Origin of the sequence: Streptomyces sp. S.PB5, assembly GCF_030403745.1 — a bacterium.
Taxonomy (GTDB): Bacteria; Actinomycetota; Actinomycetes; order Streptomycetales; family Streptomycetaceae; genus Streptomyces.
In genome coordinates, this window is sequence record NZ_JAQMWP010000013.1 from 1 (window position 1) to 113473 (window position 113473).

104 protein-coding genes, 1 tRNA gene and 2 pseudogenes (1 of these 107 cut by a window edge) are annotated in these 113473 nt (G+C 70.7%); 42 read left to right on the forward strand and 65 right to left on the reverse strand.

Going from position 1 to position 113473, the window contains the following annotated elements:
* The first annotated feature begins 529 nt into the window (after positions 1 to 529).
* A complete protein-coding gene (trpS, locus tag PH203_RS30715) occupies positions 530 to 1549 on the forward strand; it encodes a tryptophan--tRNA ligase (RefSeq protein WP_289924011.1) in 1020 nt (339 codons plus the stop codon).
* 45 nt (positions 1550 to 1594) lie between these two features.
* Here the strand turns inward: trpS and proC are convergent, their stop codons facing one another.
* From proC to PH203_RS30730, 3 genes are all read right to left on the reverse strand, one after another.
* Positions 1595 to 2407, reverse strand: coding sequence for a pyrroline-5-carboxylate reductase (proC, locus tag PH203_RS30720; RefSeq protein WP_289924012.1), 813 nt, complete (start codon positions 2405 to 2407; stop codon positions 1595 to 1597).
* Between the two features lie 110 nt (positions 2408 to 2517).
* On the reverse strand, positions 2518 to 3306 hold the full coding sequence (locus PH203_RS30725) for an ABC transporter permease (protein ID WP_289924013.1): 789 nt from the start codon (positions 3304 to 3306) through the stop codon (positions 2518 to 2520).
* Positions 3303 to 4121 carry an ABC transporter ATP-binding protein gene (locus PH203_RS30730; RefSeq protein ID WP_289924014.1) on the reverse strand — a complete coding sequence of 273 codons (819 nt, stop codon included), beginning with the start codon at positions 4119 to 4121 and terminating at the stop codon, positions 3303 to 3305. The genes PH203_RS30725 and PH203_RS30730 overlap by 4 nt, the downstream gene beginning before the upstream one ends.
* A gap of 252 nt (positions 4122 to 4373) precedes the next feature.
* Here PH203_RS30730 and PH203_RS30735 point away from each other — a divergent pair, with 252 nt between their 5' ends.
* The gene (locus PH203_RS30735; protein WP_289924016.1) at positions 4374 to 5804 is read left to right on the forward strand and encodes a SulP family inorganic anion transporter; all 1431 of its coding nucleotides are present in this window, start codon (positions 4374 to 4376) and stop codon (positions 5802 to 5804) included.
* Positions 5805 to 6220: 416 nt separating this feature from the next.
* On the opposite strand, the gene PH203_RS30740 is transcribed toward PH203_RS30735, so the two are convergent.
* The 7 genes and pseudogenes from PH203_RS30740 to PH203_RS30770 form a co-directional block, all read right to left on the reverse strand.
* Positions 6221 to 6982, reverse strand: a complete 762-nt coding sequence (locus PH203_RS30740) for a class I SAM-dependent methyltransferase (RefSeq protein ID WP_289924017.1) — start codon at positions 6980 to 6982, stop codon at positions 6221 to 6223.
* 313 nt (positions 6983 to 7295) lie between these two features.
* Positions 7296 to 7802 carry an EamA/RhaT family transporter gene (locus PH203_RS30745; RefSeq protein WP_289924018.1) on the reverse strand — a complete coding sequence of 169 codons (507 nt, stop codon included), beginning with the start codon at positions 7800 to 7802 and terminating at the stop codon, positions 7296 to 7298.
* A gap of 43 nt (positions 7803 to 7845) precedes the next feature.
* Positions 7846 to 8178 carry a hypothetical protein gene (locus tag PH203_RS30750; RefSeq protein WP_289924019.1) on the reverse strand — a complete coding sequence of 111 codons (333 nt, stop codon included), beginning with the start codon at positions 8176 to 8178 and terminating at the stop codon, positions 7846 to 7848.
* Between the two features lie 25 nt (positions 8179 to 8203).
* On the reverse strand, positions 8204 to 8542 hold the full coding sequence (locus PH203_RS30755) for a hypothetical protein (RefSeq protein ID WP_289924020.1): 339 nt from the start codon (positions 8540 to 8542) through the stop codon (positions 8204 to 8206).
* 33 nt (positions 8543 to 8575) lie between these two features.
* Positions 8576 to 8857, reverse strand: a complete 282-nt coding sequence (locus PH203_RS30760; protein WP_289924021.1) for an SH3 domain-containing protein — start codon at positions 8855 to 8857, stop codon at positions 8576 to 8578.
* A gap of 89 nt (positions 8858 to 8946) precedes the next feature.
* Positions 8947 to 9063: pseudogene (locus tag PH203_RS30765) on the reverse strand (peptidase); the annotation flags it as partial.
* A 54-nt stretch (positions 9064 to 9117) separates the two neighbouring features.
* Positions 9118 to 9447, reverse strand: a complete 330-nt coding sequence (locus PH203_RS30770; RefSeq protein WP_289924022.1) for an SH3 domain-containing protein — start codon at positions 9445 to 9447, stop codon at positions 9118 to 9120.
* A gap of 181 nt (positions 9448 to 9628) precedes the next feature.
* Here PH203_RS30770 and PH203_RS30775 point away from each other — a divergent pair, with 181 nt between their 5' ends.
* A complete protein-coding gene (locus PH203_RS30775; RefSeq protein WP_289924024.1) occupies positions 9629 to 11725 on the forward strand; it encodes a serine/threonine-protein kinase in 2097 nt (698 codons plus the stop codon).
* 112 nt (positions 11726 to 11837) lie between these two features.
* Here PH203_RS30775 and ilvD read toward each other — a convergent pair whose 3' ends face one another.
* From ilvD to PH203_RS30795, 4 genes are all read right to left on the reverse strand, one after another.
* The gene (gene ilvD, locus PH203_RS30780; RefSeq protein ID WP_289924025.1) at positions 11838 to 13691 is read right to left on the reverse strand and encodes a dihydroxy-acid dehydratase; all 1854 of its coding nucleotides are present in this window, start codon (positions 13689 to 13691) and stop codon (positions 11838 to 11840) included.
* A 121-nt stretch (positions 13692 to 13812) separates the two neighbouring features.
* Entirely contained in the window at positions 13813 to 14421 is a 609-nt protein-coding gene (locus PH203_RS30785) for a TetR family transcriptional regulator (RefSeq protein ID WP_289924027.1), read from the reverse strand.
* Positions 14418 to 15245: a sugar phosphate isomerase/epimerase gene (locus PH203_RS30790; RefSeq protein WP_289924029.1), complete on the reverse strand. Its 828-nt coding sequence runs from the start codon at positions 15243 to 15245 to the stop codon at positions 14418 to 14420. The genes PH203_RS30785 and PH203_RS30790 overlap by 4 nt, the downstream gene beginning before the upstream one ends.
* Positions 15246 to 15396: 151 nt before the next feature.
* Positions 15397 to 16329, reverse strand: coding sequence for a Ppx/GppA phosphatase family protein (locus PH203_RS30795; protein ID WP_289924031.1), 933 nt, complete (start codon positions 16327 to 16329; stop codon positions 15397 to 15399).
* Positions 16330 to 16400: 71 nt separating this feature from the next.
* Here PH203_RS30795 and PH203_RS30800 point away from each other — a divergent pair, with 71 nt between their 5' ends.
* Positions 16401 to 17264, forward strand: coding sequence for a hypothetical protein (locus PH203_RS30800; protein WP_289924034.1), 864 nt, complete (start codon positions 16401 to 16403; stop codon positions 17262 to 17264).
* A gap of 527 nt (positions 17265 to 17791) precedes the next feature.
* Here the strand turns inward: PH203_RS30800 and PH203_RS30805 are convergent.
* A complete protein-coding gene (locus tag PH203_RS30805; protein WP_289924036.1) occupies positions 17792 to 19477 on the reverse strand; it encodes a hypothetical protein in 1686 nt (561 codons plus the stop codon).
* 220 nt (positions 19478 to 19697) lie between these two features.
* Between PH203_RS30805 and radA the strand changes: the two genes are divergently transcribed.
* Entirely contained in the window at positions 19698 to 21107 is a 1410-nt protein-coding gene (radA, locus tag PH203_RS30810) for a DNA repair protein RadA (RefSeq protein ID WP_289924039.1), read from the forward strand.
* A gap of 81 nt (positions 21108 to 21188) precedes the next feature.
* Positions 21189 to 22313 (forward strand): DNA integrity scanning diadenylate cyclase DisA, encoded by a 1125-nt coding sequence (gene disA / locus PH203_RS30815; protein WP_289924041.1) that lies wholly within the window; start codon positions 21189 to 21191, stop codon positions 22311 to 22313.
* Positions 22314 to 22436: 123 nt separating this feature from the next.
* Here the strand turns inward: disA and PH203_RS30820 are convergent, their stop codons facing one another.
* Positions 22437 to 23279 (reverse strand): hypothetical protein, encoded by an 843-nt coding sequence (locus PH203_RS30820; protein ID WP_289924044.1) that lies wholly within the window; start codon positions 23277 to 23279, stop codon positions 22437 to 22439.
* 223 nt (positions 23280 to 23502) lie between these two features.
* On the opposite strand from PH203_RS30820, the gene PH203_RS30825 reads away from it, so the two are divergent.
* From PH203_RS30825 to cseC, 5 genes are all read left to right on the forward strand, one after another.
* Entirely contained in the window at positions 23503 to 24426 is a 924-nt protein-coding gene (locus PH203_RS30825; RefSeq protein WP_289924046.1) for an A/G-specific adenine glycosylase, read from the forward strand.
* A gap of 237 nt (positions 24427 to 24663) precedes the next feature.
* Positions 24664 to 25206, forward strand: coding sequence for a SigE family RNA polymerase sigma factor (locus PH203_RS30830; RefSeq protein WP_289924047.1), 543 nt, complete (start codon positions 24664 to 24666; stop codon positions 25204 to 25206).
* Positions 25207 to 25250: 44 nt separating this feature from the next.
* Positions 25251 to 25880, forward strand: coding sequence for a hypothetical protein (locus tag PH203_RS30835; RefSeq protein ID WP_354671285.1), 630 nt, complete (start codon positions 25251 to 25253; stop codon positions 25878 to 25880).
* Positions 25881 to 25970: 90 nt separating this feature from the next.
* On the forward strand, positions 25971 to 26675 hold the full coding sequence (gene cseB, locus PH203_RS30840; protein ID WP_289924051.1) for a two-component system response regulator CseB: 705 nt from the start codon (positions 25971 to 25973) through the stop codon (positions 26673 to 26675).
* A gap of 11 nt (positions 26676 to 26686) precedes the next feature.
* Positions 26687 to 28033, forward strand: a complete 1347-nt coding sequence (gene cseC, locus PH203_RS30845) for a two-component system sensor histidine kinase CseC (RefSeq protein ID WP_289924052.1) — start codon at positions 26687 to 26689, stop codon at positions 28031 to 28033.
* Positions 28034 to 28097: 64 nt separating this feature from the next.
* On the opposite strand, the gene PH203_RS30850 is transcribed toward cseC, so the two are convergent.
* The 3 genes from PH203_RS30850 to PH203_RS30860 form a co-directional block, all read right to left on the reverse strand.
* On the reverse strand, positions 28098 to 28529 hold the full coding sequence (locus tag PH203_RS30850; RefSeq protein ID WP_289924053.1) for a VOC family protein: 432 nt from the start codon (positions 28527 to 28529) through the stop codon (positions 28098 to 28100).
* Between the two features lie 62 nt (positions 28530 to 28591).
* Complete coding sequence (locus tag PH203_RS30855) at positions 28592 to 29011, reverse strand: helix-turn-helix transcriptional regulator (RefSeq protein WP_289924054.1); 420 nt, start codon at positions 29009 to 29011, stop codon at positions 28592 to 28594.
* A gap of 381 nt (positions 29012 to 29392) precedes the next feature.
* The gene (locus PH203_RS30860; protein WP_289924055.1) at positions 29393 to 31012 is read right to left on the reverse strand and encodes an MDR family MFS transporter; all 1620 of its coding nucleotides are present in this window, start codon (positions 31010 to 31012) and stop codon (positions 29393 to 29395) included.
* Between the two features lie 121 nt (positions 31013 to 31133).
* Here PH203_RS30860 and PH203_RS30865 point away from each other — a divergent pair, with 121 nt between their 5' ends.
* On the forward strand, positions 31134 to 31745 hold the full coding sequence (locus PH203_RS30865; RefSeq protein WP_289924056.1) for a TetR/AcrR family transcriptional regulator: 612 nt from the start codon (positions 31134 to 31136) through the stop codon (positions 31743 to 31745).
* Between the two features lie 4 nt (positions 31746 to 31749).
* Here the strand turns inward: PH203_RS30865 and PH203_RS30870 are convergent, their stop codons facing one another.
* Positions 31750 to 32304, reverse strand: coding sequence for a M23 family metallopeptidase (locus PH203_RS30870; protein WP_289924057.1), 555 nt, complete (start codon positions 32302 to 32304; stop codon positions 31750 to 31752).
* 373 nt (positions 32305 to 32677) lie between these two features.
* Here PH203_RS30870 and PH203_RS30875 point away from each other — a divergent pair, with 373 nt between their 5' ends.
* The 3 genes from PH203_RS30875 to PH203_RS30885 all read left to right on the forward strand — a co-directional run bounded on the left by PH203_RS30875 (position 32678) and on the right by PH203_RS30885 (position 39785).
* Positions 32678 to 35980 (forward strand): NACHT domain-containing protein, encoded by a 3303-nt coding sequence (locus PH203_RS30875; RefSeq protein WP_289924059.1) that lies wholly within the window; start codon positions 32678 to 32680, stop codon positions 35978 to 35980.
* 115 nt (positions 35981 to 36095) lie between these two features.
* Positions 36096 to 36692, forward strand: a complete 597-nt coding sequence (locus tag PH203_RS30880) for an HAD family acid phosphatase (protein WP_289924060.1) — start codon at positions 36096 to 36098, stop codon at positions 36690 to 36692.
* 60 nt (positions 36693 to 36752) lie between these two features.
* Positions 36753 to 39785: an NACHT domain-containing protein gene (locus PH203_RS30885; RefSeq protein ID WP_289924062.1), complete on the forward strand. Its 3033-nt coding sequence runs from the start codon at positions 36753 to 36755 to the stop codon at positions 39783 to 39785.
* Positions 39786 to 39848: 63 nt separating this feature from the next.
* Here PH203_RS30885 and PH203_RS30890 read toward each other — a convergent pair whose 3' ends face one another.
* Positions 39849 to 42374 (reverse strand): ATP-dependent Clp protease ATP-binding subunit, encoded by a 2526-nt coding sequence (locus PH203_RS30890; protein ID WP_289924064.1) that lies wholly within the window; start codon positions 42372 to 42374, stop codon positions 39849 to 39851.
* Positions 42375 to 42804: 430 nt separating this feature from the next.
* Between PH203_RS30890 and PH203_RS30895 the strand changes: the two genes are divergently transcribed.
* Positions 42805 to 43470 (forward strand): SCO3374 family protein, encoded by a 666-nt coding sequence (locus PH203_RS30895; RefSeq protein WP_289924065.1) that lies wholly within the window; start codon positions 42805 to 42807, stop codon positions 43468 to 43470.
* A gap of 11 nt (positions 43471 to 43481) precedes the next feature.
* On the opposite strand, the gene PH203_RS30900 is transcribed toward PH203_RS30895, so the two are convergent.
* The 10 genes from PH203_RS30900 to PH203_RS30945 all read right to left on the reverse strand — a co-directional run bounded on the left by PH203_RS30900 (position 43482) and on the right by PH203_RS30945 (position 51769).
* The gene (locus PH203_RS30900; protein WP_289924066.1) at positions 43482 to 43817 is read right to left on the reverse strand and encodes an Lsr2 family protein; all 336 of its coding nucleotides are present in this window, start codon (positions 43815 to 43817) and stop codon (positions 43482 to 43484) included.
* Between the two features lie 225 nt (positions 43818 to 44042).
* Positions 44043 to 44591 carry an amino-acid N-acetyltransferase gene (locus tag PH203_RS30905; RefSeq protein ID WP_289924067.1) on the reverse strand — a complete coding sequence of 183 codons (549 nt, stop codon included), beginning with the start codon at positions 44589 to 44591 and terminating at the stop codon, positions 44043 to 44045.
* A 9-nt stretch (positions 44592 to 44600) separates the two neighbouring features.
* Complete coding sequence (locus PH203_RS30910) at positions 44601 to 45032, reverse strand: BlaI/MecI/CopY family transcriptional regulator (protein ID WP_289924068.1); 432 nt, start codon at positions 45030 to 45032, stop codon at positions 44601 to 44603.
* Between the two features lie 103 nt (positions 45033 to 45135).
* The gene (locus PH203_RS30915) at positions 45136 to 45315 is read right to left on the reverse strand and encodes a hypothetical protein (protein WP_289924070.1); all 180 of its coding nucleotides are present in this window, start codon (positions 45313 to 45315) and stop codon (positions 45136 to 45138) included.
* 114 nt (positions 45316 to 45429) lie between these two features.
* Entirely contained in the window at positions 45430 to 46092 is a 663-nt protein-coding gene (locus PH203_RS30920; RefSeq protein WP_289924402.1) for a hypothetical protein, read from the reverse strand.
* 218 nt (positions 46093 to 46310) lie between these two features.
* Entirely contained in the window at positions 46311 to 47108 is a 798-nt protein-coding gene (locus PH203_RS30925) for a type III pantothenate kinase (RefSeq protein ID WP_289924071.1), read from the reverse strand.
* A gap of 5 nt (positions 47109 to 47113) precedes the next feature.
* Positions 47114 to 48091: a carboxylating nicotinate-nucleotide diphosphorylase gene (gene nadC / locus PH203_RS30930; RefSeq protein WP_289924072.1), complete on the reverse strand. Its 978-nt coding sequence runs from the start codon at positions 48089 to 48091 to the stop codon at positions 47114 to 47116.
* 5 nt (positions 48092 to 48096) lie between these two features.
* Positions 48097 to 49821, reverse strand: coding sequence for an L-aspartate oxidase (locus tag PH203_RS30935; RefSeq protein WP_289924074.1), 1725 nt, complete (start codon positions 49819 to 49821; stop codon positions 48097 to 48099).
* A complete protein-coding gene (panC, locus tag PH203_RS30940; RefSeq protein WP_289924076.1) occupies positions 49818 to 50840 on the reverse strand; it encodes a pantoate--beta-alanine ligase in 1023 nt (340 codons plus the stop codon). Before panC ends, PH203_RS30935 begins: the two co-directional genes overlap by 4 nt.
* Entirely contained in the window at positions 50837 to 51769 is a 933-nt protein-coding gene (locus PH203_RS30945; RefSeq protein WP_289924077.1) for a DUF2520 domain-containing protein, read from the reverse strand. Before PH203_RS30945 ends, panC begins: the two co-directional genes overlap by 4 nt.
* A 172-nt stretch (positions 51770 to 51941) precedes the next feature.
* On the opposite strand from PH203_RS30945, the gene PH203_RS30950 reads away from it, so the two are divergent.
* The gene (locus tag PH203_RS30950) at positions 51942 to 53141 is read left to right on the forward strand and encodes an aminotransferase class I/II-fold pyridoxal phosphate-dependent enzyme (protein ID WP_289924078.1); all 1200 of its coding nucleotides are present in this window, start codon (positions 51942 to 51944) and stop codon (positions 53139 to 53141) included.
* A gap of 18 nt (positions 53142 to 53159) precedes the next feature.
* Here the strand turns inward: PH203_RS30950 and PH203_RS30955 are convergent.
* Positions 53160 to 53340: pseudogene (locus tag PH203_RS30955) on the reverse strand (hypothetical protein); the annotation flags it as partial.
* A gap of 80 nt (positions 53341 to 53420) precedes the next feature.
* Here PH203_RS30955 and PH203_RS30960 point away from each other — a divergent pair.
* Positions 53421 to 54524, forward strand: coding sequence for a DUF5937 family protein (locus tag PH203_RS30960; RefSeq protein WP_289924081.1), 1104 nt, complete (start codon positions 53421 to 53423; stop codon positions 54522 to 54524).
* Positions 54525 to 54528: 4 nt separating this feature from the next.
* Here the strand turns inward: PH203_RS30960 and PH203_RS30965 are convergent, their stop codons facing one another.
* The 3 genes from PH203_RS30965 to PH203_RS30975 are packed head-to-tail and all read right to left on the reverse strand — an operon-like array spanning position 54529 to position 57137.
* Positions 54529 to 55161, reverse strand: a complete 633-nt coding sequence (locus PH203_RS30965) for an ATP-binding protein (protein WP_289924083.1) — start codon at positions 55159 to 55161, stop codon at positions 54529 to 54531.
* A 50-nt stretch (positions 55162 to 55211) separates the two neighbouring features.
* The gene (locus PH203_RS30970; RefSeq protein ID WP_289924085.1) at positions 55212 to 55883 is read right to left on the reverse strand and encodes a response regulator transcription factor; all 672 of its coding nucleotides are present in this window, start codon (positions 55881 to 55883) and stop codon (positions 55212 to 55214) included.
* 51 nt (positions 55884 to 55934) lie between these two features.
* On the reverse strand, positions 55935 to 57137 hold the full coding sequence (locus PH203_RS30975) for a sensor histidine kinase (protein ID WP_289924086.1): 1203 nt from the start codon (positions 57135 to 57137) through the stop codon (positions 55935 to 55937).
* A gap of 118 nt (positions 57138 to 57255) precedes the next feature.
* Here PH203_RS30975 and PH203_RS30980 point away from each other — a divergent pair, with 118 nt between their 5' ends.
* The gene (locus PH203_RS30980; protein WP_289924089.1) at positions 57256 to 58341 is read left to right on the forward strand and encodes an SAM-dependent methyltransferase; all 1086 of its coding nucleotides are present in this window, start codon (positions 57256 to 57258) and stop codon (positions 58339 to 58341) included.
* On the opposite strand, the gene PH203_RS30985 is transcribed toward PH203_RS30980, so the two are convergent.
* Positions 58306 to 59457: an NADH-quinone oxidoreductase subunit D gene (locus PH203_RS30985; RefSeq protein ID WP_289924090.1), complete on the reverse strand. Its 1152-nt coding sequence runs from the start codon at positions 59455 to 59457 to the stop codon at positions 58306 to 58308. The two genes, PH203_RS30980 and PH203_RS30985, sit on opposite strands and share 36 nt — an antisense overlap.
* A gap of 31 nt (positions 59458 to 59488) precedes the next feature.
* Here PH203_RS30985 and PH203_RS30990 point away from each other — a divergent pair, with 31 nt between their 5' ends.
* On the forward strand, positions 59489 to 59992 hold the full coding sequence (locus tag PH203_RS30990; RefSeq protein ID WP_289924091.1) for a PH domain-containing protein: 504 nt from the start codon (positions 59489 to 59491) through the stop codon (positions 59990 to 59992).
* Positions 59989 to 61323 carry a PH domain-containing protein gene (locus tag PH203_RS30995; RefSeq protein ID WP_289924092.1) on the forward strand — a complete coding sequence of 445 codons (1335 nt, stop codon included), beginning with the start codon at positions 59989 to 59991 and terminating at the stop codon, positions 61321 to 61323. Before PH203_RS30990 ends, PH203_RS30995 begins: the two co-directional genes overlap by 4 nt.
* A 464-nt stretch (positions 61324 to 61787) precedes the next feature.
* On the opposite strand, the gene PH203_RS31000 is transcribed toward PH203_RS30995, so the two are convergent.
* Both PH203_RS31000 and PH203_RS31005 read right to left on the reverse strand, forming a co-directional pair.
* Positions 61788 to 63224, reverse strand: coding sequence for a hypothetical protein (locus PH203_RS31000; RefSeq protein WP_289924093.1), 1437 nt, complete (start codon positions 63222 to 63224; stop codon positions 61788 to 61790).
* Positions 63225 to 63425: 201 nt separating this feature from the next.
* On the reverse strand, positions 63426 to 64556 hold the full coding sequence (locus PH203_RS31005) for an alpha/beta hydrolase-fold protein (RefSeq protein ID WP_289924095.1): 1131 nt from the start codon (positions 64554 to 64556) through the stop codon (positions 63426 to 63428).
* A gap of 234 nt (positions 64557 to 64790) precedes the next feature.
* On the opposite strand from PH203_RS31005, the gene PH203_RS31010 reads away from it, so the two are divergent.
* The 6 genes from PH203_RS31010 (at position 64791) to PH203_RS31035 (ending at position 70064) form a co-directional block, all read left to right on the forward strand.
* Positions 64791 to 66605, forward strand: a complete 1815-nt coding sequence (locus tag PH203_RS31010; protein WP_289924096.1) for a phosphatidylglycerol lysyltransferase domain-containing protein — start codon at positions 64791 to 64793, stop codon at positions 66603 to 66605.
* Positions 66606 to 66750: 145 nt separating this feature from the next.
* The gene (folP, locus tag PH203_RS31015; protein ID WP_289924098.1) at positions 66751 to 67782 is read left to right on the forward strand and encodes a dihydropteroate synthase; all 1032 of its coding nucleotides are present in this window, start codon (positions 66751 to 66753) and stop codon (positions 67780 to 67782) included.
* Complete coding sequence (locus PH203_RS31020) at positions 67779 to 68282, forward strand: nuclear transport factor 2 family protein (protein WP_289924099.1); 504 nt, start codon at positions 67779 to 67781, stop codon at positions 68280 to 68282. Before folP ends, PH203_RS31020 begins: the two co-directional genes overlap by 4 nt.
* 272 nt (positions 68283 to 68554) lie before the next feature.
* Positions 68555 to 68914, forward strand: coding sequence for a dihydroneopterin aldolase (gene folB / locus PH203_RS31025; protein WP_289924101.1), 360 nt, complete (start codon positions 68555 to 68557; stop codon positions 68912 to 68914).
* The gene (gene folK / locus PH203_RS31030; protein WP_289924102.1) at positions 68911 to 69522 is read left to right on the forward strand and encodes a 2-amino-4-hydroxy-6-hydroxymethyldihydropteridine diphosphokinase; all 612 of its coding nucleotides are present in this window, start codon (positions 68911 to 68913) and stop codon (positions 69520 to 69522) included. Before folB ends, folK begins: the two co-directional genes overlap by 4 nt.
* 56 nt (positions 69523 to 69578) lie before the next feature.
* Positions 69579 to 70064, forward strand: a complete 486-nt coding sequence (locus tag PH203_RS31035) for a DUF3180 domain-containing protein (RefSeq protein ID WP_289924103.1) — start codon at positions 69579 to 69581, stop codon at positions 70062 to 70064.
* Positions 70065 to 70105: 41 nt separating this feature from the next.
* On the opposite strand, the gene folE is transcribed toward PH203_RS31035, so the two are convergent.
* The 6 genes from folE to dacB form a co-directional block, all read right to left on the reverse strand.
* Positions 70106 to 70711, reverse strand: coding sequence for a GTP cyclohydrolase I FolE (folE, locus tag PH203_RS31040; RefSeq protein ID WP_289924104.1), 606 nt, complete (start codon positions 70709 to 70711; stop codon positions 70106 to 70108).
* A 122-nt stretch (positions 70712 to 70833) separates the two neighbouring features.
* Positions 70834 to 72873: an ATP-dependent zinc metalloprotease FtsH gene (ftsH, locus tag PH203_RS31045; protein WP_289924105.1), complete on the reverse strand. Its 2040-nt coding sequence runs from the start codon at positions 72871 to 72873 to the stop codon at positions 70834 to 70836.
* Positions 72874 to 73080: 207 nt separating this feature from the next.
* Positions 73081 to 73641 carry a hypoxanthine phosphoribosyltransferase gene (hpt, locus tag PH203_RS31050; protein ID WP_030043337.1) on the reverse strand — a complete coding sequence of 187 codons (561 nt, stop codon included), beginning with the start codon at positions 73639 to 73641 and terminating at the stop codon, positions 73081 to 73083.
* Positions 73642 to 73712: 71 nt separating this feature from the next.
* A complete protein-coding gene (tilS, locus tag PH203_RS31055) occupies positions 73713 to 74768 on the reverse strand; it encodes a tRNA lysidine(34) synthetase TilS (RefSeq protein ID WP_289924106.1) in 1056 nt (351 codons plus the stop codon).
* A gap of 192 nt (positions 74769 to 74960) precedes the next feature.
* Entirely contained in the window at positions 74961 to 76085 is a 1125-nt protein-coding gene (locus tag PH203_RS31060; protein WP_289924107.1) for a zinc-dependent metalloprotease, read from the reverse strand.
* Positions 76086 to 76240: 155 nt separating this feature from the next.
* Positions 76241 to 77821, reverse strand: a complete 1581-nt coding sequence (dacB, locus tag PH203_RS31065; RefSeq protein WP_289924108.1) for a D-alanyl-D-alanine carboxypeptidase/D-alanyl-D-alanine-endopeptidase — start codon at positions 77819 to 77821, stop codon at positions 76241 to 76243.
* 79 nt (positions 77822 to 77900) lie between these two features.
* Here dacB and PH203_RS31070 point away from each other — a divergent pair, with 79 nt between their 5' ends.
* Together PH203_RS31070 and PH203_RS31075 are read left to right on the forward strand one after the other, a co-directional pair.
* The gene (locus PH203_RS31070) at positions 77901 to 78392 is read left to right on the forward strand and encodes an inorganic diphosphatase (RefSeq protein ID WP_194078292.1); all 492 of its coding nucleotides are present in this window, start codon (positions 77901 to 77903) and stop codon (positions 78390 to 78392) included.
* A 110-nt stretch (positions 78393 to 78502) separates the two neighbouring features.
* Positions 78503 to 80176 carry a threonine/serine exporter family protein gene (locus tag PH203_RS31075; protein WP_289924110.1) on the forward strand — a complete coding sequence of 558 codons (1674 nt, stop codon included), beginning with the start codon at positions 78503 to 78505 and terminating at the stop codon, positions 80174 to 80176.
* Here PH203_RS31075 and PH203_RS31080 read toward each other — a convergent pair.
* Together PH203_RS31080 and PH203_RS31085 are read right to left on the reverse strand one after the other, a co-directional pair.
* Positions 80173 to 81072, reverse strand: coding sequence for a VTT domain-containing protein (locus PH203_RS31080; RefSeq protein ID WP_289924112.1), 900 nt, complete (start codon positions 81070 to 81072; stop codon positions 80173 to 80175). The genes PH203_RS31075 and PH203_RS31080 overlap by 4 nt on opposite strands.
* 192 nt (positions 81073 to 81264) lie before the next feature.
* Positions 81265 to 82026 (reverse strand): MerR family transcriptional regulator, encoded by a 762-nt coding sequence (locus PH203_RS31085; protein WP_289924113.1) that lies wholly within the window; start codon positions 82024 to 82026, stop codon positions 81265 to 81267.
* Positions 82027 to 82169: 143 nt separating this feature from the next.
* Here PH203_RS31085 and PH203_RS31090 point away from each other — a divergent pair, with 143 nt between their 5' ends.
* Both PH203_RS31090 and PH203_RS31095 read left to right on the forward strand, forming a co-directional pair.
* Positions 82170 to 83093 (forward strand): chloride channel protein, encoded by a 924-nt coding sequence (locus PH203_RS31090; RefSeq protein ID WP_289924115.1) that lies wholly within the window; start codon positions 82170 to 82172, stop codon positions 83091 to 83093.
* Between the two features lie 30 nt (positions 83094 to 83123).
* Positions 83124 to 84524 carry a glutamate decarboxylase gene (locus PH203_RS31095; protein WP_289924116.1) on the forward strand — a complete coding sequence of 467 codons (1401 nt, stop codon included), beginning with the start codon at positions 83124 to 83126 and terminating at the stop codon, positions 84522 to 84524.
* A 47-nt stretch (positions 84525 to 84571) separates the two neighbouring features.
* On the opposite strand, the gene PH203_RS31100 is transcribed toward PH203_RS31095, so the two are convergent.
* From PH203_RS31100 to PH203_RS31130, 7 genes are all read right to left on the reverse strand, one after another.
* A complete protein-coding gene (locus PH203_RS31100; protein WP_289924117.1) occupies positions 84572 to 85759 on the reverse strand; it encodes a sialidase family protein in 1188 nt (395 codons plus the stop codon).
* A gap of 116 nt (positions 85760 to 85875) precedes the next feature.
* Entirely contained in the window at positions 85876 to 86637 is a 762-nt protein-coding gene (locus PH203_RS31105; RefSeq protein WP_289924119.1) for an ABC transporter permease, read from the reverse strand.
* Complete coding sequence (locus PH203_RS31110; RefSeq protein ID WP_289924120.1) at positions 86634 to 87599, reverse strand: ATP-binding cassette domain-containing protein; 966 nt, start codon at positions 87597 to 87599, stop codon at positions 86634 to 86636. The genes PH203_RS31105 and PH203_RS31110 overlap by 4 nt, the downstream gene beginning before the upstream one ends.
* Before the next feature lie 75 nt (positions 87600 to 87674).
* Entirely contained in the window at positions 87675 to 88316 is a 642-nt protein-coding gene (locus PH203_RS31115) for a PadR family transcriptional regulator (RefSeq protein WP_289924121.1), read from the reverse strand.
* 18 nt (positions 88317 to 88334) lie between these two features.
* Positions 88335 to 88871 (reverse strand): DinB family protein, encoded by a 537-nt coding sequence (locus PH203_RS31120; protein ID WP_289924122.1) that lies wholly within the window; start codon positions 88869 to 88871, stop codon positions 88335 to 88337.
* Positions 88872 to 89095: 224 nt separating this feature from the next.
* On the reverse strand, positions 89096 to 90556 hold the full coding sequence (locus tag PH203_RS31125) for an aldehyde dehydrogenase family protein (protein ID WP_289924124.1): 1461 nt from the start codon (positions 90554 to 90556) through the stop codon (positions 89096 to 89098).
* 153 nt (positions 90557 to 90709) lie between these two features.
* A complete protein-coding gene (locus PH203_RS31130; RefSeq protein WP_289924405.1) occupies positions 90710 to 91534 on the reverse strand; it encodes a helix-turn-helix transcriptional regulator in 825 nt (274 codons plus the stop codon).
* A gap of 333 nt (positions 91535 to 91867) precedes the next feature.
* On the opposite strand from PH203_RS31130, the gene PH203_RS31135 reads away from it, so the two are divergent.
* Positions 91868 to 92374, forward strand: a complete 507-nt coding sequence (locus tag PH203_RS31135) for an ATP-binding protein (RefSeq protein WP_289924125.1) — start codon at positions 91868 to 91870, stop codon at positions 92372 to 92374.
* 92 nt (positions 92375 to 92466) lie between these two features.
* Here PH203_RS31135 and PH203_RS31140 read toward each other — a convergent pair whose 3' ends face one another.
* The 5 genes from PH203_RS31140 to rpmG form a co-directional block, all read right to left on the reverse strand.
* A complete protein-coding gene (locus tag PH203_RS31140) occupies positions 92467 to 92709 on the reverse strand; it encodes a DUF397 domain-containing protein (RefSeq protein ID WP_289924406.1) in 243 nt (80 codons plus the stop codon).
* Positions 92710 to 93036: 327 nt separating this feature from the next.
* Positions 93037 to 93270, reverse strand: a complete 234-nt coding sequence (rpsR, locus tag PH203_RS31145; RefSeq protein WP_289924127.1) for a 30S ribosomal protein S18 — start codon at positions 93268 to 93270, stop codon at positions 93037 to 93039.
* Between the two features lie 5 nt (positions 93271 to 93275).
* Complete coding sequence (locus PH203_RS31150; RefSeq protein ID WP_289924128.1) at positions 93276 to 94511, reverse strand: GTP-binding protein; 1236 nt, start codon at positions 94509 to 94511, stop codon at positions 93276 to 93278.
* Complete coding sequence (locus PH203_RS31155; protein ID WP_289924130.1) at positions 94511 to 94759, reverse strand: type B 50S ribosomal protein L31; 249 nt, start codon at positions 94757 to 94759, stop codon at positions 94511 to 94513. The genes PH203_RS31150 and PH203_RS31155 overlap by 1 nt, the downstream gene beginning before the upstream one ends.
* A gap of 8 nt (positions 94760 to 94767) precedes the next feature.
* Positions 94768 to 94932, reverse strand: coding sequence for a 50S ribosomal protein L33 (gene rpmG / locus PH203_RS31160; RefSeq protein ID WP_033321692.1), 165 nt, complete (start codon positions 94930 to 94932; stop codon positions 94768 to 94770).
* Positions 94933 to 94995: 63 nt separating this feature from the next.
* Here rpmG and rpmB point away from each other — a divergent pair, with 63 nt between their 5' ends.
* From rpmB to PH203_RS31180, 4 genes are all read left to right on the forward strand, one after another.
* A complete protein-coding gene (gene rpmB / locus PH203_RS31165; protein WP_289924133.1) occupies positions 94996 to 95232 on the forward strand; it encodes a 50S ribosomal protein L28 in 237 nt (78 codons plus the stop codon).
* Positions 95232 to 95537 carry a 30S ribosomal protein S14 gene (gene rpsN / locus PH203_RS31170; protein WP_289924134.1) on the forward strand — a complete coding sequence of 102 codons (306 nt, stop codon included), beginning with the start codon at positions 95232 to 95234 and terminating at the stop codon, positions 95535 to 95537. The genes rpmB and rpsN overlap by 1 nt, the downstream gene beginning before the upstream one ends.
* A gap of 42 nt (positions 95538 to 95579) precedes the next feature.
* A complete protein-coding gene (locus tag PH203_RS31175; protein ID WP_289924135.1) occupies positions 95580 to 96119 on the forward strand; it encodes a hypothetical protein in 540 nt (179 codons plus the stop codon).
* 251 nt (positions 96120 to 96370) lie between these two features.
* Positions 96371 to 96898 carry a DUF4232 domain-containing protein gene (locus PH203_RS31180; protein WP_289924136.1) on the forward strand — a complete coding sequence of 176 codons (528 nt, stop codon included), beginning with the start codon at positions 96371 to 96373 and terminating at the stop codon, positions 96896 to 96898.
* 31 nt (positions 96899 to 96929) lie between these two features.
* Here PH203_RS31180 and PH203_RS31185 read toward each other — a convergent pair whose 3' ends face one another.
* Entirely contained in the window at positions 96930 to 98030 is a 1101-nt protein-coding gene (locus PH203_RS31185) for a DUF2786 domain-containing protein (RefSeq protein WP_289924137.1), read from the reverse strand.
* A gap of 66 nt (positions 98031 to 98096) precedes the next feature.
* On the opposite strand from PH203_RS31185, the gene PH203_RS31190 reads away from it, so the two are divergent.
* From PH203_RS31190 to PH203_RS31200, 3 genes are all read left to right on the forward strand, one after another.
* The gene (locus tag PH203_RS31190) at positions 98097 to 98723 is read left to right on the forward strand and encodes a LysE family translocator (RefSeq protein ID WP_289924138.1); all 627 of its coding nucleotides are present in this window, start codon (positions 98097 to 98099) and stop codon (positions 98721 to 98723) included.
* 120 nt (positions 98724 to 98843) lie between these two features.
* Complete coding sequence (locus PH203_RS31195; RefSeq protein WP_289924139.1) at positions 98844 to 99578, forward strand: Clp protease N-terminal domain-containing protein; 735 nt, start codon at positions 98844 to 98846, stop codon at positions 99576 to 99578.
* Positions 99579 to 99809: 231 nt separating this feature from the next.
* Positions 99810 to 101498: a bifunctional 3'-5' exonuclease/DNA polymerase gene (locus tag PH203_RS31200; protein WP_289924140.1), complete on the forward strand. Its 1689-nt coding sequence runs from the start codon at positions 99810 to 99812 to the stop codon at positions 101496 to 101498.
* Between the two features lie 79 nt (positions 101499 to 101577).
* Here PH203_RS31200 and PH203_RS31205 read toward each other — a convergent pair whose 3' ends face one another.
* The 3 genes from PH203_RS31205 to PH203_RS31215 form a co-directional block, all read right to left on the reverse strand.
* On the reverse strand, positions 101578 to 104946 hold the full coding sequence (locus PH203_RS31205; protein ID WP_289924407.1) for a BTAD domain-containing putative transcriptional regulator: 3369 nt from the start codon (positions 104944 to 104946) through the stop codon (positions 101578 to 101580).
* 648 nt (positions 104947 to 105594) lie between these two features.
* Positions 105595 to 106497 (reverse strand): glycosyltransferase, encoded by a 903-nt coding sequence (locus PH203_RS31210; protein ID WP_289924141.1) that lies wholly within the window; start codon positions 106495 to 106497, stop codon positions 105595 to 105597.
* 124 nt (positions 106498 to 106621) lie between these two features.
* A complete protein-coding gene (locus PH203_RS31215; RefSeq protein WP_289924143.1) occupies positions 106622 to 107092 on the reverse strand; it encodes a DUF3052 family protein in 471 nt (156 codons plus the stop codon).
* 73 nt (positions 107093 to 107165) lie between these two features.
* On the opposite strand from PH203_RS31215, the gene PH203_RS31220 reads away from it, so the two are divergent.
* From PH203_RS31220 to PH203_RS31230, 3 genes are all read left to right on the forward strand, one after another.
* The gene (locus PH203_RS31220; RefSeq protein WP_289924144.1) at positions 107166 to 107315 is read left to right on the forward strand and encodes a hypothetical protein; all 150 of its coding nucleotides are present in this window, start codon (positions 107166 to 107168) and stop codon (positions 107313 to 107315) included.
* A 114-nt stretch (positions 107316 to 107429) separates the two neighbouring features.
* Positions 107430 to 108128, forward strand: coding sequence for a hypothetical protein (locus tag PH203_RS31225; protein ID WP_289924145.1), 699 nt, complete (start codon positions 107430 to 107432; stop codon positions 108126 to 108128).
* On the forward strand, positions 108125 to 110935 hold the full coding sequence (locus PH203_RS31230) for a TIR domain-containing protein (RefSeq protein ID WP_289924147.1): 2811 nt from the start codon (positions 108125 to 108127) through the stop codon (positions 110933 to 110935). Before PH203_RS31225 ends, PH203_RS31230 begins: the two co-directional genes overlap by 4 nt.
* Positions 110936 to 111098: 163 nt before the next feature.
* On the opposite strand, the gene PH203_RS31235 is transcribed toward PH203_RS31230, so the two are convergent.
* From PH203_RS31235 to PH203_RS31245, 3 genes are all read right to left on the reverse strand, one after another.
* Positions 111099 to 111172 (reverse strand) — tRNA-Thr (locus PH203_RS31235).
* Positions 111173 to 111280: 108 nt separating this feature from the next.
* Entirely contained in the window at positions 111281 to 112882 is a 1602-nt protein-coding gene (locus PH203_RS31240) for an alpha/beta hydrolase (protein WP_289924148.1), read from the reverse strand.
* 137 nt (positions 112883 to 113019) lie between these two features.
* On the reverse strand, positions 113020 to 113473 hold the 3' portion of the coding sequence (locus tag PH203_RS31245; RefSeq protein WP_289924149.1) for a DNA polymerase III subunit delta'. It continues 752 nt past the right edge of the window; 454 of the gene's 1206 nt are visible here — the last part of the coding sequence; its start codon lies beyond the right edge, outside the window; its stop codon occupies positions 113020 to 113022.

Genomic DNA, 113473 nt, shown 5'->3' on the forward strand with positions numbered 1-113473 from the left:
TCCCTTTCCGGCGGTTCCGACTCTATCAGATCCTTTCGGGCCTGACTCCCAGTCAGAGGGGCTTGTCTTCGCGGCTGTTGGGCCGTTCCGACGAGTGAGACTTTAGCGGACTCCGTGGCCCCGCGCTAATCGGGGCTGCGTTCTTTCGAACGCGGATTCCTCATTTCGCAAATACGCATACCAATTAAACGACAGCAGCCGGATCGACGGCAGTCGACTAGTGGGTTGGTACTTACGGAATGGCTGTCCGGGGACCGACCGGAGTCGGCGCTCACGTCGGACAACTCGGAGAACACTACGTACCGGGGCGGGGGGTGTCAACTCCCGTCCGGACGGGACCCAGGAGGCGTACCCTGGGCTGCATGACGACGCGTACGTGCACCCAGCTGTGGTGGGCCGCCTGACGGCGGCCGGACTGACGTATGCACTCAACGGCCGCCGCCTCGGCGGCCGTTTTCGTATCTCCCTCCGGTAGCTCCTGAGGGTCGGCCCGCCGGGACGGCGGTCTCGACCGGGAGACGGAGAAGAGATGACGCGGGTCTTCAGTGGGGTCAAGCCGACCGGGCATCTGACGCTGGGGAACTACCTGGGAGCCATGCGGCGGTGGGCTGTCGTCGACCAGTACCAGTCGGATGCCTTGTTCTGTGTCGTGGATCTGCATGCGCTGACCGTGGACCACGATCCGGCTCGGGTGCGACGGCTCAGCAGGCAGGCGGCGACCTTGCTGCTGGCTACGGGGCTGGATCCCGAGCTGTGCACCCTGTTCGTGCAGAGCCATGTCGACGAGCACGCGCGGCTGTCGTATGTGCTGGAGTGCGTGGCCACGGACGGTGAGATGCGGCGGATGATCCAGTACAAGGAGAAGGCGGCGCGGGAGCGGCAGCGTGGCGGGAGTGTGCGGCTGTCGTTGCTGACGTATCCCGTGCTGATGGCGGCGGACATCCTGGCGTACGGGGCCGACGAAGTGCCGGTGGGGGATGACCAGACGCAGCATGTGGAGCTGACACGGGATCTCGCGGTGCGGTTCAACCAGCGTTACGGGCATACGTTCGTGGTGCCTCGGGCCACGCCGCCGGCGGTGGGGGCGCGGGTGATGAACCTGCAGCAGCCGCTCTCGAAGATGGGGAAGAGCGATGACACCGGGCCGGGGATCGTCTATCTGCTCGACGAGCCGGATGCGGTGCGGAAGAAGGTCACGCGGGCTGTGACCGACAGCGGGCAGGAGGTCGTGTACGACCGGGAGGCGCGGCCGGGTCTCGCCAATCTGCTGGAGATCCTCGCGGCGTGCACGGGTGGGAACCCGGAGGCGCTGAGCGGTGTATATGAGTCGTACGGCGCCTTGAAGAAGGACACCGCAGAGGCCGTGGTCGAGGTCCTCAGGCCCGTGCAGGAGAGGCACAAGGAGTTGTGCGCGGATCCTGGCTATGTGGAGGGGGTGCTGCGGGATGGTGCGCAGAAGGCCCGGGCGATGGCCCGGCCGACCGTCGATGCGGCGTATCGGGCGATCGGGTTGCTGCCGGCGGATGCGGATATCGCGGTGACCGCGTAAGGCGGGTGCCGGGCCGCCCTCTGGGGCGAGGGCGGCCGGGCGCCGTCAGCCGTTGTTGCCGGAGGCCAGTTCGCGGCTGCGGTCGCGGGCCGCTTCGAGGGCGGCGATGAGGGCTGCTCGTACGCCGTGGTTCTCGAGTTCGCGGATGGCGTTGATGGTGGTGCCCGCGGGGGACGTGACGTTCTCTCGGAGCTTGACCGGGTGTTCGCCGCTGTCGCGGAGCATCGTGGCGGCGCCGATCGCGGACTGGACGATGAGGTCGTGGGCCTTGTCGCGGGGCAGGCCGAGCAGGATGCCGGCGTCCGTCATGGCTTCGACCAGGTAGAAGAAGTACGCCGGGCCGGAGCCGGAGAGGGCGGTGCAGGCGTCCTGCTGGGACTCGGGGACGCGGAGCGTCTTGCCGACGGCGCCGAAGATCTCCTCGGCGTGGGCGAGGTGCTCGGCGGTTGCGTGGCTGCCGGCGGAGATGACGGACATGGCCTCGTCGACGAGGGCGGGGGTGTTCGTCATGACGCGGACGACCGGGGTGCCCGCGGCGAGGCGCTCCTCGAAGAAGGAGGTGGGGATGCCCGCGGCACCGCTGATGATCAGGCGGTCGGCGGGGACGTGCGGGGCGAGTTCGTCGAGGAGGGTGCCCATGTCCTGCGGCTTGACCGTGAGGATCAGGGTGTCGGCCGTCTTGGCGGCCTCGGCGTTGGTGACGGGGCTGACTCCGTAGCGCGTGCGGAGTTCTTCGGCCCGTTCCTGGCGGCGGGCGGTGACCAGGAGGTCGGCGGGGGCCCAGCCGCCTCGGATCATTCCGCTGAGCAGGGCTTCGCCGATCTTGCCGGTGCCGAGGACTGCGACTTTCTGGGTCATGGCTGCGGGTGCCCTCCGGGGTTCTCGTCGTCCGGGGTTCATCCTCGCACCGGGGGTGGGTGTGCGGCTCGGTTGTCCGGCTGGCGGGATGTGGACGGGGTGTCTGCCCGCTAGGCCGTTCGACGTCGCAGGGTTGCGGCTCCCAGGGTGAGGACGAGCAGGGCACAGCCGGCCACGATCAGCGCGTCGCGGACGAAGGCGGCGGTCATGTCGGTGTGCCTGAGGACCTCGTTCATGCCGTCGACGGCGTAGGACATGGGCAGGACGTTGGAGATGGCCTCCAGGACGGGGTGCATGTTGTCGCGGGGAGTGAAGAGGCCGCAGAGAAGGAGCTGGGGGAAGATCACGGCCGGCATGAACTGGACGGCCTGGAATTCGGAGGCGGCGAAGGCCGAGACGAAGAGGCCGAGGGCGGTGCCGAGGAGGGCGTCCAGGAGGGCCACCAGCAGCAGGAGCCATGGGCTGCCGGTGACGTCGAGGCCCAGGACCCAGAGGGCCAGTCCCGTGGCGAGGGCGGACTGGATGATCGCGAGGGTGCCGAAGGCGAGGGCGTAGCCGGCGATGAGGTCGCCTTTGCCGAGAGGCATGGCGAGGAGGCGTTCGAGGGTGCCTGAGGTGCGTTCGCGCAGGGTGGCGATGGAGGTGACCAGGAACATCGTGATCAGCGGGAAGATCCCGAGGAGGGAGGCTCCGATGCTGTCGAAGGTGCGTGGGCTGCCGTCGAAGACGTAGCGCAGCAGGAACAGCATCACGCAGGGGATCAGGATCATCATCGCGATGGTGCGCGGGTCGTGGCGGAGCTGGCGCAGTACGCGCGCGGCGGTGGCCGTGGTGCGGGAGGCGCTGAGGGCGCTGGTCGGGGCGGCCGGGTTCACGGTGGTGGTGGTCGTCGTGCTCATCGCGTCGTCTCTTCCTTCTTCTGTTCCTTCTTCTGCTCCCTCTTGCGTCCGGCCGCGGTGGCTTCGTCGACGAGGTGCAGGAATGCGGCTTCGACGGTGTCGGCGCCGGTGCGGGTGCGCAGGGCGTCGGGGGTGTCGTCGGCGAGGATCTCGCCCTCGCGCATGAGGAGGAGGCGGTGGCAGCGCTCGGCCTCGTCCATGACGTGGGAGGAGATGAGGAGGGTCGCTCCGCGTTGGGCGGCGATGTCGTGGAAGAGGGTCCAGAGATCGCGGCGGAGGACGGGGTCGAGACCGACGGTCGGTTCGTCCAGGACGAGTAGCTCCGGGGTGCCGAGGAGGGCGACGGCCAGGGAGACACGGCTGCGCTGGCCGCCGGAGAGGTTGCCGGCGAGGGCGTCGGCGTGGCTGGTGAGGTCGACGTCCTCGATGACTCGGGTGACGTCGGAGTGTCGGTGGTCGGCGGCCGCGTGGCCCGGGGCGAGGATCGCGGCGAAGTAGTCGAGGTTCTGGCGGACGGTCAGGTCGTCGTAGACGGAGGGGGCTTGTGTGACGTAGCCGATGCGGGTGCGCAGGGTGGGGTGGCCGGCGGGGTGGCCGAGGACGTCGAGGGCGCCGGTGACCTTGGCCTGGGTGCCGACGATGGAGCGCATGAGGGTGGACTTGCCGCAGCCCGAGGGGCCGAGGAGTCCGGTGATCTGGCCGCGCGGGACGGTGAAGTCGAGGCCGCGCAGGACGGTGCGGGGGCCTCGGACCACGGTGAGGTCTTCGGCGCGGACGGCGGGGGTGTCGGGAGGGCCTGGAGAATAATTCATCATGCGATGAATAATCCTCTCGCCCAAGGGGGTCGTCAAGCGTGATGTGTACGGCGGGTTCGAGGGCGCAGGCGCGCGATGGAGCGATCGGAGGCGGGTGATCCGGTTCACGCGCCTCCGGAGCCCTCCGCGGACCGGGTGAACGGGCTGCGCGGTCAACTCCCGTTCCTGACAATGGGTTTCAGTGCCGTGTACTCCCCCGACGCGGCGCGCCCACGCATCTCCTGTCCTGTGACCGTCGGAGGTGCTCCTGCCATGCGCTGCGCTGTAAGCAAGTCCGATCTGTTCGCTTCCCTTGTCGTGTTTCTCGTGGCCCTGCCGCTCTGCGTCGGAGTCGCCATAGCCTCCGGTGTGCCGGCCGAGCTGGGGCTGGTGACCGGGATCGTCGGCGGGCTGGTCGCCGGTGTGCTGCCGGGCAGCAGCCTGCAGGTGAGCGGGCCTGCGGCTGGACTGACGGTGCTGGTCTACGAAGCCGTGCAGAGGTACGGGGTCGGGGCGCTCGGGGTGCTGGTGTTCGGGGCGGGGCTGGTGCAGCTCGGGCTCGGGGTGCTGCGGCTGGGGCGGTGGTTCCGGGCCGTGTCCGTGGCGGTCGTGCAGGGGATGCTGGCCGGGATCGGGCTCGTCCTGGTCGCCGGTCAGGTCTACGCGCTGGGCGACGCGAACGCACCCGGCGGCGGGCTGGGCAAGCTGGCCGGGCTCGTCTCACTGCCCTCGGTGCTGGATCCGGTGGCGTTGTCAGTGGGGGGTGTCACCATTGCCGTACTGCTGCTGTGGCCGCGATTCAAGCGCGGGGCTCGCCTGGTGCCCGCACCACTGGTCGCGGTCGGCCTCGCGGCGGCGGTGACCGGGGTGTTCGGCCTGGACGTGCGGCGGGTCGAGGTGCAGGGCCTGCTGGATGCCGTACGGCTGCCGGAGGCGGCGGATCTCGGACGGCTCACGGAAGTGGGCGTGTTGGGGACCGTGATCGCCTTCGCGTTGATCGCGTCCGCCGAGTCGTTGTTCAGCGCGGCGGCGGTGGACCGGCTGCACGGCGGGCGGCGCACCGACTACGACCGTGAGCTGATCGCGCAGGGCGCGGGAAACGCGGTGTGCGGGGTGCTCGGTGCCCTGCCGATGACCGCGGTGATCGTGCGGAGCGCGGCGAATGTGCAGGCGGGCGCACGGACCAAGGCGTCCCGGGTGCTGCACGGGGTGTGGCTGCTGCTGTTCACGGTCGTCGTGCCCGGGGTCCTCGGGGTCGTTCCGGTGGCGGCGCTGGCCGCGCTGCTGGTGCATGCGGGGTGCAAGCTCGTGCCGGTGCGGGAGGTGCGGGTGCTGTGGCAGGGCCATCGTGGGGAGGTGGTCGTGCTGGGGGTGACGGCGGTGGCGATCGTCGTCGGGAATCTTTTCGAGGGGGTGCTGGTGGGGTTGGCGCTGGCGGTGGCGAAGACCGCGTGGGACGCCAGCCATGTGCATGTGGAGACCGAGGACCGGGGTGAGGCGGGGATCGTCGTACGGGTGCTGGGGCATGCGACGTTCCTGCGGCTGCCGAGGCTGCTGGATGAGTTGGAGGCGTTGCCGCGGGACCGGGAGGTGCGGTTGGAGTTGGGCGGGCTGCGGCACGTGGACCATGCGTGTGCGGCGGCGCTGGAGGGGTGGGCCGCGGGGCGGGGGCAGGGGCAGGGGTTGGTGGCTAGCGGGAAGTGACGGGGGGTGCAGGTGCAGGGTGCGGGGAGGGAGGGGCGCTGGGGCAGAGGGGCAGAGCGGAGGGGCTCAGGGGCAAGGGAGGAGGGGGCTCCTGGGGTAGGGGCGGTGTGAGGCGAGTGGCTTGGCCTGTCGGGGGCGCTTTCGGCTGTGCGGTTCGGCGGGACGCCGTGGGGCGGGGCGAGGTGCAGCGCAGGGGCGGGCGAGGGTCCGCGCGTCGTGGCTGGTCGGGTGCTGGGCGAGGTGCAGGCGAGGGTCCGCGCCAGGTGCCGCGAGATTCCGGGTGAGGTTCTGTTCCGGTGCTGGGCGAGCCTCCGGGGCCGGGTGCTGGGTCATGGTGCCGGGCTCCCCCGCTCGGGTGTCGGGCTCAGTGGACCGTGGCGGGCGGTGTCGTAAGTGGGGTCGGTCCTTGAGCGGGCTCAGGTTGTGGCCAGCAGGAGGATGACGTCGTAGACCTCTTCGACGATGCCGTCCGGGAAGGTCCGCAGGAGGTGTTCACGCTCCTCGGCGAGGAAGGCGGCGTTCGCTTCCTCGCCGCGGACCAGGAAGATCGAGTGGCTGGCGATGTTGGCGAGGTGGGCGTCGACGGTGATGCGGCGGCTCCAGCGGACCTCTCGGCGGGTGAAGCGGAGGCGGTCGGCGGGGTCGGCGACGTGCGCGTTGACGTTGCGCTTCTCCTTGGAGACGTTCACGTCGAAGTGGCGTTCGATGCGCTTGGCGCTCTCGGCGAGCCAGGGGACGTCGAGGGCATCGGTGTTCCACCACAGCGCGAGCGCGCCGCCCGGGCGCAGGACGCGGACGGCCTCCGGAATCGCGAGGCTCGGGTCGGTCCAGTGCCAGGCCTGGGCGTAGGTGAGGAAGTCGGCGGAGTCGTCGGCGAGGGGGAGGACGTTGCCGTTGCCGCGGACGATCGGGATGTCGGGGTGGGTCCGGCGGAACTGGGCGGCCATTCCGTCACCGGGTTCGACGGCGAGGACGTCCGCGCCACGGGCGTGCAGGAGTCCGGTCGCTATGCCCGTGCCGGCGCCGACGTCCACGACACGGGCGCCGGTGAGAGGGCGGCCGGCGAGATCCTCGACGGCGTCGAAGAGGGCGGGCGGGTAGGAGGGGCGGTTCGCCGCGTACTGGGCTGCGGCCGCGTTGAAGGAGTGGGCGCGGGCGGTGCGCGTGGGAGCCGTCATACGGCCATGGTGGCGGAGGTGGGTGCAGGGTGCAGTGAGTTTTCGGTGAGAGTCGGTGGGGGCGCCGGAGGGGGTGGGAGCCGGGGGCGCCTTGCGAAGAGATCGGCGGGGCCGGGGGCGGCCGAGGTTCGCTGCGCCGCGCCGGGCCGGGCTTCGGTCCGGTCCGGTCCGGTTCGGTTCGGTGCGGACCGGTTCGCATCGCACGGCCTGGCCCCGAGCCGGCTGACCGTGGCAGTGGCCTTCGGCCCACCCCTCGTATGTCGAACGGCCCGGGTTCGAGGCTCGGCGTGGGTCGTCGCGCCCCGTGCAATTCCTAGGACCGGCGGCGCTTCTTCGATGGGTTGCCGGTGCGGCGGGTGCTGCGCTTCTCGTGCTGCTTCAGCGCGGTCTCGTACTCCTCGCGGTGGAGTTTCTCGCCAGGGGCCTCGGTGAGGGAGCGGAAGAAGTAGGCGAGAAGGGAGCCGACGAAGCCGATGGCGAGGAGGCCGCGGAGGGAGGCCTGGCGGTCGGGGTCGGGGCGCTTGGTGAAGCTGTCCCAGGTGTGGCGGAAGGCGAGGGCGCTGCAGATCGCGAACATCACGACCATGAGGAGGGTGACGAAGCCGCCGATGTCCGCGATCTGGAGGCCCTGGTAGGCGAAGCGGAGGATCAGGCAGGAGGCGAGGGCGGCGGCGAGGGAGCCGACGGCTGCGCCGATGCGGCGGACCGGGTAGCCGTTGTCGTGGTCGACCCAGGTCGTGCCGAAGAAACGGATGGGTTCCGGGCGGGGGCCGGGTGCGGAGCCCGCGGGAGTTTCCTGGGTGCCGTTTTCGTCGCTCACGCGTCGATTATGGCTCCGGGTCGGGCGCGGACTCCGCGGGGGCTCAGCAGCGGCCGACGACGTATCCGTCGCTGCCCGTCTTCACGTAGGTGTCCGAGACATAGACGCCGTCGGCGGTCTTGTCCCAGATGTTCGAGGTGCCGAGCGGGCCGGTGATCGTCTCGCCCGGCGTCTGGCAGACGAGGGTGAGGTTCGTGCCGGGCTTGTAGGTCTTGATGATCTGGTAGCTGGTTCCCGGGCCGCTGCGGGCGTTCACGTTCGAGGTGCCGACCACCGGGTAGCTCGCGGCTGCGGCCTCGGAGGCGGCGCCGAGGACGGTGAGGAACGCCGCGGCGGTGCTGGTGAGCACGAGGGAGCCGCGCTTCAGCAATGTCATGGGGGTCCTTTCGGTCTTGCAGGTGCTACGAGCAGCGCGGGCGGACGTATCCGTCGCTGCCCGTCTGGACGTAGGCGTCCGCGATGAACTCACCGTCGTCGATGTTGTCCCAGATGTTCGACGTGCCGTACGGGCCGGTGATGGTCTCGCCGGGCGTCTGGCAGAAGATCGGCACCATGGCGCCCTCGGGCAGTACGCGGACGATGGCGTACTGGGTGCCGGGGCCCCTGCGGACGTTGACGCGGTAGCCGGGGGCGACCGGGTAGTAGCGGATCTCGGCCTCGGCGGTGCCGGCGGCGCCGACCGTGATGAAGGCGCCGGTGGCGGTGGCGAGGAGGACGGATCTGCGGGTCACGGGGGACATGGCTTTCCCTTGGGATTGTGTGGGGGTACCGGGTCAGCTGCAGCGGTCGGCGACATAGCCGTCGCTTCCGGTGTTGACATAGGTGTCCGAGACATACTGGCCGTTGCTGATGTTGTCCCAGATGTTCGACGTGCCGTACGGGCCAGTCACCGTCGTGCCCGGGGTCTGACAGTAGATCGGGACCTTGGAGCCCTCGGGCAGGATCCGCACGATGCTGTAGCTCGTGCCGGGGCCGTTGCGAACGTTGAGGCGGACGTCCGGCGCGATCGGGTAGTAGCGCACGCTCGCCGACTCGGCCACGGGCGACATGGCCATGAGGAAAGCGCTGGTGGCGGCGGTGAGCAGGACGGATCTACGAGTCCGAGAGGTCACTGATGGTCCCTTGGAGGTAGGGGCGGCGAAGGTCAGGCGCAGCGCGAGGCGACGTAACCGTCGCCGCCGGTGTTCAGGTAGGCGTCCGAGACGTACTCACCGTCACCCATGTCGTCCCGGATGTCCGATGTGCCGTAGGGGCCGGTGACAGCCCGGCGCCGCCTCGTGATGCCGACATCGGAACTTCTCGGGCAGCGGTGGTGTCAGAGCGAGCAGCGCGGGCGGATGTAGCCGTCGCTGCCGGTGTTCACGTAGGCGTCCGAGACGTACTCACCGCTGGCGACGCAGTCCCAGATGTTCGACGTGCCGTACGGGCCGGTGATCGTCGTGCCGGGTGTCTGGCAGAGGATCGCGACCTTGGACCCCTCGGCCAGCACGTCCACGATCGGATAGCTCGTACCGGGGCCGCTGCGCACGTTCAGCCGGACACCCGGCGCGATCGAGTAGTAGCGGACAGCTGTTGCCGAGGCCGCCGCCATCACCCCGATCGCTTCCTCGCCGCCATCGGTCTCTTCGACACGGTCAACAGACATGAATTCCTCCCCCGTTGAGCCCCACGGTTGCCATGGGACCTCGTTGATTCCCCCACGACACGTCGCGAAACAGACGTGCGCAACTCGAACACGAACGCTAGCAAGCCGCCTCTGTCTCGTACGAGTCATCGACTAGGCTCCGTGCGTCGCGCGCGCGGACGAACAGCACGGGGGTGGTCCCATGGCGCCACAGCACAACACCGGAGCGGGCGCGGAAGCGGAACTTCCCGAGTACGCCGGTCACTACAAGCTGGAGTCACGTCTGGGGTCCGGGGGTATGGGCGTCGTACACCGCGCCCGGAGCGCCTCGGGGATGACGCTCGCGGTGAAGGTCGTGCACGCCGAATTCGCCAAGGACCCTGAGTTCCGGGGGCGGTTCCGGCAGGAGGTCGCTGCGGCCCGCCGCGTCAGCGGCGCATTCACGGCGCCGGTCGTCGATGCCGACCCGGAGGCGGAGCGCCCCTGGATGGCCACGCTGTTCATTCCGGGCGCCACCCTCGCCGACGAGGTGAAGCGGAACGGCCCCATGCCCCCGGCTCAGCTGCGTCGGCTCATGGCCGGGCTGGCCGAGGCGCTGCGCGACATTCATAGGGTCGGGGTCGTTCACCGGGATCTCAAACCCAGCAACGTGCTGCTCGCCGACGACGGGCCCAAGGTCATCGACTTCGGCATTTCCCGGCCAAAGGACAGCGAACTTCGCACAGAGACCGGGAAGCTGATCGGAACGCCGCCGTTCATGGCACCCGAGCAGTTCCGGCGTCCGCGCGAGGTCGGACCTGCCGCCGATGTCTTCGCGCTCGGCTCGGTGATGGTCCACGCGGCTACGGGGCGCGGGCCCTTCGACTCGGACAGCCCGTACGTCGTGGCCTATCAGGTCGTCCATGACGAACCCGATCTGACCGACGTACCCGAGAATCTCGCACCGCTCATCGCGCGCTGCCTGGCCAAGGAACCCGAAGACAGGCCCACACCGGACGAGTTGATGCGCGAGCTGCGCTCGGTCGCGGCCTCGTACGACACACAGGCGTTCATACCTACCCAGCGCACGGGCGCGGAGCCCCGCCCGGAGCCCCGCGCTGGGGAGCCGCAGCGGCGACGTAAATGGCGTCCGGGCAAGGCGGTGGCGCTGGGGGCCTTGGGTCTGGTCCTCGTGGTGCTCGGCACGCTGATTTCCGTCCAGCTCCTCGGTCATGAAGAGACGGAACGGAACGACGGTCCCGCACACAGCACGGCCGCCGGGTTCCGTCCCTGGGCCACGAAGCCGAATGAGGGAGAAGGCGGCCTGCCCCGGTGCTCGTACGGGACACGACGTCTGCTGTGCACTCAGCCAGGGATGGTCGCCGCGCTCGATCCGGCCGACGGCCGCGTGCTCTGGAGGCACCCGCTCGGCAAGGCCGATACCCCCGGTACGCCACCGGTCCTGGCAGCCGGCCTGGTGCATGTCCTGACTCACTCGGGCAAACAGCTGCTGGCCCTCGATCCGGCCTCCGGCACCACCCGGTGGAAGTTGGACATCTCCACCTACCTCGGCTTCCGGTACGCAGGAGCCATGCTGCTGCTGACGGGGCCTGGCGGGAAGGTCACCGGAGTCGACGGCTCATCGGGCGAGACCAAGTGGCGCAGAACCGTGGCTGATTCGAGCAGCCTGTCCCTCCACTCGTTCCCCGGCAGCCCCTGGGCGTACGCCACCGGCAAGTCCGCCGACGGAACGCACACGCGGGTGACAGCGGTGGATCCGGGCACGGGCCGCGTGCGGTGGAACGCCCGCTTCGAGGGGACGTTGAAGCCGTTCGGCGCCGCGGACGGCAGTGTCCTCTTCCTGTCGAGCGGCGGCAATTACGGCGAAGCCGACGCCGTGGTCCGCTACGACCCGGAATCCGATGCCACGCGGCGCGTGACGCTCGCTGTCCCGCTCGATCAGGCGCAGGCCACCGCCCACGGCGACCTCGTCTACCTGCTCGGCACAGGCGGCTCCCTGGTTGCCGTCGACATGGGCGCGAAGAAGCAGCTGTGGTCGCTCGAGACATCCGTGAGCCAGGGTTCCGCACCAGCGACCGACGGCCGCCATGTCTACATCACCGCCGCTGACGGACGCCTGCTGGCCGCCGACGCCGCGCAGGGAAAGCCGCTCGGCCAGACGGCGCCCAGGATGGGCGACAAGTCCGACGAGTACGTGGCCACCTTGCCGGTGCCCCAGATCGCGGGCGACCGCATCTACGCCACCGCCCCCGACGGCACCGTCTTCGCCCTCCCCACCGCCAACCCCTCCACCTGGTGACACGCAAAAGGGGCCGCCCCCGAAGAGACGGCCCCGCAAACCCCGAAGCTCAGCTCGAAGCTCAGCCCTGAAACTCAGCCCGGCTTCGAAACCTCAACCCAGCCTCGAACCCTCAACCCAGCTTCGAGACGTCCCGCACCGCGCCCTTGTCCGCGCTCGTCGCCATCGCGGCGTACGCCCTCAGCGCGGCCGAGACCTTGCGCTCGCGGTTCTTCGGTGCATACACCCCGCCCAGCGCCGCCTCGCGACGGGCCAGCTCGGTGTCGTCGACGAGGAGTTCGATGGCCCGGTTGGGGATGTCGATGCGGATGCGGTCGCCGTCCTCGACGAGGGCGATGGTGCCGCCGGCGGCGGCCTCCGGGGAGGCGTGGCCGATGGAGAGGCCGGACGTGCCGCCGGAGAAGCGGCCGTCGGTGACGAGGGCGCAGGCCTTTCCGAGGCCGCGGCCCTTCAGGTACGAGGTCGGGTAGAGCATCTCCTGCATGCCGGGGCCGCCCTTGGGGCCCTCGTAGCGGATGACGACGACGTCACCCTCCTTGATCTCCTTCAGGAGGATCTTCTGGACGGCTTCCTCCTGGGACTCGCAGACCACCGCCGGGCCCTCGAACTGCCAGATCGACTCGTCGACGCCCGCCGTCTTCACCACACAGCCATCGACCGCCAGGTTGCCCTTGAGGACCGCGAGGCCGCCGTCCTTGGAGTAGGCGTGCTCGGCGGAGCGGATGCAGCCGCCCTCGGCGTCGACGTCCAGGGTGTCCCAGCGCTCGGACTGGGAGAAGGCCTCGGCGGAGCGGACGCAGCCGGGGGCCGCGTGCCACAGTTCCACGGCTTCCGCCGACGGGGAGCCGCCGCGGACGTCCCACGTCTTCAGCCAGTCCGCGAGGGAGGGGCTGTGGACGGAGTGGACGTCCTCGTTGAGCAGACCCGCGCGGTGCAGTTCGCCCAGCAGGGCCGGGATGCCGCCGGCGCGGTGCACGTCCTCCATGTAGTACGTGCGGTTCTTGGCGACGTTCGGTGCGACCTTCGCCAGGCACGGCACCCGCCGGGAGACCGCGTCGATCTCGTTGAGGCCGAAGGGGACCTCCGCCTCCTGGGCCGCGGCCAGCAGGTGCAGGATCGTGTTGGTCGAGCCGCCCATCGCGATGTCCAGCGCCATGGCGTTCTCGAAGGCGGCGAAGGACGCGACCGAGCGCGGCAGGACCGTCTCGTCGTCCTGCTCGTAGTAGCGCCGGGTGATGTCCATGACGGTGCGGGCGGCGGCCTCGTACAGGCCCTTGCGGGCGGTGTGGGTCGCGAGCACCGAGCCGTTGCCCGGGAGCGAGAGGCCGATCGCCTCGGTCAGGCAGTTCATCGAGTTGGCCGTGAACATGCCGGAACAGCTGCCGCAGGTCGGACAGGCGTTCTCCTCGATACGGAGGATGTCCTCGTCCGAGATCTTGTCGTTGACGGCGTCGGAGATCGCGTCGACCAGGTCGAGGGTGCGGACCGTGCCGTCGACGAGGGTCGCGCGGCCGGACTCCATCGGGCCGCCGGAGACGAAGACGGTGGGGATGTTCAGGCGCAGGGCCGCGTTCAGCATGCCCGGCGTGATCTTGTCGCAGTTGGAAATGCAGATCAGGGCGTCGGCGCAGTGCGCCTCGACCATGTACTCGACCGAGTCCGCGATCAGGTCACGGGAGGGGAGGGAGTACAGCATGCCGCCGTGGCCCATCGCGATGCCGTCGTCCACCGCGATGGTGTTGAACTCGCGCGGGATGCCGCCGGCCTCGACGATCGCCTCGCTGACGATCCGGCCGACCGGCTGCAGGTGGGTGTGGCCCGGGACGAACTCGGTGAAGGAGTTCGCGACGGCGATGATCGGCTTGCGGCCGATGTCCGCGCCCGGTACACCGGAGGCGCGCATAAGGGCGCGGGCGCCCGCCATGTTGCGGCCGTGGGTGACTGTGCGGGACCTCAGCTCGGGCATCGTCGCTCGCTCCTTCAGACAGTTGTGGCTGTTATCGAGCGTACGCCGGTCATCCAGAGGGCGGACAGAGTGTCCGGAATGCGGGATACGAATCTCGCACTGAGGGCACTGAGGGCACCGTTCAGGGCCCCGTCAGATGCCCCTGCACCACCGGCGCCACCCGCGCGATGATCTGCTCCACGTCCGCCGAAGCGACCGGCTCGATCCTGATCACGTATCGCATCATCGCCACCCCCACCAGCTGCGCGGCGGCCAGCTCGGTGCGCAGTTCCGCGTCCGGGGTGTCCAGTTCGCCGGCGATCCGCCGCATCAGCTGCGCCGCCACGAGCCGGCGGAAGACGGCGGCCGCGGCCTCGTTGTTCACCGCGGACCGCACGATCGCGAGGAGCGGCTTACGGGTCACCGGGTTCTCCCAGAGCCCGAAGATCACCCTGGTCATGCGCTCGCCGGCGTCGTCCAGCGGCCCTTCGAGCACCGCGTCCCGCACCTTCACCGCGGGCGAGAAGGCCACCTCGACGGCCGCCTCGAAGACCTGCTCCTTGGTCCCGAAGTAGTGGTGGACCAGGGCGGGGTCCACTCCCGCCGCCTTCGCGATCCCGCGCACCGACGTCTTCTCGTACCCCCGCTCGGAGAACTCCTCACGGGCCGCGGCCAGGATGCGATCCCGGGTGCCGGCCGATTCCGTACGAGGGGGGCGGCCCCGTTTCCGTGCGGTGACGCCGTCGGTCACGGCAGCCTCGGCACCTTCACGGCCGACGCCAGGTGCAGCCGCGTGAACGCCAGCGCCTCCGCGAGGTCGGCCTCACGTTCGGCGCTGGACATCGCGCGCCGGGTGTTGACCTCGATGACGACATGACCGTCGAAGCCGCTCAGGGCGAGACCTTCCAGCAGCTCGGCGCAGGGCTGGGTGCCGCGGCCCGGGACGAGGTGCTCGTCCTTGGCCGAGCCCTTGCCGTCGGCGAGGTGGACATGGCCGAGCCGGTCCCCCATGCGGTCGACCATCTGCAGCGCGTCGGAACGGGCCGTCGCGGAATGGCTGAGGTCGATCGTGAAGTGCCGGTAGTCCTCTTTCGTCACGTCCCAGTCGGGGGCGTACGCGAGCATCTCGCGGTCGCGGTAGCGCCAGGGGTACATGTTCTCCACGGCGAACCGGACGTCCGTCTCGTCCGCCATCCGCCAGATGCCGCTCACGAAGTCCCGGGCGTACTGGCGCTGCCAGCGGAACGGCGGGTGTACGACGACGGTGGTCGCCCCCAGCTTCTCGGCGGCCGCCTGGGCGCGCTGGAGCTTGACCCAGGGGTCGGTGGACCAGACGCGCTGGGTGATCAGCAGGCAGGGGGCGTGCACGGCGAGGATCGGGATCTGGTGGTAGTCGCTCAGTCTGCGCAGGGCTTCTATGTCCTGGCTCACCGGGTCGGTCCACACCATGACCTCTACGCCGTCGTAGCCGAGGCGTGCGGCGATCTCGAAGGCCGTCGCCGTGGACTCCGGGTACACGGAGGCCGTGGAGAGCGCGACCTTCGCATCCGGGATCCGTACGACTGGTTCTGCCACGGGGGTCAGCCTAAGGGGTTCGGTCGGGTGAATGCGGGGTGCCTATTCGCCGTTGTGGTGCTTGCCATAGGCGGGTGCGGGGGCGGTTGTGGTGGCTCACGCCCACGTGGCGGAGCCGCACATCGATACGGCCCCGCGCCCCTGACCGCAGCTACACGGATCCCATGTGGTCGAGTCGCCGCAGGATCACGCCTTCTCGCAGCGCCCATGGGCAGATCTCCAAGTTCTCCACGCCGAACAAGTCCATCGCGCCCTCGGCCACCAGCGCACCCGCGAGCAGCTGGCCCGCGCGCCCCTCCGAGACGCCCGGCAGCTCCGACCTCTGCGCCGCCGTCATCCCCGCCAGCTGCGGGACCCACGCCTCCAGGGACTCCCGCTTCAGCTCGCGCTGGACGTAGAGGCCCTCGGCGGAGCGGGCGGCGCCGGCGAGACGGGCCAGCTGCTTGAACGTCTTGGAGGTGGCGACGACGTGGTCGGGGGCGCCGAAGCGGCTGAATTCGCCGACCGTGCGGGCGATCTGGGCGCGCACATGACGCCGTAGTGCCCTTATGTCCTCGGCGTCCGGCGGGTCGCCCGGGAGCCAGCCCGCGGTGAGACGGCCGGCGCCCAGCGGCAGCGAGACCGCCGCGTCGGGCTCCTCGTCGATGCCGTAGGCGATCTCCAGGGAGCCGCCGCCGATGTCCAGGACCAGCAGCTTCCCCGCGGACCAGCCGAACCAGCGGCGGACGGCGAGGAAGGTGAGGCGGGCCTCCTCGGCGCCGGTGAGGACCTGGAGCTCGACGCCGGTCTCGGCCTGCACGCGCGCGAGGACGTCGTCGGCGTTGCTGGCCTCGCGCACGGCGGAGGTGGCGAACGGGAGGAGGTCCTCGACACCCTTGTCCTCGGCGGCCTGAAGGGCCTCCTTGACGACGCCGATCAGTTTCTCGATCCCCTCGGGGCCGATCGCCCCGCTCTCGTCGAGGAGTTGGGCAAGGCGCAGTTCCACCTTGTGCGAGTGCGCGGGCAGCGGGCGCGCGCCAGGGTGTGCATCCACCACCAGCAGATGCACCGTGTTAGATCCCACGTCGAGGACACCGAGTCTCATGTACGGAACGCTACTGCCACCTGCACGATCGACTGTCCTCAGAGCCTTGCCAAGCCACTTACCCTGGACGCGTGCCAAAGACGAAAAAGGCGAAGAGCGACAAATCTTCCAGCGGTTCTTCGCAGGCGAAGTCGCAGGTGACGGCGTCGGCGAAGTCACCGAAGAAGTCGAAGAAGGCCCTGGCGGCCGACGAGAAGGGGCTCGACTTCGCCCGCGCATGGGTGGAGTTCCCTGATCCGGCGGACGACGAGCAGGTCTTCCGGTGCGATCTGACATGGCTGACCTCTCGCTGGAACTGCATCTTCGGCAGCGGCTGCCAGGGCATCCAGGCGGGCCGCGCGGACGACGGGTGCTGCACGCTGGGCGCGCACTTCTCCGACGAGGACGACGAGAAGCGGGTCGCCGAACATGTGGCCAGGCTCACTCCGGAGATCTGGCAGTTCCACGACGAGGGCACCGAGCGCGGCTGGATCTCGCAGGACGAGGACGGCGACCGCCAGACCCGCCCCTACCAGGGCTCGTGCATCTTCCAGAACCGCCCCGGCTTCTCCGGCGGCGCGGGCTGCTCGCTGCACATCCTGGCGCTCAAGGAGGGCCGCGAGCCCTTGGAGACCAAGCCGGACGTCTGCTGGCAGCTGCCGGTGCGCCGGACGTACGAGTGGATCGACCGGCCCGACGACACGCGCGTACTGCAGGTGTCGATCGGCGAGTACGACCGCCGCGGCTGGGGTCCGGGCGGCCATGACCTGCACTGGTGGTGCACGTCGGCGACCTCGGCGCACGGCGCGGGCGACCCGGTGTACGTCTCCTACCGCCCCGAGCTGACCGAGCTGATGGGCAAGGCGGGCTACGACCGGCTGGTGGAGCTGTGCGAGGAGCGGCTGGCATCGCAACTGCCACTGCTGGCTCCACATCCGGCCGACCCGGTGGACTGACCGCGACCGGCCGCCCGCGTGGACTGACCGCGACCGGGCGACCCGGTGGACTGACCTGAACTGGCCACCCCTGCGGACCGACCGCGCCTGACGGACCCTGCGGGGCGACCGCATCTCTCCGACCCCGCGGACTAACCGCATCCCGCCGACCCCGCCGACTGACCGCGCCTGACCGTCCCTGCGAGCTGGCGGCAACCGGTCGGCGCGGCGGGCTGACCGCAACCGGCCGCCGCAGGGCATGAGCGGCGTCCGGCCGAGGCAGGGCACGGGCGACGTCCGGCCGACGCAGAGCACGAGCGCCGTCCGGCCGGCCGGCCGCGTCCCAGCGACCCCGTGAGCCGACCGCTCCTGACCAACCCTGCAAGCCGACGGCAACCGGCCGCCACTGAACCCCGGCGACGTCCGGCCGACCGGCCGCGTCTGACCGACCGGCCGCGTCCGGCCGCTCGCATGGGCAGCCCCCATCCGGCCGTCCCCGTGGACCGGCCACACCCGGGACACCCCCTGACCCCGCGCCCAGCCCACCGCTACGACGTCGACGGGCTCGGGTCCCCGCTGTCGCTCGGCGGTGGGGTCGAGCTCGGCGGCTCGGACGGGGTGGGATCCGTCGGTGTCGGGTCCGGGTCGGACGTCGAGGGTGGCGGGTCGCTGGGGGTCGGGTCCGTGGGGGCCGAGGTCGTGGGGGTCGGGTCCGGGCTCTGGGTGGACGGGGGCGGATCGACGGGGGTGGTGGGGTCGGTCGGGGTGGGCGCGGTGCCGTAACCTTCGATGGAGACGACGGCGCCGGCGGGTGAGACGGCCACACGCGCGCTCCAGTAGCCGGAGGGCTCGCGCAGATGGTCGACGTACACCTTGATCGTCAACGATTCGCCGGGTTCCAGGGTTCCCGAGGACTGGCTCAGATACAGCCAGTCCGCCCCGGTGGCCGCCGACCAGCGGACGGGGGCGTCGCCGGTGGCGGTGAGGGTGATCAGCGTGGTGTCGCCGCTGTTGCCGGCCGCGACCTCCAGATGCCCGGCGCCCTTCTTGCCGACGCCGGTGACGCTGATGACCTTCACCGACACGTCGGGCTTGTCGCCCTTGGTGAAGCGGTCGGTGGGCTTGGTGCTGGCGTTGCCGGCGTTCTCGTAGCCTCCGCTTGTGGCCTCGCCGTCGAGGTTGCCAGGGCCGTGCGCCTCGCTGGCGCTGGCGGAGCGGCCGTCGGCGCCCTCGGCGGTGGGGGTGCCCCGGTAGGCGGCCCAGAGGGCCAGCACGGGAGCGGCCACGACGGTGGCGACGACGGTCGTGGTGACGGCACGCGCGCGTAGCCGGTCGCGGCGGGCCGCGCGGTCCTTGGGGTCCATCGGAAAGCCGCGGCGGTCGAAGCGGGGCGCGGCCGCGCGGGAGAAGTGCGCCATGGCGACATGCAGCGTCGCGCGCGGGGCCTGCAGGACGGGCAGCTCGGAGGGGGTGATCATCGCGCCGGGCCAGCGCCCGGCGACCGCGCGCTCGGCGGTACGGCGGCACTGCGGGCAGTCGTCGACATGGCGCACCAGCTCACGGCGTACGGCGGTGCTGAGCACGAGTTGGTTGTCGCCGGCGAGTCGCGCGACGCCCGGGCAGGTGCCGGTCTCCACCACGGCGAGGGCCGCGCGGGTGCGCTCGACCTCGCAGGCGGCGGAGGCGAGCAGTTCGCGGGCGGCGGCCAGGTCCATGCCGAGGACGGCGGCGACCTCGTGGGCGGCCAGGTGGTGGCGTACGGCGAGTTCGAGCGCCTCGCGCTGGTCCGGGGTGGTGCCGGCCGCCTCCGGCCAGGCGAGCAGGGCGAGTTCGCGGCGGCGCTCCTCCTGGACCTCCTCGGAGACGGGCGCAGCCGGCTGTCTGACGGCGCTGTGCCGGCCCGCCGCGTGCGTGGCCTGACGTTTCTGCTTGGCCTCGGCCAGCTTGCGCAGGCACGCCCAGCGGGCCAGCGCGTACAGCCAGGCGCGCCGGTCTCCGGCGGCCTCCGGACCACGGCGGCGCTCGGCGAGCGCGAGGACGTCGCCGAGGGCGGCGGTGGCCGCGTCGTGGTCGCACAGCACGGACAGGCAGTAGGTGAACAGACCGTCCAGATAGGGCTCATAGCGCGCCGGCGTACGCTGCGCCAGCGTGCGTGCCGCGCCGCGGTCGCGCGCCTCTCGTTGCGCCCGGTGCGCGCCGGTGGTGCGGGTCGAGGTCTCCGGACTGCTGCTCATCACCCGTGGACCGTAGGGTGCGGGCGATCGCCCCTTCTTCCCCCTTGAGCACATTTACTCCGTACGGGTGAAACGATCCCTCATAAGGGGACAGGAACCCTTCATTCCGTGGCCTGTTCTTGACTGAGATGGCTGGTTGACGCCGGAGCGTGGGCCTGAGGTGGGCGGCAGATCGCGGGCCGCCCGCGGATTGTCAGTGGGGCCGGTTACGGTTTCGTCCATGGCTGCCCGTACGAAGACCGCGAAGGACCGGCCCGCCTTCCGCTGCACGGAGTGCGGCTGGCAGACGGCGAAGTGGCTCGGCCGCTGCCCCGAATGCCAGGCGTGGGGCACGGTCGAGGAGTACGGCGCGCCCGCGGTGCGTACGACGAGCCCGGGCCGCGTCACCACCTCCGCGCTGCCCATCGGCCAGGTCGACGGCCGCCAGGCCACCGCCCGCTCCACCGGCGTGCCCGAGCTGGACCGGGTGCTCGGCGGCGGTCTGGTCCCCGGCGCGGTCGTCCTCCTCGCGGGCGAGCCCGGCGTCGGCAAGTCCACGCTCCTGCTCGACGTGGCGGCCAAGTCGGCGAGCGACGAGCACCGCACGCTGTACGTCACGGGCGAGGAGTCGGCCAGCCAGGTCCGGCTGCGCGCCGACCGCATCAAGGCCATCGACGACCACCTCTACCTCGCCGCCGAGACCGACCTGGCCGCGGTCCTCGGCCACTTGGACGCGGTCAAGCCCTCCCTCCTCGTCCTCGACTCCGTCCAGACGGTGGCCTCCCCGGAGATCGACGGCGCCCCCGGCGGCATGGCCCAGGTCCGGGAGGTGGCGGGTGCCCTGATCCGCGCCTCCAAGGAGCGCGGCATGTCGACGCTCCTCGTGGGCCATGTCACCAAGGACGGCGCGATCGCCGGACCCCGCCTGCTGGAGCACCTCGTGGACGTCGTCCTCGCCTTCGAGGGCGACCGGCACGCGCGCCTGCGCCTGGTCCGGGGCGTCAAGAACCGCTACGGCGCGACGGACGAGGTCGGCTGCTTCGAACTGCACGACGAGGGCATCACGGGCCTGGCCGACCCGAGCGGACTTTTCCTGACCCGTCGTGACGAACCGGTCCCCGGCACCTGTCTGACGGTCACCCTGGAGGGCCGCCGCCCCCTGGTGGCCGAGGTCCAGGCCCTGACGGTCGACTCCCAGATCCCTTCACCGCGCCGTACGACCTCCGGCCTGGAGACCTCCCGGGTCTCGATGATGCTCGCCGTCCTGGAGCAGCGAGGCAGGATCAGCGCGCTCGGCAAGCGGGACATCTACTCCGCGACGGTCGGCGGGGTGAAGCTCTCGGAGCCCGCCGCGGACCTGGCCATCGCCCTCGCGCTGGCGTCGGCGGCGAGCGACACCCCGCTGCCGAAGAACCTCGTCGCGATCGGCGAAGTGGGCCTCGCGGGCGAGGTCAGACGGGTCACGGGCGTCCAGCGCCGGCTCGCCGAAGCACACCGTCTGGGCTTCACCCACGCGCTCGTGCCGGGCGATCCGGGCAAGATCCCTGCCGGTATGAAGGTCCTGGAAGTCGCCGACATAGGGGACGCCCTGAGGGTCCTTCCGAGGTCGCGTCGGCGAGAGGCCCCACGGGACGCGGAGGAGCGCCGGTAGACTTTGCCCAGGTCTCGCCCGTCCGTACGAACCGAATGTGCGAAACGGGAGCGCCCCAGAACCTGCGACCGGAGGAGTGCAGTGGCAGCCAACGACCGGGCAGCAGCTCCCGGAAAGTCCGGTGGGAGCTCCGGTGCCGATGGCCTGATGCGCGCCTCACTGAGCGCCGTGGCACCCGGCACGGCCCTGCGCGACGGCCTTGAGCGGATTCTCCGCGGCAACACCGGTGGTCTCATCGTGCTCGGCTCGGACAAGACCGTCGAGGCGATGTGCACGGGCGGTTTCGTCCTGGACGTCGAGTTCACGGCCACGCGCCTGCGTGAGCTGTGCAAGCTCGACGGCGGCATCGTGGTCTCCTCGGACCTGTCGAAGATCCTGCGGGCCGGCGTCCAGCTGGTCCCGGACCCGACGATCCCGACGGAGGAGACGGGCACCCGCCACCGCACGGCGGACCGGGTGAGCAAGCAGGTCGGCTTCCCCGTCGTGTCCGTCTCCCAGTCGATGCGCCTGATCGCCCTCTACGTCGACGGCCAGCGCCGTGTCCTGGAGGACTCCGCGGCGATCCTGTCCCGCGCCAACCAGGCCCTCGCCACCCTGGAGCGCTACAAGCTCCGCCTCGACGAGGTCGCGGGAACGTTGTCAGCGCTGGAGATCGAGGACCTGGTGACGGTCCGCGACGTCTCCGCGGTGGCCCAGCGTCTGGAGATGGTCCGCCGGATCGCGACCGAGATCGCCGAGTACGTGGTCGAGTTGGGCACCGACGGCCGTCTTCTCGCCCTGCAGCTGGACGAGTTGATCGCCGGCGTGGAGCCCGAGCGCGAGCTGGTCGTACGGGACTACGTCCCCGAACCCACCGCCAAGCGCTCCCGCACGGTGGAGGAGGCCCTGTACGAGCTGGACGCCCTGACCCACGCAGAGCTGCTCGAACTCCCGACGGTGGCAAGGGCGCTGGGCTACACGGGCTCCCCGGAGGCCCTGGACTCGGCGGTCTCCCCGAGGGGCTTCCGTCTCCTGGCCAAGGTCCCGCGCCTCCCGGGCGCGATCATCGACCGCCTGGTGGAACACTTCGGCGGCCTGCAGAAGCTGCTGGCGGCGAGCGTGGACGACCTGCAGACGGTGGACGGCGTGGGCGAGGCGAGGGCGAGGAGCGTACGCGAGGGCCTGTCCCGGCTGGCGGAGAGCTCGATCCTGGAACGGTACGTGTAGCGCCCCGTCAGGGGCGCGGGGCCGTGTCGATGTGCGGCTCCGCCGCGCGGGCGCGAGCAACCACGAACGGCCCGCAGCCGACCGACAACCCCCCGCGCCACTACCTCAGTCGTTCTCCGGCCATCAGTCGCTCTCCAGCACGAACGACGTCTGCACCTTCGGGTACCCCGGCGCAGCCAACTGCACCAGGTAGGTCCCGGCCCCGGCCGACCCCGCCGGCGGCGTCGCGCACTGCGGAGCACTCGGCTTGCGGTCCCACTTCACGGTGTACGTGATGCTGCTCCCCGCGGGCGCCCGGAACACCAGATTCCCGGCCGTCTTCGGGCAGTCCGCGGACGACCAGAACTCCTCGTCCTCAGCGGCCTCGGTGATCGTCACCACCGCGCTCCTGGGCCCGAGATCGACCTTGCAGTCGCTCCCGGAGGAGTTCGTCGCGGTCACCAGCAGCGTCGGTGTCTCCCCGGGCGCGTACCCGTTGTGCAGACTGCTCACGGTCAACTTCACCGCACCCGCCGTGCAGTTGGGCACCCCGGAACCCACCGGAAGAGTGTCGTCCCGACCGACCCCGCTGCCCGCGCCACCGCCACCGCCACCACCGCCGGCCGCGCCGTCGGACCCGCCGGCACCGGCCCCCGTACCGGAAGTCGAGGAACCGCCACCGGCCCCGTCGCCGGATCCGGAACCCGACCCGGACCCCGAGCCGCCGGAGTCACCCGGCGTCGACTCGTCCCGCCCACCCGGTGCTTGGCTGATCGCCGGTCCGGAACCCGAAGGTCCCGGTGTGATCGAGGGCGCGGGATTCTTGCCGTTGGCCCCGTCGGCGTCGTTGTTGCCGCCACCGCCGCCCGAGGAGGCGATCCAGGCGATCAACAGCGCCAACAGGGCCAGCACAGACAGCAGTACGGCCCTCCGTCGCCAGTAGATGGAGGAGGGAAGCGGCCCGACCGGATTGCGCAGAGATCCCACGGCGCAAACTGTACGAGAGATCGGCGAGTTCGCCGCCCGTACCCGCCGCCGGGGATGACAACTTTTCCGGATCATCATTCCGCAGCGGGTCTCTCCCGCCGTCGCCCCGCGGACACGGCACTTGTCCTGCGCACCCCTGCGCACCCCTGCGCACCCCTGCGTACCCCTCAGGGGTGGCGCTCCGCCCGCGCCCCCTCTCCCGCATGGCAGGATCGGAAGGGCCATGACTGCGCCCACTGAGTCCGACGCCCCCGCCCTCTCCGCTTCCTCCCACGGAGTGGATCTCCACACCCCTGTCATCGACTGGTTCGACGAGCACGCCCGCGATCTGCCGTGGCGGCGCCCGGAGGCCGGGCCGTGGGGGGTGATGGTCAGCGAGTTCATGCTCCAGCAGACGCCGGTCAGCCGAGTGCTGCCGGTGTACGAGCAGTGGCTGGCCCGCTGGCCGCGCCCCGCCGACCTCGCCGCGGAAGCCCCCGGTGAGGCCGTACGCGCGTGGGGCCGGCTCGGCTATCCGCGCCGCGCGCTGCGGCTGCACGGGGCGGCGGTGGCGATAACGGAGCGGCACGGCGGCGACGTACCGACCGATCACGCCCAGCTGCTGGCGCTGCCCGGCATCGGGGAGTACACGGCGGCGGCCGTCGCCTCCTTCGCCTACGGGCAGCGGCACGCCGTCCTGGACACCAACGTCCGCCGGGTGTTCGCGCGGGCCGTCACCGGCGTCCAGTACCCGCCGAACGCCACCACCGCGGCCGAACGCAAGCTGGCGCGCGCCCTGTTGCCCGAGGAGGAGGGGACGGCCGCCCGCTGGGCCGCCGCCTCCATGGAGCTCGGCGCGCTGGTGTGCACCGCCAAGAACGAGTCCTGCCATCGCTGTCCGATCGCCGCGCAGTGCGCCTGGCGGCTCGCGGGCAAGCCGGAGCACGACGGTCCGCCGCGCCGCGGACAGACGTACGCCGGTACCGACCGGCAGGTGCGCGGCAAGCTGCTCGCCGTCCTGCGCGAGGCTCACGCGCCGGTGCCGCAGGCGGCGCTCGACCGGGTGTGGCACGAGCCCGTACAGCGCGCGCGTGCGCTCGACGGGCTCGTCGCGGACGGGCTGGTCGAGCCTCTTCCCGGCGGTTTGTATCGGCTGCCGTTGACGTAACGACGGCCCAGACCATCGACAAATCACCCCGAACCGGCGCCATTCGGTGCGCCGGTTTACCCCTTTCCTACTTCCGTTACACAACCGACGGACAGCCGAGGGCTGGCCGCGCGCTGGCCCGCACAGCCTCGTGACAACTGCTCCGTAGCTTCATTGGCGTACCGCGGAAGAGCGGCACACAAGGCGATGGAGAACCGGCTGCAGGCGGGTCGGACACGGGGTTGGAGGCGGTCGATCATGGCGCAGGGCGAGGTGCTCGAGTTCGAGGAGTACGTCCGTACCCGGCAGGACGCGTTGCTGCGCAGCGCCCGCCGCCTGGTCCCGGACCCCGTGGACGCACAGGACCTGCTCCAGACGGCGCTGGCCCGGACCTACGGCCGCTGGGAGACCATCGAGGACAAGCGGCTCGCCGACGCCTACCTCCGCCGCGTCATGATCAACACCCGGACCGAGTGGTGGCGGGCCCGCAAGCTGGAGGAAGTCCCGACCGAGCAGCTCCCGGACGCCTGCATCGACGACGCCACCGACCAGCACGCCGACCGCGCCCTGCTGATGGACGTCATGAAGGTGCTCGCCCCCAAGCAGCGCAGCGTCGTCGTGCTGCGACACTGGGAGCAGATGTCTACGGAGGAGACGGCCGCCGCCCTCGGAATGTCGGCCGGAACGGTCAAGAGCACGCTGCACCGGGCCCTCGCCAGGCTCCGCGAGGAGCTGGAGAGCCGTGATCTGGACGCACGCGCGCTGGAGCGTGAGGAGCGGGAGCGTTGCACGGCGGCCTGACCGAGGCGGAACCCTCTCCGGGTCGAGGGGCTTTCCAGGCGGCGATCACGGCGGTGTCCGTGCTCGTCGCCCTCGCCCTTTTCGTCTCCGCCTGCGCCACCGGCGGCACCGGCACCCGTGACGAGGGCCCGGCCTACACGGAGTCCTCGGAGGGCTCCGATCTGGCGGCGGGCTCGGCCCCGTCGGCCACCGCAGCGCCCGCCGCGCCCGACTCACCCGCCACGTCCCTGAGCCGCGCGGCCGCGGCCCGGCTCGTCAAGGACGACCCGACGGTCTCGGCCGACGTCAAGAGCGATCTGCAGCCGTGCGGCGACGACTACCCGGTCGACGTGCTGTCCGGCGACCTGACCGGCGGAGCCTCGAAGGACGTCGTCGTCAACGTGCTGACCTGCGGCGACGAGATCGGGGTCGGCTCGTATGTGTATCGCGTGCGCAGTGGTGCGTACGAGAATGTGTTCAAGGCCGAGGAGTCCCCGGTCTACGCGCTGATAGACCGCGGCGACCTGGTGGTGACCAAGCAGGTGTACGAGAAGGGCGACCAGGTGACGACTCCCTCCGGCGAGTATGTGGTCACCTACCGCTGGACGGCGGGCCGCTTCGTGCAGCGGTGGGACCAGTACAACCAGTACGGCGACGCCTCGGGGGCCACACCGTCGACGGGCCCGGCGGACTGAACCACCCCCCACCGACCGAACCACCACCCATACACAACAGCTGACAGCCGACAGCCACACGACAGCGATACGAGGACAGAGAGCAGCGGGATGGCAGATCAGACCCACGTCCTGTTCGTCGAGGACGACGACGTCATCCGGGAGGCCACCCAGCTCGCCCTGGAGCGGGACGGCTTCGCGGTCACCGCCATGCCCGACGGGCTGTCGGGCCTGGAGGCGTTCCGGTCGAACCGCCCCGACATCGCCCTGCTGGACGTCATGGTTCCGGGCCTGGACGGCGTCAGCCTGTGCCGGCGCATCCGGGACGAGTCGACCGTGCCGGTGATCATGCTGTCCGCGCGGGCCGACTCCATCGACGTGGTGCTGGGCCTGGAGGCGGGCGCCGACGACTACGTCACCAAGCCGTTCGACGGTGCCGTCCTGGTCGCCCGGATCCGCGCGGTGCTGCGCCGCTTCGGGCACGCGGGACACGGCGACCGGGTCGAGGAGTCCGCCGCGGCGGCCGACGGCGGGGTGCTGACCTTCGGCGATCTGGAGATCGACACCGAGGGCATGGAGGTCCGCAAGGCCGGGGAGCCGGTGGCGCTCACCCCGACCGAGATGCGCCTGCTGCTGGAGTTCTCCTCCGCCCCGGGCACGGTCCTCTCGCGCGACAAGCTCCTGGAGCGGGTGTGGGACTACGGCTGGGGCGGTGACACCCGCGTCGTCGACGTCCATGTGCAGCGACTGCGTACGAAGATCGGCCAGGACCGGATCGAGACGGTCCGTGGTTTCGGCTACAAGTTGAAGGCCTGAGCGGGGCGGACATGCGGGGGACACTTCGGCGCCTGGTCCCGGCGCGGCTGGAGCGTACGGGCATCCGTACGGGACTGCGATGGAAGCTCAGTGCGGCCATCGCGCTGGTCGGCGCGCTCGTCGCGATCGCGCTGAGCCTGGTCGTGCACAACGCCGCCCGGGTCTCGATGCTGGACAACGCCCGTGATCTCGCGGACGAGCGGATCCAGATCGCCCTGCGCAACTACGAGCAGTACAAGCGCCTGAACTACCCGCCCGGCGTCAAGCGCGACGACCCGACACTGCCGCCGCCGCTGCGGGACAAGGTCGAGGAGGGCCGCCGGGCGACGTACGTGACCGACAAGCCGGGCGGCTCCCCCGACATCTGGGCCGCCGTGCCGGCCACCGACGGGCATGTGCTGTCCCTGCACACCGGCTTCACCGACCGCAGCACCGACATCCTCAACGACCTCGACCAGGCCCTCGTGATCGGCTCCATCGCGGTCGTCCTCGGCGGCAGCGCGCTCGGCGTGCTCATCGGCGGCCGGCTGTCGAGCCGGCTGCGCAAGGCGGCGGCCGCCGCGGGCCAGGTCGCGAGCGGCGAGACGGACGTACGGGTGCGGGACGCCATCGGCGGTGTCGTACGGGACGAGACCGACGACCTCGCGAGCGCGGTGGACGCCATGACGGACGCGCTGCAGCAGCGCATCGAGGCGGAGCGCCGGGTCACCGCGGACATCGCGCACGAGCTGCGGACCCCGGTGACGGGCCTGCTGACGGCGGCCGAACTCCTGCCGCCGGGCCGCCCGACCGAGCTGGTCCTGGACCGGGCGAAGGCCATGCGCACCCTGGTCGAGGACGTCCTGGAGGTGGCCCGCCTCGACAGCGCGTCCGAGCGGGCGGAACTGCAGGACATCCTGCTGGGCGAGTTCGTGACCCGGCGGGTGGCGGCGAAGGACCCCGAGATCGACGTCCGGGTCGTCCACGAATCGATGGTCACCACGGACCCCCGCCGCCTGGAACGCGTCCTGTTCAACCTCCTCGCCAACGCCGCCCGCCACGGCAAGCCGCCCATCCAGGTCACCGTCGAGGGCCGGGTCATCCGCGTCCGCGACCACGGCCCCGGCTTCCCCGAGGACCTCCTCGCCGAGGGCCCGAGCCGCTTCCGCACCGGCAGCACCGACCGCGCGGGCCACGGCCACGGGCTGGGCCTGACCATCGCGGCGGGCCAGGCGCGGGTGCTGGGCGCGCGGCTCACGTTCCGCAACATACGCCAGCCGGGCGCACCGGAGGGTGTGCCGGCGGAGGGGGCGGTGGCGGTGCTGTGGCTGCCGGAGCATGCGCCGACGAATACGGGGAGTTATCCGATGATGCCGTAGGGGTTGAGCGGGGGGGCGGGAGCGCTGGAGGACTGGTGCGCTGCTGGGCTGCTGGGCTGCTGGCTCAGAACGGCTTGGAGAAGTCGAGCTCCTCGCTGCGCTCGGTCAGCGAGTACCAGTTGCCGTTGTCGTCCCGGAAGATCGCCTCGATCCCGTACGGCCGCTCCTGCGGTTCCTGGATGAACTCGACCCCGCGTGCACGGAAGGTCTCGTAGTCTCCCCGGCAGTCATCGGTGCGCAGCGCCCCCGCCCCGATGACCCCCTTCCCCACCAGTGTCTTCAGCGCCTCGGACGACTCGGCGTCCAGCCCGGGCCCGTCGAGGCTCATCAGCGCCAGCTCGACATCCGGCTGGTCCTTGACTCCGACGGTGACCCAGCGCATGTCGCCCATGGAAAGGTCGTCGCGCACCTCGAAGTCGAGCTTCTCGGTGAAGAAGGCCTTGGTGCGCTGCTGGTCGAAGGTCCATACAGTGGTGATGCCCAGGCCCTTGATCATGGCTCTGCTCTCCCTGTCCGGGTGCGGTTGCTTCCTGCTCGCCACGGTAGGCGGGGCGGGGTTCAGCGCGCTTCTCCAGAGTTGCGGTCCTTGCGTGGGAACCCTCCGGCCCAGAACAGCGCGTAACACCCGGGAATCAACGATGCTCCACGCCCCACATGCTCGGCCCGGTACTCACTGGGCGTAAGCCCGGTCCGCGCCTTGAACCGGGCGGAGAACGTCCCGAGGCTGCTGAACCCGACCAGATTGCAGATCTCGGTGACGGACAGATCGGCGCTGCGCAGATACTCCTCGGCCCGCTCGATCCGCCGATGGGTCAAGTACTGGCCGGGGGTCTCGCCGTAAGCCTCCTTGAAGGCCCGGAGGAAGTGATACCGCGAGTACCCGGCATGAGCGGCCACGCCCCCGAGATCCAGCCCAGGATCAGCCCAGTCCCGGTCCATGGCGTCCTTCGCCAGCCGCAACTGCCGGGTCTTGTCCATGAGCCGATGGTGACACGGGCCACTGACAACGCCCTTCCAGCGCAGTGGGGTGGGCTGCGCTTCTTGGCGCCGACGTCCTCTTCCAGCCCGTCTGGGGGTGCCCCCTCTGGGGGAGTTTGAGGACGAGGCCCTTTAGGGGCGATCCGGGTCTGGGGCGGAGCCCCAGCGGGGTGCCAGGGGCAGAGCCCCTGGGCCGGGTCGAAGGGGCGGCAGCCCCTGGGGACGGGACGGGTAGGGGCGGCGGGGGCGAGAAAACAAGGCGAAGGCCCCCCGGGGCGGACACCAGCCGGGAGGCCTTCAGCTCAGTTACTCGACGATTCAGTCGCTCGGCTATTCAGCCGCTCAGCGAGTCACCCGCGCGCTCGCTCCCCCACCACCGACTCAAACCGCCTCCACCACCGGCGCCGAAGCCCGGGCCCCGCCCGAACCCCCGTCCACCTGGTCCCCCTGACCCGCCCGATCCACCGGCCCCGCCCCCTTCAACGGAACCTCCTTCACGAACACCGCCGCCACCAGCGAAAGCACCGCCACCACGGCCCCCAGCAGAAACGCCGAGTGCGTCCCCGCAGACACCGCATGCTGATACGCCTCCCGCGCAACCTCCGGCAGCTTCGCCAGACTCGCCGCATCCAGCTGCGCGGACTGCTCGGTCACCTTGGACCCCAACGCCCCGGCCCGCTCGGACATGACGTCCTGAACCCGGCTGTTGAACAGCGCCCCCATGATCGCGACACCGAACGACGACCCGAGCGTCCGGAAGAGAGTCGTGGACGAGGAGGCGACCCCCATGTCCTTCATCTCGACGCTGTTCTGCGCGACCAGCATGGTGATCTGCATGAGACAGCCCATACCGAGCCCGACGACGGCCATGTAGACACCGGAGGTGAACCGAGAGGTGTCGGTGTCCATCAGCGACAGCAGGTACAGCCCGACGACCATCAGCGCACTGCCGACGACCGGGAAGACGTAGTACCGCCCGGTGTTCGTGGTCACCCGCCCCGCCACCATCGACGTCACCAGCATCGCGCCGAGCATCGGCAGGAGCAGCAGCCCGGAGTTGGTCGCGGACGCCCCCTGCACGGACTGCTGGTACAGCGGCAGGAACAGCGTCGCCCCGAACATCACGAACCCGGTGATGAACCCGATGAGCGACATCAGCGTGAAGTTCCGGCTCCGGAAGATGTGCAGCGGCACGATCGGCTCCGCCGCCTTGGTCTGCCAGAACACGAACCCGATGAGCGAGGCGACCCCGATCCCGATGAGCTCCATGATCCGCGAGGACGTCCAGGCGTACTCCGTACCGCCCCACGTGGTGACGAGGACGATCGCGGTGATGCCCACGGTCAGCAGTGCCGCGCCGAAGTAGTCGATCCGCGCCTTCGCCCGCTTCTTCGGCAGATGCAGCACCGCACTGATCGCGGCCAGCGCGACGACACCCAGCGGCAGGTTGATGTAGAAGGCCCAGCGCCAGCCCCAGTGATCGGTGATGGTGCCGCCGACCAGCGGTCCGCCGATCATCGCGAGCGCCATGACGCCGGCCATCATGCCCTGGTACTTGCCCCGCTCCCGAGGCGGGATGAGGTCACCGATGATCGCCATGACCCCGACCATCAGACCACCGGCACCGAGCCCCTGAACCGCCCGGAACCCGATGAGCTGCCCCATGTCCTGGGCCATGCCGCTCAGCGCCGAGCCCACCAGGAACAGCACGATCGACGACATGAAGACGCCCTTGCGCCCGTACATGTCACCGAACTTCCCCCACAGCGGGGTGGAGGCCGCCGTAGCCAGCGTGTACGCCGTGACGACCCATGAGAGATGCTCGAGCCCGCCTAGTTCTCCGACGATCGTCGGCATCGCGGTGCCTACGATCATGTTGTCGAGCATCGCCAGCATCATCGTGATCATGAGGGCGAGCAGGACGACCCGCACGCTCCTGGGTTGTTTGCCGTCTTCCGGTACAGCCGCTTCCGGCACGGCCGCCGCCTGTGTGTCCGCCATGCTTCCCACTCCCCCAGCTACTTACTTGCCGCCCGGCAAGTTGACTACACTGGGGAAAGTAGACCCGTAACTAGCCGGGCGTCAAGTAAGTTTCATTCAAAGCCGGAGACCCGCGACGAAGATGGACGGCACCATGGACGGCACCAAGCAGCGGCGCCGCGGGGACACCCGCCAGCGCATCCAGGACGTGGCGCTCGAACTCTTCGCCGAGCAGGGCTACGAGAAGACCTCACTGCGCGAGATCGCAGAACGCCTGGAGGTCACCAAGGCAGCGCTCTACTACCACTTCAAGACCAAGGAAGAGATCCTGGTCAGCATCTTCGCCGATCTGACCCAGCCGATCCTCGACCTGATCGAGTGGGGCCGGCAGCAGCCGCACAGCCTGGAGACCAAGCAGGAGATCGTACGGCGGTACAGCGCGATCCTCGCCGACGCGACCCCCCTGTTCCGCTTCATGCAGGAGAACCAGGCGACGGTCCGGGAGCTGCGCGTCGGCGAGACCTTCAAGGAGCGCATGCAGGGGCTGCGCGAGATCATGGTCGACCCGGAGGCGGACCTGGTCGACCAGGTCCGCTACACCAGCGCGATCTTCACCCTGCACGCCGGGATGTTCTTCCTCCAGGACCTCGCCGGCGACCCGGAGGACAAGCGCAAGGCGGTCCTGGAGGTGGCGTCGGACCTGGTGACCCAGGCCCACGAAGGCTCCCGCACCAAGGACCGGCCGCAGACCTAGACGGTCACACGGTCACGCCCTTGGACCGCAGGAAGGCGACGGGGTCGATCGCCGACCCGTAGTTGGCGGTCGTACGGATCTCGAAGTGCAGGTGCGGACCGCTGGAGTTGCCGGTGTTCCCGGACAGCGCGATCCGCTGCCCCGTCTTCACGACCTGGCCGACCTTCACGTCGACGCGCGAGAGGTGGGCGTACTGCGAGTAGGTCCTGTTGCCGTGCTTGATGACGACGGCCTTGCCGTACGCCGACCCGTCGCCGGCGCCGTTCCCGCCGGCCTTGACCACGGTGCCGCCGTGCGCGGCGTAGACCGCGGTACCGCTGGAGACCGCGAAGTCCTGCCCGCTGTGGGTGGACTGCCACATGGCACCGGACTGCGCGAAGCTCGCGCTGAGCTTGTACTTCTTCACCGGGTCGACCCAGGTGGCGGCCGCGCTCTTACCGGCAGCGGCCGCGACTCCGGTCCCCAGCACGGCCGCGGCCCCCAGACCGGCGGCCACGACGGCCACACGGGTGCGGAGCAGGGACGTACGGGCAGAGCGGGGCGAGACACGCTGGGACATCGGAACCTCATGGGGACGGGGACAGAAAATCCACCCGGCGCACGGACGGCCGCCGGGTGGCGCATCCCTTGGTAACCCCGCCGTCCCGAAAGCCCCAAACCACTGATCTACGACGGAAGCTAGTACTTCACCCTAAAACTTAACGCTTATTGACACATGACCCATCAGGGATGAATCGCCCCGGGACGGCAGAACCCGCTCAGAGATTGTGGGATGAAAGTCCCTTTTGCCCATTCCGGGCCTTCCACTATTCCCCCTAGTAACGGACATATCGCCTGTGCGGCATGTCACCGGCCAGGGAGATCCAAGGACGCGGCGATGTGACGGGCACTACGCTGCTGGCCTGCCGCAGAGGGGCTCAGGGGGAGGCCGCGTGGATCCGACGGTCATCGGCACCAGGCTCGCGTCGAGCGTGGTCGGTCCGCTGGTGAAGAAGCTGTTCGTGCAGGAGGGGCCGGGGGCCGGGCTGGTCGACCGGCCGGTCCGGCTGTCGGGGCTGGTCTCCTTCCGCGGCGAGAAACGGACGCTGACCGAGAAGGACGTACGCAAGCTCGCCGCGCGCCTCGTCAAGGAGGCCGTGGACTCCCCCGGCGAGCAGCCCTTCCCGCCCGACGAGACGACCGCGGTGACCGACGCCCTGACCGCCAGGCTGCTCAGGCTGGGCGACGTCGACATGGACGACGTACAGGCGGTACGGCTGGGGTACCGGGAGCTGGCCCGGACCCTCCAGGACCCGGAGACCGCGCGGGGTCTCTCCGCGGACGCCTCGTACTTCCTCGACTCACTCACCGAGTGGGCCTGCGTACATGTGGTCAACTTCTTCACCCAGCGGTCCACGTTCGTCGCGCGGACGCTGGTGGAGCAGAGTCAGCGGCAGGACGAACTCATCGCCAGGATCGATGAGTTGATCACTCGGATTCCTCGACCTGGGGCGCACGACGTGGCGTTCGAGCGACGGTATCTGGACCATGTCGCCAAGCGGCACGGTCAGTTGACGATCTACGGGATCGACCTGGTGAACTCGCTGGGGAAGTGGCCGTTGGATGTGGCGTATCTGAGCCTGGAGGTCGCGGCTCCGACGGTTGTCCACAGAGATCTGAACCCTCAGAACATCCTGCTCCCGGACGGGGAGATACGGGTCCTGGATTTCGGAGTCGGCGCGGAGTTGCCCGCCCTGACACAGCATGACGAGGTCCAGGCAGTGGTCGCCGAGTGGTTGGCCCGCGCCCTCATCGCCCCGCTCCCCGCCGACCAGATCCTCCACCACCACGACCGCGTCCTCCTCCGCGGCGTCGCAGGCTCCGGCAAGACCACCCTCGTCCAGTGGCTGGCCGTCTCCGCCACCCGCACGGACGCCGCAGGCCCGATGTCCCACCTCTACGGCCGGATACCGCTGGTCCTCCCCCTCCGCACCCTCACCCGGCACGGCGAACGCCTCCCCACCCCCGACGGCTTCCTCAAGGCCTCGGGCTGCCCCCTCGCCGCCGCGCAGCCGGAGGGCTGGGCCGACCGCGTCCTGGAGCGTGGCCGGGGCCTCGTCCTGATCGACGGCATCGACGAGATCCCCGAGGCGGAACGCGCCCGCGCCCGCACCTGGCTGGGGGAACTGATCACCGCGTACCCCGACAACCGCTGGCTGGTCACCTCCCGCCCGAGCGCCGTACAGGACGACTGGCTGGCCGACGACGGCTTCACCGAACTCACCCTCTCCGCGATGAGCCCCGCCGCCGTGGCCACGTTCATCGAGCACTGGCACAAGGCCGCCGCCACGGGCAAGGCCGACGAGGACGAGCAACTCCGGTCGTACGAGCAGCAGTTGCTGACAGCCATCCGAAGCAAGCCCGACCTCGGCCGACTCGCCACCAACCCCCTGATGTGCGGCCTGATCTGCGCCCTGCACCGCGACCGGCGCGGCTATCTCCCGCAGGGACGCAAGGAGTTGTACGAGTCCGCCCTCGCCATGCTGCTCACCCGCAGGGACCGGGAACGCGACGTCATGGCCACGGCCGGCATGGAACTCCAACAGGAACCGCAGACACAGCTGCTCCAACGACTCGCCTACTGGCTGATCCGCAACGGCCGCACCGAACTCGACCGTGACCACGCCGAACGGATCATCGCGGACGCGCTGCCCGCCGTACCGTCAGCGGCGGCCCTCGGTGACGCCAAGGCCGTCTTCCGCCACCTCCTCGACCGCAGCGGCCTGCTGCGCAAACCCGCCCCGGACGCCGTGGACTTCATCCACCGCACCTTCCAGGACTATCTCGGCGCCCGCGCCGCCGTCGAGGTCTGGGACGTGGGCCTGCTGATCGAGCACGCGGCCGACGACCAGTGGGAGGACGTGATCCGCATGTCCATCGCCCACGCCCGGCCCCGGGAGCGGGCGGAGATCCTGAGCGGTCTGCTGGAGAAGGGGGACGCGTACGAGCCGGGACGGGAGCGCAGCCGGGTCTTCCTGCTCGCGGCGGCTTGTCTGGAGCATGCGGCGGAGCTGGATCCGGGCGTGCGGGCGGCGGTGGAGGAGCGGACGTCCACGCTCATTCCGGCTCCGAACATGGGGGACGCGGTGGAGCTTGCAGCGGTCGGCCCGCTGGTCCTGGAGCTGCTGCCGGCGCCGCAGGGGCTCGACGACAATGCCGCCTTCAGCGTGGTGACGACCGCCACGAACATAGCGTCCGACGCCGCGATCCCGTATCTGGCCCGGTTCGCGGATCACCGGTCGGTGCTGGTCAAGGGCCAGCTTCAGGCGAGCTGGCTGAACTTCGACGCCGAGCGGTACGCGCAGGAGGTGCTCGCCCACCTGCCTCACGCGGAGTACGTCTTCCTGATCACCAACACCGCACAACTGCGGGCGTTGCGCTCGATCGGAGGCCGGCCACTCGTGACCCTGCGGGGACCGCTGCCGCTGGATGAGATAGCCGACTACCTCGCGGAGCTTCCGCCGCGGAACCTGACGATCGAGGGCCACCCGGACCTCGCCGACCTCTCCGTCCTGGCCAGAGCCACAGGGGTGTCCCGTCTGTCGATCGCTGACTGCCCGCGCCTCACGGATCTGTCGGTGCTCCCGGAACAGCCCCTGGAAGTACTGAAGTTGTCGGGCCTCGCACCCGGCCTCGACCTGCGCCCCGTGGCCGACCTCGACCATCTCCAGCAACTCGATCTCGGACTGTCACCGACAGACATCTGGTCCACGGCCCTCCTCCCGGCGGGGGCGCCACTGCGCATCCTCAGGCTCGGGGGCGAGACGGCGAGACCCGAAGGCGGGCTGACCGGCCTGGACCGTTTCGAGAACCTCCTGACCCTGCGCCTGAGCCCGTCCGCCAGCCCGTCAAGCACCGCCGAATGGGGGGAACTGCTGTCGCTACCTCAACTGACGACTCTCCAAGTGTCCGCGATCTCGATCACCTTGTGCCTGCTGAACGCGGCTCTTCCTCAAGTGACCCAACTCTTCCTGGACGCGGATGACGCCGAGCAGTCGGCCTTCGAGCGGATCCCCTCACTGTTTCCGGCTCTCACCCACCTGAGTATCCACAGCGGCTCCCCCCTACGACCGGGCCTCGATCTCACGCCCCTCAAGGAGCTCACCGGACTGGAGAGCCTCTGGCTGCCGGCCGGCACCGACCATCCCCACGGCCTCGACCAGCTATCGCCCTCCGTGGAGGTATCCCCGATGTGACGCACATCTCTTCCCACTTACCCCCCAGTAACCCTACGGTTCCCCTCGCGCCACCCACGCCAACGAACATGCACCCGTCAACGGCAGCATTGCGGACGTGAGAGGACCCCCACCCATGAAGAGCCGCCGCCCCTTGGTGCGCCGTATCGCCGTCACCGCCGTCTCCACCACGGCCCTCGTCGCCATGGCCGCCCCGGCCGACGCCGCGACGGCCGAGGACGTCGACTACACCACCTGGCAGCAGGACTGCCAGACGGTCATGAACCAGGCACTGCCCTATCTCAAGCAGCGGATCGCCGCGACGAAGCCCGGCGAGAAGCAGGCCATCGTCTTCGACATCGACAACACCACCCTGGAGACCGACTTCGGCTTCAGCTACCCGCAGCCGGCCAACCAGCCGGTCCTGGACGTGGCCGAGTACGCCCAGGACCACGGCGTGGCCCTCTTCTTCGTCACGGCCCGCCCCGGCATCATCTACTCGTTCACCGACTACAACCTCAAGAACGTGGGCTACGAGGTCTCCGGCCTCTACGTCCGCAACTTCATCGACCTGTTCAAGGACGTCGCCGCCTACAAGACGGCCCAGCGCGTCGACATCGAGAACAAGGGCTACACGATCATCGCGAACATCGGCAACAGCGCCACCGACCTGTCGGGCGGCCACGCCGAGAAGACGTACAAGCTCCCGGACTACAACGGCCAGCTGTCCTGACGTCGCAGCTCAACTCCCGGTAGCCTCACCTCCGTTCGCACGATCACGGGGGTGAGGCGGATGGATCCGACGGTACTGGGCGGCAAGTTGGCCTCGGGCGTCGTGGCCTCCTTGGTGAAACGGCTCTTCGTGGCCCAGGCCCCGGGCGCGGGCCTGGTGGACAAGCCGGTACGCCTGGCCGACCTGGTCTCGTTCCGGGGCGAGAAGCGGACGCTGGGCGAGAAGGAAGTCCACAAGCTCGCCGACCGCCTGGTGACCCAGGCGATGGACTCACCGGGCGAGCCGCCGTTCCCGTCCGCCGAACAGCCCGCCGTCACCCATGCCTTGGCCGACCGCCTCCTCGCCCTCGGCGACCTGGACATGGACGACGTACAGGCAGTACGCCTGGGCCACCGCGAACTGTCCGTCCGACTGTCCCGCGCCGCCCCCTCCGACGGCCTGTCGATCGACGCGGGCCTGTTCCTCGACTCGGCGACCGAGTGGGCGTGCCTGCAGATCCTGGAGTTCTTCACACGCCGGTCGACGTTCGTGGCGCGCACGCTGGTGGAACAGACCCGGGCGCAGACGGAACTCACGGCCAAGGTGGACGAGTTGCTGACGCTCGGCCCCCGCCCGGGCGCGGCGGACCGGGCCTTCGAACGCCGCTACCTCCCGCACATCGCGAACCGCCACAACCACATCACCATCTACGGCATCGACCTCCGCGACTCCCCCGACCGCTGGCCCCTCGAAGTGGCCTACCTGAGCCTGGAGGCGACGGCGGTCGAGGAACACATCCTCCCGGAGGACCGCCCCGGCGGCCCGCTGACCGTCCAACTCCCCGCCGAGAACGCCCTGCTGACCCATGACAGGGTCCTGCTGCGAGGCGACGCCGGCTCGGGCAAGACCACCCTGGTGCAGTGGCTGGCGGTGACGGCGGCGAGGGAGGCGACGAGAATCCCGTACGTCCTCCCGCTCCGGACCCTGATCCGCGCAGGAGCGCTGCCCACCCCGTCGTCCTTCCTCTCGGCGGTGAGCTGTCCCCTGACTCCCCCGGAGGGCTGGGCGGAACGCGTCCTGGCGGCAGGACGCGGCCTGATCCTGGTGGACGGCCTGGACGAGATCCCCACCGCCGACCGCAACCGCACCCGGGACTGGCTCGAGTCCCTCATCCGCACCTTCCCGGGCAACCACTGGCTCCTGACCTCCCGCCCGACCGCCGTACGCACGGACTGGCTGGCATCAGAGGGCTTCAGCGAACTCTCCCTGGCCCCGATGCGCCGCACCGAGGTCGCCACGTTCGTACGACGCTGGCACACGGCGGCGGAGGCGGCGGAGTACGAGGAGCCGCTGCTGGACTCCTTGAGGACCAAGCGAGATCTCGCCCGCCTCGCCACCAACCCTCTGATGTGCGGCCTGATCTGCGCCCTGCACAGGGAGCGGCGCGGCTATCTCCCCACAGGCCGCAAGGAGTTGTACGACGCCGCCCTCGCGATGCTCCTCTCGCGCCGGGACCGCGAGCGGGGGATGGAGCTGGAGCTGGAGCTGGGCGAGGAGGCTCAGCTGGAGGTGTTGCAACGACTGGCGTACGCCCTGGTGTTGAGCGGCCGTACCGAGATGGACGTCGAGACGGCCGAGGGGATCGTGGAGCGATGCCTGCCGTCGATCGCCGTGCGGGGCGACGCACCGGCCGTGCTGCAGACGCTGCTGCTCCGGAGCGGTCTGCTGCGCCAGCCCGCCCACGGGGTCGTCGACTTCGTGCACCGCACGTTCCAGGACTATCTGGGCGCACGTTACGCGGTGGAGGAGGGCCACCTGGACGTCCTGCTCAGCCACGCGGACGACACCCAGTGGGAGGACGTGGTCCGGCTGGCGATCGCCCACGCCCGGCCGAGAGAACGGGCCTTCCTGCTACGGCAGTTGCTGTCCCGGAAGGCTCCTCGACTGACCTTGCTGGCCCTGGCCTCCCTGGAACACGCCACCGCACTGGATCCGGAAGTGCGGGCGGCGGTCGAGTCGCAGGCGGCCGCGCTGATTCCGCCGCGCACGACGGAGGAGGCGAAGACGCTGGCGGAGGCGGGGCCGCTGGTGCTGGAGCTGCTGCCAGGGCCGAAGGACCTGACGGCCGCGGAGGCGGTCTGCGTCACCGTCACCGCGTCCCGCCTGGGGACGGAGGAACCCGAGGGTGCGCTGGCCGTGTTGCGGCGCTACCGGGCGCATCCGGATCTCGGCGTGCGGCGCCAGCTCGCGGGCACCTGGCATCGCTTCGACACCGAGGAGTACGCCGCGGAGGTCCTGGGGCATCTGGAGCGGACGGACCTCTTCATCACCTGCAAGTCGGCCGAACAGCGCGCGGCCCTCGGCCGGATGCAGCCCTGGCCGCACCTCGCCTTCACGGGCCCGCACCGCATCGAGGACATCTCGGCCGCGGTGCCGGTGCCGGACGCCCTGGTCCAGCTCGACGTGCGCGACAACCCCTTCCTCACCGATGCCGACGCCCTGCTGGGGTTCGGCTCGCTCCGTGAACTGTGGCTGGTGAACTGCCCGGTGGGAGGACTGGACCGGCTCGCCGCGCTCCCGCTCGACCTGCTCGGATGCCGCGACATCGCCGATGTGACCGGACTCCGTTCGCTGCGGTCGCTGCGCCGTCTGTCCCTCGTGCACGAGCTGCCGGGCACCAACCTCAAAGACGTCCTGCCGGTCGACTCCCCGCTGGAGTTCCTCTTCCTCGGCCAGAACACCATCTTTCGCACGGGACTGCGCGGGCTGGAGCACTGGACCGGTCTGCGGACGCTCAGCATCGGACCGCCGAACGCGGAACTGTCCTCCGCCGACTGGCAGGCCGTCACCGAGCTGCCCGAGCTGCGGCGCCTCTATCTGAGCGCCGCGATCATCCGGGACTTTCCGTACTCCATCGAGGCCATGCCGGAACTGCCGGGCATCGAAGCGTTGCGGGTGATCGAGATGCACGGCGCCGAGGATCTCTCCGCCCTGGCGCCCAGGCTTCCCGGGCTGCGCTCGGTGGATCTCTACAGCAGTCTCGGCGAGCCCGTTCCCGCCGCCCGGTACGCCGGCCTCTTCCCGGACGTCGAGATCAACATGTATCCGAGCTGAAAAAGGGGCCGCCCCGGAACCGAAGTCCCGGGGCGGCCCCTTGCTCCGCGCAATCCCGAAGGGCTACGCGTCCTTGCTCAGATTCGGCCCAGCCCCGCCGGCCGCCTGCTCGATGGGCGGAACGTCCGGCAGCGCCGACTTCTCCTCACCCCGGAAGGTGAAGGTGGCCGTGTCGCCCTCGCCCTCCGTGTCCACGACCACGATGTGACCGGGACGCAGCTCGCCGAAGAGGATCTTCTCCGACAGCGTGTCCTCGATCTCCCGCTGGATCGTGCGGCGCAGCGGCCGCGCGCCCAGCACCGGGTCGTAACCCTTCTTGGACAGCAGCTCCTTGGCGGTCTGGGACAGCTCGATGCCCATGTCCCGGTCCTTCAGGCGCTCGTCCACCTTGCCGACCATCAGGTCGACGATGGCGAGGATGTCCGCCTGGGTGAGCTGCGGGAAGACGACGACGTCGTCCACGCGGTTGAGGAACTCCGGCCGGAAGTGCTGCTTGAGCTCGTCCGAGACCTTGTTCTTCATGCGCTCGTAGTTGGTCTTCGTGTCACCCGAGGCCGCGAAGCCCAGGTTGAAGCCCTTGGAGATGTCCCGCGTGCCGAGGTTGGTCGTCATGATGATGACCGTGTTCTTGAAGTCCACGACCCGGCCCTGGGAGTCGGTCAGACGACCGTCCTCCAGGATCTGCAGCAGCGAGTTGAAGATGTCCGGGTGGGCCTTCTCGACCTCGTCGAAGAGGACCACCGAGAACGGCTTGCGCCGCACCTTCTCCGTCAGCTGGCCGCCCTCTTCGTAGCCCACGTAACCGGGGGGCGAACCGAAGAGCCGCGACACCGTGTGCTTCTCGCTGAACTCCGACATGTCGAGGGAGATCAGCGCGTCCTCGTCACCGAAGAGGAACTCGGCGAGCGCCTTGGACAGCTCGGTCTTACCGACACCGGACGGGCCCGCGAAGATGAACGAACCACCGGGACGCTTCGGGTCCTTGAGGCCCGCACGCGTACGACGGATCGCCTTCGACAGCGCCTTGACGGCGTCGACCTGGCCGATGACCCGCTTGTGGAGCTCGTCCTCCATGCGCAGCAGACGCGAGGACTCCTCCTCAGTCAGCTTGAAGACCGGGATGCCGGTGGCGGTCGCGAGGACCTCGGCGATCAGCTCGCCGTCGACCTCGGCGACGACGTCCATGTCGCCGGCCTTCCACTCCTTCTCGCGCTTGGCCTTCGCCGCCAGCAGCTGCTTCTCCTTGTCGCGGAGAGAGGCCGCCTTCTCGAAGTCCTGGGAGTCGATCGCCGACTCCTTGTCGCGACGCACGCCCGCGATCTTCTCGTCGAACTCGCGGAGGTCCGGCGGCGCGGTCATCCGGCGGATGCGCATCCGGGAACCGGCCTCGTCGATCAGGTCGATCGCCTTGTCCGGCAGGAAGCGGTCCGAGATGTACCGGTCGGCCAGCGTCGCGGCCTGGACCAGCGCCTCGTCCGTGATGGAGACGCGGTGGTGGGCCTCGTACCGGTCACGGAGACCCTTGAGGATCTCGATCGTGTGCGGCAGGGACGGCTCGGCGACCTGGATGGGCTGGAAGCGGCGCTCCAGGGCCGCGTCCTTCTCCAGGTGCTTGCGGTACTCGTCCAGGGTCGTCGCACCGATGGTCTGCAGCTCGCCACGGGCCAGCATCGGCTTCAGGATCGAAGCCGCGTCGATGGCGCCCTCGGCGGCACCCGCACCGACCAGCGTGTGGAGCTCGTCGATGAACAGGATGATGTCGCCGCGGGTGCGGATCTCCTTGAGGACCTTCTTCAGGCGCTCCTCGAAGTCACCGCGGTAGCGGGAGCCGGCGACCAGCGCGCCGAGGTCGAGGGTGTAGAGGTGCTTGTCCTTGAGGGTCTCGGGCACCTCGCCCTTGACGATGGCCTGGGCGAGGCCCTCGACGACGGCGGTCTTGCCGACGCCGGGCTCACCGATCAGGACCGGGTTGTTCTTCGTACGGCGGGACAGCACCTGCATGACCCGCTCGATCTCCTTCTCGCGCCCGATGACCGGGTCGAGCTTGGACTCACGAGCGGCCTGGGTGAGGTTCCGGCCGAACTGGTCGAGGACCAGGGACGTCGAGGGGGTGCCCTCGGCAGGCCCGCCGGCGGTGGCGGTCTCCTTGCCCTGGTAGCCGGAGAGCAGCTGGATGACCTGCTGCCGCACCCGGTTGAGATCTGCGCCCAGCTTGACCAGGACCTGGGCGGCGACGCCCTCGCCCTCACGGATCAGGCCGAGCAGGATGTGCTCCGTGCCGATGTAGTTGTGACCCAGCTGAAGGGCCTCGCGGAGCGACAGCTCCAGGACCTTCTTGGCACGGGGGGTGAAGGGGATGTGCCCGGACGGGGCCTGCTGGCCCTGGCCGATGATCTCCTCCACCTGCTGGCGGACCGCCTCGAGCGAAATCCCGAGGCTCTCAAGGGCCTTGGCGGCGACACCCTCACCCTCGTGGATCAGGCCCAGGAGGATGTGCTCGGTGCCGATGTAGTTGTGGTTGAGCATCCGGGCTTCTTCCTGAGCCAGGACGACAACCCGCCGCGCGCGGTCGGTGAACCTCTCGAACATCGTTAATCGCTCCTCAGAGCGGTCAGGCAGTGGGGGGAACTTCCCCTCCCTGTCCTTCCGCAGCTTAGTCCCGCAAGCGGGGACCGCTCATTCCAACTGCCGACACCGTGGATGGCCTCCTGACCCGTGACGCCGACATCTGCTCCAACCCGATGGTGCGAGACGATGTTCCCGCAGGCCAGGCAGTTACCCCTACCTCCAGTACGCCGATGGCGAACGTGAGACGTCCTGTCCTGCGTGTCGCCCCCTCCCACTAGGGATGTCTTACCCGCTGGGACTGACACTCCATGCCGCGCGCACCGGTTCCCTCCGCTACGGGCGAACAACCTTGCGCCAGACCACACCCCCGAACGCCCACTCTTCCCACACCCTGTGCAATCACGGGAACACCCAGCGTAACTCGGGCGCCCTCGCGGCGGTTGCACTTGGCATGGTTGGCACAGTCCCCCCGGTCTCGACGGTCACCACGGTCCCCTTCCCCCGCCGGCCGCTCGAAGCGAGCGATCAGGTCCGCCGGTGGTACGAGAACGAACTGGGGTGGCCGACGGTGCCCGGGAAGCCGGGTTCCCCGGTGCGACTGCGCGTGGGCCCGTGCTTCGACGTCCTGGACGTCCCCCTGGAGGCGGGCCGGGCCGGGCTGCGGCACCTGGCGCCGGACTCTCCGGTGGCCGTGCAGGGCGACCGGATGCGGCTGCTGCTGGCCGCGGGCAGCGCGGACGAGGTGCCCGGGGTGCTGGACTGGCTGGAGTGGGGATCCCTGCCGCTCGGTCTGGCGGCGATCGGCGAGGGCGGGGCCATGGACGCGCCGCGGCCCCCCGAGCCGGGAGCGCCGTCCGACGTCGTACGACAGGTCCCGGTGCCCAGGGGGACGGATGCGTGGTGTCCGCCCGTGGGGCGCCGTGATGCCCTGCAGGGGGCCGCCGTGTGGCTGCGGCCCCCCGTGCCGGGGCGCGAGGTCGAGGCCTCGCTGCCGACCTTGTCGGCCTTGGGGGGCGGTGGTGACGCCCCCGATCTCGTAAGGCTGCTGGACACGGTGGCCACGCAGTGCCACCGCTCGCGGTTGCGCGCGTGTGCTCAGCCGCCGGCCCGCCGATAAAGCGTCGCGGGTCAGGCGTTGGCCTTCTCGTAAGCCTCGCGAATGGCTGCGGGAACACGGCCGCGGTCGTTGACCTCGTGACCGTTCTCCTTCGCCCAGGCGCGGATCAGAGCGGTGTCCTGGCTGCCGCCGGTAGCCGCACGCGCCTTTCCGCGACCGCCCGCGGCGCGGCCTCCGGTACGACGACCACCCTTCACGTAAGGCTCGAGAAGGCCACGGAGCTTGTCCGCATTGGCAGTCGTGAGATCGATCTCGTACGTCTTGCCGTCCAGCGCGAACGTCACGGTCTCGTCCGCCTCGCCGCCGTCGAGGTCGTCGACAAGAAGGACCTGAACCTTCTGTGCCACCGGATTTCCTTTCATCGATAACTTGAGGGACTGGGGTCTGCGGCGTCCGCCGTTTCGCCGCCCCCTGTTATATGCAGTACTGCAGTACGTCGGAAAGCAAACCGCTTTTCCTGGAAAAACACAAACCCCTGGGAGAGACTGACCGACCACGCATGGTCCGGAAACATGCGCGTTTCGGACATAGGGAACCTGGGCAGGGCCGTCCCGTGGAATAGGGCGTGACGATCACAGATGCAGAAGCATCCGGCTGTTGCCCAAGGTGTTCGGTTTCACTCGTTCGAGACCGAGGAACTCCGCGACACCCTCGTCATAGGAACGCAGCAGCTCCGCGTAGACATCGGTGTCGACAGGCGTCTCCCCGATCTCGACGAAGCCGTGCTTGCCGAAGAAGTCCACTTCGAAGGTGAGACAGAAAACCCGCCGAACACCGAGCCAGCGCGCGGTGTCCAGCAACTTCTCCAGCAGCTGATGGCCGACACCGGCGCCCTTCAGGCCCCGCTTCACGGCGAGAGTGCGCACTTCCGCGAGGTCTTCCCACATCACATGCAGTGCGCCGCACCCGACGACCTCGCCGTTGTCATCGCGTTCGGCGACCCAGAACTCCTGGATGTCCTCGTAAAGCGTCACGGTGGCTTTGTCGAGCAGGATGCGGGCGCGGACGTACTCGTCGAGGAGACTGCGTACGGCCGCGACATCGCTGGTACGGGCCCGGCGAACGGTGATGGCTTTTGCGGTGACTTCGGGGCTCTGCGCCGACGAGCTCTCTGCGGACATGTGCGGACGCTATCGCCCGACACCCTCCGTTGCCGAGCCGGGGTTCTCACCACGTGTTTCGGCAGGGGTATCCGGTGCAGGTCCGGCGGTTTCCGGTCCTTGGACGATCCGTACGGCGTCGCGCAGCGCATGGCGCTGTTCCTCGCTCATCATCCCGAAGAACGCGACGAGAGCGGCCGCCGGGTTGTCGCTCTGCGACCAGGCGTCGTTCATCAGGGCGGCGGCGTAGGCGGCTCGGGTGGACACGGCCTCATATCGATAGGCCCGTCCTTCGGCCTCCCGCCGCACCCAGCCCTTCTGATGGAGATTGTCCAAAACGGTCATCACCGTGGTGTATGCGATGGACCGTTCCTGCTGAAGGTCTTCCAGGACTTCTCGAACGGTCACCGGGCGGTTCCACTTCCACACCCGCGTCATGACCGCGTCTTCGAGTTCTCCCAATGGGCGAGGCACAGCTCAGGACAATAGTGGGAAACAAGAACAAAAAGGGCGTACGACTCGGAAAGTGGGAGTCGTACGCCGATGAAGATGCCGGAATCGGGCCTCAGGCGTCGGTGTGCGCGGAGGTCTGCTTGCCGTTCTCCACGCGCGCGAGGACGGCGTCGACGGCCGCGTCCTCCTTGGCCTTGTTCGCCCCGCCCTGGGTCTTCACGATCACCCTGATCACGCTGATGAAGAACACGGCCATGACGACCGGGGGCACGAGCGCGGAGACGTAGTCCATGCGTCCAGGGTAGCCACGGGGCCGAGCGGAGCGAGGCGGGGGGCCGGGTTGCCGGGCGCGGGGGCCGCGACCCGTGGTGTCGGGTCCGGCCCCCGGGCTCGTCTCCGGCGCGGCTCAGCCCGCGGCGAGCTGCTGCGGCGGGTTCGGGGGCGGAGAGGCCGGTTTGCGGCGGGGGAAGACCTCGCCGGGGGTGGGGATGGGGCGCGCGGGGGCGGGGCCGGCGGGGGCCGGTTTGGGGGCGGCCGGCTTTTGAGCGGGCTTCTTCTCCGGCGTCCGGGGCTGCTCGCCGGGCTGTTCCGCGGCTGCTTCCTCGCCGGCGGCCGCGGAGCCGTCGGAAAGGCCCCCGGGAAGGGCCAGGAGGCGGGTACGGGAGGCCGGGACGGCCGGGGTGGACCGCCGGACCGCACCGCGGGCCAGCCGGGCGCGTACGTCCTGCTCGGCGAGGGCGAGGCAGCGGTCCAGGAGGGCGGCCGCCACGGGGTTGCCGCGCAGCGCTCTGAGCCCGGCGAGGTCGTCGACCTCCGGCCGGTACCCGGCGCTCAGGGCTTCCTCCAGGAGGGCGAGATAACCGGCGGCGGTACCGGGCAGGGCGGCGCGATACCGGGCGAGGTCGGCCACCAGGAAGGCGCGCAGCCTGGCGCCCTCGCGCATCGCCTCGTCCAGGGAGTCGGCCAGGCGGAGACAGTCTTGGACGTCTTCGGCCGAGGCGGTTCGGGGGTGAAGGGCGAGGGCGAGAGCGCGGCGGAGCACACGCAGCTCCTCCACGCCGAACGCCATGCCGCCGCGGGATCCGTATGGCGTGGGCATGGTGCGACAGTACGCGCTAATCAGACAAATTCGACATAAGGCGGCCGGGTGTGGCGCGCGGAGCCACTCGGGCGGACGCGCGCGTGGGGTCGGGGCGAGCGCTCGCGCGGGGCCCCGCGGACGCGAGTGCGGCTCCGGGCGGGAGCCGGGCGCCCGGAGGCCGGGCCGCCGCCGTCACCCGCCCCGGCTCACATCCGCGACACGTTCCGCTCGTACACCAGCCGCAGTCCGATCAGCGTCAGCCACGGCTCGTGCTCGTCGATCACCGACGCCTCGCCCAGCACCATCGGCGCCAGTCCGCCCGTCGCGATCACCGTCACGTCGTCCGGGTCGTCGGCGAGCTCCCGGGCCATACGGGTCACGACCCCGTCGACCTGCCCGGCGAAGCCGTACACGACACCCGACTGCATGGCTTCGACGGTGTTCTTGCCGATCACGTTCCTGGGCCGGGCCACCTCGATCTTCCTCAGCTGCGCGGCCCGGATCCCGAGGGCCTCCACGGAGATCTCGATACCGGGGGCGATGACCCCGCCGACGTACTCCCCGCGCGCGGACACCGCGTCGAAGGTGGTCGCCGTACCGAAGTCGACGACGATCGCGGGGCCGCCGTAGAGCTCGTTCGCCGCGACGGCGTTGATGATGCGGTCGGCGCCGACCTCCTTGGGGTTGTCGAACTGGATCGGCACCCCCGTCTTCACCCCCGGCTCCACCAGCACCGCCGGCACGTCGCCGTAGTACCGCCGCGTCACCTCGCGCAGCTCGTGCAGCACCGACGGCACGGTCGCGCAGATCGCGATGCCGTCGATGCCGTCGCCGAGTTCGTCGCCGAGCAGCGGGTGCATGCCCATGAGGCCCTGGAGCAGCACCGCCAGCTCGTCGGCGGTGCGGCGCGCGTCCGTGGAGATGCGCCAGTGCTCGACGATCTCCTCGCCGTCGAAGAGCCCGAGGACGGTGTGCGTGTTTCCTACGTCGATCGTGAGGAGCATCGCGACTACTCCGCCTCGCGCAGGTCGAGACCGATGTCCAGGATCGGCGAGGAGTGCGTGAGGGCGCCCACGGCGAGGTAGTCGACGCCGGTCTCGGCGTACGCGCGCGCGTTGTCCAGCGTGAGCCGGCCCGAGGCCTCCAGCGCGGCGCGCCCGTGCACCAGCGCGACCGCCTCCTCGCACTCCCCCGGCGTGAAGTTGTCGAGCAGGATCAGGTCGGCACCCGCCTCCACGACCTCGCGCAGCTGGTGCAGGGTGTCGACCTCGACCTCGATCGGCACGTCCGGGAAGGTCTCGCGGACGGCCTTGAAGGCCTGGGCGACACCACCGGCGGCGACCACGTGGTTGTCCTTCACCAGAGCCGCGTCCGACAGGGACATCCGGTGGTTCACGCCCCCGCCGCACCGCACCGCGAACTTCTCCAGCGAGCGCAGTCCGGGCGTGGTCTTCCGCGTGTCACGCACGCGTGCCTTCGTGCCGTCCAGGGCGTCCGCCCACGCGCGCGTGGCGGTCGCGATGCCCGACAGCCGGCACAGCAGGTTCAGCGCGCTGCGCTCGGCGGTCAGCAGGTCACGCGTGCGCGTGGTGACCGACAGGAGCTTCTGCCCGGCCTCCACCCGGTCGCCGTCCTCGACATGCCGCTCGACCTCGAACTCGTCCTCGCAGACCACCGAGACGACCGCCTCGGCGACCCGCAGGCCCGCCACGACGCCCGCCTCGCGCGCGACGAAGTCGGCGGTGGCGACGGCGTCCTCGGCGATGGTCGCGACCGTCGTCACGTCCACGCCGTGGTCCAGGTCCTCCTGGATGGCCACGTTGGCGATGTCCTCGACCTCGACCGGGTCGAGCCCGGCGTCGGCCAGGAGCTGGGCGAGCGCGGGGTCGAGCCCGCACTCCAGGTACTCCGCGTCGCCCTCGGCGCCGCAGGCGCAGCCGTCGCCGCAGCCGCCGGACGAGGCGAGGGGAAGGTCGTCGGTGCTCACTGGTGTCACTGCTCCTGAAGGGGCTGCCGGGTCGGGGGGAAGTCTGCGGTATCGGTGGTGTGTACGGCGAGTGTGCGGTCCGGATTCAGCCGTACGACGATGTGGCGGCGCCATGCCGCGTCGTCGCGGTCGGGCCGGTCCTCGCGCCAGTGGCAGCCGCGGGTCTCCTCACGCAGGCGTGCGGCGGCGACCAGGACGCGGGCCACGCACAGGAGGTTGGTGGCCTCCCAGGTGTCCACGCCGGGCTCGGCCGTCTTGCCGTCCTCGTCGAGGGCGTCACGGGCGTCGGTGTGCAGCTGCTGGAGCTGTTCGGCGGCCTTCTCCAGGGAGTCCGCCGAGCGCAGGACGCCGGCGCCGTCGGTCATGATCCGCTGGATCGCGAACCGCGCCTCGGGAGACTGCAGGGGGTGCGCGGGGGTCACAGGGGTCGCGGGGTGCTCGACCGTCGCGGGCACGCGCGCGTGGCGGCCGTTCGCCGCGTGGGCGGCCGTGATGTCCTCGACGATGCGCTCGGCGTAGACCAGGCCCTCCAGGAGGGAGTTGGAGGCGAGCCGGTTGGCGCCGTGCACGCCGGTGCAGGCGACCTCGCCGCACGCGTACAGGCCAGGGACGGTCGTACGGCCCTGCGAGTCGGTGCGCACGCCGCCGGAGGCGTAGTGGGCGGCCGGGGCGATCGGGATGGGCTCGGTGACCGGGTCGATGCCGTGGGCGCGGCAGGCCGCGAGGATCGTCGGGAAGCGGTGCGCCCACATGTCGGCGCCGAAGTGCCGGGCGTCGAGGAACATGTGCTCGGCGTCGAGCTCCTGCATGCGCCGCATGATGCCCTTGGCGACGATGTCCCGGGGGGCGAGCTCGGCCAGTTCGTGCTGCCCGACCATGAAGCGCACGCCGTCGGCGTCGACCAGGTGGGCGCCTTCACCGCGTACGGCCTCGGAGACCAGGGGCTGCTGGCCCTCGGCGTCGGGGCCGAGGAAGAGCACGGTCGGGTGGAACTGCACGAACTCCAGGTCGCTGACCTCCGCTCCCGCGCGCAGGGCGAGTGCGACCCCGTCGCCGGTGGAGACGGACGGGTTGGTGGTCGCGGAGAAGACCTGGCCCATGCCGCCGGTCGCGAGGACGACCGCGGGGGCGTGCACGGCGCCCACGCCGTCGTGCTGGCCCTCGCCCATGACGTGCAGCGAGACACCCGCCGTACGGCCGTCGGCGTCGGTCAGCAGGTCCAGGACGAGCGCGTTCTCGATCGTGCGCAGCCCACGCGCGCGTACCGCCTCCACGAGCGCCCGGGAGATCTCCGCGCCGGTCGCGTCGCCGCCGGCGTGCGCGATACGGCGGCGGTGGTGGCCGCCCTCGCGGGTGAGCTCCAGGCCGCCTTCCTCGGACTCGTCGAAGTGCGCCCCGGTCTCGATGAGACGGCGCACGGCGTCGGGGCCCTCGGTGACGAGGATCCGTACGGCGCTCTCGTCGCACAGGCCCGCGCCCGCGACCAGGGTGTCGTCGAGGTGCTGCTCGGGGGTGTCGCCCTCGCCGAGGGCCGCGGCGATGCCGCCCTGGGCCCAGCGGGTGGAGCCGTCGTCGAGGCGGGCCTTGGTGACGACGACCGTGCGCAGCCCCGCCGCCTCGCAGCGCAGGGCCGCGGTGAGGCCGGCGACGCCGGAACCCACGACCACGACGTCCGCGTCGATGGACCATCCGGGCGCGGGGGCGTGCAGTCGTATGCCTGTGCTGGTCACGAGGCGGCTCCGAGGGTTCCGAAGGTGAGGGGGATGTTGTCGATCAGGCGGGTCGTCCCGACCCGGGCGGCGACGGCGAGAACGGCCTCGCCGGTGAAGTCGTCGGTGATCTCGGAGAAGTCGGACGGATCGACGAGCGCGAGGTAGTCCAGGGCGATCGGCGGGTCGAGGCGGGCGGCCTCGTCGAGGATCTGGCGGGCGGCGGCGCGGACGGCGGAGGGGGCGCCCGGGAGCGCCTTGGCGACGGCGTGCGTGTCGGCGGCCGCGCGGGACTCCCCTATGGCGCTGAGCGCCTCGGCACGCGCGTGCGTGGCGGGCACCTCACGCGCGCGTGCCCGCAGCGCCTCCTGCGCCGCGTGCCGGTCGCGGCCCGCGAACAGTGCCCGGGACAGCGCGAGCGCGGTGCGCCGCTCCTTGGGCGAGAGGTAGCGGTTGCGGCTGGACAGGGCCAGCCCGTCGTCCTCGCGGACGGTGGGTACGCCGACGATCTCGACGCCGAAGTTCAGGTCCCGCACCATGCGGCGGATCAGGGCGAGCTGCTGGGCGTCCTTCTGGCCGAACAGGGCGACGTCGGGGCGGGTGAGGTGCAGCAGCTTGGCGACGACGGTGAGCATGCCGTCGAAGTGGCCGGGGCGCGAGGAGCCCTCCAGGCGCTCGCCCATGGGGCCCGCGCTGATGCGGACCTGGGGCTCGCCGCCGGGGTAGACCTCGTCGGCGGAGGGGGCGAACACGACGTCCGCGCCCGACTGTTCGGCGATCTTGAGGTCGGCGTCGAGGGTGCGCGGATAGCGGTCGAGGTCCTCGCCCGCACCGAACTGCAGGGGGTTGACGAAGACGGTGACGATCACGAAGCCCTTGCTGCCGACGTGCTCGCGGGCAGCCCTGATCAGGGTCGCGTGCCCCTCGTGCAGGGCGCCCATGGTCATGACGACGGCAGTGCGTCCCGGCACCGCGAAGTGGTCGTGCACATACCGCAGGTCATCGACGGTGGGGGCGAGTTCGAAGGGGCGGCGGCTCATCGGTCTTCCCCGTTCTCCGACGGATTCGTGCCGTGGGCGAGTACCCCGAGGAGGTCCTCGGCGAGCTCGGGTTTGAGCAGGCCGTGGGCGAGTGCCCGGTCGGCGGTCGCGCGGGCCATCGCCAGGTAGCCGGCGACGGTCTGCGGGGCGTGCTTGCGCAGCTCGCTGACGTGCGCGGCGACGGTGCCCGCGTCCCCGCGCGCGACGGGGCCGGTCAGGGCCGCGTCACCGGAGCGCAGGGCGTTGTCGAGGGCGGCGCCGAGCAGCGGGCCGAGCATCCGGTCGGGGGCCTCGACGCCCGCCGAGCGCAGCAGCTCCATGGACTGGGCGACCAGGGTGACCAGGTGGTTCGCGCCGAGCGCGAGCGCCGCGTGGTAGAGCGGGCGCCGTTCCTCGGCGATCCACTCCGGTTCGCCGCCCATCTCGATGACGAGGGCCTCGGCGGCCATCCGCAGCTCCTCGGGCGCGGTGACCCCGAAGGAGCAGCCGGCGAGCCGCTGGACGTCCACAGGGGTGCCGGTGAAGGTCATCGCGGGGTGCAGCGCCAGCGGCAGCGCGCCCGCGCGCAGGGCGGGGTCCAGGACCTTCGCGCCGTACCGGCCGGAGGTGTGCACCAGCAGCTGCCCGGGACGTACGGCCCCGGTCTCGGCCAGGCCCTCCACGAGCCCCGGCAGGGTGTCGTCCGGGACGGTGAGCAGCACCAGGTCGGCGCGCTGCAGGACCTCGGCGGGCGGCAGGAGCGGCACGTCGGGGAGCATCAGCGCGGCCCGCCTGCGGGAGGCGTCGGAGACCCCGGAGACGGCCACCGGACGGTGCCCGGCGAGCTGGAGCGACGCGGCGAGCGCGGGGCCCACGCGGCCGGCGCCGACGACACCGACGGTGAGCCGCGCGGGGCGGTCCTTGGGGTCTGGCAGTTGGCTTGTACTCACGCGACGGCGGCCTTCCCGTTCCAGTCCGCTCCGGGTACCGGACGATTTCTCGTCATGTTAACGCGATTGGTCGAAGGGGCGTCCGGTCGTCCACAGGCTGTGGGCGGCCGCGTGCCGTACCGGCGCGGAAATGCGGGTGTCCGTGGGAGGGACCCGCGGGATGATCCCGAGCATGAGCGATACGGCGGAGCAGGCTACGGAACAGACCGAGGAACAGGTCGAGGAACGGTCGGCGGAGGAACGACTGCGGGAGCGGCGCCGGGGCGCCGTACGCAAGGCGCGGCGCATCCTGTGGCGCGGCGGACCGAGCCGCACGCTCCGGGAGCGGCTCGCGGCGCTGACGGAGGCCGCGCCCGAGGTGTACGACCTGGACGAGAGCGTGGACATCTACGGCGACGGGGTCGTGGCGACCTTGGAGGAACGGGTCGCGACCCTGCTGGGCAAGGAGGCCGCCGCGTTCTTCCCCACGGGCACGATGGCCCAGCAGGTCGCCCTGCGCTGCTGGGCGGCCCGCACCGGCAACCCGACGGTCGCCCTGCATCCGCTGGCCCACCCCGAGGTCCACGAACGCCATGCTCTCGCCCAGGTCAGCGGCTTGCGCCCGGTGCGCCTGACCAGCGAGCCCCGGCTGCCCACCGCCGACGAGGTACGTGACCTCGACGAGCCCTGTGGCGCCCTGATGCTCGAACTGCCCCTCAGGGACGCCGGATTCGTCCTGCCCACCTGGGAGGAGCTCACGGAGGTCGTGGAAGCGGCGCGCGAGCGCGACGCGGTGGTGCACTTCGACGGCGCGCGCCTGTGGGAGACCACCGTCCACTTCGGCCGCCCCCTGGACGAGATCGCGGGCCTGGCGGACAGCGTCTACGTGTCGTTCTACAAGTCGCTCGAAGGCTTCGCCGGAGCGGCGCTCGCCGGCCCGAGGACGATGGTGGAGGAGGCGAAGGCCTGGCGCCACCGGTACGGCGGGACGGTCTTCCAGCAGTTCCCCACCGTGCTGTCGGCGCTCGTCGGCCTGGAGCGGGAGCTGCCCAGGCTCCCGGAGTACGTCCGGCACGCGCGCGTGGTGGCGGCCGCGCTGCGGGAGGGGTTCGCCGAGGCGGGTGTGGCCTGGGCGCGCGTGCACCCCGAGGAGCCGCACACCCACCAGTTCCAGGTCTGGCTGCCGTACGACCCCGACGTGCTGGTCGAGGCGGCGGTGCGGCAGGCGGAGGAGACGGGGACGTATCTGTTCACCGGCTACTGGGGCCAGGGCGGGCCCGGGCTGGCGCTCGCCGAGGTCACCGTGGGCGCCGCCGGTCTGGAGTGGACGGCCGAGGACGTGAAGGCGGCCGTCGCGGACTTCGTGACCCGGCTGCCCGGCGTCAGCAGCTAGGGCGCGGGTGCCGGTGCGCCACCGGCCCAGGGTCCGTCGTATCCGCCCGTGGGCCGGCCGCCCGGCGACGACGGCCCGGACGGTGGTCGCGCAGCTCGCGCACGGCCTGCCGGTCATGGGCGCCGGGCGCGGGCGGGGCGGGCTGCCCGAGCCGCTCGGCGCGGTAGAGGTCGAGGAGGTACCGCTGCGTGATGCTCATGGCGCCCGCGCCGTCGCGTCGATTGACGGCGGGCGTCAATCGGGGGAGGCGATGTCAGTGGCGGGGTGCACCATGAGGTCATGAGCGTGCGCATCGACATCGCGGGGCTGCGGCCGGAGGGGGTCGCCGTCGTGCCCTCCCCCCTGGCCGAGCTCGGCATGGCGCTGCACGCGCTGGCCGAGCCGGGGCACCATCCGGGGCTGCAGGGCTGGGTGACGACCGTGACGGCCCGGCTCGACCCGCATCTGGCCGACCGGATGTGCGACGCGGACTTCCTGTGGACGACGACGTTCGCGGACCTGTTCCTGCCGTACGCGGGCATCCCCGGCGGCCGCACCCTGCCGGGTGCCACGCTCGCGGAGGAACTGGACCTCCTGGACAAGCTGACGGACGAACAGTTCGTCAGCGCAGCCCTGGAGTTCAGCTGCGCGACCTGCTACGACATCGGCACCGACTGGCTCTTCGACGCCGAGCAGGGTCGGCGTGCCCTGGCGCTGGCCGCCGCGCGCGGTCCGCGCCAGGAGCGGTTCACCGAGCTGCTGCTCACCGACCCGCCCAGGATCCGGGCCTGGCTGCGCCAGTTCCTCCAGGACTGCGACGAGGCCTTCTTCGCGGAGACCTGGTCCCGGCTGCGCCACCAGCTGGCGGCGGACGCCCGCCACAAGACCGACCTCGTACGCCGCAAGGGCCTGGCCGAGGCGCTCGCCGCCGCGTCCCCGGCGCTCGCCCTCGACGAGACCGCCGCCGAGATCACGGTCGACAAGCTGAGCGTGGGCCGTACGGCCACGGGGGACGGCAATCTCCTCCTCGTGCCGACCAGCCTCGGCTGGCCCCACCTTGCCGTCCTCTACCGGCCCGGCTGGCAGCCCGTGGTGCACTACCCGGTCGGCTCCCCGGAGCTCGCGGCACCGCCCTCCGTCGAGCAGCTCGCCCTGCGGATGACCGCCCTGTCCCATCCGGTCCGGATGCGGATCTGCCGCCATCTGGCCCGCAGCGCCTGGACCACGAGCGAGCTGGCGCAGGCGCACGGGATGACGGCGCCGGAGATATCCCGGCACCTGGGCGTCCTGAAGAAGGCGGGCCTGATCACCACCCGCCGCCGCGGACGGTACGTCAAGCACCAGCTGGACATAGCCGTGGTGGCCCGGCTGGGCAGCGACTTCCTGGAGGGGATCCTCAGGTAGCCGGTCAGTCGAAGCGGATGTGCTTCACCCCGACCCGTACCTGCCTCAGCCTCGTCCGCAGCGCACCCTCGTTGTTCGGCCGCAGCCTCAGCCCGGCCAGGACGGCGATGCGGTCGGCCGTCTTCGGCACGGTCGACTCGTCCGTCCACAGGTGCTCGGCGAACTCGGGCCCGCTCAGCCGCTCCAGACAGTGGTCGAGCTGCTGCACGGCCCAGGTCTCGCGCCCCAGACCGGAGTTCTTCCCACCGACGTACTGAAGGAGGTGCCCGAAGCCGCGCTCCCGCAGCCGCTTGAGGACGGTCTCGCGCTGAGCCAGCAGGGTGAAGTGGCGGACGTCGTGGCCGAGTTCGCCCAGCCGCCCCACGGTCTCCGCGAAGTACACGGGGTTCGTGACCGTCATGGGCGCGATGACCACGCCGTCGTGCTTGGCGAGAGCGAGGTCGAGGACCTCGACCACGCCGTCCCGCCAGGACTTCAGGTCCTGGAAGTTCCCGCGGAGTTCGGGCGGCAGCATGCGGCGCAGACCGAAGCCCGCATGCTCGGGGTCACAGACCACGCTTCCGGGCAGACGGCGCTGGATCTCGTACGCCGTCTGCGTCTTGCCGCCCCCGAAAGGGCCGTTGATCCAGAGGAGCATGCGCAGACCCTAGTGGGCGCCGGTTACGCGGGAATCACGGCTGCTGTGCCTCAGCCGTGGCCGCCGGCCCGCACCAGCCCCGTCTCGTACGCCAGGACCACCACCTGTACCCGGTCCCGGAGCCCGAGCTTGGTCAGGATGCGGCCCACGTGGGTCTTCACGGTCGCCTCGGACAGGACGAGGCGGGCCGCGATCTCACCGTTGGACAGGCCCTGGGCGACCAGGACCATGACCTCGCGCTCGCGCTCGGTGAGCCGTTCCAGTTCCTTGTGCTGGGGTTCCTTGCCGGCGCTCGGCAGCATCGGGGCGAAGCGGTCGAGGAGGCGGCGGGTGGTCGAGGGGGCCACGACCGCGTCGCCGCTGTGCACCGAGCGGATCGCGGCGAGGAGTTCGCCGGGCGGCACGTCCTTGAGCATGAAGCCGGACGCGCCCGCCTTCAGCCCGGAGAAGGCGTACTCGTCGAGGTCGAAGGTGGTCAGGATCAGCACCTTCGGCGGGTTCTCCTCCTGGCAGATGCGGCGGGTGGTCTCCACGCCGTCCAGCTTCGGCATGCGCACGTCCATGAGGACCACGTCGACGTCCGTCGCGCGCAGCACCTGGAGGGCCTCGACGCCGTCACCCGCCTCCGCGACGACCTCCATGTCCGGCTGGGCGGCGAGCACCATCCGGAACCCGGTGCGCAGCAGCACCTGGTCGTCGACGAGCATCACACGGATCGTCATCGGGTCCTCTTCTTCCGTCTTACAGGTGTCAACAGGGGGCGTGCGTCGGCGTCAATGCGCGGGTTTGAGCGGGAGCAGCGCACTGATACGGAACCCTCCGCCGGGACGGGGTCCCGCGTCCAGAGTGCCGCCGACCATGCCGACGCGCTCGCGCATACCGATCAGGCCGTGGCCCTGTCCGTCGGTGCCGCCCTCTTCGTACAGCTCGTGCGGGGCACCCTTGCCGTCGTCCTCGACGAGCAGGCCGAGCCCGTCGTCGAAGTAGACCAGGCGCACGCTGGCGCCCGCGTTCGGCCCGCCGTGCTTGCGGGTGTTGGTGAGCGCCTCCTGCACGATCCGGTACGCCGTGAGCTCGACGCCGCTGGGCAGCGGGCGCGGGGTGCCCTCGACCTTGAAGTCGACGGGCAGCCCCGAGGTGCGGCACTGCTCGACCAGGTCGTCGATCTGCTCGACGTCGGGCTGCGGGACGTACTCGCCGACCTCCTGGTGCTCGCCGGTGCGCAGTACGCCCAGCAGGCGGCGCATCTCGGCGAGGGCCTGGCGGCCGGTGGAGGAGATCGTCTCCAGGGCCTTCCTGGCCTGGTCGGGCGCCGTGTCGAGGACGTAGGCGGCGCCGTCGGCCTGCACCACCATCACCGAGACGTTGTGCGCGACCACGTCGTGGAGCTCGCGTGCGATCCGGGCGCGTTCGGCGGCGACCGCGACCTTGGCCTGCGCCTCGCGCTCCTTCTCCAGCCGGGCGTTGCGCTCCTCCAGCTGGGCGAAGTAGGCCCGCCGGGTCCGTATCGAGTCCCCGAGTACCCAGGCGAGCGCGAACGGCACGGTCTGGAAGACGATGACCGCGACCTGACCGGGCACGCTCGCGTTCTCGTGCGGCCATCGCAGCTGTGCCAGGGGGGCCGCGCTCAGGGCCATGACCAGGCCCAGCCGGGAGGCCCAGCGGGCGCCCGTGGCGGCGACGGTGTAGACGATCACCAGGAAGGCGAAGTCGGCGGCCGTGACCCCGACGTTCAGCACCAGCTGGGCCAGGCCGAGCCCGACGGCCAGTACCAGCATCTTCTCGGGCATGAGCCGACGCAGCGCGATGACCAGGCACAGAAGGAAGACGACCGGTACGAGCAGGGCCGTGGAGTCGGTCCCGCCCCGGTCCTGGCCCGCGGTTCCGGCAGCCGCGGTGATCCCGAACAGGACGACGGCCCAGAAGCCGTCCACCCCGGTCGGGTGCCTGCGGAGGAAGTCATAGAGGCGCTGCACGTAACCCAGCGTAGGGAAGCGTGAAGCGTGCCGGGGTCAACCGGAGGACCGATCCATGCGCCCCCGGCCTACTCCCCAAGGTGGAGGCTCCGCTCCCCTGTACGCCTAACCTGACCACGTGACGGACGAGACGACGGACCAGTGGCGCGGCTGGCGTGAGGCCGCCGAGACCGCCCTGTACGGCCCCGGCGGCTTCTACCGCCGCCCCGAGGGCCCGGCCGGTCACTTCCGTACGTCGGTGCACGCGTCGCCCTTGTTCGCCGAGGCCGTGTCGCGCCTGCTGTGCCGGGTCGACCAGGCCCTGGGCCACCCGGAGACCCTCGACTTCGTGGACATGGCCGCGGGCCGGGGCGAACTGGCCACCGGCGTCCTCGCCGCCCTCCCCTCCGACGTGGCCGCCCGCACACGCGCGTACGCCGTCGAGGTCGCCGCCCGCCCGCCCGGCCTCGACCACCGGATCGAGTGGCTGCCCGAGCCCCCGCGGGGGATCACCGGGCTGCTGTTCGCCAACGAGTGGCTGGACAACGTGCCGCTGGAGGTCGCCGAGGTGGACTCCGCGGGAGTGCCGCGCCGGGTGCTCGTACGACGGGACGGCGCCGAGCGGCTCGGGGAACCGTTCTCCGGCGCCGACGCGGCGTGGCTCACGCGGTGGTGGCCGCTGACGGCCGAGGAGGGGCTGCGGGCGGAGATCGGGCTGCCCCGGGACGAGGCGTGGGCCGACGCGGTCACGGCTGTGGGGCGGGGGCTCGCGGTGGCGGTCGACTACGCGCACGCCGCGGACGCGCGCCCTCTGTTCGGGACACTCACCGGGTTTCGCGCGGGGCGCGAGACGGAGCCCGTGCCGGACGGGTCGTGCGACCTCACGGCGCACGTGGCACTGGACGCGTGCGCCGCGCACGCTCCGCGCGTGTACGCCGGGTCCGCGCGCGCCCTGCCCGAGGGGCGCGTCCTCACGCAACGCGCCGCCCTGCGCGCCTTGGGCATCGCAGGCGCACGCCCCCCGCTCGCACTCGCGACCACACAACCAGCGGCCTACGTACGCGCCCTCGCGAGCGCCGGCGAAGCCGCCGAACTCACCGCACCCGGCGGCCTCGGCGACTTCGGATGGCTGCTGCAGCCGGTCGGAATCCCGAACGCACCGGACACTTCGGACGCACCCCTGGGCGCCCTACTTGTCGATGTCCCCGACCACGAAGAACAGTGACCCCAGGATCGCCACCATGTCCGCGACCAGCGTGCCCGGAAGCAGCTCCACGAGGGCCTGGATGTTGTTGTACGAGGCCGAGCGGAGCTTGAGCCGGTAGGGGGTCTTCTCGCCCTTGCTGACGAGGTAGTAGCCGTTGATGCCGAGGGGGTTCTCGGTCCAGGCGTACGTGTGGCCCTCGGGCGCCTTCAGAACCTTGGGGAGGCGCTGGTTGATCGGGCCGGGCTCCAGCTCGGCGAGCCGGTCGAGGCAGGCGTCGGCGAGGTCGAGGGCGTTGTGGGTCTGCTCCAGGAGGACCTCGAAACGGGCGAGGCAGTCGCCCTCCGCGCGGGTCACGACCCTCAGGGTGTCCTGGAGTTCCCCGTACGCGAGGTAGGGCTCGTCGCGGCGGAGGTCGAAGTCGACGCCGGAGGCGCGCGCGATGGGCCCGCTCACGCCGTACGCGTGCACGGTCTCCGGCGCGAGGGCGCCCACGCCCCGCGTGCGCCCCCGGAAGATCTCGTTGCCGAGCACCAGGTCGTCGTACACGTCCATGCGCGAGCGCACGGCGGCGACGGCGGCACGCGCGCGTGAGGACCAGCCGGCCGGGAGGTCCTCCTTGAGGCCGCCGACGCGGTTGAACATGTAGTGCATACGGCCGCCGGAGACCTCCTCCATGACGTTCTGGAGGACCTCGCGCTCCCGGAACGCGTAGAAGACCGGCGTGATGCCGCCGAGCTCCAGCGGGTACGAGCCGAGGAACATCAGGTGGTTGAGCACCCGGTTGAGCTCGGCGAGGAGCGTGCGGGTCCACACCGCGCGCGTGGGGACCTCCATGCCGAGCATGCGCTCGACGGCGAGGACCACGCCCAGCTCGTTGGAGAAGGCCGACAGCCAGTCGTGGCGGTTGGCGAGCATGATGATCTGGCGGTAGTCGCGCGCCTCGAAGAGCTTCTCCGCGCCCCGGTGCATATAGCCGATCACCGGCTCCGCGTGCTGGATCCGCTCGCCGTCCAGGACGAGCCTGAGGCGCAGCACACCGTGCGTCGACGGGTGCTGGGGCCCGATGTTGAGCACCATGTCGGTGCTCTCCGCCGCGCCGCCGATTCCGACCGTGGTCTCCGTCGTAGGAGTCATGGACACAGTCTGTCCTACGTACGCTGGCCGTATGGAGACGGGGAGCGGGCAGTACACGGAGGCGGTGGAGGGCGAGCCGGTGTGGATCGGGCTGCCCCCGGGGCTGCTGCGGATGCGGCGACTGTTGCTGGTGGTGTGGCTGGGACTGCTGGCCGCGGCGGTCGGCCTGCTGCTCGGGCTGCTCGCCGGCACCGCCTGGGCGGCGTTCGCGCTGCTGCCGCTCGCGTTCATGGCGTGGGGCTGGGTGATGCTGGGCCGCAACTGGCGTTCCTGGCGGTACGCCGAGCGCGCCGACGACCTGCTGATCAGCCGGGGCGTGCTGTGGCGCGAGGAGACCGTCGTGCCGTACGGGCGGATGCAGCTGGTCGAGGTGACCTCCGGGCCGATGGAGCGGTACTTCGGGCTGGCCAGCGTGCAGCTGCACACGGCGGCCGCGGCGAGCGACGCCACCATCCCCGGCCTCGTCCCGGCGGAGGCCGAGCGGCTGCGCGACCGGCTGACCGAGCTCGGCGAGGCCCGATCGGCGGGCCTGTGACGGCGCCGGGCGTCGACGACGCCGTACGGGAGAAGCCGCCCGTGACCGAGCGGCGGCTGCATCCCGTGACGCCGCTCAGGCGGGCGTGGGCGCCGGTCGCGGTGCTCATCGGATGGGCGGTGCACGACCCCGACCAGACGCAGCGGCAGCTGACCCGGCTGACCACCACGACCCTGCTGATCGCGCTCGCCGTGCTCGTCCCGGCCGCCGCCCTCTACGGCTTCCTGACCTGGTGGTACACGCACTTCGCGGTGACCGAGGCCGAACTGCGCATCCGTACAGGGCTGGTGTTCCGGCGCACGGCGCACATCCGCCTGGAGCGCATCCAGGCGATCGACGTCACACAGCCGCTCCTCGCGCGCGTGGCGGGCGTCGCCAAGCTGAAACTCGACGTCATAGGCACCGACAAGAAGGACGAGCTGGCCTTCCTGGGGGAGCGCGAGGCGCGTGCGCTCCGCGCGGAACTCCTCGCGCGCGCCGCCGGGTTCGCGCCCGAGACGGCGCACGAAGTCGGCGAGGCGCCGGCGCGCGAGCTGCTGCGCACGCCCGCCCGCGACCTCGCGATCGCCCTCGTCCTGACGGGCGCCACCTGGGGCACGCTGGCCGCCGCCCTCGTCGTACCGCCGTTCCTGTGGTTCGCCACCCACAGCCTGTGGACGGTCCTCGCGGCCGGCGTGCCGTTGCTCGGTGCGGCGGGCGCGAGCAGCGTGGGGCGGTTCGTCGGGGAGTACGACTGGACGGTGGGCGAGTCGCCCGACGGGCTGCGGATCGACCACGGGCTCCTGGACCGCACCCACGAGACGGTGCCGCCGGGGCGCGTGCAGACCGTGCGGATCGTGGAGCCGCTGCTGTGGCGGCGGCGCGGATGGGTGCGGGTCGAGCTGGACGTGGCCGGGTCGTCCAACTCGGTGCTGGTGCCGGTCGCTCCGCGCGAGGTCGCCGAAGCGGTCGTCGCGCGCGTGCTGCCCGGCGTGACCGTGCCGCCGTCGGCGTCGCTGTCCCGGCCCCCTCAGCGGGCCGGGCGGTGCGTGCCGTTGTGGTGGCGGGGATACGGACTCGCCGTCACCGACTCGGTGTTCGCGGCCCGGGAGGGCCTGCTGCGACGCAGCCTCGCGCTGGTTCCGCACGCGAAGGTCCAGAGCGTACGGCTCGCCCAGGGGCCCTGGCAGCGCCTCTGGCGGCTCGCCGACGTCCATGTGGACACGGGGGCCAACAAGACCGTCACAGCGCGCCTGAGGGACGCCGAGGAGGCGGCGGAGCTGCTGCGGGGGCAGGCGGAGCGGTCACGGACGGGACGCAGGGACGCGCGGCCGGACCGATGGATGGCCTGAGCCGCGCCGCGAGCCCGGCACCTCCCTGGGCGCCGGACGCACGACCGAACCGGTGGATGGCCTGAGCCGCGCCGTGAGGCCGACACCCCCTGGGCGCCGCCATGCTCGGCGCCCTCCTGGCCACGGCTACCGCACTGCCCGGCCTGAGCCTTTCGCTCCGCCGAACTCATTGCTGAGCCTGAGCCTTTCGCTCGCCCGGACCCTTTGCTCAGCCCGAGCCCTATACCCGGCCCGATCCTCCTGCCCGGCCCGAATCTCTTGGCCAGCCCGCCCTTCTGCCCGGCAGAAGCCTCCTCCCCAGCCGGAGTCCCCTGGCCAGCCGAAGTGCCCTGGCCGGCCGGAGTCCCCTGCCCGGCCGGAGTCTCGCCGCGCACGCCGTACCCGCCGCGCTCACCGTTCCCGCCGCACAACGCAGAACCGCGCGGCCCCGTCAGGGATCCGCGCGGCTCTCGTCGACGCGTCGCTCAGGAAACCGCGCTCCGCAGCCCCTGCATATCGATCTGCTCGGTCTCGTCGTGTGCCGTCAGGTCGATGACCTGGCCGATGGCCCGGGACTCCGCGTCCGCCGGCTTGAACTCCGCCTCCGCCTCGGCCTTGTGCAGGGCGAGCGCCTCCTGGCCGACCACGTCGGCGAGGTCCTCGTTCTGCACGGCCTCCAGTTCGGCGGACGCCTTCTGCGTACCGAAGAAGTCGAAGCCGCCCTCGACGGCCGGGCGCCGCACGGGCGTGGCCGGTGCGACGGCGACCGCGGTCGGCGCGACGAAGTGGCCGGAGGGCTGCTGCGCGGGCTTGGCCGACTGGGCCGGCATGGGGAGGGCGGCCGCGCGCGTGTGCCCGTCGACCGCCACGGGCTGCCCCTGCGCCTCGTCCTCCTGAACGGCCTCGGCCCCGGAGTGACCTGAGCCGGATTCGGGACCGGAGGAGACGACCTCGGCGGTGACCGGACCGGCCTGCGCCGGCACGTTCTTCGCGGGACCGTCGCCCTTGGGGCCGCCGTCGCCGTCCGGGGAGCCGTCCTTCTTGGGAGAACCGCCGTCCTTGGGCGCCGCCTCGGCCTTGCCGTCCTTGTCCGGGTCCTCCGCGACCTCACCCTTCGAGGACTCGCTCTTCGAGGACTCCCCTGCAGACGCCTCGTCCTTGGGTATGGCGTCCCCCGGAGCCTCGCCCTTGGGCGCCACCGCGCCGTTCTCGTCGAACCGCGACAGCGCCGCCTTCGCGCGCAGGAACAGCTTGGAGCCCTCCGGCGAGAAGATCGCGGGCGTCTCGGACTCGTCGTCGGCGGACTCGTCATCGACGGCCTCGTCGACCTCGCCGCCCTCGTCGGTCTCCGCCGCTTCGTCCTCGGCCGGGGCAGCCACAGCCACGGCCTCCTCGACGGTCTCCTCCGCGGCGGCGTCCTCGGCGACGGCCGCCTCCGGAACGGGCGGCAGCGCGCGTGCGGGCGCCGTGGCCTCTATCTCCAGCAGCCGACGGCCCTCCAGGGCGCTCGCCCGCTCGGTCTCCGCGGTGGCGTACCGGCGCAGCAGGGCCGCGTGTTCGTTGCGCAGTCCCGCCAGCTCCGTGCGCTTCGCACGCAGCCGCTGCTCCAGCTTGGCGCGCAGTTCGCGCGACTCCTCGAGGTCGGTCTCCAGTTCGGCGACGCGTTCCTCGTGCCGCCACTCGTCGCTCGCACGCGCGCGTACGAGGTCGGCGACCTGCTTGCCGGCCTGCGCGTCCCAGCGGCGCATGACGACCGCGCCGACGATCGCCGTCGCCGCGGCGGCCGCGGCCAGCGCGCGCAACACCATCGCCTGCGAGAACACCCATGGCGCCAGGGCGCAGACGGTGGAGACGCCTGCGATCGCCGAGGGGGGCAGCAGCCTGTGCAAGGGCGGGGAATGGCGGTGACGTCCACGTGGCATGGCCAGAAACTTACCGCGCGTAGCCCAATCGTGGTGCCCCGGCCCGTAAAAACACAGCCATCCCGCAGCCTTCACACGACATCAGGAATCAGACCCGCCACCGAATTCGACAACGAACACCCGATCCGCAAGATCATTTCCCGCCGGAGGAACACGCTCGACCGTCACGGGAACGCGGCGGGAACGCGGCGTCAGCCCTTCTCACCGGTCGCTCAACCGCCCGCTGATCCACTGCAGCGTCGCCGGAATCTCCCGCCGCCAGGTGTTGAAGTTGTGACCGCCGCTTTCGAGGATGATCGACGAGATGCGCGTCGTCTTCGTCGCCTTCACCCGGTCTATGAACTTCAGTGTGTTCTTGTAGTTCGACTCACCGATCTTGCTGCTGCTGACGAGCAGTGAAGTGTCGGGCGCGGGCTTGTGCTTGAGGTACCAGAACAGGTTCGCGCGATTGCGCAGTTCCTTGTCACCCTGGAAGAGATCGCCGGTGGTGGGGTCGATCGGCGCGTTGTAGTACGGCGAGAGACCGGCGCCCGCCGCGTACACCTCGGGGTGGTGCATCGCGAGCTTCAGCGCGCAATAGCCGCCCGTCGAGTCGCCGATGATCCCCCAGCTGCCCGGCTTCCTGCCCACCCTGTAGTGCGCGAGAACGGCGTCGGGCAGGTCCTTGGCGAAGAACGACTCCGTCTGGGGTCCGTTCGGAATGTCGACGCACTCGGTGTCCCGCGGCGGCGCGACCGTCGGCCGCATCATCACCAGGATCATCGGTTGCATACGGCCGTCCTTGGCGAGGTCCAGTGCCGTGCTCGGGTAGTGCAGTTTGTCGACCAGTGCCTGCGCGGTGCCCGGATATCCGGTGAGGACGACGGCCGCGGGAAACGTGCGCGTGCGGTACTGCGGCTGGAAGTACTCCGGCGGGAGATAGACGAAGGCGGAGGTCGCGATGTGCGTCGTACGGCCGACTATGGCGACCTTCTGGATCTGCCCGCCGTGCTGCGGACGCGCCGCACTGCCCGCGTCCTTCACCCGCCGGATGTCCGTCACCTGGAGCGGTCCGCCCGAACCGCCGCTCGCCGTGTGGTCGACGACCACCCCCTGCTCGTCCTCCTGCCCGAACAGGTCGGCCCAGCTGGCGTAGAACCCGAAGGCCTGGTTGGCGGCGAGCCCGACCGCCGCGAACAGCGCCAGCTGGGTCGCGAGCAACAGCCCCACCCGCCCGCTGACCGCCCGCCAGGTGCGCCGCGACAGCCGTGGCCACAGCCACACCGTGCCGACGAACAGCAGCACCCCCGCCGCGATCGCCAGCACCAGCACGTTGTTGCTCGTGAGACCCATGGTTAGCTTCCTGCCTGCACTTTCTCCCCGTGGCGGCGCACCTCCCGCGGATCTTCGCGAGGGCTTGTCCGGCCCTTTTCCCGGCCTTTGAACCGGCTTTGAGGAAGCGAGTGAACCTCTCCCCCTGAGACACCGTCCTAGAGGGCGCAATGTCGCCGGACGCCCGATTCGGGCCCGGATCCAAGGTCTCTCGCAGAACAACAGGATGCGATGTCTGTCAGGACAGATGAGGAAATGTCGGGCGGGGTTCCGAACCGACCGCGGTGGGCACGGCCCGCGCTGCTGCGTGGCCCGCGCCCCGAGGCCGTACCCGTCCTGGTCGCCAGAGCCTGCGCGGTCGTGGGCGTTCTGGACATCGCCGCGGGCGTCTTCCCACGCTTCCGGCACAGCCGTATGCACACCATCGCCGAGGTGCTGCCCGGCGCGCTCGGCCCGTTCGCCGCGGCTCTCTCGCTGAGCGCGGGCGTCCTGCTGCTTCTGCTCGCGCACGGCCTCAGGCGCCGCAAGCGCCGGGCCTGGCGGGCGGCCGTGGTGCTGCTGCCGGTCGGCGCCGTCGCCCAGTTCACGTACCGGCACTCCCCGGTGGGCGTGCTCATCTCGCTCGCGCTGCTCGCGCCACTGCTGATCCACCGCGACCAGTTCGCGGCCCTGCCCGACCCGCGCAGCCGCTGGCGCGCGCTCGCCAACTTCGTCCTCATGGGCGCCGGTTCGCTCGTCCTCGGCCTGGTCATCGTCAGCGCCCACCCGAAGACGCTGGTCGGCGACCCGAGCCTGGCCGACCGCATCGCGCACGTCCTGTACGGCCTGTTCGGCTTCGAGGGCCCGGTCGACTACCAGGGCAACACCTCCTGGACGGTCGCCTTCTCCCTCGGCGCCCTGGGCCTGCTCACCGCCATCACGACGATCTACCTGGCCTTTCGCCCGGAACACCCCGCCGCACGCCTCACCGAGGACGACGAGGCCCGCCTCAGGGCTCTGCTGGAGAAGCACGGCGGCCGCGACTCCCTCGGCCACTTCGCGCTCCGCCGCGACAAGGCCGTCGTCTTCTCCCCCAGCGGCAAGGCGGCGGTGACCTACCGCGTCGTCTCCGGCGTCATGCTCGCCAGCGGCGACCCCATCGGCGACGTCGAGGCCTGGCCCGGCGCCATCGAGCGCTTCATGGACGAGGCCAAGGCGCACTCCTGGACGCCCGCCGTCATGGGCTGCTCGGAGACCGGCGGCGAGGTGTGGACCCGCGAGACCGGCCTGGACGCCCTCGAACTGGGTGACGAGGCGGTGGTGGACGTCGCGGATTTCTCCCTCGCCGGGCGCGCGATGCGCAACGTGCGCCAGATGGTCAAGCGCATCGAGCGCGCGGGTTACGAGACCCGCGTACGGCGCGTCCGTGACCTCGGCGGCGCCGAGCTGGAGCGCATCCGCCGCGCCGCCGACGACTGGCGCGGCACCGACACCGAGCGCGGCTTCTCGATGGCGCTGGGCCGCATCGGCGACCTCGCCGACGGCGACTGCCTGATCGCGACGGCCCACAAGGCGGACGAGGTACCGGGCGAGTACGGCGACCTCAAGGCGATCCTGCACTTCGTGCCCTGGGGCCGCGACGGCGTCTCCCTGGACCTGATGCGCCGCGACCGCTCCGCCGACCCCGGCATGAACGAACTGCTCATCGTGGCCGCCCTCCAGGCCGCTCCGAAGTTCGGCATCACGCGCGTGTCGCTGAACTTCGCCATGTTCCGCGCCGCCCTCGCGCGCGGCGAGAAGATCGGCGCGGGCCCGGTGCTGCGCGCCTGGCGCGGCCTGCTGGTCTTCCTCTCCCGCTGGTTCCAGATCGAGTCCCTGTACAAGTTCAACGCGAAGTTCCAGCCCCGCTGGGAGCCCCGCTTCGTCGTCTACCGCGCCTCCGCCGACCTGCCCCGCATCGGCTTCGCCGCCATGCAGGCCGAGGGCTTCGTCAACCTCGCCCTCCCCCTGCCGCGCTTCCTGCGCCGCCGTACGAACGCCCCACACGCGTGTGCCCATGCGGTCGCCGAAAGGGACGTCCGCGCGGCGTGACGCGGGGCCTGGGCGCACCGAGACAGGCCCGAGCGGAAGCCCCGCCCCTCCAGCCCCGGGGGCTTCCGCTCGGGCCGCACCCGGCTTCCGCCCGCTCTCCGGGCCGGACGGTCTGACGTCTCCCCCCTGGGCCTACGCTGAACGTATGAGCAAGCAGAGCGGACGCGGGCGCGTCGCCGGCCTTCCGGAGTGGGACCGCTGCGCGGTCATGGGAGTCGTCAACGTCACCCCGGACTCCTTCTCCGACGGCGGCCGCTGGTTCGACACGACGGCCGCCGTCAAGCACGGCCTCGCCCTGGTCAGCGAAGGCGCCGACCTGGTGGACGTCGGCGGCGAGTCCACCCGCCCCGGCGCCACCCGGGTCGACGAGGCCGAGGAGCTCAGGCGCGTCATCCCCGTCGTCCGCGACCTCGCCTCCGAGGGCGTCACCGTCTCCGTGGACACCATGCGCGCCTCCGTCGCCGAGCAGGCCCTCGCCGCCGGAGCCGCCCTCGTCAACGACGTCAGCGGCGGCCTCGCCGACCCCGCGATGATCCCTGTCGTCGCCGCCTCCGGCGCCCCCTTCGTCGTCATGCACTGGCGCGGCTTCCTGGAGGGCGGCAACGTCAAGGGCGTCTACGCCGACGTCGTCGCCGAAGTCGTCGACGAACTCCACGCGCGCGTGGACGCCGTCCTCGCCGGCGGCATCGCCCCCGACCGCATCGTCGTCGACCCGGGCCTGGGCTTCTCCAAGGACGCCGAGCACGACCTCGTCCTCCTCGCCCACCTCGACCGTCTGCTCACCCTCGGCCACCCGCTCCTCGTCGCCGCCTCCCGCAAGCGCTTCCTCGGCCGCGTCCTCGCCGCCGACCCGCAGGCCGCGCCCCCGCCGGCCCGCGAGCGGGACGCTGCCACAGCCGCCGTCTCCGCGCTCGCGGCGCACGCCGGCGCATGGGCGGTGCGCGTGCACGAGGTGCGCGCGACAGCCGACGCGGTACGGGTCGCGCGCGCCGTGGAGGGGGCGCGCGAGTCGGGCAACGCGCCGGGGACGGACCTGGCGAGCGGGGCGCGCACGACCGAGAACGCGCCGGGCGCGATCACCACAAGCGGGGCGCACGCCCCCACCCACACTCCCCGCACTCCCGGCACTCCCGGCCCCAGCACCCCCCACCCCACCTCCCCCGAAGGCGCCCAGTGAGCGCCCCCCACACCGACGTGGAGCAGGTGGAGGCCGCCAACACCGGCTTCTACGAGGCACTGGAGCGCGGCGACTTCGAGGAGCTGTCCTCGCTCTGGCTCACCCCGTCCGACCTCGGCGTCGACGAGGAGTACCACGACCCGGCCGATGCCGGCGTGGTCTCCTGCGTGCACCCCGGCTGGCCCGTGCTGACCGGTCGCGGCGAGGTCCTGCGGTCGTACGCGCTGATCATGGCGAACACCGACTACATCCAGTTCTTCCTGACCGACGTGCATGTCTCCGTCACCGGCGACACCGCCCTCGTGACCTGCACGGAGAACATCCTCAGCGGCGGCCCGGCCCCCGAGGGCGGCGAGGAGCTCGGCCCGCTCGTCGGCCAGCTGGTGGTCGCAACGAACGTGTTCCGCCGCACTCCGTCCGGCTGGAAACTCTGGTCCCACCACGCCTCTCCCGTTCTGGCCGAAAACGCCGAGGACGAAGGGGACGAGTCACCCTCCTGAGTGGGTAGGCGCCCCACCGGGACCAAGAAGTGGTTGGAATCACTGACCCCGGGGTAGGGGCGGCTACCGACCCGTGAGCTACCGGGTTCCCCAGGGGAAACACACGATGAAACCTCCTGGCCCCCGGCCCGGAGCCACGCCCTGTGGCCCGGCGCTGTCAGTGCTCGCAGGTAGATTCGGTTGAGGCTGGTGTGCCGCCCGCACACGGTACGGACCGGCTGGGGTCCGGGGTGTCCCCGGAATACAGCCCGACGATTGCAGGAGTGATTCGCGTGGATCGTGTCGCGCTGCGCGGCCTGAAGGCCCGCGGGCACCACGGTGTGTTCCCCGAGGAACGCGAGGAGGGCCAGACCTTCGTCGTGGACCTCGTCCTCGGGCTGGACACCCGGCCGGCCGCCGCCGACGACGACCTGTCGAAGACCGTGCACTACGGCATCGTGGCGGAGGAGGTCGTGGCCGTCGTCGAGGGCGAGCCCGTCAATCTCATCGAGACCCTCGCCGAGCGCATCGCCCAGGCCTGTCTGAAGCACGAGGGGGTCCAGGAGGTCGAGGTCTGCGTCCACAAACCGAACGCACCGATCACGGTCCCCTTCGACGACGTGACCGTCACGATCACCCGGAGCCGAGTATGACCGCGTCCTTCGCCGCGGGTCCGAGCGACCCGACCGTACAGCCGGTGCCCGCCTCCGTCGTGCAGCAGGTCGACGCCGCCGACACCACCCTCCACAACCCCAAACGCGCCGTCATCGCCCTGGGCTCCAACCTCGGCAACCGCCTGGAGACCCTCCAGGGCGCCATCGACGCCCTGGAGGACACCCCGGGCGTCCGGGTGAAGGCCGTCTCCCCCGTCTACGAGACGGAGCCGTGGGGCGTCGAGCCGGGCAGCCAGCCCTCGTACTTCAACGCGGTGGTCGTGGTGAAGACGACTCTCCCCCCGTCCTCCCTCCTGGAGCGGGCGCACGCCGTCGAGGAGGCCTTCCACCGCGTCCGGGAGGAGCACTGGGGCGCCCGCACGCTCGACGTCGACATCGTGGCGTACGCCGACGTCGTCTCCGACGACCCGACGCTGACCCTGCCCCACCCGCGCGCCCACGAACGCGCCTTCGTCCTCGCACCGTGGCACGACGTGGAGCCGCAGGCACAGCTCCCCGGCCACGGCCCGGTCTCCGGCCTGCTGGCCGCCGTCACCCGAAACGGCGTCGAACCCCGCACGGACCTGGAACTCCGGCTGCCCGAATAGTCGTTAAGGTCAAGGCAACCACTGTCCGTGGGATCCGGGGGAGCTGAAGGGGCACTGTGAGAGAGCTGCGCATCAGGCTGCTGGCCGGCGTGTTCGTCGTCGCCGGAGTCCTGTCCTGGGCGGGCGCCCGCCTGTGGGCCTCCATCGGGACCCTTCCCAGCGTCCCCCTGGCCGCCCCGATCGTCCTCGCGTTGATCGCGGTGGTCCTGCTGTCCACGGCGCTCTCGATCCGAGCCCGCCTCAAGGCCCAGCGCGAGCGCCGCCCCGAGGCCAAGGGCGTGGACCCCCTGATGGCCGCCCGCGCGGTCGTCTTCGGTCAGGCGAGCGCCCTCGTGGCCGCCCTGGTCGCCGGCATGTACGGCGGCACCGGCGCCTACCTCCTGGAATCCCTCGACGTCCCCGCCCGCCGCGACCAGGCCATCTACGCCGGCTTCTCCGTCGTGGCGGGCCTCGCGGTCATAGCGGCAGCCATCTTCCTGGAGCGGGTGTGCAAGCTCCCGGAGGACGACGACAGGAACACGGGGGCGGCGTCGGCGGCGTAACGCCGCACAACGTCCGACAAGCCCTGCGGCACCACGCCGTCTCAGCGGGCCATGATGAGGCTCATCGCCTCGTTGCGCGTCGCCGCGTCCCGCAGCTGCCCCCGTACCGCCGACGTTAGGGTCTTCGCCCCCGGCTTGCGGATACCGCGCATGGACATGCACATGTGCTCGCACTCGACGACCACGATGACACCGCGCGGCTCCAGGATTTCCATCAGGGAGTCCGCGATCTGTGTGGTGAGGCGCTCCTGCACCTGCGGCCGCCGGGCGTAGACGTCCACCAGGCGCGCCAGCTTGGACAGTCCCGTGATCTTGCCGGTGGTGGCCGGAATGTATCCGACGTGGGCAACTCCCCTGAAGGGGACCAGATGATGCTCACAGGTGCTGTACACCTCGATGTCCTTCACGAGCACCATCTCGTCGTGCCCCAGGTCGAACGTCGTCGTCAGCACATCCTCGGGCTTCTGCCAGAGCCCCGCGAATATCTCACGGTACGCCCGAGCCACCCGCCCAGGTGTCTCCCTGAGCCCCTCCCGGTCAGGGTCCTCCCCCACCGCGATCAGCAGCTCGCGCACGGCGTTCTCGGCGCGCTTCTCGTCGAATTCGCCGATCGAGCCCTCGCCGTCCAGCGTCACGGGGTCGGTCATGTGGGTGCCTCGTTCCTGGGTGTCCCTGCAACAACGGCTGAAAAACGCCGCGTCCCCCAGGCTAAAACCTGGGGGACGCGGCATCCATTCCGGGCCTGATGGGGTCACCGGGGCCGGGTGGGTCAGCTCTCGGGACGGTCCTCGGGGGTCGGCTCGGCCACCGGGGCCGATTCCGTCGCCGTGGACTTGGCCGTCGTGATCGCCGGGGTCGCGCCGTTGGCGCCGTTCGTCAGTGCGAGCTCCTTGGGAGAGAGCACCGGCGGACGGGTGGAGGGGGTACGGCGGGAGGAGCCGGTCCAGGCGGGCCGCGGGGGCCGCTTGACGATCGGCGCGAAGATCTCGGCGATCTCCTCCTTGCCCAGCGTCTCCTTCTCCAGGAGCTGGAGGACGAGGTTGTCGAGGACGTCGCGGTTCTCGACCAGGATCTCCCAGGCCTCGTTGTGCGCGTTCTCGATGAGCTTCTTGACCTCTTCGTCCACCAGGGCCGCGACCTCTTCCGAGTAGTCGCGCTGGTGAGCCATCTCACGTCCGAGGAACGGCTCGGTGTTGTCACCGCCGAACTTGATGGCACCGAGACGCTCGGTCATGCCGTACTGCGTGACCATCGCGCGGGCCGTCGCCGTGGCCTTCTCGATGTCGTTCGCGGCACCCGTGGTCGGGTCGTGGAAGACCAGCTCCTCCGCAGCGCGGCCGCCCAGCATGTAGGCCAGCTGGTCGAGCATCTCGTTGCGGGTGGTGGAGTACTTGTCCTCGTCCGGGAGCACCATCGTGTAGCCGAGGGCCCGGCCGCGGGACAGGATCGTGATCTTGTGGACCGGGTCGGAGTTCGGGGAAGCCGCCGCGACCAGGGCGTGGCCGCCCTCGTGGTACGCGGTGATCTTCTTCTCCTTGTCCGACATGATCCGGGTCCGCTTCTGCGGGCCCGCCACGACGCGGTCGATGGCCTCGTCGAGCATGTGGTTGTCGATCAGCTTCTTGTCCGAGCGGGCGGTGAGCAGCGCGGCCTCGTTGAGGACGTTGCTCAGGTCCGCGCCGGTGAAGCCCGGCGTACGGCGGGCGACCGCCGACAGGTCGACGTCCGGGGCGACCGGCTTGCCCTTCTGGTGGACCTTGAGGATCTCCAGACGGCCCTGCATATCCGGGCGGTCGACCGCGATCTGGCGGTCGAAGCGGCCGGGGCGCAGGAGGGCCGGGTCGAGGATGTCGGGCCGGTTGGTGGCGGCGATCAGGATGACGCCGCCCTTCACGTCGAAGCCGTCCATCTCGACGAGCAGCTGGTTGAGGGTCTGCTCGCGCTCGTCGTGACCGCCGCCGAGGCCGGCGCCGCGGTGGCGGCCGACCGCGTCGATCTCGTCGACGAAGACGATCGCCGGGGCGTTCGCCTTGGCCTGCTCGAAGAGGTCACGGACTCGGGAGGCACCGACACCGACGAACATCTCGACGAAGTCGGAACCGGAGATCGAGTAGAACGGCACGCCCGCCTCGCCCGCGACGGCACGCGCGAGCAGGGTCTTGCCGGTGCCGGGAGGGCCGTACAGCAGTACGCCCTTGGGGATCTTGGCGCCGACGGCCTGGAACTTCGCCGGCTCCTGGAGGAACTCCTTGATCTCGTGGAGCTCCTCGACGGCCTCGTCCGATCCCGCGACGTCGGCGAACGTCGTCTTGGGGGTGTCCTTGGTGATGAGCTTCGCCTTGGACTTCCCGAAGTTCATGACCCGGGAGCCGCCGCCCTGCATCTGGTTCATCAGGAACAGGAAGACGACCACGATGAGGACGAAGGGGAGCAGGGAGAGCAGGATCCCGACGAACGGGTTCTGCTTCGACGGCGAGACGGTGTAGCCGTCCGGAATCTGCTTGTCCTGGAACTTCTGCTGCAGCGTGCCGGCGATGGTCACGCCCTGGTCGCCGATGTAGCTCGCCTGGATCTTGGAGCTGCCCTCGACCTCTTCGCCGTCCTTGAGCTGGACCTTGATGGTCTGCTCGTCGCCGGTGGTCAGCTTGGCTGATTCGACCTTGTTGTCATTGATCGCCTGGACGACCTGGCCGGTGTCCACCGTCTTGTAGCCGCCGGACGAGCCGACGACCTGCATCAACACGACCACGGCAAGGACGGCCAGCACGATCCACATGACCGGCCCACGGAAGTATCGCTTCACGTCCATCCATACGGAGCGGTGTCGCCCCGTCCCTCCTGCCATAGTGAGTTTGATAAGACAGTTCTTCTGACGGTACCCCAGCTTTGTCGCCCGAAGCCGCACGGGACGGCTGACGAACCCGTCTGCATGCTCCAACGGCGCGGTGTCCGCCGGGGTTCCCGATCTTCTTACGGGGCTGGGCCCTTCGGGTCAGCCCGAGGCCGACCCGACGGTTCAGCCGCCGTAGACGTGGGGCGCGAGCGTACCGACGAACGGCAGGTTGCGGTACTTCTCGGCGTAGTCGAGGCCGTAGCCGACGACGAACTCGTTGGGGATGTCGAAGCCGACCCACTCGACGTCGATGGCGACCTTGGCGGCGTCCGGCTTGCGCAGCAGGGTGCACACCTTGAGGGACTCCGGCTCGCGCGAGCCGAGGTTGGACAGCAGCCAGGACAGGGTCAGGCCGGAGTCGATGATGTCCTCGACGATCAGGACGTGCTTGCCCTTGATGTCGGTGTCCAGGTCCTTGAGGATCCGGACGACACCGGAGGACTGGGTGCCCGCGCCGTACGACGACACGGCCATCCAGTCCATGGTGACGGGGGTGGACAGCGCCCGCGCGAGGTCGGCCATGACCATCACCGCGCCCTTGAGGACGCCGACGATGAGCAGGTCCTTGCCCGCGTACTCCGCGTCGATCTTCGCGGCCAGCTCGACGAGCTTGGCGTCGATCTCTTCCTTGGTGATGAGCACCTCTTTGAGGTCGGTGCCCATGTCTTTCGCGTCCACCCGCATCACTTTCGGTCGTCCCACCGGCTGTCCGCCCCCGCGAGGGGGCGGCGTAAGGATTCAGCCCTGCCGAATCTTCAGCCTTGCCGAATCACCAGTCTGCCACCCTGCCGCTGGGCGACGACTTTGCCGGGGAGATTGATGGCCCCCTGGCCGCGCCAGCCGGTGATCAGCCGGTCGATCTCCTCGATGTGGCGGGCGAACAGCGAGCCTGCGGGGGCGCCGGCCTCGATGGCGGCGCGGCGCAGGATGCGGCGGCGCACGGCGGGCGGCAGGGCGTAGAGCTTGGCGCACTCCAGGAGGCCGGCCGCGTCGCGTACGGCGGTGGCGGCCTGGCTCGCCCAGGCGTCGAGGGCGTCGGCGTCGTCGCGGGAGAGCTGGGCCGTGCGGGCGAGGGCCTCCACGACGCCCTTGCCGAGGGCCTTCTCCAGGGCGGGCAGGCCTTCGTGGCGCAGGCGGGAGCGCGTGTAGGCCGGGTCCGCGTTGTGCGGGTCGTCCCAGACGGGCAGCGACTGGACCATGCAGGCCTTGCGGGCGGTCTGCCGGTCGAGTTGGAGGAAGGGGCGGCGGTAACGGCCGTCGGCCCCCGAGACCGCGGCCATCCCGGACAGGGAGCGGATCCCGGAGCCGCGGGCGAGGCCGAGCAGGACGGTCTCGGCCTGGTCGTCGCGGGTGTGGCCGAGCAGGACGGCGGTGGCGCCGTGGCGAACGGCTGCGGCGTCGAGGGCGGCGTAGCGGGCGTCGCGGGCGGCCGCTTCGGGGCCGCCTTCGCGGCCTACGGTGACGGCGACGGACTCGACGGGGTCGAGGCCGAGTTCGCGCAGGCGCAGGGCGACTTCGTCGGCGCGCAGATCGGAGCCGGGCTGGAGGCCGTGGTCGACGGTGATGCCGCCGGCGCGGATGCCGAGTTTGGGGGCCTCGAAGGCGAGGGCGGAGGCGAGCGCCATGGAGTCGGCGCCGCCGGAACATGCGACGAGCACGAGCGGCGACGGCGGTCGCTCGTGCGGGTTCTGCGCCACAGAGGTCTGTTCAGCGGAGATCTGTTCAGCAGAGATCTGGTGTTCGTTGAGGAGGTCGTGAAGGACGCGGCGGACCGCCAGGCGTATCGCCGCGACCGCAGGATGGGGACCCATGTCCGGTTCCCTTCATGAAGTTTTCGGGGGGTGAGCCCGAGGTCGGTCACTCAGAGTGTGTAGATGGTGACAGAACCGGGCCGTTCCCCGAGCATTGCACGCCTACCCAGGCCTCACGGTCCCTCGGACGGGTGATTGAAGGGGCGTTCGCCTGCCGGCGGCCGGTTTTCTTTCACGACCTTTCCGCCGGGCTCACGAATCGGCCTTGCGATGCACCCGCGCGATCCAGTCCGCCGGTTTGGCGATCTCCGTCTTCGTCGGGAGCGTGTTGGGGGAGGTCCACACACGGTTGAAGCCGTCCATACCGACCTCGTTGACGACGGCGCGCACAAAGCGTTCGCCGTCGCGGTACTGCCTGAGCTTGGCATCCAGACCAAGGAGCTTGCGCAGGGCCATGTCCAGCCGGGAGGCGCCCTTGGCGCGGCGCTGCTGGAACTTCTCGCGGATCTCCTGGACGGTCGGTACGACTTCCGGACCCACTCCGTCCATCACGAAGTCGGCGTGGCCCTCCAGGAGGGACATCACGGCGGTGAGGCGCCCGAGGATCTCCCGCTGGGCCGGGGTCTGCACGATCTCGACCAACGACCGCCCCCCGTCGTCCTCCTCGCCCTCGGGCCGGCCGCCCGCGAGCGACTGGGCGGCCTCCCGGATGCGCTCCAGGACGGTCATGGGATCGACCTCGGTCTCCCCCAAGAACGACTGGATCTCGCCCTCCAGGTGGTCCCGCAGCCAGGGCACCGCGGTGAACTGCGTGCGGTGGGTCTCCTCGTGCAGGGTCACCCACAGGCGGAAGTCATGGGGCTGGACGTCGAGTTCGCGCTCCACGTGCACGATGTTCGGCGCGACCAGCAGGAGCCTGCCGCCGCCGTTGTCCCCGGCCGGGAGCTCGCGGGTCGCCGGGGCGAAGGTCTCGTACTGGCCGAGGACGCGGGAGGCCAGGAAGGACAGCAGCATCCCGAGTTCGACACCGGTCACCTTGCCGCCGACCGCGCCGAGGACCGCGCCGCCGGGGGTGTTGCCGCGCCGCTCCTGCATCTTGTCGAGCAGCGGCTTGAGGATCTCCCGGAAGCCGGCGACGTTCGCCTTGACCCAGCCGGGCCGGTCGACCACCAGGACGGGGGTGTTGTGGGTTTCCTCGGTACCCATTCGGGTGAAGCCGCGGACATGTTCCTCCGAGGCCTTGGCGTGCCGGCGCAGCTCGCTGACGACGGCCCGGGCCTCGTCGCGGCTCACCTCGGGGCCCGGCCGCACGAGCCGGGTCGCGGTCGCCACCGCGAGATTCCAGTCGACCATCTCGGCACCACCGATGCTCGTCATGCGTCAACCGTACGTGAGCGTTCCCACTTGGGGCAGGCCGCGGAGGCCGGCTTGACCGACGGTTCGTCGCGAACGTGCCCGACGTTGACGGTGAAGCGCGCGGGGCCGAAGAGGTGGCCGCGCGTCGGGCGGGCGCCCGGCGTCTGCGGCCGCCATCACCTGCAGCCGCACGCCGCCAGCGCCGTCGCCGTACGGTCCAGCGCCGCCTGTGCCGCCTCCTTGCCCGGGGTGTCCGAGGCGAGGAAGGCGAACGCCAGCAGCCGGCCGTCCCGGTCGACCACCGTGCCCGCCAGGGTGTTCACGCCGGTCAGCGTGCCCGTCTTGGCTCGTACGAGGCCGGCGGCACCGTCCGCGTAACGGGTGCTCAGCGTGCCGGTGAAGCCGGCGACGGGGAGGCCAGTGAGGGCGGGGCGGAGTTCGGGGTGGGCCGGGTCGCCCGCCTTCACCAGCAGGGCCGTCAGCAGGTTCGCCGTCAGTCTGTCCTCGCGGTTCAGCCCGCTGCCGTCCTTGAAGGAGGCGCCGGAGACCGGGAGTCGGAGCTTCTTCAGCTGGGCCAGGATCGCCTTGCCGCCGCCGTCGAAGTCGGCGCGTGCCTTCGTGGCCACGGCGGTCTGGCGGGCGAGGGCCTCGGCGATGTCGTTGTCGCTGTTGGTCAGCATGCGTTCGACCAGGGCGGACAGCGACGGGGAGGAGACCTCGGCAAGGGTCTTCGCACGCGTGGTCGCCTTGGACGGGCCGGGGGACGTGGCCTTGATCCCGGCCTCCTCCAGGAAGCCCGCGAACTTGCGGGCCGCGTCCTGGGCCGGATCCGGCGCCCGGTCCGCCGTACCGCTGACGGAGTCGTCCAGACGGCCCTCGTCGGCCATGAGGGCGCTGACCGGGGCGAGGTTGTCGTTGCCGGCGCCGATGGGGTGGATCCCGGAGCCCGCGTACAGGGTCGTGTCGTACGACAGGGTGACCTTGCGTACGTCGTCCTTCTTCAGGGTCTCGGCGGTCTCGGTGGCGAGGGTGCGCAGGCTCGCGTTGCCGTCGGCGCCCTTGCGGGCGGTCAGGGTGGGGTCGCCGCCGCCGACGAGGACGAGTTCGTCGGTGCCGGGTTCCAGGGCGGTGCGCGTGGTGAGGCGGTGGTCGGCGCCCATCGAGGACAGGGCGGCGACCGCGGTGGCGATCTTCGTGGTGGAGGCGGGGGTGAGGGCCGTGCCGGCGCCGGTGCCGTAGAGCCGCTTGCCGGTGGCCACGTCGACGACGACGGCCGCACGGCTGGTGCCGAGCGCCGCCTCCTTCAGGAGCGGGTCAAGCACGTCGGCGAAGGCCGGTCCGTTCGGCTCCGCCTTCGCGGTGGAGCCCGGGCCGCCGAGGCCGGTGAGGACGGAGGCGGCGCTGGGGGCGGGCTTGGGTGCCACTCCCGTCGTACTCGAATCGCGACCGTGATCTGCGCCACCCGTGTGGTCCTGGGCGGCGGCCCGGTCCCGCTCGGCCGTACGCTGACCGGTGGAGTCCCACGGGCCGGCGGCGGTCGTCACGACGGCGGTCAGTGCGAGTCCGGCGGTGGCGGCCCCGGCCGTGTAGTGCCAGGTCTTGACCCTTGTGACCTGCACGGACATGGTCCGGCCGAGTCGCACGACCCGTGGCTTCGCCGCTGTCGCGGCCCGTGCCAGACGGGGTCGTACGGCGTTCGCGACCCGCGTCACATGCGGTCTCGCGGCCTGCCAAGGCCTCAGCTCAGGCACGACCACCAGCCCCTTTCGCGATCACACACCTGCGTGAGGGACACTTAACCACCAGAACTATGTGCTGATCATGGAGGAGCCACCGGTGGAGTTCGACGTCACGATCGAGATTCCGAAGGGTTCGCGGAACAAGTACGAGGTGGACCACGAGACCGGTCGGATCCGCCTGGACCGTCGACTCTTCACCTCGACCGCCTACCCGACCGACTACGGCTTCGTCGAGAACACCCTCGGCGAGGACGGCGACCCGCTGGACGCGCTGGTCATTCTTGACGAGCCGACCTTCCCGGGCTGCCTCATCAAGTGCCGTGCGATCGGCATGTTCCGGATGACGGACGAGGCCGGCGGCGACGACAAGCTGCTGTGCGTCCCGGCGACGGACCCGCGTGTGGAGCACCTGCGTGACATCCACCACGTCTCGGAGTTCGACCGCCTGGAGATCCAGCACTTCTTCGAGGTCTACAAGGACCTGGAGCCCGGCAAGTCCGTCGAGGGCGCCAACTGGGTCGGCCGTGTGGACGCCGAGGTCGAGATCGAGCGTTCGTACAAGCGCTTCAAGGAGTCCGGCGGCCACTGAGCAGGCTGACGACTTCTGTTTTCCAGCGGGCCGCACGCACACGCGTGCGGCCCGCTGTGTGTCTGTGCGCATACTGGTGCGAACCGCCAGGTGCGACACGGGAGCTGTGAGTGACGGAGGCGGAGGACCGCAAGCCGCAGTCGGACGAGGCGAGGAGTGCCTACGACCCCGAGATCACGTCCGAGTTCGCGATCCCGCAAGGGCTCGCCGTACCCAGAGGCGGTGCCGGCGAGGCGGAGACGACGTCCGAGTTCTCGGTACCGGACGGCCTGGAGGTGCCGCCGGCGGCGACCGCCGATTCGGAGGGGTCGGCGTTCAACCCGCCACGCACCTACAGCGCCAAGCAGGCGCCCCCGGCGTTCACCCCCGCGACCGGCATACCGGTGGTCAGTCTGACCAAGGACGTGCCCTGGCAGGACCGGATGCGCACGATGCTGCGGATGCCGGTGGCCGAGCGGCCCGCGCCGGAGCCGGTGCACAAGGTCGAGGACGAGGGTCCCGCCGTCCCGCGCGTGCTCGACCTGACCCTGCGTATCGGTGAGCTGCTGCTCGCGGGCGGGGAGGGCGCGGAGGACGTGGAGGCCGCGATGTTCGCGGTCTGCCGCTCCTACGGCCTCGACCGCTGCGAGCCGAACGTCACCTTCACCCTGCTGTCGATCTCGTACCAGCCGTCGCTCGTCGACGACCCGGTCACGGCCTCGCGGACGGTACGGCGGCGCGGCACCGACTACACGCGGCTCGCGGCCGTGTTCCAGCTCGTGGACGACCTCAGCGACCCCGAGACGTCGATCTCCCTGGAGGACGCGTACCGGCGGCTCGCCGAGATCCGCCGTAACCGGCATCCGTACCCCACCTGGGTCCTCACCGCGGCGAGCGGGCTGCTCGCGGGGGCGGCCTCCGTGCTGGTCGGCGGTGACGCGATCGTGTTCGTCGCGGCCGCGCTGGGGGCGATGCTCGGGGACCGGCTGGCGTGGCTGTGCGCGGGGCGCGGGCTGCCGGAGTTCTACCAGTTCACGGTCGCCGCGATGCCCCCCGCCGCGATAGGGGTCGCGCTGACCGTGGCCCATGTGGACGTCAAGGCGTCCGCGGTCATCACCGGTGGGCTGTTCGCACTGCTGCCCGGGCGGGCGCTGGTGGCGGGCGTCCAGGACGGACTGACCGGCTTCTACATCACCGCGTCGGCCCGGTTGCTGGAGGTCATGTACTTCTTCGTCGGGATCGTGACGGGTGTGCTGCTGGTCCTGTACTTCGGGGTGCAGGTGGGCGCCGAGCTCAATCCCGAGGTCGCGGTGGTCATCCCCGAGCGGCCGTTGTGGCAGATCGCCGCGTCGATGATGCTGTCGCTGACGTTCGCGGTGCTGCTGCAGCAGGAGCGGTCGACGGTGCTGGCGGTCACCCTGAACGGCGGGGTCGCGTGGTCGGTGTACGGCGCGATGCGCTACGCCGGGGACATCTCGCCGGTTGCCTCCACGGCGGTGGCGGCGGGACTTGTCGGGCTGTTCGGGCAGATGATGTCGCGGTATCGGTTCGCCTCCGCGCTGCCCTACACGACCGCGGCGATCGGTCCCCTGCTGCCGGGTTCCGCCACGTACTTCGGACTGCTGGCGATCGCGCAGAACGATGTGGACAAGGGCCTGGTGTCCCTGGCCACGGCCGCCTCCTTGGCCATGGCCATCGCGATCGGGGTGAACCTGGGGTCCGAGATCTCCCGGCTGTTCCTGCGGGTCCCGGGCGGGTCGTCCGCCGCGGGGCGCAGGGCGGCGAAGCGGACGCGCGGCTTCTAGTAACCCTGGTTCTGGCCCTGGTTGTTGCCCTGGTTCTGGCTGTACGGGTACTGCTGCTGGTTCTGCTGCCCGTACCCCTGCGGGTACTGCTGGCCCTGCGGTGCGTAGTACTGGTCGTAGCCGTACTGCTGCTGCCCCTGCCCCCCGTTGTTCTGGTTGCCGTACGGCTGCTGGGGCTGGTCGTGGGACGGGATGCGGCGGAGCTGGGTCGTCGCGTCGTCCATGACCTGGTGCTGCTGGTGGGGCTGGGGGGCCGCCGGGGTCTGCGCCGCCGCCTTCTTCTTCTTGGAGCGCTCTCGCAGGTACTCGATGATGATCGGGACGACCGAGACGAAGACGATGAGGACGAGGATCGCCTCGACGTTCTTGTGGATGATGTCGATCTGGCCGAGCCAGTAACCCGCGAGGGTGACGCCGGTGCCCCAGGCGACGCCACCGATGATGTTGTACGTCAGGAAGGTGCGGTACTTCATCCGGCCGGCGCCCGCCACGATGGGGGCGAAGGTGCGGACGATCGGCACGAAGCGGGCCAGGACGATCGCCTTGGGACCGTACTTCTCCATGAACTCATGGGCCTTGTCCAGGTTCTCCTGCTTGAAGAGCTTGGAGTTGGGCCGGTTGAAGATCTTGGGGCCGAAGAACTTGCCGATCATGTAACCGACTTGGTCGCCGATGACGGCGGCCAGCACGATCAGGAGGCAGACCAGCCACAGGGGCTGGGTGATGTACTCGCCCTGGGCCACGAAGAGACCCGCCGTGAACAGCAGTGAGTCGCCGGGCAGGAACGCGAACAGACCGGACTCGGCGAAGACGATCAGCAGGATTCCGGGAAGGCTGAACGTCTCGATCAGATAGTCGGGACTGAGCCACTCGGGGGCGAGCGCGAGCGTGGTCACGGGTCTGTGGCTCCTGGTGTGGGGGTCGGGCTGGGACTGGCTGCCCAAAAGTATCAACGCAGCGGCCGGGACCCAGGTTCCATGAGTCTCCCAGGATGCCCTGTGCGGTCCCGGGGAGAACGCTGTGAGCCACCCGCAACCCGGTGCTGACGGCCCCCTCGGACAGCACCGGGTTGTGCGCGTACGGGACGGTCAGGCGGCGTGCCGGGCCGCGTTCGCCCTGATGGCATCCCTCAGGTGCTCGGCCAGACCCTCGCGCATGGAGTCGTAGAACACCTTGAAGCGCTCGTCGGAGACATACATCTCGCCGAAGGACAGGTGCATCTCGTAGGACACCTCGAAGTAGTACCTGCCGATGTGCTGCCGGTGCTCCTCGGCGAGGTCCATGGCCGCCTCGCCGGACGGCTCCTCGCCGGCCGCGACGAGCGCCGCGTACCGCTCGCCCCAGTCGTCGACCTCGGCCTGGATGCGCTTCCAGTCCTCCTTGGTGTACGTCGCCGCGCGGCGCTGCGACTCGGCGTACGCCTCCGTGCCGCCCCAGCGCTGTTCCGCCTCCTCGGCGTACTGCTCCGGGTCCTTGTCGCCGAAGACCTCGAACCGCTCCTCGGGGGTGAGATCGATGCCCATCTTGCGTGCCTCCATGGCCTGCTCCACGGCCGCCGCCATCTTCTGCAGTTTCTCGATCCGGGCGGTCAGCAGTTCGTGCTGGCGGCGCAGGTGGGCGCGCGGGTCCGTGACCGGATCGTCGAGGAGGGCGGCTACCTCGTCGAGCGGGAAGCCGAGCTCCCGGTAGAACAGGATCTGCTGCAGCCGGTCGAGGTCGGCGTCGGTGTAGCGCCGGTGGCCCGCATGGCTGCGCTCGCCTGGTACGAGCAGGCCGATGTCGTCGTAGTGGTGCAGTGTGCGCACCGTCACCCCGGCGAAACCGGCGACCTGTCCCACGGAGTAGCTCACTTCGTCCGCTCCCTTCTCGGTACGCGCTCCACGGTGCGTCCTCACGCGACGTGAGGTGCAAGCCCGTTTCCCGGTTTCCCCGTTTCCCCGAGTCCCGGGATCCTCCGGATGTAGCGCCCGTTTTGTCCGTTTATCGTGAGCCCGTGGCCCAGGACTCCGTGCAGCAGGCGCCCGCCGCCCCGGCGACCCCGGCCCGGGCGCTGCTGCCGTTGGTCCTCCCCGCTCTGGCCGTGGGTGTGGGCGCGAGCCTGCTCTTTCTCGGGGTGAGCGCGGCGGCCGAGGCCCTGCAGGACGTGCTGTGGCAAAACCTGCCCGATGCCCTGGGGGTCGGCCGGTACTCCGCCCTCTGGATCATCGTCATGCTCACCGCCACCGGGGCCGCGGTCGGTCTGGTGGTCTGGAAGGTGCCGGGACACGCCGGGCCCGACCCCGCCACCACCGGCCTGGACGCACCCGTGCTGCCGCCCGCCGTGCTGCCCGGCCTGCTGCTGGCGGCCTTCGTGATCGCCTCCGCCGCCGCGCTGCTCGGCATGGGTGCCGTCCGGGCCTTCCCCTACGTCCACGGCGGCTTCTCCCGGCTGCGGCATCCGATGCTCGCGCTGCCCGTCGGCGGGCTCGTCCTCGGACTGCTGGGCGCGCTGGGCGGTCACCTCACCCTCTTCAAGGGGCTGGACGAGGTCGGGGAGATCGCGGCCGACCCCGACGGCTGGTCGGCCGGGGAGTTCGCGACGATGACGGTGGTGAAGCTGGCCGCGCTGCTGGTCGCCGCGTCCTGCGGCTTCCGGGGCGGGCGGATCTTCCCGGCCGTGTTCGTCGGCGCCGCCTTCGGGCTGTGCGCCCATGCGCTGGTGCCCGCCGTGCATCCCGCGCTCGGTGTCGCCGCCGGGGTGCTGGGCATGCTTCTCGCCATCACCCGGCAGGGCTGGGTGAGCCTGTTCACCGCCGCCGTACTGGTCTCCTCGCCGGCGATCCTCGCCCTGCTGTGCATCGCCTCGCTGCCCGCCTGGCTGCTCGTGACCGGCCGCCCCCAGATGCAACTGCGCGAAGACGGCACCGCGGTCCGCTGACCCCGCCTCAGGAGACTCAGGAGAACTCTCATGCCGCTCCACAAAGGTCCCGACAAGCCCGACGAACGCCCGCTGTCCGTCAACCCCTTCTTCGGGGAGGCGAATCCGGTCGCCGGCATGATCGAGGCACCGCCCAAGCACCGGCTCCCCGACGCTCCGCTGCCGCCCTCCACGGCGTACCAGCTGGTCCACGACGAGTTGATGCTGGACGGCAATTCCCGGCTCAACCTCGCCACCTTCGTCACCACCTGGATGGAGCCGCAGGCCGGGATCCTGATGGGCGAGTGCCGGGACAAGAACATGATCGACAAGGACGAGTACCCGCGCACCGCCGAACTGGAGCGGCGCTGTGTGGCGATGCTCGCCGACCTGTGGAACGCCCCCGACTCCTCGGCCGCCGTGGGCTGTTCGACCACCGGCTCCAGCGAGGCCTGCATGCTCGCCGGGATGGCGCTCAAGCGGCGCTGGAGCAAGCGGAACCGGACTGCGGGGGCCCGCCCCAATCTCGTCATGGGGATCAACGTCCAGGTCTGCTGGGACAAGTTCTGCAACTTCTGGGAGGTCGAGCCCCGTCTCGTCCCCATGGAGGGCGACCGCTTCCATCTCGACCCGCAAGCCGCCGCAGCGCTCTGCGACGAGAACACCATCGGGGTCGTCGGCATCCTCGGCTCCACCTTCGACGGCTCCTACGAACCGATCGCCGAACTCTGCGCCGCCCTCGACGAACTCCAGGAGCGCACCGGCTTCGACATCCCCGTGCATGTCGACGGCGCGTCCGGCGCCATGGTCGCCCCCTTCCTGGACGAGGACCTGGCCTGGGACTTCCGGCTGCCGAGGGTCGCCTCCATCAACACCTCCGGGCACAAGTACGGTCTGGTCTACCCGGGCGTCGGCTGGGCGCTGTGGCGCGACCACGAGGCCCTGCCCGAGGAACTCGTCTTTCGCGTCAACTACCTGGGCGGCGACATGCCGACCTTCGCCCTCAACTTCTCCCGGCCCGGCGCCCAGGTCGTCGCGCAGTACTACACCTTCCTCCGGCTGGGCCGCGAGGGCTACCGGGCCGTGCAGCAGTGCACCCGGGACGTCGCCCTGCGCCTTGCCGAACGGGTGGAGGCGCTCGGCGACTTCCGGCTGCTGACCCGGGGCGACCAGCTGCCGGTGTTCGCCTTCACCACCGCCCATGACGTGACGGCGTACGACGTCTTCGATGTGTCGCGGCGACTGCGGGAGAGCGGCTGGCTGGTGCCCGCGTACACCTTCCCGCCGAACCGGGAGGATCTCTCCGTGCTGCGGGTGGTGTGCCGCAACGGGTTCTCGGCGGATCTCGCCGAGCTGTTCGTGGAGGATCTGCGCCGGCTGCTGCCGGAGCTGCGCCGCCAGCCGCATCCGCTGACCCGGGACAAGGAGGCGGCGACGGGGTTCCACCACTGAACCTGTCTCGGGTCCCGCTGCCGAAGGCGCTGGCCGGTCCGGGTCCGTCAGCTGTCGGCGCCCAGGTCGAAGGTGGTCCAGCGGACCCCGTCGGCGGATATGCGGTACCTCCCGGCGCCGAAGCTGTCGCCCCACAGATAGCCGAGCGGGGTCGTGGTCACCCAGCCCTGCGGTCCCCGGCCGCCGAGGCGGGTCAAGGAGCGGCCGCTGTCGGTGCTGCGCCAGACGCCGTCCTCGCCGTGGATGGTGAGGCTGCCGTCGGTGGCGGCGATCGGGGCGCCGAGGATCGAGCGGGGTTCGACGCCCTTGCGGTGTTTCCAGACCTGCTCCCAGGTGTGGCCGCCGTCGGTGCTGCGGTGGATGGCGAGCAGGCCGTTCTTCACGTCGTCCTCGTCGAGCAGCTGGCCGCGGTGGGCGGCGTAGAGCGCTGAGCCGTCGGAGACCACGCTCATGTTCCAGCCCTTCGGTCCGCCGGGCAGCTCGGACTTCCGCCAGCTGCCGCCCCCGTCCTCGCTCACCGCGAGTGCGGGGTGGCCGGAGCTCGGGTCGAGGCCGGCGGCGTAGAGCCGTGCGCCGATCCGGCCCGCCGGGGTGACGACGCCCTTCAGCGGGGGCTGGTTGGCCAGCACCCGGTACTCCCCCGTGTCGGGCAGCACTGCGAGCAGGCGGGTGCGGGCGCAGTCGTCGCCGTCCTCGTCCGACGTGGTGCAGTCCTGGACCAGGGCACCCCCCTCGGGCACCGTCGGTGTGGTGCCCCGGGCCCTGTCGGTCGACTGCCGCCAACTGGCGCCCCCGTCTCCGGTGAACCAAGTGCGACCCGGCGGCGGCCATTCGCCCTCGGTGATCAGCGCGCGTCCGGGCCCGAGCGCCACCAGGCCCGCGGTGATCCCGAGGTCCCCTGTCACATCTGGAAGCGGTGAGGTCCCCAGCCGCCAGGCGGCCGCGCCCTTGTCGAGCACGGCGACCCGCTGCACACAGCGCGTCTTGCTGCAGTCCGCGAGCAACGCGAACCCGCTGCCGTCCGCGGCGAAGCCGACCCCGACCGCGTGCCCCGGCAGACCGGTCGCCGACGGGATGCGGGGAGGGCCGACCTCCGCCGAAGCGACGGCCCGCTCACCCGCGCCCCGGCTCCTGCCCTGCTCCGCGCCGGCGCACCCCGCCACCGAGGCCGACACGGCCAGCAGCCCCATCACGACGGCCACCACGACCGCCACCCTCTCCTTGACCCACCCCATGACAACCCCCGCTCCACCCGGTCCGCGATGCGCCGACATTTCTGGTACACCGCTCGCCGCGCCGGGGTTCCCACTTGGCCACGACGACTTTCCCGACGGCTCACCGACCGCCCGGGCTACTTGCTCAACGCCCCGAACCTCCGCACGGCGAGCGGGAAGAACACCGCGACCAGTCCCACCGGCCACGCCACCGCCGCCCACACATGTCCGGCCTCGCCGCCCGGACCGCCGAGCAGGTCCCGTACCGCCGTGGCGGTCTGGGACATCGGGTTCCACTCGACGACCGTGCCCAGCCAGCCCGGCATGGACTGCGGGGTCGCGAAGGCGTTGGACAGGAAGCCCACCGGCCAGACCAGGATCTGGACGGCCTGCACCATCTCCGGTTTCCCGGCGACCATCGCCAGATGGATGCCGATCCAGAGCATGGCGAAGCGGAACAGCAGCAGGAGGCCGAAGGCGCCGAGGAAGCCGGACGCTCCGCCGTGCGCCCGCCAGCCGAGCGCACAGGCGACGCCGGTCATCACGGCGAGGGCCAGCGCCGACTGGAGCATGTCGGCCGCCGAACGGCCCACCAGCACCGCCCCGTTGGCCATGGGCATCGAGCGGAACCGGTCGATGACACCCTTGTTCAGGTCCTGGGTGACGGCGAGCATCGTGCCCTCCAGGCCGAAGGCCATGGTGAGCGCGAGCATGCCGGGGACCAGGTAGTCGACGTAGTCGCCGGAGACGCCCCGGCCGCCGCCGACCAGGTACGCGAACATCAGCAGGAGCATCACGGGAAAGACCAGGTTGACCACCACCTGCACCGGCTGCCGCGCCCAGTGGGCGAGTTCACGCCGGGTCATGGTCCAGGAATCGGTCAGCGCGTACGTACTCACGCGGCCTCCTTCGCTCGTCGGTTCCCGTCCGTGAGGTGCAGGAACACCTCGTCCAGCGTCGGCCGCCGCAGCGCCACGTCCTCCGCCGCGATCCCGGCCTCCTCCAGCGCCCGTACGACGCCGGAGAGCGCCGCCATCCGGTCGGTGACCGGGGCGCTGAGCAGCCGGCGGTCGGTGTCGACCGAGACGCCTGCCCGGCCGACCGGCAACAGGGCGACCGCCGCGCCCAGTTGGCCCGCGTCGCGCAGGACGACGTCGATGCGGTCGCCGCCGGTCAGGGCCTTCAGTTCGTCGGCCGTGCCGTCGGCGATCACCCGGCCGGCGTCCACGACGGAGATGCGGTCGGCGAGCTGGTCGGCCTCCTCCAGGTACTGCGTGGTCAGCAGCACGGTCGTACCGCCGCCGACCAGGGAGCGGACCGCGGACCACACCTCGGTGCGACCGCGCGGATCGAGGCCGGTGGTGGGTTCGTCGAGGAAGAGCACCTCCGGGTCGGTGATGAGGGAGGCCGCCAGGTCCAGGCGGCGGCGCATGCCTCCGCTGTAGGCGCGGACCGGTTTGCGGCCGGTGTCGGCCAGGTCGAAGCGGGCGAGGAGTTCGTCCGCACGCGCGCGTGCCCTGCGTGCACCCAGGTGGTAGAGGCGGCCGAACATCTCCAGGTTCTGCCGGCCGCCCAACTCCTCGTCGAGCGCCGCGTGCTGGCCGAGCAGACCGATGCGGAAGCGGACGTCGTGGGCCTGCCGTACGACGTCGTGGCCCGCCACCTCGACACGGCCCGCGTCGGGTCGCAGCAGGGTGGACAGGATCCGGACCAGGGTCGTCTTGCCCGCCCCGTTGGGCCCGAGCACGGCGTGCACCGTGCCGCGTCCGACCAGGAGGTCGAGGCCGTCCAGTGCGTTCCTTCCCGCCTTGCCGCCGTACCTCTTGCGTGCCCCTTCGACGGTGATCGCCGTGTCCGCCACTGAGAACCCCCTTCGCTAGTCAAACTTGACTACCAGCTCGAAGCTAATACCCCGAGCCCGATTGGTCAAACTTGATTAGTGGGCGTCCTCCGGATGCCGCTCCCCCGTCGCGTACGGGTTCTCCTGGCCTTCGGTGAGGACGCCGACGAACGGCTCGCCCTCCCCCGCGAAGGTGTAGGCACCGCCCTCGATACGGGCGATCAGCCCCTCGGTCCACTCGGCCTCCGCGTCGGCCGTGTGGATCCAGAGGTTCATGATCTCGCCGATGTGACCGAGCTGCTCCGGGCCGTCCTCGGGCACGTAGTGCTCGGTGACGGCGGAGCGCCACCGCTCGATCCCCCGGATCCGCTCCTTCAGCAGCGCCACCGCCTCGGCCCGCGGCAGTTCGACCATGAAGCCGATGGCCGCGGACTTCATGTCCATCTTCTGGTCGTAGGAGACCAGCGCCTCGCGCACCAGCCGGAAGCACTCCTCGACACCGGCCTCGGTGATCTCGTACTCCGTGCGCGGCGGCCCGCCGGCCGTGGAGGGCGCGACCTCGTGCGCGATCAGCAGGCCTTGCTTCGCCATCTGCTTCAGGGCGTGGTAGATCGAGCCGGGCTTGGCGTTGGACCACTCGTGCGCGCCCCAGTACTCGAGGTCGTTGCGCACCTGGTAGCCGTGGGCCCGCCCGTGCTGGCGCACCGCGCCCAGCACCAGGAGACGGATGGTTGACATGCGGTCCAGGTTATGGCCTCAGCTCTCGGCCAGTCCCACCAGCTCGAAGGCGGTCCTGCCGTCGAGCGACTCGCGGATGATGTCGGCGTGGCCCGCGTGCCGGGCGGTCTCGCGGATCAGGTGCAGGACCAGCCAGCGCATGGAGACCATCTCGTCCGGCGGGAACCAGGGGTCGTTCGGGAGCGGGAAGGTGTCGTCGAGGCTGGGCACGGACCGGATGAACGCCTCCGTCTCGGCGGCGACCTCCTCCCAGTACGCCAGCTGCTGCGCGACGGTCTCGCCGTCGCCGAGGGCGAAACACTCGTGCCAGTTCGACTCGTCCCGCTTCACCGCCGGCGGCTCGCCCTTGGCCCGTGCGACCCAGCCCTGCTCGGTCTCGGCGACATGCTTGACCAGGCCGGCGAGGGACAGCTCGCTCGCGCTGGGCCGGGTGGACGCCTGCTCGTCGGTCAGCCCGAGCACCGACCGGCGGATGCCGCCGCGCTGCTCGGCCAGGAAAGAGAGCAGTGCGCCGCGCTCGTCGCCGTACGCCTCGGGTCGCACATGAGTGACCATGACCGCTGCCTTTCGTCGGGATCGGGGGCCTGGAGGCCTCCTGACACAGACGAAGTTACGGGGGCTTGCGGTCAGGTTCTGTCCGCAAGCGGACGGGGCGTCGATGGTGTCCGGTGAGAACCTGCCGAGAGCTCCGCCGGGCCCGCCCCCTGCAACGACGAGGTCGGCGGCCCGGCCCCGCAGGACCCGGTCGCCGACCCGGTGTTCGTCTCCGTGCGCGCCCGTCAGAACGGGAACCCGCTCCGCCCGTGCTGCACCGAGATCCACTTCAGCGTGGTGAACGAGTCGAGCATCGTGTCGCCGTTGAGGCGGCCGACGCCGGAGCTCTTCTCGCCGCCGAAGGGCACGATCGGCTCGTCGTGGACGGTGCCGTCGTTGACGTGAAACATGCCGGTGTCGATGCGCTTGGCGAAGTTGACGCCGCGCTCGATGTCCGCGGTGTGGACGGCGCCGCTGAGGCCGTACGGGGTGTCGTTGACGATGCGGACCGCCTCCTCCTCGCCGTCGACCGGGATGAGGAAGGCGACCGGGCCGAAGACCTCCTGCCGGAGCAGCGGGGAGTCGGCCCGGAGGCCGGTCAGGACCGACGGGGAGACCAGGTTGTCCGTCGCCTCGCCGCGCACCAGGGCCGTCGCGCCGTCGGCGACCGCCTGCGCGACGGTGGCCGAAAGGGCGTCCGCCTGGGAGGAGTTGATGACCGGGCCGATCACGGTCTGCGGGTCGCGCGGGTCGCCGACCTTCAGCGACTTGACCTTGGCGACGAACTTCTCGGTGAACTCGTCCGCGACGGAACGGTCGACCAGCACCCGGTTCGCGGCCATGCAGACCTGGCCCTGATGGACGTACCGGCTGAAGACCGCGGCGTCGACGGCGTAGTCGATGTCGGCGTCGTCGAGGACCACGATGGCGCTGTTGCCGCCGAGTTCGAGGACCGAGCGCTTGAAGTGCGAGGCGGTGACGGTGGCGACATGGCGGCCGACCTTGTCGGAGCCGGTGAAGGAGATGACCTTCGGGATGGGGTGCTCGAGGAAGGCGTCGCCGACCTCCGCGATGTCGGTGACGACGACGTTGAGGAGGCCCTTGGGCAGGCCCGCGTCCTCGAAGATCTTCGCGACCAGGGTGCCGCCGGTGACCGGGGTGTTCTGGTGGGGCTTGAGAACCACGCCGTTGCCGAGCGCCAGCGCCGGGGCCACCGACTTGATCGAGAGGAGGAGCGGGAAGTTGAAGGGGCTGATCACGCCGACCACGCCCACCGGCACGCGGTAGACGCGGTTCTCCTTGCCGTCGATCGGCGACGGGATGATCCGGCCCTCGGGGCGCAGCGACAGATGGATCGCCTCGCGCAGGAACTCCTTGGCGAGGTGCAGTTCGAAGCCGGCCTTGACGAGGGTGCCGCCGATCTCGGCGGTGATCACCTCGGTGATCTCCTGCTGGCGCTCCTCGATGAGCCGCAGCGCCTTCTCGAAGACCGCGCGACGGGCGTACGGGTTGGTCGCGGCCCACTCCATCTGGGCGCGGGCGGCCGCCTGGTAGGCCTCGTCGATCTCGTCGACCGTGGCTATGGTGATCGACGCCAGCTTCTCGCCGTCGTACGGGTTGAAGTCGATGATGTCCCAGGAGCCCGTGCCCGGGCGCCACTCACCGTCGATGTACTGCTGGGCCAGATCCGTGAAGTACGACGACATGTGATCCCCAAATCGCTAGCAGAAGCACGCGACGCGCGATCGACGTCACGGTCTGATCACGCGTCATCGTACTTCTGCCGTCTGCCAGTTGGGGACACAGAGCGAGGTTCTGGGGAAAACCCTAGGAGAGTTCGCGAAGATCCGACGGCGTCATCAGGAGAGCTGGAGGAGACCTCGTAGAAGATCCCGGCTCTCGTCCGGCCCCGGACTGTCCTGCTGGAGTTCCTTGAGAGCCTTCTCGTACTGGGCCACGTCCTCGCGCTTGTCCAGGTACAGGGCGCTGGTGAGCTGTTCGAGATAGACGACGTCCAAGAGGTCGGCGTCGGGGAAGCTGAGGATGGTGAAGGCGCCGGACTCACCGGAGTGGCCGCCGAAGCCGAACGGCATGACCTGCAGCCGTACGTTGGGCCGCTGGGAGACCTCGATGAGGTGCTGGAGCTGGCCGCGCATGACCTCGCGGTCACCGTATGGCCGGCGCAGGGCCGCTTCGTCGAGGACGATGTGGAGTTCGGGGCCGTCCTCATCGGCGAGGTACTTCTGGCGCTCCAGGCGCAGGGCGACGCGCTTTTCGATGTCGGCCTCGCTCGCGCCCTTCATACCGCGCTCGACGACCGCGCGGGCGTACGCCTCGGTCTGCAGCAGGCCGTGCACGAACTGCACCTCGTAGACGCGGATCAGGGTGGCCGCGCCCTCCAGGCCCACATAGGTGGGGAACCAGCTCGGCAGGACGTCGGAGTAACTGTGCCACCAGCCCGCCACGTTGGCCTCGCGGGCGAGGGAGAGGAGGGAGGCCCGCTCCTGCTCGTCCGTGATGCCGTACAGCGTCAGGAGGTCCTCGACGTCCCTCGTCTTGAAGCTCACCCGGCCCAACTCCATCCGGCTGATCTTCGACTCCGAGGCACGGATCGAGTACCCCGCCGCCTCGCGGGTGATTCCTCGTGCCTCACGCAGTCGCCTGAGTTGCGAGCCGAGCAGCATCCGCCGCACCACCGATCCGGGCTCTCCCGCGCTCACGTTCGCCAGCCTCCCCAGCCGTCTTCAGGAGCCGAAGTCTGCCACTAAAACACTTCGAGCTGTACTCGTCCGATTACAGAGATGGAAAGAAGCCAAAGATTCCACACCGCATGAGGGGAGGAGAAGGCAAGAGAGGTAAGGAAGTTGGCGGAAAAAATGACCAACAAGCGGTACGGGAGCGTCCAATTCGGTCACGTGCACGTGCATCTGCACCTTGCATCTGCACTCCTCATCCGAAACCATGGTCCCGCGCAACCGCTGCATCGCAACGACCGCGAACCTCCGGGAGTGCCTCGCATGGGGACGAATGGATCGACCATGCTCGAGCCGTTACGGCAGGGCCTTCCGCCACTGGATCCCTCGGCCGTGTCCAACGCCGCCTCCTGCGCCCTGCCCGCCCGCTACGAAGCGGTGCGCGAGGCACGGCAGTTCACCCGTCGCACGCTGGACCAGTGGGACATCGGCGACCGCTTCGACGACGTCTGCCTGGTCGTCTCCGAACTGGTCACCAACGCCCTGCGGCACGGACTGCCGACCAGCAACGGGGTCGCGCCCGATCAGATTCCGCCCGTGCGGCTGCATCTGATGCGGTGGACCGAGCGACTGGTGTGCGCGGTGCGCGATCCCAGCCATGACAGCCCGGTCGCGCGCGATTCGGACGACTTCTCGGCGGAATCCGGCCGGGGCCTGTTCCTCGTCGACTCCTTCGCCGACAGCTGGGGCTGGCACCCGCTCGCGGGCACGCTCAACGGCAAGGTCGTCTGGGCGCTGTTCCGGCTGCAGCTGCAGCAGTCCGCCGAGTGAGGCACCGCGGCGTTTTTCGGCGCCGCGGTTCTACGCGCGTCACCGTGTGTGGCGTACCGATCGCCCTGGGTTCCAGGGTGATTGAGGGGCTGTCAGCTCGCTATCAGGTGGTCGAACTCGCCGTCCTTGACACCGAGGAGCATCGCCTCGATCTCTGCGCGGGTGTAGACGAGGGCCGGGCCGTCCGGGAAGCGCGAGTTGCGCATGGCCACGCCTCCGTCGGGGAGACGTGCGAACTCGACGCAGGATCCCTGCGAATTGCTGTGCCGGCTCTTCTGCCAGGCCACCCCGTTCAGTTCCGTGGCCGCCATGCCGTTGTACACGTCGTGGTCCAGGTCCACAGGTCGCTCCCCGGTGGTGCGGTGGCCTTGGGGGCCATTGATGCAAAGGTCAACTGAGGTCAACTGATCCGGATCATAGCTCTGTTCACGTGCAGATGCATGAGCAGATGCACGTGCACGCGGGGTGTTCCCGTGGTTACAGATGTGACGTACGGGGCGCTGCATCCGTTCCCGGGTCTCGTACTAGAGACAGACGCGTTCCACGCCCTTCCTGTTCCAAGCAAGGGCCACCGCATGAGAAACCCGCATGAAAAACCCGCACGGGAAAGCAGGAGGCTCCCCACGCGCCGGCGTGGGGAGCCTGGTGGCCTGCGGGTGTCCTCACCTGCTGGAGTACGGCAGCAGCGCCATCTCCCGGGCGTTCTTGATGGCGCGGGCGAGCTGTCGCTGCTGCTGGGCGGTCACACGGGTGACGCGGCGGCTGCGGATCTTGCCGCGGTCGGAGATGAACTTCCGCAACAGGTCGGTGTCCTTGTAGTCGACGTAGGTGATCCCGGCCTGGTCCAGCGGGTTGGGACGGTTCTTGGCGGGCTTGCGCTCGGGCTTGCGGGGCATGCGGGTCAGACCTCCAGGAGGGTGTCGAAGGCGGGCGGCAACTGCTTCCAGGCGTCGCGCCCGGCGGCGTACTCGGCGTCGGTGAGCAGACAGTGCTCCAGCAGCCGTTCGAGCCCGTCGCGGTCGAGCGCGGGCGAGGTGAACACCAGGTGCTGGCAGCAGTCGCCGTGTTCCGGGTGCCAGTCCATGGCCGCGGCGGCCCGGCGCACCGGCGGGACCATCTCCCAGGCCGCGTCGGGCAGGGAGGCGAGCCAGGGGCCCGCGCTCTCCACGCACAGGGCGCCGCCGGCCGCGTCCCAGTGCAGCAGCACATCGGGCTTGTCGGCGAGCCAGAACCGGCCCCGGCTGCGGGCCGCAGCGCAGGTGATGTCCTCCAGCGCCTCGTACAGCCGCTCCGGGTGGAAGGGGCGGCGGCGGTGCCAGACCAGGGTGGAGACCCCGTGGGCGTCGGCCTCGGCGGGGAGCAGGGCGCAGGCCGGGTGCTGCGCGGCGGCCGCGGCCTCCACGTCGAAGCCGGCGAGGGCGGCCGCCGCCAGCGGTGACCGTGCGGACGCCTGTGCATCCGGGCGTGCCGTACCCGCCGCCCGCTCATCCGGCCGCGCGGTCGGCTGTACGCCCACCGGGCCACCGTGGCCGATCGGGACCTGGCGGGCCGTCGGGTGCAGCTGGGCCAGCAGCTCGCGGTCCTCGTCGTCGGCCTCCTCCGAGTCGGCCACGGCGAGGACGGGGGCGTACTCCAGCTGTCGGGCGAAGGTGTCGGCGATCGTGCGCTGGTCGGTGGCGGCCGCGGCGAGGCCGCGGTCGGCGAGGTCGTCGCCGTTGCCGAGGTACGGCAGGACCAGGGCCGGGTCCACGGCGGTGATGACGCCGGTGACGGTCAGGCCGCCCGCGGTCACCACCTCGGCCATCGCCTTGGGCTCGACGGAGTCCCAGAGTTCGACGATCGCGAGCCTGGTCAGGCCGTCGTCGGCGAGGCGGCGGAGCTCGGGGACCAGGTCCTCGCGCAGGGCGCAGCACGCACAGTCGTTGACCAGGGGGGCCTCGTCCGCGGAGAGGAGGCCGGTGGCGTCGCGGACGGTTCGTACGACCGTGCCCGCCGCGGCCGTCGCGAGGTCGTGGTGGAGGACGACACTGCCGGGTACGTCGGTGAGCAGCCGCTCGACGGCCGCCTTGCGGGCGTCGGCGTGCAGCCCGCCGACGATCGCGACGGCGAGCGGCACCCCTTCCTTCGGCCCTTCCATCAGCCCTTCTTCCCGTACCGGCGCTCGAAGCGCTCCACGCGTCCGGCGGTGTCCAGGACACGGGCGGTGCCGGTGTAGAAGGGGTGGCTGACGTCGGAGATCTCGACGTCGACGACCGGGTAGGTGTTGCCGTCCTCCCAGTCGATCGTCTTCTCGCTCGTCATCGTCGAGCGGGTCAGGAAGGCGTAGTTCGCGGCGCGGTCGCGGAAGACGACCGGGCCGTAGGAGGGGTGGATTCCCTTGCGCATGGCGGTGGTCAGCGCTCCTCTCGGAAGTCGACGTGGCGGCCGACGACCGGGTCGTACTTGCGGAGCGTCAGACGGTCCGGGTCGTTGCGGCGGTTCTTGCGGGTGACATAGGTGAAACCGGTCCCCGCCGTGGAGCGGAGCTTGATGACCGGGCGGAGTTCGTTGCGAGCCATGCCGTGTATCTTACTGAAAATGAATTCCATTTACGACAGCGATCCAGGAGAGGTGCATCACCCGTGTCCGCCCACTGCATGCTGACCGGCGCCCAGCCGGGCTTCGGCAACCGCATCTCGCACTCCCACCGGCGCACTTCGCGCCGCTTCGACCCCAACATCCAGAGCAAGCGGTACTGGCTGCCGAGCGAAGGCCGGTACGTCCGGCTGCGGTTGAGCGCGAAGGGGATCAAGACCGTCGACACGATCGGTGTCGAGGCCGCCGTGGCGCGCATCCGCGCGCGGGGAGTGAGGATCTGATGGCCAAGAAGAGCAAGATCGCGAAGAACGAGAAGCGGCAGGAGATCGTCGCCCGGTACGCCGAGCGGCGGGCCGAGCTGAAGGAGATCATCCGGCGCCCGTCGTCGACCGACGCCGAACGGATCGCGGCACAGCGGGAGTTGGGGCGCCAGCCGCGGGACGCCAGCGCCACGCGCGTACGCAACCGGGATCAGGTGGACGGGCGGCCGCGCGGGTACTTCCGGGCGTTCGGGCTGTCGCGGGTGAGTCTGCGTGAGCAGGCCCACGCCGGGTACCTGCCTGGGGTGCGCAAGTCGTCCTGGTAGCTTGCGGTCGTTCCGTCGACCGCTACAGCTAGGGAGCCATCGGTGACTACGGCGATCTTCTCGCGCGGCACGTCACGCCGACCGGTGCGGGTCGCGGCGGCGGCCGCGTCCCTGGCGGGCGCGCTCGCGCTGACCGCATGCAGCGGGGACGGCGGCTCCGACGACTCCGCGTCGCCGAGCGGCGGTACGTCGTCGGCGGCGACCTCGGACACGGGCGGCGGGACCGGCGGCTCGGCCTCCGCGTCCGCCTCCGCACCGGCTTCCGCCTCGACCGGGCTGACGGGCAGCTGGCTCGCCACCAAGGGCGGCAAGCAGGTGATCCTGATGGTCAACGGCACCGAGGCCGGCCTGTTCTCGACCGGCGGGACCGTGTGCAGCGGGACCGCGGGCGAGGAGGACGGCATGCAGATGATCCGTCTCAAGTGCACCGACGGCAACAAGGACCGGACGACCGGAATGGTCGACTCCGTCGGCGCGAACAGCCTCAAGGTGACCTGGGAGGGCGGGGTCGGCGCGGAGACGTACACCAAGGGCGACGGCGCCGAACTGCCCTCGGGGCTGCCGACGGCGAGCCTGGGCTGAGCTCCCCTCCCTCGTAACCCCTGCCCTTTGCCTGCCGACGGGCCGCGGAGTCCTCGGACACCCGCGGCCCGTTCGGCGCGTACGAGCCGTGCGGGCCGTACGAGCCGTGCAGGCCCTGCGGGCTCGCCCGGTCGCCGCGTCGACGTACGCGGAGGGGGCTGGGCAACCGCTCCCCGGCCTCATGCGTGATGATCCATGCACGCGTTCACGCAGCACCTGACACGCAGCACCTGAGCTTCCAAGGAACCCACATGCGCGCCCTCCCCCTCGCCACGACCGCCCTCGCCGCGGCCCTTCTGCTGACCGCCTGCTCCGACGACGACGGAGGGGACACCACCGGCGCCGAGAAGAAGAAGGGCGGCTCCGCCTGCGCCATCGGTGAGATGACCGTGACCGCCGGGCCCGCCAACGCCGCCCCGGCCGCCGGGGACACCGGCAACGTGCCCGTCACGATCACCAACAAGAGCGGCGCCGCGTGCACCCTGGACGGGCTGCCCGGCGTCCGGTTCGAGACGGGTGACGCCACGATCGAGGTCGCCGCCGACCAGGCCGCGTCGGCGGCGAAGTCGACCCTCGCGAAGGACGCGGACACGTCCTTCACCATCACCTACGTCCGTGGCGAGGCGGGCGCCGACGACAGCCTCGCGGTGAAGTCGGTGAAGTTCGGCCTGCCGGGATCCAGCGAGACGGACGGCTTCGAGTGGTCGTACGGCGATGTCGCGCTGAAGGACGGCAAGCCGGACGCGTCGTTCAGCGGTTTCCAGCGGACCGGCGACTGAGCACTGCCCCCTTCGCTCCGGCCCCGCCCCGTCAGTCGAGCGGGCGGCGGGACTTCACCTGCGCCCGGTCCGCCGCCTCCGAACCCTCGATCCAGCCCGCCTCGTCGCTGACACCGCGCAGGCGGGTCGTGGTGGTCTGCGGGAACAGGTGGTCGAGGCGGTCGGTGACCGCGACCTCCCGGGTGGCGAGGACCGGGAGCAGATCGTCGCCGACCTGGGTCTCGGCGGCGGCACGCAGCCGGGTGCCGAGGCGGTGGGCGTAGGCCGCGAGGAAGGACTGCCGGAAGGTCTTGGTCCGCTTGCGGCCGCCGGCGCGCTGGGCCGCCTCCGCCTTCGTCATCGCCGTCGTGGCCTGGACGAGGAGCGAGGTGTAGAGGAGTTCCACGGCCTCCAGGTCGGGTTCGAAGCCGACGACCGTGGAGAAGGCGAACGCCTCGTTCCACACCGCCCGGCAGTGGTTCGCCGTCGCCACCGCGTCCAGCAGCACCGCCTTGGCCTGCTCGTAGGGCGGTTCGACCCCGATCCGGCAGGCGCTCGGGGTGTCGTGCGTGGGCGCCTGGGCGTCGAGCAGCGCCTCGTCGACGCTGTGCCGGGCCATCAGCTCCTGCGCCTTGGCGCTGAGCGCCTCGGCCTCCTCCGGGTAGCCGGTCGCCTCCGCCTTCGCGAGCAGAGCGCGGATACGGGTGAGCATGCGGGACTCGGGGTGCGTCCTGCGGGTGGCCGGCTCGTCGAGGGGCTCCAGCGCCGGGAGCCGCAGCAGCAGGCGGTACAGCTCCAGCTGCGCCGTGGCACGGGAGAAACGGTCCATCCGCGCGGGCTCCTCGGCCGTCAGCTCTTCGAGCTGCGCCCGCCAGCGAGGACCACGCGCACGGTCGTCGGCCGCCTGCGCCCGGACGAGCGCCGCCACCAGCCGTACATGGACGTCGTCCAGTTCCCGCCGCACGAGTCGTACGACGTCGGCGGGCTGCCAGCCGCGCCGCCAGGCCGTCGCGAGGAACTCCCGGCCCCGCCGGTCGAGTTCGGGGTCGCTCGACCTGTCCGCGGCGAGCAGGGAGGCCGCCGTGTCGAGGGCGGCGTCGGTGTCTGCGTAGAGAGCGGCCTCGAAGGCACGGTCGACGGTGTCGCTGGTCACGGGGCGATCGTCTCATTCCCCGAAAATCGGGTGCCGTGGCCCATGGCGGCTTCGAGCATGGCCCGCATGATGGACATGTCTCTCTACGCGGCCTTCCTCGTGGCCGCTTTCGCGCTCTGTCTGACTCCGGGTCCCGACATGATGTTCATCGTGGCGATGGGCGGCCGGGGCGGCCCCGCGGCGGGGGTGATGGCGGCGTTCGGGGTGGCCTGCGCGATGTTCGTGCACACGGTCGCCGCGGCGCTCGGGCTCTCGGCGCTGTTCCTGGCGCTGCCGACGCTGTACCACGTGCTGCGCTGGGCGGGGGCGGCGTATCTGCTGTATCTCGCGGTGAAGGCGTTCCGGGACCGTTCGCCGGTGGGCGAGGGGACGGTGACCGGGCCCGGGATGCGGCGGGCCTTCTGGCAGGGGGCGGTCACCAATCTGCTGAACCCCAAGGTGATCCTCTTCAACGTGGCGTTCCTGCCGCAGTTCGTGGCGCCCGAGAAGGGGCACGTGTGGGAGCAGTTCCTGGTCCTCGGGCTGACGATCACGGTCATGGGGTTCGCGGTGGACGGCTCGATCGGACTGCTCTCCGGAAAGCTGTCGGCGCTGCTGCGGCGGAGCCGGCGGGTGGCACGGGGGCTGAACATCTTCAGCGGGACGGTGTTCACGGGGCTGGCGGTGCGGTTGGCGGTGTCGTCGCCGGAGTAGGGGCGGTGGGTGGGGGTGGGACCGGGGAGGCCGGGGGACGCTCCGGCACGCGTGCGCGTGGAGGCCTTTTGATGTCAACCGAGGGTTGACGCGGCTCGGGTGTCAACCTACGGTTGACACATGACGACGAATCCCAGCATCACGTCATCCGTACGCCTCGACGACCTCATCGCGGCCATCAAGAAGGTGCACGACCAGCCGCTCGACCAGCTCCAGGACGCGGTGATCGCCGCCGATCACCTCGGCGAGGTGGCCGACCATCTGATCGGCCACTTCGTGGACCAGGCCCGGCGTTCGGGCGCCTCCTGGACGGACATCGGCAGGAGCATGGGGGTCACGCGGCAGGCCGCGCAGAAGCGGTTCGTGCCGAAGGAGGGCTCGGACCTCTCCGCGAACCAGGACTTCAGCCGGTTCACGCCGCGTGCCCGCAACACGGTGATGGCCGCCCACAACGAGGCCGTCGCCGGTCGTCACACCGAGGGCCGGCCCGAGCACCTCGTCCTCGGCCTGCTGGCCGAACCGGAGGCCCTGGCCGCCAAGGCGATCACCGCGCAGGGGGTCCTCCTGGACGCCGTACGCCAGGCCGCCACCGCCGCGCTGCCCCCGGCCGCCGAGGACGCCCCCGAGCTCGTCCCCTACGGCTCCGACGCCAAGAAGATCCTGGAACTCACCTTCCGCGAGGCCCTCCGCCTCGGCCACAACTACGTCGGCACCGAGCACATCCTGCTGGCCCTGCTGGAGTTCGAGAACGGCCAGGGCGTACTGACCGACCTCGGCATCAGCAAGCCTGCGGCGGAGGAGTACGTCATGACGACCCTCGCCAAGATCCAGGTGAGGCCGGCCGGGGAGGGGTGAGGGCGCGGGGCGGGGGGTGACGTGGTCGAGCACGGGCGACGCCGCCGGGCAGGGGTGACGTGGTCGAGCACGACGGAACCCGTCGAACCCGCTGACCAGGGCTGACGCCCCCGAGCAGGCCGACGCAGCCAGCAACGCCGACGCGGCCGGACGCGCAGCTCGCGTGGCTGGGCAAGGGCGGCGTGGTCCGGTTGAGGGGCGTTGTCAGACCCTCCTGCGACACTCGCAATCATGACCGACCGCTGGGCTCTCGCCGCGGCCGAGGACGGTGGCGTGGAGATCGCCCCCCTCGGTCCGGACGGGCTGCCCGTGGGGCCGGTGCGGCGGGAGGGGGATCTCGCGGAGGCCGTGCGGGGGCGGCCGGAGGTCGCTCGGTGGGTGTGGCGGTCCACGGCCGAGGTGTATCCGCGGCTGCTCGCCGCGGGGGTGCGGGTCGAGCGGTGCTACGACGTGGAGGACGCCGAGACACTGCTGCTGGGGCATGCGGGCAGATACGGGGAGCCCCGGTCGGCCGCCGCCGCCCTGGCCCGGCTGCGGGGTGGCCCCGTACCGCCGGATCCGCCGCTGCGGTCGGCCGAACCCGGTCTGCAGTCGTCCCTGTTCGAGCCGCAGGCCGTACGGCTGCCGCTCGCCGACCTGGTCGAGGTCTACGCGGACCAGCAGCGCCGCCAGGACGCCACCGCGCACCCCGACCGGATGCGGCTGCTGATCACCGCCGAGTCGGCCGGGATGCTGGTGGCCGCCGAGATGAACCGCGCGGGGCTGCCGTGGAGCGCCGACATCCATAGGCGGGTGCTGCACGAGATGCTCGGCGAGCGGTACGCCGGCGGCGGTGAGCCGCGGCGGCTCGCCGAGCTCGCGGACGAGGTGTCCGCCGCCTTCGGGCGCCGGGTCCGGCCCGATCTGCCGGCCGATGTCATCAAGGCGTTCGCGCAGGCAGGCATCAAGGTGAGCTCGACGCGCCGCTGGGAGATCGAGTCCGTCGACCATCCGGCAGTGAAGCCGCTGATCGAGTACAAGAAGCTGTACCGCATCTGGGTCGCCCACGGCTGGTCCTGGCTGCAGGACTGGGTGCGCGAGGGGCGGTTCCGGCCGGAGTTCCTCTGCCACGGGACCGTCACCGGGCGGTGGGTCACCAACGGCGGGGGCGCCCTGCAGATCCCCAAGGTGATACGGCGTGCCGTCGTCGCCGACCCCGGCTGGCGGCTGGTCGTCGCCGACGCCGACCAGATGGAGCCACGGGTGCTCGCGGCCATCTCCCGGGACCCCGGGCTCATGGAGGTGGCCGGCCGGGAGACCGACCTCTACCAGTCCGTCTCCGACCGCGCCTTCTCCGGCGACCGCGACCAGGCCAAGATCGCCGTGCTGGGCGCGGTGTACGGCCAGACCTCCGGCGACGGCCTCAAGAACCTCGCCGCGCTCCGGCGCCGCTTCCCCAAGGCGGTGGCGTACGTCGACGAGGCGGCCCGCGCGGGCGAGGAGGGGCGCCTCGTACGGACCTGGCTGGGGCGCACCTGTCCCCCGGCGGCGGGCTCGGGCGATGCCGCCGAGGAGGCCGGTATCCCGCAGGAGGACGGGGCCGAGACACCCTCCGACGACGGCTGGGTACCGGGGTACGCCTCCCGCAACGCCCGTGCCCGGGGCCGCTTCGCCCGTAACTTCGTCGTGCAGGGCAGCGCCGCCGACTGGACGCTGCTGCTGCTCGCCGGACTGCGGCAGAGATGCGCGGACATGGCGGCCGAGCTGGTCTTCTTCCAGCACGACGAGGTGATCGTGCACTGTCCGCAGGAGGAGGCGGAGACGGTCGTGGCGGCGATCCGGGAGGCGGCGGAGCTGGCGGCACGGCTGACGTTCGGGGAGACGCCGGTGCGGTTTCCGTTCTCCACGTCGGTGGTGGAGTGCTATGCGGACGCCAAGTGATGTGGATGCCGAGTGGTGCGGACGCCCTGTGATGCGGACGCCCTGTGATGCCGATGCCGAGTGATCAGTCGCCTGGTGATCAGTCGCCGAGCAGGGTGTGGAGCTCGGCCAGGACCTCTTTCCGGTCCGTCCCGTCCAGCGCGACGAGCGCCGCCCGCCACTGGTCGTACGCCGCCTCGGCGCGCCCCGACTCCTGGAGCAGCAGCCCGTACTGGTGGCGGGCGAGACCGGCCGTGTAGCGATCGGCCCGGGCGTCCGCGCGGCGCAGCAGTTCGGCGCACTCGCTCTCGGCCCGTTCGGTGCGGCCGAGCAGACGCAGCGCCCGCACCAGACCGAGCCGGGACTGGGACTCGCCGTGCCAGTCCCCGTGGCCGCCGAGAATGCGCCGGCTCTCCTCGAAGTGCGGTACGGCGGCGGCCGGTTCGCCGAGGGTGAGATGGGCGTAGCCGATGTTGCAGTGCGCGGAGTGCTGCACGATGACGTTGCCGATCTCGGCGCCGATGGCAAGGGAGCGGCGGTGCTGCTCGATGGCGGCGCGGGGGTCGGTGTGCTCGTACAGGTTGCCGAGGTGGCCGTAGGTGACGGCTTCGCCCCAGGGGTCGTCCAACTGCCGCGACAGCTCCAGGCTCTGCCGCAGGGCGGCCCCGGACTCCTCGTACCGGCCGAGGTTCTCCAGGAGCAGGCCCCGGTTGCCGAGGCAGCGGCGGATCCGGGAGAGCACGCCGAGCCGTCGCCACAGGGCGAGGGAGTCGTCGGTCAGAGCGAGCGACTCGCTGTGGCGGCCGGTGAGGAAGCGGAGGCCGGCCAGGTCGACCAGGGCGTACGCCTCGGCGACCTCGTCCCCGAACCGCCGTGCCAGCCGGAGGGCGGCCTGGCCGAGGACCTCCATCTCGGAGACGCGGCCGCCGCGTTGGAGGTAGGGGAAGAACAGCCGGAGGAGGGTGGCGACGTGCGCGGCGGTGCGGTCGTCGGGGGCGTCCGCGTACCGCTCGACCAGGGCGACGATGTTCTCCAGCTCCGAACTGGCCCAGGCGAAGGCGTCCTCGGAGGAGGCGAAGGCCGGTACGGACAGGACGTGCGCCGCGTGCTCGGGCGGCTGCGCGGCGGTCGGGCGGCGGCGGTCGTCCTGGTCGAGGTCGGGTTCGACGATCGCGGTGAGGGTGCGTTCGGCGAGGGCCGTGTACCAGCGGACGGCGGTGCGGGCGACGTCGGGGGCGTGCCCGGCGTCCGTCAGTCCGCGGGCGAAGTCGCGGACCAGGTCGTGCGGGGCATAGCGGCCGTACGCCGTCTCCTCCAGCAGCGCCACGTCGACCAGCCGGTCCAGCGCGGCCTCGGCGCGGCCGGTCTCGGTGCCGAGGAGCCGGGCGATCAGCGGAGCGCCGTACGTCGGCAGGTCGAGGGCGCCGAGCCTGCGCAGGGCGAGGGCGGCGTCGCGGTCGGTACGGCGGCCGGAGGCGGCGAGCGCGTCGTGGGCGACGGCGAGGGAACGGCGTACGGACAGGTCGTCGTACTCCAGATGCCCCAACCTGTCGTCCGTCGCGGCCAGTTGGTCGGCCAGCACGTCGGGGGTGAGGGCCCGGCGGGCGGCGAGACGGGCGGCGACGATACGGAGGGCGAGGGGGAGGCGGCCGGTCAGTTCCACGAGGGGGTGGGTGGCGTCGATGCGGTTGGGGTCTGCGGCGGGGGTGCGGGTTCCGGTGCCGGTGCCGGTGCCGGGGCCAGGGCCGCTGTGGGCCTCGCCGGGGCCGGGACCCGGGCCGCCGTGGGCCTCGCGGTCTGCTGGGCCCTCGCGGCCCGACACCGCCCGCAGCAGGGCCGCGCTGTCCTCCGCCGACAGCGGGGCGAGCGGGAAGCGGCGGGCGCCGTCGAGGGCGGTCAGCGGGGAGCGGCTGGTGACGATCACCGCGCAGCCGGGGCCGGCGGGCAGCAACTGCCGTACCTGCGCGGCGCTCGCGGCGTCGTCCAGCACCAGCAACGTACGGCTCGGGGCGAGCGTCGAGCGCAGCAACGCGGCCGACGCGTCCGGGTGTTCGGGGATGGCACAGGGGTCGGCGCCCAGGTCGCGCAGGAGAGCGGTGAGAGCCTGGGCGGGGGTGAGGGGAGTCATGCCGGGGGTCGCGCCATGCAGGTTGACGTACAGCTGGCCGTCGGGGAAACGGTCCCGGAGACCGTGGGCCGCGTGGAGCGCGAGCGCGCTCTTTCCGACTCCGGCCATGCCGCTGACCACGGCGACCGGGGTGTGGCCGTCGGTGGCGGTGAGGGTGCGACGGAGGTCGTCGAGGGTGGCGGCGCGACCGGTGAAGTGGAGTGGGGGTGGGGGGAGTTGGGCGGGTCTGGGAGGCGTGGAGGGGGGTGTGGTGGAGGGCGCGGCGGGGGGCGCGGTGGGTGGGTTCTCGGTCTCGGCGGGGGTGACGTCGGGGGTGGGGTCGGCCGAGGCGGGGCGGGTGTTCGCGTCCGTGAGCGGGGCGTTGCCGGCTCCGGCAACCATGCCCTCGCCCAGGGGGCCTGTGCCGGCGCCCAGGGGAGCCGTGCCCTCGTCCAGGGGATCTGTGCCGGCGCCCGGGGGAGCTGTGCCGGCGCCCAGGGCATCGGCGTTCCCGGCCACCGCGCCCGTACCCTCGCCCGTACCCGCACCCTCACCCTCACCCTCACCGGAATCCGCACCCAAACCCGAGTCCGCCGCGCCGCTCGCCTCCGCCGCTCCCCGCAGCACCTCGACATGCGCCCCGCGCACCCCGGCCCCCGGTTCCACGCCCAGCTCCTCCACCAGACGTGTCCGTAGATCCCGGTGAACGGCAAGTGCCTCCGCCTGTCGGCCCGTTCGGTGCAGGGCCAGCATCAGCTGGCGGTGGAAGGACTCGCGCAGTGGGTGTTCGGCGGCCAGGGCCGTCAACTCCGGTACGAGGGTGTCGAGTCGGCCCGTGCCGACGGCGAGCTCGGCGTCGTACCGCCATTCCAGAAGGAGCAGCCGGGCCTCCCGCAGCCGCTGGCCGAAGGCGTATCCGCCCAGCTCGGCCGGGAGCCCGCTGAGCGGGGCGCCGCGCCACAGTCCGAGCCCGTCAGTGCAGGCGCGCAGCGTCCGCTCCCAGTCCCGCCCCGCGTGCGCGGCCCGGGCCTCGGAGACGTGGGCGTCGAAGACGTGGACGTCCAGTTCGCCCTGCTCGACGCGGAGCCGATAGCCGGGCGGTACGGCACGCAGGCGTTCGGGGGCGTCGAGGAGCCGTCGGAGCCGGGTGACGTGGTTGTGCAGCGAGGCCTGTGCGGAGGCGGGCGGCGCCCCGCCCCACAGCGCGTCCTTGAGCTCCTCGACCGGGACGGTACGGTCGGCCTCCAGGAGCAGCGCCGCGAGCAGGGCCCGTACCTTGGGGCTGTTCACCACGCGGGCGGTTCCGGCGTCGTAGAGCACCGGCGTCCCCAGCAGTCCGAACCGCAGCTCGCACCGCTTCACGCCGAACCACTGCCTTCCCACACGCCGAACCGGCCGCGCTCCCTGACGCAAGCCCACCGCTCCTGGCGGGATTCCGCACTCCCTACGGCGGTTTCCCGCCACCGACTTTCGACCGGCACTCCGGCCGGAATCCGCTACCGTACCGGCCGTCCGGCGACTTCGCCCGTCGACTTCGCGCCACTCCGGCGATGGCCTCACGGATAACCGTTGGCCACATGTTAGCGATCTGTTGGCGCCGCCTGATGTGATCACTTCATCGGATCTGGCCCGAGGGTGCGCGCGTACAACGCGTTGCTCGGGGGAGTGTCGCCGTCGCGGCCGGATCCGGGGACGTATGAGGGTCCCGCTCGGTGGAGGTGACCGGCCGGGACCCTCGTCCCCACCCTCACCTGCGAAGACGGCCGAACCGCGGCGGATGCCGGGCGGCTCGCGCCGGACAGCGAAACGTCAGTCGGTCCGCTCCGGAACACAGACCGGCCGCCGCAGACCCCGGACCGACCGTCCCAGGCTTGCCCAGACCGACCGCCCCAGACTTACAGACCGACCGCCTCCGGCCCCAGCCACTCCCGGTCACCCTCGCCCCGGATCCCAGCCGTCCCCGTCCCGGATCCCAGCCGTCCCTGCCCCGGATCCCGGCCGCCCCCCGCCTCAGATGACCGGCGGACGCCCCAGCCTCGTCAACCGCCACACCGTGCGCCAGCGCATCGGCCGTCGCTCCCCCGCCGGCTCCCGCACCCCTTCCGCGAACCCGGCGAACCAGGCCCGCAGCCCGGCCCCCGCCGATCGGTTGCGTACGAGCGTCAGCAGCATCCACACCCCGAGATGCACCGGGATCAGCGGCAACGGCAGTCGGCGCCGGGCCAGCCACACCCGGTTGCGGGCGTTCACGCGGAAGTAGACGGCATGCCGGGCGGGCGAGGTCTTCGGGTGCTGGAGAAGCAGTTCGGGGGCGTAGAGGATCCGCCAGCCCGCGTCGGCGGCCCGCCAGGCGAGGTCGGTCTCCTCGTGCGCGAAGAAGAACCGGGCCGGCCAGTCGCCGATCTCGTCGAGCATCGCCATACGGAGCGCGTGCCCGCCGCCGAGGAAGCCGGTGACGTATCCGCCCCGCAGCGGATCGGAGGCGCCGACCCGGGGCACGTGCCGCCGCTGGGTCTCGCCGTGCTCGTCGGCGATGCGGAACCCGACGATGCCGAGCCGGTCGTCGGCGGCGAACAGCTCCCCCACCCGGCGCAGCACATCCGCGTCGACCAGCAGCCCGTCGTCGTCCAGCTCGACGACGACATCGACGTCCCCGAACTCCCGCAGCCGGGCGAGCCCGACGTTGCGGCCACCGGGACACCCGAGGTTCTCGTCGAGCTCCAGGACGGTGACCTCACCGGGCAGGGAGAGCCGCTGGGCGAACTCCGGCAGCCGGCAGCCGTTCCCGACGACCACGATCCGTACGGGCGGCGCGTCCTGCTTGGCGACGGAGCGCAGCAGTGCGTCCACCTCGTCGGGCCGGTTCCCCATGGTCACGACGGCGACCGCGACGCGCGGCGCCCGCTCCCCCATGTCCTCACCTCATCCCGACTCGCAACTACCGCCGCGATGCTAGTCGTTCACGGTGAGGACTTCTCAAGTACGCGGATCCGCAGCTTGATCCGAACGCCGGTTCCCGCGCACGCCGGTTCCCAGTTCACCCCTTGCGCCGGTTCTCCCTCCGACGTACGAACTTCAGCCCCGACCAGTCGTCCCCCAACGCCGCGACCTTCACATCGACCACCCCGAGCGGGAGGAAGATCTCACGGAGGTCGTTCTCGCCGATGTCGCTGACATGTCCGGCGGCCTTCCGCGGCCACGCGATCCACAGCATGGAGTCGTCGGCGAGCTCCGCCACGAGCCCGGCCGCCTCCGCCGCCAACTCCCCGCGCTCCCGATAGAAGGCGAGGGCGACATCCACCCCGTCCGGGCCACCGTCGACCACCTCGCACCCCTGCGGCAGCCCCGGAATCCCCCACCCCTCGGGGGCATGCCTCAGCCCCACCCTCTCCCCACCTTTGATCCCGACCTTCCGGGCAAGAGGCGTACCCGAGTAGCCGGAGTCACGGGAGTGGCCGGAGCCACCGGAGTCACCGGAGTCACCGGAGTCACCGGAGTAGCGGGACATCACACACCTCCTCCCCCATCGTGACGGCCCGGACGGGGTATGTCCGCCCGAGGATGTGGATCATGAGCGATCCGTGGGCGGGAGTGGACTGTGGATCAGCGCCCGCGACCTGGCCCGCATCCGTCAGCTGTGTCTGCAGAACAGGGTCTGGCACGAGCGCCGGGTGATCTCCGCCGACTGGATCGCCGCCCTGTGGACCCCATGCCCCGTCAATCCGTCGTAACCGTGCGGCGCCGCTGGTCAGATTTCGTAGACACTCCCCATACCGCACATCCGCCTGGATAAAATTCGCAGCTGTCGCACAGCCGATCGGCGCCATTCAGACACAGGGAGTTCCATGCCTCCCAGCATTTTCCAGCATTTACGTCGGCATCTCCTGCGGTGCACACCCGGCTCGCCGAGCTTGCGGATCGCGGCGCTGGCTTCAGCTCTGGCCGTGGGGTTCATCTGCGGGTGCACAGGCAGTACGAGTACACACCAGGCGAATGGATCTACACCCTCGGCAGCACCCTCGCCCGTCTCATTTCCGTCCCGTCCGCCAGACGCCGCGCAATGCCCGGGAACGATTCTTGATCATCGAGATATCAAGCATCCTGACCTTGGAGCGGTTCGCGTCTTCCTGATCCGGCGGACCGATACCGACACCCTCACCGGGTGCATCGCATCGGTCACCGGCAGCGGTCGGGTACTGAAATCCATCGGCGTGGAAATCTACGAAAACGAACTGAAATTCGCCGATCCCGTATCCGACGCCACCAAGAACACCTTCGTGATCTACAACCCAGGACGCTATGACGGGGTGGTGGTGCTCGTACCCAACGAGACCGGGTACGAGGACATCGCTTGGACCGACCCGGAGGCCCATTACCGCGGCGGACGGCTCGCCCACTACAACGCGCGGCTCGTCGGCCCCGGCGAAGACGGTCGCTACACCGTCGTCAAATCCGAGAACTCGTGCAACCCCAGCTGTGCCGACGGCTCCATCTCGCAGGTCGTGCTGCATTGGAACGGCCATGACTACCTGCCGGCCCAATGACGGCGAGACGCTTCTCTTTTAAACCCCTTCGGACAGGTCTGACATTCGCTTGGCTGCGCTCACGCATAATCCAGCGCAGGCGAATAAGGACCGATCTCGGACACGGCGCCTTCCTCTCCTACAGCGGGGACCGCGATCGAAAATGGCTGCCGCACCTGCAGCGGGCTATCGAAAAGCAGTCCCGCCCCTGGTACAAGCCGCCTCGGATCAGAGTCTTCCTCGATGACAGCGGTGTATCGATCGGTCCGCATCTCTGGGGAAAAATCGAAGCCGGCCTCGCCCGCTCCGACTGGCTCGTGGTCATGGCATCGCCGGAGGCAAAGGCATCGCCGTGGGTCGACCGGGAGATCGAGTGGTGGCTGGGGAACAGGACGGTCGACACCATCCTGCTCGTCGTGACCGCGGGACAGCTGGTTTGGGACGAGCAACGGAGCGACTGGGATCCGGAACGCTCGACTGCCCTGCCCGCCCGCCTGTCGGGGCGGTTCAGGCAGCAGCCGGTCTGGAAGACCACGGTCCTCAGCCACCCCGACGACGGTGTCGCTCCCGTGCCGGACATCGACAGTGTCGCGCTGGGCATCGCCTCCGTCGTACGCGGCCTTCCAGAGGACGACCTGAAGTCGGAGGGCATACGCGACACCAAGCGCAACCTGCGGATAGCCCGAATCGCCGTAGCCGCACTGACCTTGCTCCTTCTGATCGCGAGCACGGTGTCCGTGATCGCACTCTTCGCACGCGCCGAAGCCACCCGCCAGCGCGACCACGCCGTCGCACAGCAGTTGATCAGCCAGAGTTCCTCCCTTGCGACACGTGACCCCTTCGGCGCCCGATTGAAAGCCCTGGCCGCATGGCGGATCGACCCCACGCCGGAATCCCGCCTCGCCGTTCTCAACGCCGCCGTCAACCCCGAATCCGGCCTGCTCGCTCATTCCGCTCCCGTGGGAACGGTTGCATTCAGCCCGGACGGCAAGACCATTGCCACCGGCAGCGACGACGGCACCGTGCGGCTCTGGAACGCGGCGACGCAGCGGCAGATCGGCACTCCGTTCGTCGGGCACACTCGGGGCGTCACGTCGGTTGTCTTCGGCCCGGGCGGCAGGACCCTGGCCACCTCGAGTCTCGACGGCACTGCGCGGCTCTGGAACGTCGCCGACCACACACAGATCGGTGCCGCATTCAATGCGCGTGCCGGGATGATCGATTCGGTCGCCCTCAGCCCTGACGGCGGGACACTCCTCACCGGTGGCGCGGACGGCTCCGGGGCCCTACGGAGATGGGACGTGGCGACACGCCGTCAGATCGGCGCGCCGCTCGGAGGCCAGGCCTATGGCAGTTCCGCCCTGTCCTTCAGCCCTGACGGCACAATCTTCGCCGCCGCAGCCGACGACCACCTCCAACTCTGGAATGCCGCCTCCTACAGACCCATCGGCAAGGCGCTGAAGACAGCCGGCTACGGAATCTCGTCGGTCTCCTTCAGCCAGGACGGCGAGACCATTGCTGCCGCCGATGCCGACGGCAGCGTCCAGCTCTGGGACACCACCACCCTCGCCCCGGTCGGAAAGCCGTTCACCTCCGGTGCCGCAGGGGCTCAGTCCGTGGCCTTCAGCCCGGACGACACGCTGCTCGCCACCGCGTACGGCGACGGCAGCGTGCAGCTCTGGGACATCGTGCGCCACGTCCGTCTGGGAGCGCCGTTCACCGGCCATACAAGCAGTGCCTCGGCCGTGGCCTTCAGCCCGGACGGATCGACCCTGGTCAGTGCGAGCGATGACACCACGGTTCGACTGTGGGACGTCCGCACACAGCGACAGACCGGAACGGCAGTCGACGCCGGGGAGTTGTGGGCGCCGACGCTGAGCTCTCATGGCCGGATCCTGGCCGTTTCGGGATCCGACGCCGCCGTGCACTTCTGGGACATCGCCGCAGGCCGTCAGAGCCGTGATCCGCTGGTCATCGGCGACTTGGCGGTGGACTCCCCCCTCGCCTTCAACCCTGACAGCACTGTGCTCGCGACGACGTCCTATCAGACAAATCACGCTGTGAAACTCTGGGACATCACAGCCCGCCGCCAGATCGGCATGGAGCTGCCCCACCACACCAGCGCTGTTCTCGCCATGACCTTCAGTCCCGACGGCAGAAGACTCGCCGTTTCCGACGATGAATCCGTGCGGATATGGAATCTGGCAACGCGACGCCAGATCGGCACAGCACTCGATGTCCAGGCAGCACACGTCGAATTCAGCCCCGACGGCCGCACCATCGCCACCAGCAACGAGGTCTCCACGGTGACGCTCTGGGACGCTGCCACTCATCGCCGCATCGGCGAGACGCCCTCCCGTCACACCGCACAGATCTACGCGGTGAAATTCAGTCCCGACGGCACAATGCTCGCCACCGCAAGCCGCGACAACACCGTCCGGCTCTGGAGCGTGGCCACACGTGAACAGATCGGAGCACTGACGGGCCATCGCGACGGCGTGACATCCCTTGCCTTCAGTCCCGACGGGAAAACGCTGGTCACCGGCAGCATGGACCAGACGCTCAGACTCTGGGACGTCGCCACCCGACAGCAAATCGGCGCGCCCCTCGAAGGGCACAGCGATCGCATCATCGGCGTGGGTTTCGGTCCCGCCGGCAAGACGGTTGTGAGCTGGGGCAAAGACAACACGGCGCGCCTGTGGGACGTCGACCCGACAGTGGACCCGGTGCACTCGCTGTGCGCGTGGGCAAGAGGCACGTTCGACGCCGACCAGTGGCGCGCCTACGTACCTTCGGGGCCCGAGGTCCGGCCGCTCTGCCCGGAGTAGGCAGCAAATTGACCGGATGGACCGGGAGCCGGAAGCTCGAAGAGCAGGCCCCAGGCCACTCCGCTCACGCAAGCCACCCCACGGCGCCCCGACCGTGTGACGCGTCATGCCCTGAGCAACACATAAGGCCAGGTCACGAGGTACGTGACCTGGCCTTTGTCTGAGCCGCCTTCGGGATTCGAACCCGAGACCTACGCATTACGAGTGCGTTGCTCTGGCCATCTGAGCTAAGGCGGCGCGCCGTCCACACCATGGTGCGATCAGCAACGTCGGTAAGTCTACACAGTTTCCGAGGGTGCTCCGCACCAGCCCCGGAGGGGGTCCCTCCGGGGCCATCGATGCCTGCTACGAGCAGCGCTTTCCTGCCGTGGGAGGCGTCCCGCGCAGCAGATACGCGTCGATCGTGGAGTCGACGCAGGCACTCCCCCGCCCGTACGCGGTGTGGCCGTCGCCCTCGTAGGTGAGGAGGCGGGAGGAGGAGAGCTGGGCGGCCAGGGCGCGGGCCCAGCGGTACGGGGTCGCCGGGTCCCGGGTTGTGCCGACGACGACGATCGGGTCAGCACCCTTCGCGGTGATGCGGTGCGGTTCGCCCGTGGGCCGCACCGGCCAGTACGCGCAGTTCAGGGAGGCCCAGGCGAGGCCCTCACCGAAGACCGGGGACGCCCTCTTGAACTCGGGCAGAGCGGCCCGCACCTCGTCCGGGGAGTCGAAGGCCGCGGGGAGGTCGAGGCAGTTCACGGCGGCGTTGGCGAACATCAGGTTGGAGTAGCGGGCGTCGGCGTCCCGCTCGTAGTAGCTGTCGGCCAGGAAGAGCAGGCCCGCGCCGTCGTTCTCCTGCATCGCCGAGGTCAGCGCCTCCCGCAGCTGCGCCCACGCGCCCTCGTCGTACATCGCCGCGATCACCCCGGTCGTGGCCAGCGCCTCACCGAGCTTGCGGCCGTCCACGTCGCCGGTGGGGATCGGCGTCACGTCGAGCTTCCTGAAGAACGCCTTGAGGTTCCCGCCCACCTCGTTGGCCTTCTTGCCGAGCGGGCAGTCCGGCTGCTGCACACAGTCCCGCGCGAACGACTGGAACGCCGTCTCGAAGCCCGCCGTCTGGTCCAGGTTCATCCGACGGGCCGGGAGCGACGGATCCATCGCGCCGTCCAGCACCAGCCGGCCCGCCCGGTCCGGGAAGAGCCCCGCGTACGTCGCCCCCAGGAACGTCCCGTACGACGCCCCCACGTACGTCAGTTTCGTGTCGCCCAGCGCCGCCCGCAGGATGTCCATGTCCCGTGCCGCCTCGACGGTGGACACATGGCGCAGCAGCTCGGGCGAGTGGGCGCCGCAGCCCTCCGCGAAGTCCTTGTACGCGGCGACGAGTTCGTCGGTCTCCTCCGCGTCGTCGGGCGTGGTGTCGGTCTGCGTGTACGCGTCCATGGCCCGCCCGTCGAGACACTCCACGGGCTCACTGCGGGCGACACCGCGCGGATCGACCGCGACGATGTCGTACCGGGCGCGCACCTCGGCGGGGTAGCCGATCCCGGCGTACGCCTGCAGATAGCCGATCGCCGAACCGCCCGGCCCACCCGGGTTCACCAGCAGCGAGCCGAGCGCCTTGCCGGAACCGGTCGCCTTCTTGCGGGCCACGGCGAGACGGACGTCGCCGTCGCCCGGCTTGTCGTAGTCCATCGGCGCCTTCATCGTGGCGCACTCGAAACCGGGCACCCCGCAGCTGCGCCAGTTCAGCTTCTGCCCGTAGTACGGGGAGAGGGCGGCCGGCGTGGCCTTCGGCAGCGCGGCCAGCGCCGCCGCCTCCACGGTCGAACCGCTCCCCGCGGAACAGGCGGAACAGGCGGACACGACCAGCGCGGCGACGGCGAGAAGGGCACCGCCGGTGGTGCGGGAACGCCGGTGACGGGGCTGACCGGGTGGGGACGCCGAGCGGGGACTGCGCCTGAAGTACATCCAGCGAGCGTAACCCTGCGCAGTCGCACGATTGCCTTCCGTACGCATTGCGGCTCGTACGAGTTACCTGGTCAACCTCCTGTTGATCGTGCCCGGCCGGCTCTCCTCAACCTGCTCTGAGCGCCGTCGCCATCGCCTCACCCCGCTCTGAGCGCCATCGTCATCGCCTCCACCGCAAGCAGCGGCGCAACATTGCGGTCCAGCGCGTCCCGACATGCGGCGATCGCCTCGATACGGCGGAGCGTGGACTCCGGGGAGCTGCCGCGGGCGAGCCGCTCCAAGGTGTCCTCCGCGTCCGCGTTGGCGATGGCCACGCGGGAACCGAGCTGGAGGGCGAGGACGTCGCGGTAGAACCCGGTGAGGTCGGTCAGCGCGAGGTCGAGGCTGTCGCGTTGCGTACGGGTCCGGCGCCGCTTCTGCTTGTCCTCCAGGTCCTTCATCACCCCCGCCGTACCGCGTGGCATCCGCCCGCCCTGGGCCGCGCCCAGTGCCGCCTTCAGCTCCTCGGTCTCCTTGGCGTCCATCTCCTCGGCGAGCAGCTTGGCGTCCTCGGCGGCCGCGTCCACGAGCTCCTGCGCGGCCTTGAGGCAC

Coding starts and splice junctions, on each gene's coding strand:
- PH203_RS31150 (WP_289924128.1), bottom strand. CDS start 94,511: ATGGAAGGGCCGAAGGAAGGGGTGCCGCTCGCCGTCGCGATCGTCGGC.
- folP (WP_289924098.1), top strand. CDS start 66,751: ATGAGCAAGCAGAGCGGACGCGGGCGCGTCGCCGGCCTTCCGGAGTGG.
- panC (WP_289924076.1), bottom strand. CDS start 50,840: ATGAGCCGCCGCCCCTTCGAACTCGCCCCCACCGTCGATGACCTGCGG.
- PH203_RS30985 (WP_289924090.1), bottom strand. CDS start 59,457: ATGACTCCTACGACGGAGACCACGGTCGGAATCGGCGGCGCGGCGGAG.
- PH203_RS30905 (WP_289924067.1), bottom strand. CDS start 44,591: ATGTCCGCAGAGAGCTCGTCGGCGCAGAGCCCCGAAGTCACCGCAAAA.
- PH203_RS31095 (WP_289924116.1), top strand. CDS start 83,124: ATGCCGCTCCACAAAGGTCCCGACAAGCCCGACGAACGCCCGCTGTCC.
- PH203_RS30755 (WP_289924020.1), bottom strand. CDS start 8,542: ATGTCCCCCGTGACCCGCAGATCCGTCCTCCTCGCCACCGCCACCGGC.
- PH203_RS31180 (WP_289924136.1), top strand. CDS start 96,371: ATGCGCGCCCTCCCCCTCGCCACGACCGCCCTCGCCGCGGCCCTTCTG.
- PH203_RS30870 (WP_289924057.1), bottom strand. CDS start 32,304: ATGTCCCAGCGTGTCTCGCCCCGCTCTGCCCGTACGTCCCTGCTCCGC.
- folE (WP_289924104.1), bottom strand. CDS start 70,711: ATGACCGACCCCGTGACGCTGGACGGCGAGGGCTCGATCGGCGAATTC.
- PH203_RS31130 (WP_289924405.1), bottom strand. CDS start 91,534: ATGCTGCTCGGCTCGCAACTCAGGCGACTGCGTGAGGCACGAGGAATC.
- PH203_RS30965 (WP_289924083.1), bottom strand. CDS start 55,161: ATGCTCCTCTGGATCAACGGCCCTTTCGGGGGCGGCAAGACGCAGACG.
- PH203_RS31115 (WP_289924121.1), bottom strand. CDS start 88,316: ATGTCAACCATCCGTCTCCTGGTGCTGGGCGCGGTGCGCCAGCACGGG.
- PH203_RS30730 (WP_289924014.1), bottom strand. CDS start 4,121: ATGATGAATTATTCTCCAGGCCCTCCCGACACCCCCGCCGTCCGCGCC.
- PH203_RS30740 (WP_289924017.1), bottom strand. CDS start 6,982: ATGACGGCTCCCACGCGCACCGCCCGCGCCCACTCCTTCAACGCGGCC.
- rpmG (WP_033321692.1), bottom strand. CDS start 94,932: ATGGCTCGCAACGAACTCCGCCCGGTCATCAAGCTCCGCTCCACGGCG.
- PH203_RS30990 (WP_289924091.1), top strand. CDS start 59,489: ATGGAGACGGGGAGCGGGCAGTACACGGAGGCGGTGGAGGGCGAGCCG.
- PH203_RS31240 (WP_289924148.1), bottom strand. CDS start 112,882: ATGTACTTCAGGCGCAGTCCCCGCTCGGCGTCCCCACCCGGTCAGCCC.
- PH203_RS31155 (WP_289924130.1), bottom strand. CDS start 94,759: ATGCGCAAGGGAATCCACCCCTCCTACGGCCCGGTCGTCTTCCGCGAC.
- PH203_RS30960 (WP_289924081.1), top strand. CDS start 53,421: ATGAGCGTGCGCATCGACATCGCGGGGCTGCGGCCGGAGGGGGTCGCC.
- PH203_RS31060 (WP_289924107.1), bottom strand. CDS start 76,085: ATGACGAGCATCGGTGGTGCCGAGATGGTCGACTGGAATCTCGCGGTG.
- PH203_RS30950 (WP_289924078.1), top strand. CDS start 51,942: ATGAGCGATACGGCGGAGCAGGCTACGGAACAGACCGAGGAACAGGTC.
- PH203_RS31125 (WP_289924124.1), bottom strand. CDS start 90,556: ATGTCGTCGTACTTCACGGATCTGGCCCAGCAGTACATCGACGGTGAG.
- PH203_RS30805 (WP_289924036.1), bottom strand. CDS start 19,477: ATGAGCAGCAGTCCGGAGACCTCGACCCGCACCACCGGCGCGCACCGG.
- PH203_RS30855 (WP_289924054.1), bottom strand. CDS start 29,011: ATGGACAAGACCCGGCAGTTGCGGCTGGCGAAGGACGCCATGGACCGG.
- PH203_RS31190 (WP_289924138.1), top strand. CDS start 98,097: ATGATGGACATGTCTCTCTACGCGGCCTTCCTCGTGGCCGCTTTCGCG.
- hpt (WP_030043337.1), bottom strand. CDS start 73,641: ATGCGGGTGGACGCGAAAGACATGGGCACCGACCTCAAAGAGGTGCTC.
- PH203_RS31000 (WP_289924093.1), bottom strand. CDS start 63,224: ATGCCACGTGGACGTCACCGCCATTCCCCGCCCTTGCACAGGCTGCTG.
- PH203_RS30795 (WP_289924031.1), bottom strand. CDS start 16,329: ATGAGACTCGGTGTCCTCGACGTGGGATCTAACACGGTGCATCTGCTG.
- PH203_RS30830 (WP_289924047.1), top strand. CDS start 24,664: ATGGCGCAGGGCGAGGTGCTCGAGTTCGAGGAGTACGTCCGTACCCGG.
- PH203_RS31100 (WP_289924117.1), bottom strand. CDS start 85,759: ATGGGGTGGGTCAAGGAGAGGGTGGCGGTCGTGGTGGCCGTCGTGATG.
- PH203_RS30920 (WP_289924402.1), bottom strand. CDS start 46,092: ATGGCGTTCGGCGTGGAGGAGCTGCGTGTGCTCCGCCGCGCTCTCGCC.
- cseB (WP_289924051.1), top strand. CDS start 25,971: ATGGCAGATCAGACCCACGTCCTGTTCGTCGAGGACGACGACGTCATC.
- PH203_RS30880 (WP_289924060.1), top strand. CDS start 36,096: ATGAAGAGCCGCCGCCCCTTGGTGCGCCGTATCGCCGTCACCGCCGTC.
- PH203_RS30825 (WP_289924046.1), top strand. CDS start 23,503: ATGACTGCGCCCACTGAGTCCGACGCCCCCGCCCTCTCCGCTTCCTCC.
- PH203_RS30850 (WP_289924053.1), bottom strand. CDS start 28,529: ATGATCAAGGGCCTGGGCATCACCACTGTATGGACCTTCGACCAGCAG.
- PH203_RS30725 (WP_289924013.1), bottom strand. CDS start 3,306: ATGAGCACGACGACCACCACCACCGTGAACCCGGCCGCCCCGACCAGC.
- trpS (WP_289924011.1), top strand. CDS start 530: ATGACGCGGGTCTTCAGTGGGGTCAAGCCGACCGGGCATCTGACGCTG.
- PH203_RS31135 (WP_289924125.1), top strand. CDS start 91,868: ATGGGGACGAATGGATCGACCATGCTCGAGCCGTTACGGCAGGGCCTT.
- folK (WP_289924102.1), top strand. CDS start 68,911: ATGACCGCGTCCTTCGCCGCGGGTCCGAGCGACCCGACCGTACAGCCG.
- PH203_RS30895 (WP_289924065.1), top strand. CDS start 42,805: ATGGTTGGCACAGTCCCCCCGGTCTCGACGGTCACCACGGTCCCCTTC.
- cseC (WP_289924052.1), top strand. CDS start 26,687: ATGCGGGGGACACTTCGGCGCCTGGTCCCGGCGCGGCTGGAGCGTACG.
- PH203_RS31210 (WP_289924141.1), bottom strand. CDS start 106,497: ATGGGGGAGCGGGCGCCGCGCGTCGCGGTCGCCGTCGTGACCATGGGG.
- PH203_RS31230 (WP_289924147.1), top strand. CDS start 108,125: ATGACGGCGAGACGCTTCTCTTTTAAACCCCTTCGGACAGGTCTGACA.
- ilvD (WP_289924025.1), bottom strand. CDS start 13,691: ATGCCCGAGCTGAGGTCCCGCACAGTCACCCACGGCCGCAACATGGCG.
- PH203_RS31200 (WP_289924140.1), top strand. CDS start 99,810: ATGACCGACCGCTGGGCTCTCGCCGCGGCCGAGGACGGTGGCGTGGAG.
- PH203_RS31225 (WP_289924145.1), top strand. CDS start 107,430: ATGCCTCCCAGCATTTTCCAGCATTTACGTCGGCATCTCCTGCGGTGC.
- PH203_RS30760 (WP_289924021.1), bottom strand. CDS start 8,857: ATGGCCATGTCGCCCGTGGCCGAGTCGGCGAGCGTGCGCTACTACCCG.
- proC (WP_289924012.1), bottom strand. CDS start 2,407: ATGACCCAGAAAGTCGCAGTCCTCGGCACCGGCAAGATCGGCGAAGCC.
- rpsR (WP_289924127.1), bottom strand. CDS start 93,270: ATGCCCCGCAAGCCCGAGCGCAAGCCCGCCAAGAACCGTCCCAACCCG.
- PH203_RS30860 (WP_289924055.1), bottom strand. CDS start 31,012: ATGGCGGACACACAGGCGGCGGCCGTGCCGGAAGCGGCTGTACCGGAA.
- PH203_RS30865 (WP_289924056.1), top strand. CDS start 31,134: ATGGACGGCACCATGGACGGCACCAAGCAGCGGCGCCGCGGGGACACC.
- PH203_RS31005 (WP_289924095.1), bottom strand. CDS start 64,556: ATGGGTCTCACGAGCAACAACGTGCTGGTGCTGGCGATCGCGGCGGGG.
- tilS (WP_289924106.1), bottom strand. CDS start 74,768: ATGGGTCCCCATCCTGCGGTCGCGGCGATACGCCTGGCGGTCCGCCGC.
- PH203_RS30970 (WP_289924085.1), bottom strand. CDS start 55,883: ATGACGATCCGTGTGATGCTCGTCGACGACCAGGTGCTGCTGCGCACC.
- PH203_RS30925 (WP_289924071.1), bottom strand. CDS start 47,108: ATGCTCCTCACGATCGACGTAGGAAACACGCACACCGTCCTCGGGCTC.
- PH203_RS31195 (WP_289924139.1), top strand. CDS start 98,844: ATGACGACGAATCCCAGCATCACGTCATCCGTACGCCTCGACGACCTC.
- PH203_RS30890 (WP_289924064.1), bottom strand. CDS start 42,374: ATGTTCGAGAGGTTCACCGACCGCGCGCGGCGGGTTGTCGTCCTGGCT.
- radA (WP_289924039.1), top strand. CDS start 19,698: ATGGCTGCCCGTACGAAGACCGCGAAGGACCGGCCCGCCTTCCGCTGC.
- PH203_RS31120 (WP_289924122.1), bottom strand. CDS start 88,871: ATGGTCACTCATGTGCGACCCGAGGCGTACGGCGACGAGCGCGGCGCA.
- PH203_RS30915 (WP_289924070.1), bottom strand. CDS start 45,315: ATGGACTACGTCTCCGCGCTCGTGCCCCCGGTCGTCATGGCCGTGTTC.
- PH203_RS31215 (WP_289924143.1), bottom strand. CDS start 107,092: ATGTCCCGCTACTCCGGTGACTCCGGTGACTCCGGTGACTCCGGTGGC.
- PH203_RS30770 (WP_289924022.1), bottom strand. CDS start 9,447: ATGTCTGTTGACCGTGTCGAAGAGACCGATGGCGGCGAGGAAGCGATC.
- PH203_RS30885 (WP_289924062.1), top strand. CDS start 36,753: ATGGATCCGACGGTACTGGGCGGCAAGTTGGCCTCGGGCGTCGTGGCC.
- rpsN (WP_289924134.1), top strand. CDS start 95,232: ATGGCCAAGAAGAGCAAGATCGCGAAGAACGAGAAGCGGCAGGAGATC.
- PH203_RS30775 (WP_289924024.1), top strand. CDS start 9,629: ATGGCGCCACAGCACAACACCGGAGCGGGCGCGGAAGCGGAACTTCCC.
- ftsH (WP_289924105.1), bottom strand. CDS start 72,873: ATGGACGTGAAGCGATACTTCCGTGGGCCGGTCATGTGGATCGTGCTG.
- PH203_RS31010 (WP_289924096.1), top strand. CDS start 64,791: ATGTCGGGCGGGGTTCCGAACCGACCGCGGTGGGCACGGCCCGCGCTG.
- PH203_RS30750 (WP_289924019.1), bottom strand. CDS start 8,178: ATGACATTGCTGAAGCGCGGCTCCCTCGTGCTCACCAGCACCGCCGCG.
- PH203_RS30735 (WP_289924016.1), top strand. CDS start 4,374: ATGCGCTGCGCTGTAAGCAAGTCCGATCTGTTCGCTTCCCTTGTCGTG.